We start from the raw sequence: 108596 nt of genomic DNA, 5'->3' as shown, positions 1-108596 counted from the left end.
CGCTCCGCCGTACGGCTGCTTGCTCGCGTGGCCGGGATACCGCTCGGCGAGCGCGTCGTACCCACGACGGCCACCCAGGACAGCGCCCAGACTGGCGATCGACTCCTCAGCGACGCCCGGGCCGGTCCGCACCCCGGACATCCAGTCCATCGAGTGGTCCGGGCCGGCCGCGAACCCGTCGAGCGACATCATCAGATGCCAGCGCACCTTACCCATCGGTCTCTCCGTCCGCGTTCGTCTCGTCCTGCCGGTATGACCATCCGGCGCGACGAAACTCATCGCCGAGCAGACCGATTCCGGTGCGCCACCCGGCCCGCGGCCGGGGCCCGTGCACGGGTTTCTTGGGCGACTACGCCGGGCGTTCAGTTCCGGCAGCTGCAGCCGCTTGTCGCCTTCGCCTCGGCGACCGTGGCGGAAGGGTCGGTCGCCTGTTCGGCTGGCGTGCAGCAGGCGTTGACGCCGCAGCACGCGTCGGCAGCGGTCGAGCCACCCCTCTGAGTCACGCTGGTGGGCTTGACCGCGCGGACGATGGCGGAGTGCATGCCGTCGGCGACCGCGTGGGTCGGCGTGATCTCGACGTCGGTGAACCCGGCGGCTTCAAGGCCCGCGCGGTACTCCGCGAACGACAGGGCGCCCGCGATGCAGCCGACGTAGTCGCCGCGCTCGGCCCGCTGTTCGGCGGTGAGGGTGTCGTCGGCGACGACATCGGAGACGCCGATCCGGCCGCCGGGCTTGAGGACCCGGAAGGTCTCGCCGAACACGGCCGGCTTGTCGGTGGACAGGTTGATCACGCAGTTGGAGATCACCACGTCGATCGTGTTCGCGGGCAGCGGGACGGCTTCGATGGTGCCCTTGAGGAACTCCACGTTCGTCGCGCCCGCCTTCGCCGCGTTGGCCAGGGCGAGGGCGAGCATCTCCTCGGTCATGTCGAGCCCGTAGGCCTTACCGTTCGGTCCGACGCGGCGGGCGGACAGCAGGACGTCGATGCCTCCCCCGGAGCCGAGGTCCAGCACGCTCTCGCCCTCGCGCAGTTCGGCGACAGCGGTGGGGTTGCCGCAGCCGAGGGAGGCGGCGACGGCCTCCGCGGGGAGCATGTCGCGGTCGTCAGCGGCGTACAGGGTGGAGCCGAAGTTTTCGTCGACCTCGACCGGCTCCGGCCCGCAACAGGCGGTGCCGCCCTCGGTGACCTTGACGGCCGCCGCCGCGTACCGCCGGCGGACGGTTTCACGCAGCTCGGAGGTTTGCTCGCTCATGTCTCACTCCTGGGTGATGGGCCGCGGCACGGGACCGGAACGGCCTGTATTGACGTTCATTGATGCAACCTTGCGCCTTGGATCGAAAAACGTCAACATAGAGGCATGTCGAAACAAGAGCTTGAGGTGATCGGCCAGGAAGCCGACTGCTGCCCGGGGCTGTCCGTTGCACCGCTGGACGAGGACCGGGCAGTCGACCTGGCGAAGGTCTTCAAGGCCCTGGGCGACCCGGTCCGGCTGCGCCTGATGTCGATGATCGCCTCGCGCGGGACGGGCGGCGAGGTGTGCGTGTGTGAGCTGACCCCGGCGTTCGACCTGTCCCAGCCGACCATCTCCCACCACCTCAAGCTGCTGCGGCAGGCCGGGCTCATCGACTGCGAGCGGCGCGGGACCTGGGTCTACTACTGGGTCCTGCCTGGCGTCCTGGACCGGCTCGCCGCGTTCCTGACCACCACGCAGCCCGCCGGAGCCGACGCGTGAACGCCTCCCTGGGCCGCCGCGTCGCGGCCGAGGCGATCGGGACCGGGCTGCTGGTGGCCGTGGTGGTCGGCTCCGGTATCCAGGCCACCGAGCTGTCCCGCGACGTCGGCGTGCAGCTGCTTGCCAACTCCCTGGCCACCGTCTTCGGACTGGGCGTCCTGATCGCTCTGCTCGGGCCGGTCTCCGGCGCGCACTTCAACCCGGTCGTCACCCTTGCCGCCTGGTTCACCGGCCGCCGTGACCGGGACGGCCTCGCTCCGGGAGACGTCGCCGCGTACGTGCTCGCCCAGATCGTGGGCGCCGTCGGCGGGGCGGTGCTGGCCGACGCCATGTTCGCCAAGCCGTTGGTCAGGTTCTCCACCCACGACCGGTCCGCCGGCCACCTGTGGCTGGGCGAGGTCGTCGCCACGACCGGACTGATCCTGCTGATCTTCGGTCTCAACCGGATCGGCCGCGCCGCGTTCGCTCCGGTCGCGGTGGCCTCCTACATCGGGGCCGCCTACTGGTTCACCTCCTCCACGTCCTTCGCGAACCCGGCGGTGACCATCGGGCGGGCCTTCACCGACACCTTCGCCGGCATCGCCCCCGCCTCCGTCGCCCCGTTCACCGCGGCCCAGGTGCTCGGAGCCGCACTCGGGCTGGGGGCCGTCGCAGTGATCTACGGCCGCCCTGCTCCCGCCGGGGACGAGGTCGTCGTCCCGCACAACGAGCCGGCAACCGCCGCCTCCTGACCGATCGTTCTCCCGAGAAAGCCCCCGTTCATGAGCTCTCCCGTCCCGCGTCCGTCGGTGCTGTTCGTCTGCGTCCACAACGCCGGCCGCTCCCAGATGGCCGCTGCCTTCCTCTCCCACCTCGCCGGTGACCGCGTCGAAGTCCGCTCGGCCGGCTCTGCTCCCGCCGACACGGTCAACCCCGCCGTCGTGCAGGCGATGGACGAAATCGGCATCGACATCTCCGCCGAGACGCCGAAGATCCTCACCACCGCAGCTGTCCAGGCCTCGGACGTCGTCATCACCATGGGCTGCGGCGACACCTGCCCCGTCTTCCCCGGCAAGCGCTACCTCGACTGGAAACTCGACGACCCGGCGGGCCGTGGTGTCGACGCCGTCCGTCCGATCCGGGACCGGATCAGGACCCTGGTGGAGGGCCTGATCGCAGAGATCACGACTGCTTGAAAGGCGACGGGCCCGGGCAGATTCCGCAGCGTTGCTGCCGGCCATGGGTCGTGGTCATCGCGGGAGTTGGGAGGTCTCACGGTGGGCAGAGGCGACATGGTGGGGCCCCCGCAGCGGCTCGGTCGCCACGGTGCACAGTGCCGCTAGAGACCCGACGGATGGCTGGAAAACCAGTCGGCATGCCTATCGCGCGTCCGATCACGTTCCTCAGGCGTTGTGAGGAAGACGTCCGCGCCGCCGTCGTAGGGGTGGTGGACGCGACGCACCTGAGTGTCGATGACGAGGACTCCCGCCACTCCTGTCGTCAGCGATGTCACGGAGCAGCTCGTCGAGGCGGCCAGGTTCCCGAGGGCGGCGGGCGGCGAAGAGGCGGCAGTAGGTGCGGAACGCCGGGTCCGGGTCGTCCTCCACCAGCAGGCTCTGCCAGTAGCCAGCGTCATGCTGGAACGGTCGCCGTCTGCGTATCGCCCTCGGAACGTCGAACACCAGCAGGCAGCGCCCGAAGGTGTTCAGCCCTTACGCTGAAACTAGTATGAGACACGAACTAGTACCGATTCACACCTACCCACAGGGAGCGTCGTGTCCGGCAGCGAGAACCACGTGAACTTCAGGCACGGGCAGGAGTTCCTGGCCGCGATCTCGGAGCGCTGGAACTACCAGATCCTGCGCGAAGTGTTCTTCGGCGTCGGCCGATTCGGCGAGCTCAAACGGGCGCTGGGCATCTCGGCGACCATCCTGACCGCGCGACTCAACAACCTGATCGATCTGGGCCTGCTCACCAAGCGCGCCTACCGCGAGGACAAGCCGTGGTACGAGTATCAACTCACCGACAGCGCCCGGGAACTCGTCGTCCCCGCCATCGCAGCCGTCGCACGCTGGGCCGAGGTCCACGCGAGCGACGGCGACGGCACGCGCCACCGGTTCCTGCACACAGCGTGCGACAGTCCGACCAACCCCTACCTCGCATGCAGCAACTGCCACCAGCCGGTCGAGGCGTCGACCCTGCGCCCCCTGCCCGCCGAGCAGGACGACACCGGCACGGCGACCCGCTGACGGATGCGGAACAGACGTGACCCAGGACACAGGAGCACTAGTAGCGATTCAGGACTAGTCTGAATGCGCAACTAGGCGACGATCGAGTCGCGCCTCGTTCCGACTCCTGGGAGGACGATCATGTCGACCACCACGAACTGGCTCGAAGGCACCACCGAAAGGCTGATCCCCACGTCGCTGGGCCTGATCAACGTGCGCGTCGGCGGCCGCACCGATGGTCGGCCCATGGTGTTCTGGCCGAGCCTGATGATGGACGGCACCATGTGGGAGTACCAGTACGAGCACTTCTCCCCGACGCACCGCGTCGTGCTCATCGACAGCCCCGGACACGGCAAGTCCGACGCGCTCCGCAAGATCATCGACCTGGAGGACTGCTCCACCGCCCTCGTCGAGGTCCTCGACGCGCTCGACATCGACAAGTGCGTACTGGTCGGCAACAGCTGGGGCGGCATGCTCGCCGCCGTCTTCCCGGCCTACCACCCGGAGCGGACCGCAGCCGCGGTCGGCATCAACTGCACCGCCTCGCTGCCCACGACGTTCGAAAGCATCTGGGCCACCGCGCTGGCCGCCTTCCTCTCACTCAACTCGACGATGCCCGCGCTGGCCGCCAAGGCCGCGCGCGGCGCGTTCGCCGGGCCGAGCGCGGAGGCCTCGAACCCGGAGTTCGTCGAATTCACCAAGGTCGTGCTCCGTGACGACCCGAAGTCCGTGGCATGGGCGCTGCGCAGCATCCTGATCGGCCGCAAGGACGAACACCGCCGCCTGAACACCATCAGGGACGTGCCCGTCCTGATCATCGCCGGCGAGGAGGACAGCCAGTTCCCCGTGCACGTGGTGCGTAAGGTGGCCGACGCCATCCAGGGCAGCGCCTTCCGCGTCCTCAAGCACACCGCCCACCTCGCCGCCCGCGAGAACCCCGCCGGGGTCAACGCCGAGATCGACGCCTTTCTCGCCGCCCTGCCCACCGCGGCCTGACCTCGAGAAAGTGGGCTTCACCATGGCGAACACTGCACACCCGACGAACGTCCCCGCATGGATCCTGAAGTTCATGGACGCCATCGACAGCCTGTCGTTCGACGAGGGCTTCGCGCCGCTCACCGACGACACCGACCTGTACTTCGGCACCGCGCACATCCACGGCGTCGAGGCCATCAAGGCGTTCTTCGTCAAGATCGACGAGCCGTTGCACATCACCCACGAGGTACTGGAGTTCTGGACCGCGCCCAACGGCGTCCGGCTCCTACGCGGCGAGGCGACGATGGCCAAGAAGAGCGCGCCGGATCGCGTCGTCCGCGCCCCGTTCACCCACATCTTCTACCTGGCCGAGGAGGAACCGCCCCGCATCCGTGAACTGCGCATCACCGCAGGCCCGCTGGAGACCGACGCAGTCATGTGATCTCCTCCGGCACACCGCGCCTCACCCTCTGTCCATGAAGAGGGCGGCGCCCCAGCCAGGTAGCCAGCTAGCCGGCCGGCGGGCCAAGGCCTTGGCCGGCTACGGCGGTCAGCCTCCGGGCGGGCGGCGCACCCCTACTTGGTCGTGTGTGTGGGGTAGACCTCGACGTCGGTGTAGGCACCCTTGATGTCCCCGGCGCCCGCGGGCCACTTCAGGCTCACGGTGTGGGTCTCGTTCGGGGGCGTCACCAGGATGTCGGTCGGGGACGCGAGGCTCTTGCCGCTGCTGTCGATGTCGTAGGCAAGGTCGAAGACAGCGGCGTCGCCGGGCTTCAGGATGGTGACACGCGGCTGGGCGTGGCCGCGCTTGATGGGGCTCGAGGTGTGGTCGGCGTCCTTGATGTCGACGCCCGCGAAGCCCGTCGCCGAGCAGGTGGTCGAACCCCGGTTGATCATGGTGATGTCGATCCTGCCGGAGACCTTGTCGGGAGCGGCGTTGCTGGCATCGATGGCCAGGTTCTCCGTCTTGCAGAAGGTGACCTTGCCGCTGGTCTTCGCCGCACCGTCAGCGGCTGCCGCTGCTTCGGTGGCCTCACCGGCACCCGCCTTCGCCTTGCCGGCCTCCGAGCCGCCGGAGCCCGAGCCGTCCTGCGACTTCGAGCCATTGTCCGAAGGCGTCGCAGACGAGGACGTCGAGGACGAAGACGCGGAGGGCGAAGACGCCGAAGACGAAGGCGCGGAGCCCTTGGAGGAAGAGTCCTTCCCCGAACCATCACTGCTACAGGCGGTGAGCGAGAGGGTGGCGGCGACGCCGACGGCGGCAAGTGCGGCGATGCGGGTGTACTTCACGGTGTTCCCCCAGAAGGTGCGCGGTGCATGTGGTCGGAAGTATTTGTATCTCGCACCGAGTCACAGGCGGTCCTCTGCTACGTCTTCGTTGTGTCACAGGCGCATTCGTCGTATTGGCCTCTCGCCGCCTACGCCTCCGCCCTTGACGACGCAGCATGTGCCGCTGTGCACCAAGCACTCGGGGCTCTGCGGCATGACCCCAAGGAAACGCTCATGCGTCCCGTCGCTGCCGCCCATATCGTGGGGTTCGGCCTGCTGTGCGGTTGTCCGGGACGGTCAGTCGGCGAGGTCGGCGGCTTGCCGGCGCAGGGCGCGTGCCAGCGTCTGCATGGGTGCCCCGAGGGGGCCCGGCATGCGCACCAGGCTGACGCGTCGCACCTCCTCCGCGACACCCTCGACGGGCACGATGTGTACGCCGGGTGGGACGGCCGGCAGCAGCGTCGGCGTGACTGTGGTGATGCCGGCGCCGGCCGCGACCATGTGGAGCTTGGTCAGCCAGTCGCGGGCTGTGTGGCGGACCTTGGGCCGCCCGGGCAGACCGGGCCAGACTCCGAGCAGTGGTTCGTCCGCGGTGCCGGGACTGGCGATCCACGGTTCGCGCGCGATCTCCTCGACGGTGACGCTGCCCCGTTCCGCGAACGGGCCGCCTGCCGGCACCGCCACGGCCAGGTGGGTTTCCAGAAGCGGTTCGACACTCAGGGGCGGGTCGTCCGTGTCGGGCGAGCGGTGCGGTGGCCTGGAGGAGAGGATTGCGAGATCCAGGGTGCCGGCGCGCAGGGCGCGCACCAGCGAGGGCGTGGTCCCCTCACGCGTCGTCACCTGGAGGTGTGGGTGTTCCTGCCGCAGCATCGCCAGGGCAGGGGGCACGATCACCGCTCCGGCGGTGGGGAAGAAGCCGAGCCGGACGCGGCCCCTCTCGACCTCCTCCGCTCCGCGCAACTCCCTGTCGGCAGCCTCCAGGGCGTCCAGGGCGACGACGGCGTGCCGCAGTAGGGCACGGCCTGCGCCGGTCAGCCGGACTCCGCCGGCGTAGCGGTCGAAGAGCCGGGCGCCGGTCGCCTGTTCCAGCGCGGCCATCTGACGGGAGACGGCCGACTGCGTGTACCCGAGCGCGTCTGCCGCGGCCGTGAAGGTGCCCCGCTCCGCCACCTCGCGCAGCACCCGCAGCCCGACCAGCGTCATCTCCATGCGGTCTCCATGAGTAATCGGCATGCCCATTATGCCGAACATTCGCTGGCGGAATACCCCCCGCCTTCCTAGCGTGGAAGGCGTGAACGAGCACCCCACCAACGGAACTTCCGGACTGGGCGGCCGGTTGCCCCTCCTTCCTCCCGACGCCCTCGATGAAGCACAGCGCGCACTGCGTGACCGTCTGCAGGCCACGCGGGCGCGCAACGCGGAAGCGGCCGGCTACACGGCCGCCCTGCCCGACGGGCGGTTCATCGGCCCGTTCAACGCCCTGCTGCACACTCCGCACATCGCCCGGCCTCTGCTGGAGTGGGCCCAGGCCCTCACCCGGGCCGGAATTCCGGCGGATGTGCGAGAGGTGGTCATCCTCACCGTGGCCGCTCACTGGCGGGCCGAGTACGCGCTGTACGCCCACACCGCGGCTGCCGAGAAGGCCGGCCTGCCCGGCCCGGCCATCGCATCTCTCCTCCATGGCGAGGCTCCCCGCGGTCTGCGTCCCGACGCCGATCTCGCTCACCGTCTGGCCGCCGCGCTGGTCCGCGACCACCGCGTGCCGGACGACCTCTATGACGAGGCAGCGGCGGCGTTCGGCACGAACACACTCATCGCTCTCGCCAGCCTCGTCGGTCAGTACCTCAGCACCTCGGCCCTGCTGGCCTGCTTCCAGGTACCGGCTCCCTCCCCGGTCGGCACCGAGGCGCCCGCGACCTGATACGCCGACAGGCAGGCGTTCGCCGACGGCCCAACCCAGAAAAGACCGGCCCAGAAAAGAACCGGCCCAGAAAAGAACCGGCCCGGAGAAGAACCGGGAAAGAGAAGGAAGGCAATAGATCATGCCTCTGATCAACATCTACCTGCGCCAGGGGACCACCTCCGAGTACCGCCGGAATGTGTCCCTGGGCATCCATAAGGCGATGGTCGACGTGCTGAAGGTCCCCCAGGACGACCAGTTCCACGTCTTCCACGAGGTCTTGCCCGACAACTTCCAGATGCAGCCGGTCGTGTTCGGCCTGCGCCGCAGTGAGCGCGCCATGTTCATCCAGATGTCCTTGAACCACCGCACCGCCGAGCAGAAGGCCGAGCTGTTCCAGGCGATCGTCAACAACCTCTGGCTGTTCGCCGACGTCCCCGAAGAGGACATCCTGATGACGATCATCGAAACGGCCAGAGAGAACTGGTGGGCCGCCGGCCGCGTCGTCAACCCCACCACCGGCTACGACGAGCGCATGAACGACGTCCTCACCGGTGCCGAGACGACAAGCTGAGGCCGGCGCCGACCGACCGCTCACATGGACGGGTTCCGCGCTGGTCTCCCTCGATGCGGGGCGGGCGGTGTAGCGCGTTCACTGAGTTTTTGTTCGCCGATGGCGGCCCCGATCCCCACAACCGTGCCCACCCTGCACCGATCAGTGCTCCGGTCTCGGCTCCTCCGGATACGGCGATCGGCGCGAAGGGTCCTCCGAGGAGGCCCGGCCCTCCCCCATGGGCGTTCCCACCCCGGCTGCGGCGCTTGGGCCCTCGGCGACATCACCGAGGAAGTCGCCAGCTACGGACAGATCTCTTGGTGAGACCAGGATGATCTGCACAGCCTCGTGATTCCCGTGCGCGTCGGTCGTCCGGATGGCAGAGTGCGGTCCATGCTGCAGGTCTGCCTCAACGGAACACGTGGGACCGCCGAATGCCCTTGGGTGCCCGTCCACCCCGGAGAACTGGCGGCCGAGGCCCGCCGGGCGGTCGACGCCGGCGCCGAGGACATCCACCTGCATCCCAAAGACGCCGACGGCCGGGACACCCTGGACCCGGCGGCTGTAGAGGACGTCGTTGGGGCCGTCCGCGAGGCCGTAGGCCCGCATATCCGCATCGGTGTCACCACCGGGGCATGGACCGAACCGGACCCCCGTCGCCGCGCCGGCCTCGTCCGGTCATGGGCGACGCTGCCCGACCACGCGTCGGTGAACTGGCACGAGGACGGGGCCGAACTGGTCGCGCAGGCGCTGACGGAACGCGGCATCGGTATCGAAGCGGGCCTCTACTCCGGCACGACCGCCCTGCGCGCGTTCGTCTCCTCCCCGTTCGCGAAGGGGGTGCTGCGCGTTCTGGCGGAGGTCATCGACACCCCCGTAGGGCAGGCGGCGGACGTCGGCCGCCGCCTGGTCGAGGAGGTGTCGGCCCTGATCCCGGCCCCCGTCCTGCTGCACGGCGCCGACGGCACAGTCTGGCCGGTGCTCGAGACCGCCGCCGCGCTGGGCGTCGACACCCGGATCGGCCTGGAGGACACGCTGGCCCTTCCGGACGGAACGCCCGCGCGGGGCAACGCACCCCTCGTCCGGGCCGCCCAGGACATCCTGCGCCGCCACGGCGGCGGAACCGCCCGGCCAGGACAGGACCCTGCCACGCCGGCGCTTTAGCTCGTCGTTCATCCAACGGGCCACAGTACGGCAGGGCCTAACCGTGCAGTGCGCGGTATGCGGCGACGGCTCCTGGGTGCAGAGGGACTGCTCCCGTGGAGATCAGGCTGCGGGCGTCGAGGAACTGGGTGCCGAGGGCCGCGGCGGGGACAAGACGGGCTGCCCGTCGGACCAGTACCCAGGTGAGGGCGGCGGCGACGGACGCGGGCAGGTCGGGGCGGCACAGGAGGAGGTTCGCCACGCCCAGGGTGGCCACCTCGGGTGTTCCCCGATACGCGCCCGACGGCACCGTCACCACTTCCAGGGCGGAGCCCAACTGCCCGTGTGCGCGTAGCCGGGGCAGCAGGCCGGCCAGCGGGAGGAGGCGGACGCCCGGCCGGTCCAGAGCGGACAGCACCGGCAGCGGTACGCCGCCCGCCACCAGCAAAGCGTCGATGGCGCCCGCCTCCATTGCCCGAGCCGCCTGCGGCATCAGCAGGTGGCGGACGGTCACATCGGCGCCCGGCGTGAGGCCGGCGGCCCGCAGCAGCCGGTTGCCGAGCACGGCGCCGCCGGAGCCGGGCGCACCCAGCGAGACGGTACGCCCCGCCAGGTCGGCGACGGTGTGGATCGGTGCGTCGGCACGCACAGCCAGCTGGACGTAGTTCTCGTAAACCCGGCCGATCGCGCGCAGAGGGACTTGGTGGCCGAACGGTGCCGAGCCACCGTACGCGGCCCATGCGATGTCGGCCAGGGCGAGCGCCGCCTCGGCCCTGCGCGCCTGGAGCAGCCCGACGTTGGCCACGCTGCCGTCGCTGTTGATCACCTTGCAGGACAGCCGGGGGTTTGCCGCCTCCGTCCGCTCGGCGAGCAGTCGGCCGAAGGCCGCGTAGAACCCGTCGGGCTCGCCGGTCGCGATCCGCAGGACGCCCTGCGGGCCACGGTCGGCGTGGCGTGCGTCGGTTGTCACGGCGCCTGCCAAGAGGCCCGCGCACGCCGTGCCGGCTGCCGCGCGCAGGACCGTGCGGCGCGCGGTGCGAGGCGCGGGGCGAGGGGCGAGGCGAGGGGCGGGGCCGGGCAGGCCGTGCGGCGGCGCGCCGGTCATGTCGTGTCCCCCTTCGGCAGGATGATCCTGACCCGCAGGCCGTGCGGCTCGGCCGCCGCGAACTCGATGCGTCCGCCGCGCCCGGTCGCCAGCTGTTCGGCGATCGCCAGGCCGAGGCCGCTGCCGCGTACCCCGCGGTGGCGCTCGGAGCGCCAGAAGCGGGTGCTCAGGTGGGTGAGTTCGCCTGGGGTGAGGCCCGGCCCGTCGTCCCGGACCTCGAACACCGCGTCCGGGGCCTGCGTGAAACAGCGCGTCTCGATACGGGCGCCCTTCCCGGCGTACTTGATCGCATTGTCGAGGAGGATGTCGGCCATTTGGGCCAGTTCGCTCTCCGCGCAGGCGGTCAGGACGCTGGGGCCGGGGACGAAGGTCAGGTGGGCTCCGGCTTGTTCGGCCACGGGCTGCCACAGCTGGGACTGGGCGGCGGCGACCGCAGTGGCGTCGCAGCACGTTCCGCGCCCGTCCGTGACGGACAGCTCGCCGGCGCGGTATTCGGCGTTCGCCAGGGCCAACAGGTCGTCGAGGAGTGCCTCCATGCGTTCGAGTTCGGTGGTCACGCCGGTGTACGTGCGGGTGGCGGAGGCGGGCAGGCGGGACTGGAGCGAGTCGATGCGCAGGCGCAGTGCCGCGAGGGGGTTGCGCAGCTGGTGCGAGGTGTCGGCCACCAGGCGGCGCTGCTGTTCCAGGGCGGTGGTCACCGCGTCGGCCATGCGGTTGAACCCGGTGGCGAGCTGGCGCAGTTCGGGTGGCCCTCCGGCGCGGGCGTGTCCGGCCGGAAGCCCGGCCGCCAGCATGCCGACCGCGCGGTCGAGGCGGTGCAGGGGACGTACGACCCATCGGGTGGCCGTCCTCGCCAGGACCACGCAGGCCACGGCGAAGAGGGCCGCGCCCGCGAGGACCAGTACCCAGCGCAGGGCGATGTCGTCGGCGGCGGCCCGCACCGAGGCCCGCAGCACCACGGCGCCCGACACCGGGGTCCCGGTGCCCACCGGACGGGCGAGCAGTTCGGCGCGGCGGGACCAGGGGCGCAGGGTGCCTGCGGGGGTGACCCGCTGGTTGCGCAGCGCCGCGTCGATCAGGCGGGCGACCGCCGGGTCGGCCGCGCGCATGCCGCCCGTCTGCACCACCGGGGCGCGGCGCGCGTCGACCACCACGATCGCCTCGCCGTACAGCTCGGTGTAGCGGGTCACCTCGGCGGTCAGCGCATCGGTGTCGCCGCTCTCGGCGGCCTGCTCCGCGAGCCCCGCGAAGCGGTCGAGGTCACCGGTGCGGGCCGCGAGGAGCTGCTGGGTGCGCTGGGACGCGGTGACGCCCAGCAGGGGTACGGCGAAACCGGCCACCGCGAGCACGACGAAGGCCAGGACGACGGTCAGGACACGGGTACGCATACGGGTCGCGGCCGGCTCAGCCGAACCGGTAGCCGAAGCCGCGGATCGTGGTCAGCAGCTCGTGGCGGCCGAGTTTGGCCCGCAGTTGGGTGAGGTGGACGTCGAGCGAGCGGGACACCGCCAGATACGCGTCGCCCCACACTTCGTCCATCAGCTGCTGGCGGCTGACCGCCGTGCCCGCCCGGGCCGCCAGTGCCGCGAGGACGTCGAACTCCTTGGTGGTCAGCCGCACCTCGGTGCCGCCGACCAGCAGCCGACGGGCGTCGAGGTCGACCTCGACGTCTCCGGCGCGGACCGTGCGCGGCTGCTCGGGAGCGGCCGGTGTCCCGGCGCGACGGGTGACGGCCTCGATGCGGGCCAGCAGCTCGGCCAGCCGTACCGGCTTGACCAGGTAGTCGTCGGCGCCGAGCCGCAGGCCCCGCACGACCGACCGTTCGTCGCCCCGCGCGGTGAGGACCACCACCGGAAGGCCGCTCACCGCGCGCAGCTTGCGCAGCACCTCCAGGCCGTCGAGGTCGGGCAGGCCGAGGTCGAGCAGCAGCAGGTCGGCCTGGCGGTGCCGGGTGAGGACCTCCTCGCCGCGCCGCACCCGGGCCGGCAGATGACCGTGCTCGTACAGGGCCTCGGTGAGTGCTCCGGCCACCCCGTCGTCGTCCTCGGCCAGCAGTACGCGCACGGTCGCCTCCCTCATGTCAGTCCTGGGACTCCTTCTCCAGCGGCGATCCGTTCGACGTCTCGCGCATCCGAATGTAGACGAGCAGTGAGATCAGGACGCAGGCGGTGACGTAGTAGAAGTACCAGCTCTCGTGGCCGGCGTTCTTGAACCACAGGGCGATGTACTCCGCGGTCCCGCCGAACAGGGCCACGGTCAGTGCGTAGGGCAGGCCGACGCCCAGCGCCCGGATGGAGGTGGGGAACAGCTCGGCCTTCACGACCGCGCTGATCGACGTGTAGAGCGAGCTGACGGCCAGCGGCACGACCATGAGCAGGAACGCGTACGCCGGATTGCCGGTGTGGGAGAGGAGCGTGAGCGAGGGCACGGTGACTGCGGTTCCCAGGACCCCGAAGGCGATCAGCATCGGACGCCGGCCCACGCGGTCGGAGAGCAGGCCCATGACCGGCTGCAGAACCACGAACACGATCAGCGCGAAGAAGTTGATCCAGGCCGCTGTCGGCTTGGCGATGCCGCTGGTGTTGACCATGAACTTCTGCAGGTAGGTGGTGTACGTGTAGAAGAACAGCGTGCCGCCCATGGTCAGCCCGACGACGACCAGGCACTGCCGGGGGTAGTTCAGCAGCAGCCGCAGGCTGCCCCGCGCCGCGCCCTCGCCCGCTCCGGCCGCGGCACCGCGCTCGAAGCTCTCCGACTCGTCCATGCCACGGCGCAGCCACAGGACGACGAGCGCCCCTGCGGCGCCGACCGCGAAGGCGATCCGCCAGCCCCACGCCTCCATCTGCGCGGCGCTGAGCACCTGCTGCAGGATGATCTGCAGTCCGAGCGCGGTCAGTTGGCCGGCGATGAGGGTGACGTATTGGAAGCTGGAGTAGTAGCCGCGGCGGCCGGGCGAGGCCACTTCGGACATGTAGGTCGCCGACGTCGAGTACTCGCCGCCGACCGAGAGGCCCTGCAGCAGTCGCGCGGTCACCAGCAGCACCGGCGCCGCGACGCCGATCGAGCCGTACGACGGGGTCAGCGCCACGATCAGCGAACCGACCGCCATGAGCGTCACCGACAGTGTCAGTGCCGCGCGCCGGCCACGGCGATCAGCGTAGCGGCCGAGGACCCAGCCGCCGATCGGACGCATCAGAAACCCGACGGCGAAGACCGCGGCGGTGTTGAGCAGTTGGGCGGTCTGGTCGCCGGAGGGGAAGAACGTGGCGGCGAAGTAGACGCTGAACGCGGTGTAGGCGTACCAGTCGTACCACTCGATCAGGTTGCCGATCGATCCGCGCAGGATGTTGCTGACGACCCTGCGCTCGTCGCGGCGCGCAGTGCGCACGCGCCCTGTCGTGGACTGTGTGGTCACGGGAACTCCCTCGTCGGCGGCCCAGGAGCACACAGAGTCGACGGCTGGACGGGGCCACTCAATATCGGGAACAAAGTCTTAACAGTCCCTTAGGGCTCAGGGCGGTGGGACGTTTGAGGTCTTCAAGGAGACCAAGGAGGGGCCCGCAGACACTTCACCACATCGCAGCCACCCCCCATGGGAAGGCATAGCCACCGAACAGATCCGCTGGTCCCGGTCCTCCCCCAACCAGTCGGCACGCGGCATGGAGCGGAGGGGTGTCGGAAGCCTGTCGGTGGTGACCGTGATCTGTCGGCGGTATGTCGGTGGAGGTTGCGACCTTGGGCGCGTTGGTGCTTCCCCGTGAGCACGCTGCCGCGAGACCGAGGAGCCTGTCATCGTGTTTTCCGCATCCCAGAGCCAGCCGTGGGACGTTCACCGGCTGCCGTCCGCCGAGGGCCGGACCTTCCTGGTCACCGGGGGTAACGCCGGGATCGGCTACTTCGTCGCCGAGCAGCTCGCCGGCACCGGCGCCGTCGTCGTACTCGGCAGCCGCGACGCCGCGAAGGCCGACGCCGCCATGGCCTCGATCCGCTCACGCGTCTCCGGCGCGCACGTACGGCACCTTCAACTGGACCTCGCCGACCTGTCGTCCCTGAAGACCTCCGTGGACAGGCTGGACCTCGATCATCTCGACGCGGTGGTCCACAACGCAGGGGTCGCGCTCGACGACCCGCCGCGGAGAGAAACCGAGGACGGCCACGAGCTGATGTTCGGCACCAACCACCTCGGCCACTTCGCTCTCACCCAGTGGCTGGCCCCCCTGCTGTCCGCGGCGCCGGCAGGCCGCATCGTGACAGTGGGAAGCTTCGCGGCGCGGTCCGAGCGACTGGACCTGGACGATCTGCAGTCGGCCCAGGACTACCGGCCCCAGCGCACCTACGGCCGGTCGAAGCTGTCGCAGATGTGCTTCGGCTTCGAACTCGATCGCCGTCTGCGTGCCGTCGGCAGCACGGTGCTCAGTGTGGTGGCCCACCCCGGTGGTGCGCTGGACTCCCTCACCCCCTCCCGCCCGCCGGTACGCGTGACACGCCCCGGCGAGCGGCTGCGCGCGCTGCCCGCCGGGCTCTTGGTGCAGGGCAAGGACGCCGGAGCATGGCCCGTCGTGCGAGCCGTCCTCGATCCGGGGGTGCGGGGAGGAGACATGTGGGGGCCGAGGGTCTTCGGCCTGCGGGGCACACCACGGCGTGAGGCCGTCCCCTCTCACATGGCCGACCGGGCCGTCGCTGCTCGCCTGTGGGCCGCCAGCAGCGAACTGACCGGCACCGATCCGCACCTCGGCTTCCGGTAAGCGCAGAGAACGGGGAAGCAGTGCGGGCGGTCGGCACGGCCTGGCCTGGTCTGGTCTGGCCTGGTCCGGTCTGCGGTCAGGATGAGCGGCAATGGACATCACCCAGACCCTGTTGCTGCGTCGCGGAAGTTCCGCCGATGAGTTTCCGGCGGTTGGGTGGTCTACCTTTCGACGAAGGGAGCGCACCATGCGCCAGATCATCGTTTGCACGTTCCTTACGCTGGACGGCGTCATGCAGGCGCCGGGCGGTCCGGACGAGGACGCTGAGAGCGGCTTCGAGCACGGAGGCTGGCAGAAGCCGGTGTCCGACGACGAGGTCGGCGCGGCCATCGCCGGTTGGTACGAGTCCTCCGACGCGATGCTGCTCGGCCGCAAGACGTACGAGATCTTCGCGTCGTACTGGCCCAACGCCGATCCCGACAACCCGTTCACCCATCGGATGAACAGCATGCACAAGTACGTGGCGTCTCGGACCCTGACGTCCGTCGAGTGGCAGAACTCCACGCTGCTGGAGGGCGACGTCGTCGATGCCGTACGCAAGCTGAAAGCGTCCGACGGCGGCAACCTCAATGTCGTCGGCAGCGGCGACCTCGCCCAGACTCTCATGCAGCACGGCCTCGTCGACGAGTACCGGCTGACCATCCATCCCGTGATCATCGGCACCGGCAAGCGGCTGTTCGCCGACGGAGCGATCCCCACTGCGCTGGAGCCGGTCAGCGTCTCGACGACGAAGGGCGGCACCGTCGTCGGCGTCTACCGGCCGAACGGCAAGCCCAGCTACGACAGCTACTAGCCCTAGTGATCACGACCGTTTCAACGCTGGCCGCGCGATCGTGGCGAAGACCTCCGGTGTGGTGGAGCTGTCCAGAAACACGCCGCACGGAGGTCTTCGCGTCCCGCCGTGATGCCCGGCTGACCGTTCATGGCAGGCGGCTGCTGGTCGGGCGTGTCCTGTCCGGGCCGCCGGTAGCGCAGCCGCAGCCGAGAGGGCACTCACCGGCCCAGGGCCCACAAGAATGGCTGCGTCGCTGGTCGGCGGAGGGCGAGGCCGGCCTGCACGACCGTTCGGATCAGTGGTTCACATTGGCGATCATGCGGTGGAGCACCTTGAGTGCGATGACGTAGTCCCCGTCGGAGACGCCGCGGTGGATCCGGCGGCGGATGCCGGGAGCGGCTTCCGCGAGCCGGGCCCGGGCTCGGCGACCGGTGTCGGTCAGCGTGAAGCGCCCACTGTCGTCGCAGGTGATCCAGCCGCGGTCGAGCAAGTCGTCAAGGATCTCGGCATACGTGGAGACAGTGCCGACTTGGGGCGTCATGTACTCGCGCAGCGCCTCGGTCAGGCCTGTACGGGTCAATCCGCCCTCGATACGGGCGAGTCGGTTCAGCGTCATCCCGTGACGCTGGGTCACGCCGAGCAAGGCGTGTTCGGCGTCGACGAACGAGGTGAGGGCGGTGTGTGCCGCGCCTGTCCAGTAGGCGACGGGCTGGTGGACCAGTTGGTCGTCGCCGAGGTCCCCGGCGTCCCCCGATGCCGTTTTCTCGTGTTGCGGATCCTGCGTCCCGTGGTGGTCGGTCTGCGCGGGGCGGCGCTGTGACGGCGATGTCATCGATGACTCACCCACTCCGACCGCTGGACGACTTCCGCGATCGCGGCGACCACGATGCCGGGGTCCGTGGTGAGGATCTTCCGGTGGTCGCGCAGGCCGGTGGGCAGGAGGCTGAGGTGCGGGTTGGCGGCAACGGCCTTGGCGACGGCTGCGTGCGTCGCACCGGTGTGGTGTCCGGGCGTGGCCGGGGTGCCTTGGTCGCCGGCCACGTAGACGGTCGGGCAGCGCAGGGCGGCGAGGTCCGCCGACAACTCACCGTTGACGATGTCCATTTCGATGACGACCTCCGCGCGCTGCTCAGGAGTCATCCGTGCGCAGAGGCCGAGAGGTGTGAGGATGCGCTCGATCCGTCCCCGTCGCCGGAAACGGCTGCGCACCTCCTCCTGGTCTGCTTGGTCGAGCAGGGACACGGGATGGGCGCCATCGACGAGGACCAGCCCGCCGACCTGGCCGGGGTATTCGGCGGCGTGGCAGACGGCGAGCGTCGCACCGTAGGAGCAGCCGACCAGAATGGGGCGTCGGATCGCTGTCGCTTCGATGACGCGGTCTATGTCGTCGATGGCGGCTCGTATCGAGCAGTCCGACGAGCGGCCCGACTTGCCGCGTGCCCGCGCGTCGAAGGTGACGGTGCGGTATTTGCCGGCGAGCCGTTCGAGGACGTGGCTCCACTGCTGCCGCGTCGCGAAGGCGCCGTTGAGGAAGAGCAGTGGTGGTGCCTCGTCGCAGGTGTCGAGGCCGTACAGCCGGCTGTCATGGCCGTGCAGCCGGGTGTCGGCGGCGGCGACCGTGAAGGGTGAGGACATGAGGATCCCTTTCGCGGCTCTGCGGAGTGCGCCGCCGCCGTGGCCGTGGTGGCGAACTGGGGTGAAGCGCCCGTTGGTTCGGGTCGCGACCCGGGCGCTTGACGTGGTCTTCGGACCGGGTGACTGAGTGCCGGGTGGCGGCTGGTGTCTCGTCACCGACGGCGCCTCTCACCCTGGCCCCGGACAATGAACAGTCCCACGGGCAGAGATTCGACGGTCACCAGGGCAGAGGTTTTGACCGCCATCGTCACTACGGCCAACCACCTTGCCAGAGGCACCCGTTCAGCTGCGGTCGGCGCGAGGGGTGCCTGGGCGGAAACGACGAGGGACACGTGCTCCTCCGATCTCGAAGTGTTCAGCTTGCGGTGAGTGCGGTACGGGTTTCGGGATCGATCACCGTGGTGTTCTGGGCCAGGGCGATGCGCCAGCGCCCCTCGTCCTTGGCAAGGACGTACACGGCAACACCCGGCGCGGCATCCGGGTTCGCGGCCACCCACGACGCCCATCGGCGGGCTGACGTGCCCGGTCTGCCGCAACTGCCGCGCAAGGCGGGCCCGTCCGGGGCGCGCAGTACCTCCTCCAGACGCAGACCGCTGCGGGTGACCGGTCTGTGACGGATCTTGACGGCGACGGTGTCCGGGCGGAGGGCAAGGATGTCCTCGACCTGGTAGGTGACAGTGAGCGGTTGATGAAGGGTGCTGGGGAGGGCGCGTCGGATGAAGGCCCTGATCTCTTCCACACCGCACAGCGGATCCCTGTGCGGAACCGGCCAGAGGGCGTCCCGGCGAAACAGGCGCGCCAGCGCGTCCGGCAGCGCGTGGTGCTGGGCGTACTCGAATGCAGCGACCAGCCTGAGGATGGCGTCCACGTCCTCCTGCGGCATGGCCACGCCGGTGATGAACGGATTCACAGGTGTTTGTCTCCTTCGAGGTCCTGAGGCGGGGCTGCGGGCGGGGTCAGCCTGGCGAAAGTAGGGCTGGCCCACTGACTCGTCGCCCTCCCGGCTTCTTACGCGGGGCGGTGGCCGTGGCCGGCGCAGGCACTCGGCCCGCGTTTCGTCCAGGGAGAGGACTCGGACACACAGGGTCGCGAAGGGAGCGTGAGAGGGCTTCGACGGGCGGTGCTGATGGGGGAAGTCGTGCACGCCAAGACTGCAACGCTGCGTCGGCGTCAACAAGATGAGATAGTGCAGCGACCGTTTAACCAGGTTCAACCGAGGGGGATCGGTGCTGGAGCGGCTGGAACTGGAGGCGTTCTTGACGCTGGCCGAGGAACTGCACTTCGGCCGCACCGCCGAGCGCTTGCATCTGACGACCGGCCGGATCAGTCAGAGCATCAAGAAGTTGGAACGGCACATCGGGGCGCCGCTGTTCGAGCGCACCAGCCGCTATGTCCGACTGACTCCTGCGGGGCAGCATTTGCACGACGATCTCCTGCCCGCCTACGAACAGCTGCGGGCCGGGCTGCGGAAGGCAGTCGATGCTGCACACGGCATCCGGCACGTGCTGCGGGTGGGGTTCGTGGGCGCCGCCTCAGGACAGCTCATGGTCCAGGCGGCTGAGCTGTACGCCGAGCGCCATCCCGGATGCCGGGCGCAGCCCAGGGAACTGCAGATATCCGACGCCTACCCGAGGCTGCGCGAGGGGGATGTGGACCTGCTCATCGTGTCCCTGCCTCATGAAGAAGCCGGCATGGTCGTCGGCCCCGTGCTGTACTCCGAGCACCGGATGCTCGCCGTCTCCACCAGGCATCCGTTGGCCGCGAAGGAGACCGTCTCCCTCGAAGACCTCCCCGGTGTGAAGCTTCTGCAGGCCAAAGCGGTCCCCGCGCACTGGCGCGTCGAGCGCACCCCCCTGCGCACACCCGCAGGCCGGCCCATCGAACCCGGTCCCGCCTTCGAGACCTTCCAAGAGGCCCTGGCGCTCATCGGCGCAGGTCAGGGCGGGTTCGTCGTGGGCTCCCAGGCGACGCGTTACTACATGCGATGCGACGTCGCCTACATTCCGTTCAGCGATGCACCACGGCTCGAGTGGGCTCCCCTCTGGCTCGCTGCCCGAGCAACACCCTGCATACACGACTTCAATCGCGCCGCTCAGGACGCTGCCGGGCGCGACCACCTCGCAACGATCACCGCCGACTTCGGCATGTGACGGCACGCGCCGGCGGTGTCCATCCCCGTGCTGAATCTGACCGTCGCCTGCGGTGGGGGGAGACGACGGCAACGGGGGTGCCGTGATCGTCGATGTGCGGGATCACACGGCCGCGCCGGGCTGAGACGGGCATCGAGCTTCTGCTCCAGGTCGTCGAGAAAGCCGGGGCGGCGCGGGCGCGCGCAGGTGACCGGCGAAGGTCATCGGGCGGGGGCGGAGGCGGCGAGCAGTAGTGCGCGCAGTTCGTTCGGGTCGGTGACGACCGTGTCGGGCTCGGCCTGGACGACGTACGGCCGGTCGTAGGTGCCGCGGGCCTCCATCAGGATGGTCGCCCCGGCTCCGGCGCGCCGGCCGCACAGCACGTCGCGGTCGTAGTTGTCGCCGACGTACCAGCAGCCTGCCGGATCGGTGTCGAGGGCGCGCGCGGCGATGCGGATCATCTCGGGGTTGGGTTTGCGGACGCCGACCTCGTCGCTGTACACCTGCACCGCGACGCGTTTGTCCAGGCCGTGCTGGGCCATGTGGTCGCGGTGCACCGAGCCGGCCAGGGCGTTGGAGACGATGCCGACGGCGATGCCCAGCTCGTCGCACGCGTCGAGCAGTGCGGGCATGCCGTCGCGGGTGACGCGGTCGTGCTTGAGCTCGCCGAGCCGGTGGCACAGCGGTTCGGCGTGTGCGGTCACCCAGGCGAGCGCGGCCTGCGGCCAGTCCGCGGCGACGAAGTCGCTCCAGAAGCGGCGGTGCGTCATCTCCTTGGGGGCGGTCGGCCGGCTCATCGCGTTCTTCCAGTGCGAGTCGGCGGCGGATCCGGCCTTCAGGTCCGCCTCGATGTGCTCGACGGTCAGCTCGGCGCAGCCCGCGGCGGTCAGGGCGGCGTGCAGTTCGGTGGCGAGGTCGTGTGCCCAGGAGGGACGGTTGGTGGTCGCCACGACCACCCCGCCGAAGTCCAGCAGAAGTGCGGTGGGTCGGGTCAGCTGGCCCATGTCGCGGATTTCTCCTTGATCGGTGCGGCGTCAGCGTCGTCGTCGCACAGCCGGTTGCCCGAAGTGTCGTACAGATGCAGGTCGCGGGTGCGGACGGCGCAGCGCACGGCGGAGCCCGAGGTGGCACGCACGTTGGTGTACCACACCAGATACAGCTCGGTGTGTACGGCGCTCACCTGGACGGGCCCACAACACCCCGGTAACCAGGGTCGCCAACCAGTGCGGGTGGTCTTACACCAGCGCGTTCATCGACGTCTTCCGCCTCGCCTTCGGGCATACGCCGACGAGGTACTCCCGGCGATCGGTACTCCGCAGCGCCTCGGAGCAGCTGGGCACAGGCCGGCGACGACATCCCAGGAGGGAACCGGCATGCGGACGTCCGAGGCTGTGCGGGCGTCCGGCTTGCGGCCGCGGCCGGCAGCCCGCACGATCGCCAAGCCTTCAGACTGTGATCGCAAGCTTGCCCTGCACACCGCCGGCAGCCAGCACCTCGTGCGCCTGGGACAACTTCTCCAAGGGGAACACCTGCTGCAGGTGCACCCGAAGCCTCCCCGCCTCGACCAGTTCGGTCAGTGCCTCCAGGCCGGCCGGGTCCGGCTCCACGCCGACCGCTGCGAAGCGTACGCCGGACTGCTCCGCCAGCTCCGGCAGGGTGGTGCTGAGCCGCTCCACCGCCGACACCAGAACGCCGCCCGGCCGCAGCACGGTGAAGGAACGCTCGGCGTTCCCGCCGCCCAGGGTCTCCAGCACCACGTCCACCGGTGCGTTCCGGAGCACCTCGGTGTAGTCCTGGGTCCGGTAGTCGACCAACTGGTCCGCGCCCAACGCGCGGAGGAAGTCGTGCTTGGCCGCGCTCGCCGTGCCAACCACCTCCGCGCCGAGGTGCTTGGCCAACTGCACCGCGACATGCCCAAGTCCGCCGCCCGCACCGTGGATCAGTACGCGTTGCCCAGGCTGCAACTGGGCGATCTCCACCAGTGCGTGCCAGGCCGTCAGGCCCACCAGCGGCAGCGCCGCGGCCTCCTCATGGCTGATCCCGGCCGGCTTGCGAGCCAACTGCCGTGCTGGTGCGACCAGGTACTCGGCGTTCGCACCAGCCGCAGCAGGGAAGTACGGCATCCCGTAGACCTCGTCGCCGACCTGGAACCGGTGCACACCCGGGTCGACCTGCTCCACCACCCCGGAGACGTCCCAGCCCAAGACGAACGGCGGCTCGCCCAGGAGGGGGAAGGCGCCGGAACGGACGAACAGTTCCACCGGGTTGACACTCGTCGCCCTGACTCGGACGAGCACCTGCGTCGGCCCAGGCACCGGTGCGGGCACGTCATCGACGAGCTCCAGTACCTCAGGGCCACCAAAGGTCTTCTGGGTGATCGCACGCATCGTCATGTACTCCTGTCCGGAGAGCCGTTTGTGATGTCTCCATCCTCGGCATGGCGGTATCCGTTGAACAGAAGGCACTTCGAAGGTATATAGGTACCTCATGGGTACTACCGACAACCTGCGCTTCTACGGTGGCGCGGATGCCTATCTGGCCGCCTGTCCCTCGCGTCAGATCCTGGACGTGCTCGCCAACAAGTGGACCATGCTGGTCATGGGCGCACTGTCCGGCGGCCCGATGCGCTTCGGCGAACTGCGGCGCCGTCTGGACGGCATCACTCAGAAGATGCTCACCCAGACCCTGCGTACCCTGGAGCGGGACGGCCTGGTCACCCGCACGGTCTACCCGACCATTCCGCCGAGGGTCGAATACCAGGCCACAGAACTGGGCGAGAGCGTCACCGCGCTGATGCACGCGATCCGCGCCTGGTCCGAGGAGAACATCAATGCCGTCCTGGACGCCCGCGACGCCTACGACACACGGGCGGCACAGGAGGTGCAGCCGATCAAAGCGGGTCACTGACCGCCCGAGTCGCCCGGCTCGACCACTCGGAAACGTTCAGCGACGACAAGGGTGTCGTCATCGATGACCGGGGTGCGTCCCAGGTACTCACTCACGCCATCGCTCCGGAAGAACTCCTCGTGTGCTGCCCGCCACTCCCCCACATCGGAGTAACCGCGTCCCTCAGCTCGCGCGAAGTCGTCGTCGATCTCTTTCATGGGAACGACGCGCACGTCGACGAGCTGGATCGTGACGGCCGGGCGACCTTCGGAATCAAGTACCGAGAATCGCTGACCGGTCACGGGTACTGCCTCACCGGCGTGCTCGTAGATCTCCAGGAGACCCGTGAGCGCGGTCTTCCGACCGCTCAGGATCGCCGCCACACCACGGTCACGTTCCGGGCCGGGGAAGGCGAGTTCAAGGGTCGGAAGGTCGTCATGCGCCATCGAGCGAGCGTATGAGCCCAGACCGCGTTGATCAAGGGCCAGCGCTCAGCTCCCCCCAGCGGGCTCAAGGGTCCTGACTGACGAGCCCCCGGGACCGGGTTACTCCTTTCCGGTCATCTTCGCTCAGCATTTGGTGACACGCCGACCCGTAAGTCATTTAAGACTACTAATCGTACTTATCGTGGGTGATGGCCAGAAGAGTACGACGACGCACCTACCGGGCGCGGGTTGGGATACACCCATGGGCAAGCTGAGCCGCAGGAACGCAATGGGCATGGGACTCGGACTGGGAGCAGCGGCGATCGGGCTCAGCGGCTGCGGTTCCGGTTCGCCCCGAGAACTCAACTCAGAGGGCGGCGAAGGGCGTACCGCTGCGGCCGGCCCCAAACGCGCGCCCCACACCACGACACGGCTGATCGGCGACGGCTCCACCGCGTACACCGGCAGGCAGCCCAACCAGCCCGCGGCGCCGGAGCGGCTCGAACCGGGCCAGAAACCGCCGCAGTTCGTGGTCCTTTCCTGGGACGGCGCCGGCGAGGTCGGCAACGGCCTCTTCCCACGCTTCCTCAAGGCCGCTGCGGATCACGGCGCGCACATGACCTTCTTCCTCTCCGGGCTGTACCTGCTGCCCGAGTCCAAACGTCATCTGTACAGCCCGCCGAACAACCCAGTGGGAGCCTCCGAGATCGGCTATCTCACCGACGAGCACCTCAAGGAGACGCTGCGATACGTCCGGCAGGCATGGCTCGACGGACACGAGATCGGCACCCATTTCAACGGCCACTTCTGCTCGGGCCCCGGGTCCGTGGCCGCCTGGACGCCCGACCAGTGGCGCAGCGAGATCGAACAGGCCAGGACGTTCGTCACCTCATGGCGCACCCACACCGGCTGGCGGGACGAGGAGCCCCTGCCCTTCGACTACAGTCGCGAACTCATCGGCGGCCGAACCCCCTGTCTCCTCGGCCAGGACAATCTGCTGCCAGTGGCCCGCGAACTGGGGTGGCGTTACGACGCCTCCTCCCCCGGGGGCGTCCAACGCTGGCCCGGCAAGCGGCAAGGCATTTGGGACTTCCCGCTGCAGGCCATCCCCTTCCCCGGCCACAGCTTCGAGGTCCTGTCGATGGACTACAACATCCTCGCCAACCAGTCCATGAACTCCACGAAGGCCCCGTCGTACCACTACCCGGCCTGGCGCCGTCAGGCCACCGAGGCCTACCTCGCCGGCTTCCGCCGGGCCTACGAAACCAACCGCGCGCCGTTCTTCATCGGCAACCACTTCGAGGAGTGGAACGGCGGCATCTACATGACGGCCGTCGAGGAGGCCATGAAACAGATGTCGGAACCGAAGGACGTACGATTGGTGTCCTTCCGGCAGTTCGTGGACTGGCTCGACGCCCAGGATCCCGCCCTCCTCGCCCGGCTGCGCACACTGGAGGTCGGGCAGCAGCCTCCCGGGGGCTGGAAGACATGGTTCAACACCCCCTCCCGTAAGTCCTCGGCCTTGCCCTCCGCCATCAGCGGCTGAGCCCGTGGTGCGCCCGGCAGCGCCGGGCTGGGCGGCCGTGTTACCGGGGCTCGGCAGCGCACAGCAGCCGGGGCGGCAGGTAGGGGGAGTCGACACGGATCTCCATGCCTCTGCGGCGGGCATGGCAGGCGAGCGCCAGGACGCCCAGGTCGATCGCCGCATCGGCGTCGTTGCCGCGGTCCGCCACGGCGAAGTGGTCACGGTGGGCCTCCAGCGCGTCGACGAGGGCGAGGTTGAAACTCTCCTCGTCGCCGTCGACGAGCTGGGACAGCAGGACGGCCGGCGGGAGCGGGAAGCCCCACCGGGTCACCTTGTCCAGGTCGGCCAGCGCGCGGTCCATCGCGGGCTCGGGATCGTCGACGCGCAGGTAGGCGTGGAGCGCCTGGTAATAGGAGGCGTAGGCGGAACCGTCGGCGAGGATGCCGGGGTCGATGAGCACCAGAGGGGCCAGGTGTTCTCGCGTCCCGGTGATCAGAGCGAAGTAGGTCGCGGTGACCCACTGCCCTGCTTTGAGGGAGTGGGCGGCGGCGGCACCGAACCGGGACGCCAGGGCGACGTTCTCCAGCTGCGCGTCGCTCACGTCCGGACCGAGGCTGGCGGCGGACTTGAACAGCAGTTCCTGATCCCGCACGGCATCCAGCAGTTCGCTGGCGGCAACTGACGTGACGTCACCCCGAGCGAGGATCGCCTGCGTGTCCCTCTGGAAGAACGTCTCGCTGTCGGAGTCCATCGGGTGCGGGTTGTCCGGGCGCTCGACGACGACGGGGCCGGCGTTGAGTGCCGCCACTGCGTCCGGGCGCCGCTCACGGCCGTAGGCCTGCACGCGCGGCCCCGCGCCCACGAAACCGGTCACCAGGGCGTGGGGCAGGTAGCCGGAGTCGACCGGCGGTTGCCAGCCGTGCCGCCGATGGGCGAACGCTGCCAGGGCCAGCGGAATGAGCGGGAGCAGGGTGCGCGGCGCCGCGGCCGGGCCGGCCGTGGCGCGGTGAGCGGTCAGTAGTGCGGCGACCGCGCCGCGGAAGGACTCCTGGTCGCCGCTCTCCAGGGCGCGCAGGGCGTCCAGCGCCGTGGTCTCGAACCGTTCGCCCGAGCCGTCGGCGCCGGCCCGGACCCGGGTGAGCGCGGCGTCCAGCGCGGCGAGCTTCGCGGTGCTGGACGGCGGGAAGTCCTGCTCGTCGTCCCCGAGGTCGCCGAGCACGCTCGCCATCAGTCCGGTGATCAGCTCTCCGGCCGGATCTCCGGCGAGCCCGGTGTGGGCCTTCTGCCGGGCGAAGTGGAAGGCCTCCCCGTGCCATTCGGCCCGCCCGGCGAGGACCGCCAGGCAGAAGGCGTCGATCCACTTTCCGGGGGTGATGGTCTCCGCTCCGCCGCCGTCCGCTTCCTCGCGCTCGTACGTCATGCCGAAGTTGGGGTAGTGGAGGAAGACACTGAAGTGCGCCATCGGGTAGTAGGCGGCGAACGACACCTTGCCCACGGCCGCTTCGGCGGCGTCCAGCAGAACCGCCTTCGCCTCCGGGATGTTCAGGTCCGGGCACCGCACGGACAGTGCTCCGAGGTAGTCAAGAAAGGCCTCGGCGACCAACCACCAGTCGTACCCGGTGACGGGCCCGGCTTTCGACATGCCGTGCACCATCCGGCCGATCCGGTTGGTGAAGTCCTCGCTCGCTTCCGCCACTGTGGCGTCGCTGACCGAGTGCCGTTCAATTCGCACGCCGCGCTCCCCCGTTGTCGTTGATCAAGAATCATCCTAAGACGATGTCCGACGCGGTGAGACGGACGAGTCGCCTGTAGCAGCACAGGGCAGCGGCGCGTCCGAGGAGTGCCGAGCAGTTGCGGGGGTGTGTTCGTAGCGGGGCTGTGGGTGGCGGGGACGCGCTGGGCGACCGGGAGGCTGGCTTCCGGGCCGCGAAGGAGGAGTGCGGACTGGACGAGCACGCGGTCCGCCGATAAGTGTGTGTTGGCGCAGACCCTGAAGGTGCCGAAGGAGAAGTAGATGGCGAGGTCACCCGATGGGAGCCCGCACCCATGAGCCGTGGGGATTCCGCGCCGTGCCGTGTTCCTCGCCCGGCTCACGCTGATCGACGAAGATCTGTAAAGAAGGTGACATGACGTTACAGACACACCCTGAATCAGCCTCCCCGGCCAGTCTCAAGCCGCCCTGCCCGCTGGCCGGCCTGTGGGCCGTGCGGCATGGGCAGAGCACGGCCAACGTGGCCTTCGCCGCGGCGGAGCAGTCCGGTTCCACGGTGCCGGTGCCGGGCCGCGACCGGGACGTCGCCCTGTCCGAGCTGGGGGCCGCGCAGGCCGTGGCGTTGGGGAGCTGGCTGGCCGGACGAGCTCAAGGAGACGGGCCGGACCTGGTCGTGTGCTCGCCCTACCTGCGGGCACGGCAGACGTGGGACGGGATGGCGGAACGCGCCGCCGAACTCGGCGCGTACCGGCCGGAGTTGCTGATCGATGAGCGGCTGCGGGACCGGGAGATGGGTGTTTTCGAACTGCATCCCCCGGCCGCGTTGCGGGCCCGGGCGCCTGAGGAGGCGGCTCGCCGGGAGCTCCTGGGCGAGTGGTACTACCGGCCACCCGGCGGCGAGGCCATGACCGACGTCGCCGTACGCGTGGGGCAGTTCGTCGCCGACCTGGGCCGGGCGGCGCCCGGCCGACGCGTCCTGGTCGTCGCGCACGACGGGGTGCTGATCGCCCTCCGGCACGCCCTCGCCGGAATCGGTGCCGTCCCGCCCGAGCAGCTGCCGCCCGTACCGAACGCCTCGGTGTCCCAGTGGAGCGGTGACGGCCACCGGCTGCGTCTGTCTCTCTGGGGCGACACCGCTCACCTGACCTCACTGGACTCCACGGAAGAGATGACCCGCGTATGAACGACAACTCCCCCGACGACCCGATCCTCGCGCACGTCAAGCCGGTCCCCGGCGGCCTGTACGGCGACCAGCCCTACGAGGCGGCGCTCGCCGACCTGCGCTCGGCCGTCGCGGAGGTGTCCGCCGCGCTGCGCGACGCCGACGGCACGACCGCCGAGCAACTCTCCCGCTACCAGCAGGACCTCAACCGCGCACAGCTCCAGCTGCGCCCGGACGACACGGACGCACTGCAGCGCGCCCACGCCCTGGCCCGCACGGTGCGCCACTACCTGACCGGCGGGGCCGCGTGAGGGCAACCACCGAGGGACAGCTGCCCCCGGAGGAGAACCAGCGCATCTTCCGCGAGCAGATCGCACCCGTCTTCCTGGACGGCAGCACCCCCCAACGCGCCCCCGTCGCCGTGATCGTGGCCGGACAGACCGGGGCAGGCAAGACGGCCGTCACCCGCATGGTCAAGGACGCCCTGGAGCGCAACGGCCCGGCGGCCTGGATCAACATGGACTTCTACAACCCCCACCACCCCGACTACGCCCGCTGGCAGGCCGAGCGGCCGCAGGAGGCCGACGCCCTGGTCCGCCCGGACGGAGACGCCTGGTGGGAACAGGCTCAGCAGTACGCGCTGGAACGCGGCTTCAACATCCTGCTGGAGTCCGCCATGGTCAGCCCCGCCGAGTACGAGGACATCTGCCGTCGCATCCAGTCGGCGCCGCTGCCTCCGGGTGTCGCTCCCTATCGGATCGAGACCGCGTTCATCGCCGTACCCGGCCCTGTCAGCCGACTGGGCATCATGTCCCGCTACCTCGAGGAACTCCAGGAACGGGGCCACGGCCGCCTCGTCGACCCGGACATTCACGACGCGGCCCTGCGCGGGGTGCTTCGCGGCGCAACGGCCCTTGAGCGGGAGGGCCTGGGTGACTACGCGACCGTCCTGCGCCGCAACGGCTCCACCGTGCACTCCCAGTCCGTCGCCGCCGGGCAGGCCGCCCGGGAGGACCAGCTCCAACTGGTGGCCGCCATCAAGAGCGAGCACGCCCGCGTGCAATCGGCGGCCGAGGCAGGCCAGTTCGCCGCCCGACATGCCGCCGCAACGCTGATAGCCCCGGACTTCGCATTACCGGAGCTGGATCACATCGCACGGGCGGCCGCCCCGCTTCTGCCCCCGCCCAGCGCCCCGTGGCGCGAGGCCTCCGCACGGGCCACCCAACTCCGGGGCACGGCCCCCACCGTGCCCGACGCGACGTTGCTTCCCCGTACCGACGCCGAGGTCGTGCAGCTCCTCGCGCACACCCTGGCCGACCGCCACGCCTCCCTGGCGGGGAACACCCCCCACGCGGCCGTACGGCATGAAGCGGCCACTGACCGACTCCTCGGTGAACTCGCACGTCGGGCAGCGCTCTCCCCCGAACAGCGCACACAAGAACAGCAGCAACGCCAGATCCTGGGCACCGCCGCGCACCGCTCCGTCAGCGAACCGGGCTCCGCCCTGCCCGCCCGAGCCACCGCCGCGGCCGCCCGCAGCCGGTCGGCCACCGTCACCCGCCCCCCGAGCGGCAAGCCGGCCACGCCGGGTCCGGCCCTCTCACCGCGCCCAGCGGACGGCATCGAACAGCGCCGAGGCCGCAGCAGGTAGGACTCAGAGCCAGTGCGGCTGAGTGCGCGACAGTCTGCACCGCGGCCCGGGCATCGCGCCCCGGGCCCGAAGTCGCTGCGGTCCCTGCACCCCGCCGCCGACGCCGTCGCGGACCTGAAGCAGGAGTCGAAGAGCGGCGGCTGGGCCTGGTCGTCCTCCTCCGTGCCGTCGGTGTCCGGCCGGCCGTCGCCTTCGGCCGCCTCTGCCCGGGGTCAGTCCCCGTAGCGGGCGGCCAGGGTCCGGGCGGTCGCCGTTATGCGGTCGCGGAGTTCGGCGGGTGCCACGACCTCGATGTCCGTGCCCAGGCGCAGGAACTCCCCGTGGGCGTGGTCGATCGACTCGATGGGCACCCGGGCATCCGTCCACCCGTCGCTCGTGGGCGTCACGCCGAGACGGCGGGCGCCCTCCGGGGTGAGCCGCACAAGGGCCTCCCCGGTGTGCAGCCGGGCCCGGAAGTCGGCCAGATAGCCGCTCCAGTACGCGGCCAGGTCGAACCCGTCCGGAACGGCGAACTCCTCCAGCGGCCGAAGGCCGAGGATCTGGTCGACCCGGTAGGTGCGGATCCCGGACGGCCCGGCCGCGACCAGATACCAGCGGCCCGCCTTCAGAACGAGCCCGTACGGTTCCACCCGCCGCTCGATCTCCTCCGGCGCCCGCCAGCGCCGGTACCGCAGCACCGTCGCGCGCCGCTCCCACACCGCGGCGGCGACCTGGGCCAGGTAGGGCGTGCGGTCGGCGTCGCTGTACCAGCCGGGGGCGTCGACCAAGAAGCGTTCCCTTATACGCCCGGCGTGCTCGCGCAGCTCGGCAGGAAGGGCGGCTCGCAGCTTGAGCTGGGCGGTGGCGAGCGCCTCGCCGAGACCGAGGTCGGCGGCCGCGCCGGGGAGCGCTGCGAGGAACGCGGCCTGCGCCTCGTCCGCGGTCAGTCCGGTGAGCCGGGTCCGGTAGCCGTCGACCAGCCGGTAGCCGCCCGCGTGTCCGGCAGCGCCGTACAGCGGGATGCCGGCCGCGCCGAGCGCCTCGACGTCCCGGTAGACCGTACGGACGGAGACCTCAAGCTCCTCGGCCAGTTGCTGAGCGGTCATCCGGCCCCGGTTCTGGAGCAGGAGAAGCAGAGTGACCAGCCGGCTCGCACGCATGCCGCTCAGTATCCACATCCACTGACAGCAGATGTCAGGGGACCGTCCCTACCCTGCGACGCATGAACGACTTCGACTTCCTGCACGGCTCCTGGGACGTGGCCAACCGCCGTCTGACCGCACCGCTCGCACCGGGCTCCGGAGCCTGGGAGGAGTTCCCCGGCCATGCGGTCGTCCGGCCGCTGTTCGGGGGCGCCGGCAACATCGACGAGATCACCTTCCCCACCCTCGGCCGCCAGGGAGTGACCCTGCGCCTGCTCGACCGCGAGACGGGGCGCTGGTCGATCCACTGGTCCGACAGCCGGACGGGCCGGCTGGACCCGCCCGTGGTCGGTGGCTTCACCGGCGACCTCGGTCACTTCTACGGCGACGACACCTACGACGGGCGGCCGATCCGGGTGCACTTCACCTGGCACCGTCTCGGCCCGGACAACGCCCGCTGGGAGCAGGAGTTCTCCGCCGACGACGGCCGGACCTGGGAGCACAACTGGACCATGAACCTCACCCGCAGCGAGCGGGCCGGCGCATGAGCATCGTCGAACTCCGGCAGTACACCCTGCGTCCCGGAGCCCGGGAAACGCTGATCGAGCTGTTCGAGAGCAAGTTCGTGACCGCTCAGCAGACGGTCGGCATCACGGTCGGCGGCCGGTTCCGCGACCTGGACGACCCGAACCGCTTCGTCTGGCTGCGCGCGTTCCCCGACATGGCGCACCGCCGGCGCTCGCTGGAGGCGTTCTACTCCGGACCCGTCTGGCGGGAACACCGGGACGCGGCCAACGCCACCATGACCGACAGCGACGACGTCTTGCTGCTGCACGGCCCGGGCTTCACGCCTTCACCCGGTGACGGCGAGGTGCTCGCGACCGTCTGCCATCCGCCCGGGGCGTCCGCCTTCGACGCGTACGCCGCCCGGCACCTGGGCCCGGGCCACGCGCTGCACCGCACCGAGCACGCCGCGAACGACTACCCCGCCCTGCCGGTCCGCACCGGGGAGGACGTCCGGGTCTGGTTCGGCCCGGCGCAGCCTCCGCCCTGGCCCACCCGCTGGCTACGGCTGGAACCGGTGACACGTTAGTTTCTGTCGCCCTGCAGGTCGCTCCTGACGAACTGGCCTCCGGCTCCCAACACGTGCTTGGAGGCATCTTTCATCGTTGCCCGGAGGGGGCCACCGAGCGCTGCCAAGCCAAGATCCGCTGGACTGTCCCTTGGTTCCCTCAAGCTTGTCTCACGAGGACGCGTCGGGGGCCGCGGACCAGAAGGCCCGGGCGGTAGGGGAGCTCGTCCGGGTCCTCGGCGAGCTGGATGCCGGGGAGGGCGTCGAAGAGGATCGGGAGCGCGATGGTCGCCTCCAGTCGAGCCAGCCGCGCTCCCACGCAGAAGTGTGGTCCGTGCCCGAACGCCGCGTGGGGCGCGGCGCGCGTCCCATCGGCGGCGGTCGTGTAGCGGTCGGGCCGGAACGCGTCCGGGTCCGGGAAGAATTCCGGATCACGGTTCGCCGCGGCGAGGACGGCCAGGACAGAGGCCCCCGCCGGTATGGCCGCGCCCCCGCCGAGGTCCACCTCCTGCGTCGTACGCCGCCATGTCGTGGCCTCCAGCGGGCTGGCGTGCCGCAGTGCCTCTTCCACGACCGCTGACCAGCGCCCGGCGTCCCGGCGGGCGGCGGTCAGCTCGCGAGGGTGGGTCAGCAGCAGCAACGAAGCCGACGCCAGCAGGTTCATCGTCGTCTCGTAGCCCGCGAACAGCAGCAGGAACGCCATGGCGAGCAGCTCGCCGTCGTCGAGTCCGCCCTCGGTCACATCGTGCACGAGCGCACTGAACAAGTCCTCGCCCGGCTCCTTCCGCTTCATGGCGATCAGTTCCGTGAAGTAGGCGTGGAGCAGGGTCCACGCCTCATCGACCGCCCCCGCCGGAAGCGCGTCCGCGGGCGAACCGACCCGGTAGGTCCACTCTCGCAGAGCGTCCCGGTCTGCTTCGGGCACGCCCAGCACCTCGCCGATCACCAACACCGGCAGCGGAAACGCGAAGGAATCGACCAGGTCGACCGCCGCGCCGTTCCGCAGTCGGCTCGCCGTTTCGTCAATGAGTTCGGACGCGAGTTTCCCGATTCGTTGCCGCAGCGCATCCACCCGGCGCGGGGAGAACGCGCCGGACGCCAGCCGCCGCAGCCGGGTGTGGTGAGGGGCGTCGGAGTTGAGCATGTGGCGTGCGAGGCAGTCTCGGGCACGTTGCGCCGGCGAGTCGGGCCTCGGTCTGCCCGCGCCCTTGGCCGGCACGTTCGAGAAGCGAGAGTCCGCGAGTGCGGCGCGTACGTGCTCGTAGCCGGTGATGAGCCAGGCATCGGTGCCGTTGGCCAATGCGACGCGGACAGCTGGGCCCTGTTTCCGCACCTGCGCGTAGTACGGGTAGGGGTTGCGCGCGAAAGCGGGATCCGCCGGGTCGAGCACGTGCATCGGTCCTTTCGTGTGCATCGGGCCGCTCAGTCGGAGCCCGGCCCGGTACTTCTCGGGGTGAGGCATGGAGGACGTGCTTGGCGCCCCATGCCGCGCCGTCGAGCCGGCTGCCCGGTGCAAGCCCACCGCGCTCGGACGACGGTGTGGCATGGACGGCGCGAGAACCCTAGCTGTTCGCTGACCGCACCCGGTCGGGGGCCCTGATGGACATCCCGCGAGGGCAGGAACCCGGGGACCTGGCGTCGGGTGCTTCGCCTGCTCCGCTTCCTTGTGATCAGCCCGCCGGTGCTATCCCGCGCGATCACCGCCGCGGCCTGCGCGGTCAGCTCCTCCGCCAGGTCGGCTCGGGCTGTCACGGAGATGACCGAGGCGTCCGGACGGACCGCCGCCAGCCCGGCATGGATGGCTCTCGCCGGGGCCGGCAGGCCCGCGAGCAACTCGGCAGACCCACCCCGTCGCAACGGCGAAGCGCAGCGTCGCGCGGTCGGTAAAGGCTCCGTACCTCGTCACCCTCAAGGGTGGCCTTCACCGAGGCCAGGGCCTTAGCCTCAACATCGCTTGATCTTCAGCTTGTTGTTGAAAAAGGGAATATGCGAAGAATATCTGTGCTTCTGACGGCGGTCCTGGCCGCCGTCATAGGCGTGCTGGTCCTGGCCGCCCCGCGCGCGCTCGCCGCGTCTGTCCCGCCGTCGTCCACCGCCCAGCGCTGGGCCCTCAAGGTGAACGGCAAGTACGTCACCACCGAGGTCGACGACGCGGGTGACCAGCAGGGCAAGCTCCGGGCCGTCGCCACGTCCGTGACGACCCTGGAGACGTTCACGCTGCACACCGACTACATCGACAAAGTCGGCTACGGCACCACGATCTCCTTGCGCAGCGAGGCGAACGGCAAGTACGTCACCTCGGAGGACAACTACACCGGGGTGCAGCACGGCATGCTCCGCGCGCGGGGGACCGACACCGGTTCCTGGGAGCGCTTCACCGTCGAACCACAGGGCGGCGGGGAATACGCCCTGAAGTCCCTCACTTCGACTCTCTACCTGTCGGCCCGCTTCAACGCCACCGGCGATGACATGGGCATCCTGCGCCCCTATGCGAGCTCGGTCGGCAGCTGGGAACGCTTCACCTTCGAGAAGGTCGGGGGTACGGGTGCCACGGCCGACCCGCCGGCCTCGTCGGTGACGGCATCCGGCCGGCACGACATCGCCTCCTGGAACCTGTGCGCGAACAACAACCCCAGTCCCGAGTGCAAGCTCGCGTACGCCGACGACCAGACCGTCGCCACCGACGTCGCCACCGACGTGGCGGGTTCCCTGAACCACCGTCCCGAGGCCGTCTTCTTCCAGGAGATCTGCGAGACGGCCGTGAAGCCGCTTGAGCTGCAGCTCGAAAGCCGGCTGGGCGGTGGCTGGGACGTTCGCTTCGCCCCCACCTACTACAAGGTGATCGACACGAACAGCGCCACGGACCCGTATCTCATGGCGCAGAAGAACTGCATGGACAGCAACGGCACGAACCGGGGTGCGTTCGGCATCGCTCTCGCGGTCAAGGACACCAACACCTGGTACCGCGGCTACACGCTGCCCTCGCCCGACCTGAAGGAGCAGCGGCCCGCGCTGTGCGCCACGGTTCCCGACGACGGCACGGTCTTCTGCAACGCGCACTTCAGCAGCGGCTCCTACTTCGTCGACGGCAAGCAGCAGGGAGACGACCCCGACAACACGTTCCGTCCGCAACAGGCCGACATGCTCCGGAACATCGTCGACGGGCTGAAGGGCTCCGGGTACACCCCCTTCTACGGCGGTGACCTGAACACGACCACGGCCGACGTCGCCGTACTGTCGAGCCTCTACGCGTCCCGGCAGGAGTGCGGACAGACCACGCCGGACGCGCCGCACACCGGCGCACCGACCGACGGCAGCAACAAGATCGACTACATCTTCGGCCCGTCCGGCCCGAGTTACGGCTGCGAGGTGGTGGACCCCGCGCTCTCGGACCACCGTCTCATCCACGCCACCATCACCTTCTGACAGCTAAGGTCGGCGTGGTGGGCGCGCGCGATCTGGCGGGCCATGGCCAGGCCGGATGGACGGCACGGTCGGCCAGTGGTCGCGGGCAGCGTCGACGGCGTGGGTGACGTGACGACGGCCGTGAGGCGTACGTACTCGATCAGCGGATCCGGTACCTCTTCGCGGGCCAGCTCGATCAGATCGTTGACGAGGAGCGTGACCCCCCGCAGTTGGCGGCTGAGCGCGGGGGCCGCACGCTCTCGCTGAGCGTCGGTGAGCCGGGAGGACCGGGCGAGCAGCTCGGCGTTGGTGCGCAGCACGGTCAGCGGGGTGCGCAGTTCGTGCGAGGCGTCGGCGACCAGCCGGCGCTGGGCGCTGACGGATTTCTCCAGTTCGCCGAGCATGGTGTTGAAGGAGGCCGCGAGCCGGGTGATCTCGTCGTCGCGGCCGACGCGTTCGGGCGGGAGCTCGATGCGGTGGCGGCGGCCGGCGGGGACAGGGACGCGCGGCGGAGAGCCGGCTGCTCGTCTCAGGGTTGCGGGCGGAGGGTGCGGCGCAGTGCGTCGAGTACGGCCGGGTCCTCGACCGTCGCGGGCGTCGGGGTGTCACGGCCATCGGCGATGTCGCGCATGGTGGCCCGGAGGATCTTGCCCGAACGGGTCTTGGGCAGCGCGGGCACCACGGTGACCTCCTTCAGGGAGGCGACGGCGCCGACCTGGCCACGCACCTCCGCGACGATCTCGCGCTCCAGCTGGTCGGGCGCGGGGGCGGCACCGGCCTTGAGGACGACCAAGGCGCGCGGCGCCTGTCCCTTCAGTTCGTCGCGTACTGCGATCACCGCGCACTCCGCGACGTCCGGGTGGGCGGCCACCACCTCCTCCATGACGCCGGTGGACAGCCGGTGACCGGCGACGTTGATGACGTCGTCGGTGCGGCCGGTGACGAAGACGTAGCCGTCCTCGTCGACGTGCCCGCCGTCGCCGGTGAGGTAGGACCCGGGATACTGCGAAAGGTACGAGGCCACGTACCGGTCGTCGTCCTGCCACAGGGTCGGCAGGGTGCCCGGCGGCAGCGGCAGGCGCAGGGTCACCGCGCCGTCCTGTCCCGGGGCGCACTCGTCGCCGGCCGGGTCGAGGATGTGCAGGTCGTAGCCCGGCATCGGCACCCCGGGCGAGCCGGGCCGGATGGCGACGCCGTCGATGCCGCGGGGCGCCGCGGTGATCGGCCAGCCCGTCTCCGTCTGCCACCAGTTGTCGACGACGGGCACCCCGAGGGCGCGCGTCGCCCAGGTGTAGGTGTCGGTGTCGAGGCGCTCCCCGGCCAGGAAGAGGCTGCGCAGGCCGCTCACGTCGTAGCGGGCGAGCAGGGTGCCGTCCGGGTCCTCCTTCTTGATCGCGCGGATCGCGGTGGGCGCGGTGAACAGGGCCTTCACGTCGTGCTCGGCGATCACTCGCCAGAAGGCTCCGGCGTCCGGGGTGCCGACGGGTTTGCCCTCGTACACGACGGTCGTGGCGCCGGCGATCAAGGGGGCGTAGACGATGTAGGAGTGGCCGACGACCCAGCCGACGTCGGAGGCGGCCCACCACGCGTCGCCGGGTCCGATGCCGTAGATGTGGCGCATGCTCCAGGCCATGGCGACGGCGTGGCCGCCGTTGTCGCGGACGACGCCCTTGGGCCGGCCGGTGGTGCCCGACGTGTAGAGGATGTACAGCGGGTCGGTCGCCGCGACCGGCACGCAGTCGGCGGGTTCGGCGGCCGCCATCGCCTCGTCCCAGTCGAGGCCGAGGTCGCCGAGGTCGGCCGGGGACTGCGGCCGCTGGAGGATCACGCAGCGCTCCGGGGTGTGGCGGGCCAGCCGCAGCGCCTCGTCGAGCATCGGCTGGTACGGGACGACCCGGCCGGCCTCGATGCCGCAGGACGCGGAGACGACGGCCTTGGGCCGGGCGTCGTCGATGCGCACGGCGAGTTCCTTCGCGGCGAAGCCGCCGAAGACCACGGAGTGGACGGCTCCGATCCGCGCGCAGGCGAGCATCGCGATCACGGCCTGCGGCACCATCGGCATGGAGATGACCACCCGGTCGCCCTTGCCGACGCCGAGACCGCGCAGCACACCGGCGAAACGTGCGGTCAGGTCCAGGAGTTGGGCGTAGGTGAGGCTGCTCGTGGTGCCGGTGACCGGGCTGTCGTGGATGAGGGCGGTGCGGGCGCCGTGGCCGGCCTCGACATGGCGGTCGAGGGCGTTGCGGCAGGTGTTGATCTCGGCGTCCGGGTACCAGCGGTGGAACGGTGGCCGGTCCGAGTCGAGAATCCGCACCGGGTCCCGGTCCCAGGTCACGGCTTTGGCGGCCTCGGCCCAGAAGGCCTCGGGATCGGCGATGCTGCGTCGGTGGAGCTCGCGGTAGACGTCCATCTGCGGGGTCACTCCTTCGCGGTCCCGTCCGCGCGGCACGGCCCGTCCGCCCGCGCGTACGTCCGTCCCGGCGCCGGCGGCCGGGCCGGAAGGGCGTGGCGTGCACATCAGCCATCATTCGACCGTCACGCCCCGCCCACCACCTCCAGGGGAAGACCTGTCCCGGACCGGCCGGGGCGCTCGTGGCGGGCTGGGCCTGCCCCGCGCATGCGTGACACCGGCCGGCCGGCGTTCGTGGACCGGCTGTGGTGACTCACGACACCGGGCCGCTCACGCGTAGTGGCGGTACACGGCCTGGGCGACACAGGCCGGCTTGTCGCTGCCCTGGACCTCGACGGTGAACGTCAGCGGCATCTGCACACCGTTGCCCTTGACCTCCTCCACGGAGCCGACGGCGCCGTGCAGGCGGATCTTCGCGCCGACCGGGACGGGGCTGGGGAAACGGACCTTGTCCAGGCCGTAGTTGACGCTCATCTTGATGCCGGTGATGTCCAGCAGTTCCCCGAAGAGCGGGATGATGAGGGAGAGGGTGAGGTAGCCGTGGGCGATCGGGCCGCCGAAGGGGCCGTCCTTGGCCTTCTCCGGGTCCGTGTGGATCCACTGGTGGTCGTCCGTGGCGTCGGCGAAGGTGTTCACCCGGTCCTGGGTGATCTCACGCCACTCGGTGCGGCCGAGGTCGGCTCCGCTGAGGGACTTGAGGTCGTCGAGGCCGTGGGCGTGGGTGGTGGGCATGGAGGGTCCTTTCGGTGAGGCAGGCGGACAGGGACCGCGCGCAGTGGGGGCGCGACGCCTGGGCGCATGTCAGGGGTGGGAGGGAGCGGCGGGGTCGGTCGCGTAGATGTCGCGTACGACGGGCTTGATGATCTTCCCGGAGGCGGTACGAGGCAGGCTCTGAGTCACCACGAGGGACTTGGGGATCTTGTACTTGGCGAGCCTGCCCTGCAGGTGGCCGAGGATGTCGTCCTCGTCGGCGCGGCTGCCGGGGTCGAGGACGACGACGGCGCGGCCGACCTCCCCCCAGACCGGGTCGGGCACGCCGATGACCGCGCATTCGGCGACGGCGGGATGGGTGAGCAACGCGCCCTCCACCTCGGCCGGGTAGACGTTCTCCCCGCCCGAGACGAACATGTCCTTGACCCGGTCGACGATGTATACGTACCCGTCGGCGTCGGTGCGGGCCACGTCGCCGGTGCGCAGCCAGCCGCCGTCGGTGAAGGCGGCCTCGGTGTCCTCGGGCCGGCCCCAGTAGCCGGCCATGACGTTGGGGCCCTGGACGAGGATTTCGCCGCGCTCCCCGGGGCCGGCGTCGCGGCCGTCGGGCAGGACGACGCGGGTGTCGGTGAAGAAGTGCGGCACTCCGGCGGAGCCCGCCTTGCCGGAGGTCTGCTCCTTGTCCAGGTAGAGGACCCCGGGGGATGCCTCGGTCATGCCGTAGCCCTGGCTGAAGGCCAGGCCCCGGTCGAGGTAGGCGGCGATGGTGCGGGCCGGGACGGGTGCGCCGCCGCAGTTGAGGGTGCGCAGGCTGGACAGGTCCGCGCTCGCCCAGCGGGGTCGGGCCGCCATGGCGTCGTACATCGTGGGGACGCCGAACATGTACGTCACCCGCCGGGTCTCGATGAGTTCCAGTACGCGCTCGGCGTCGAAGGAGCCGAGCAGCACCACCCGGCCGCCCTTGAGCAGGGTGGGCAGGCAGGTCATGTTGAGTCCGGCGGTGTGGAACAGCGGGGCGACGACGAGGGTCACCTCGTCGCCCGCGAGGTCGGTGTCGACGAGGACGTTGACGCTGTTCCAGGTGATGTTGCCGTGGGAGAGGACGGCGCCCTTCGGGCGGCCGGTGGTGCCGGAGGTGTACATGATGATGCACGGGTCCTCCGGCATCACGGTCTCGTCCAGGTCGCCGGTCGGTGCACCGGCCAGCAGGTGCTCGTAGTAGAGAGCGCCCTCGTCCTCGGCGCCGGCGAGTGCGATCCGCTGCTCTACCCCCGCCTCGGCTGCGGCGGCGCGGGCCGCCTCGGCGTGTTCGGGGGCGTGGACGAGGACGGTGCTGCCCGAGTCGGACAGGTTGTAGGCCAGTTCGGGGGCGGCGAGCCGGGTGTTGAGCGGGACGAAGACCGCGCCGAGCACGCCGGCCGCGAACAGCGTCTCGAGGAAGGCCGGATGGTTGGGGCCCAGGTACGCCACGCGGTCGCCGCGTCGCGTGCCCAGGCCGCGCAGCGCGTGGGCGAGACGCAGGACGCGCTGGTGCAGTTCCCGGTAGGTGAAGGTGCGGTCCTCGTGGACGACGGCGATCCGGTCGGGCGTCTTACGGGCCCGGCGCGCCGGCCAGGAGCCGATGCCTTGGTTCAACACGAACGCCTCCTTCAGTCCGCGAGCAGGCCGAACAGACGGGCGGCGTTCTCCTTGAGGATCTTCGGCCGGACCTCGGGCTTGATGTCGAGCCCGGCAAAGTCGGCGAGCCACCGGTCGGGGGTGATGACGGGATAGTCGGACCCGAAGAGGACCTTGTCCTTGAGCAGGCTGTTGGCGTACCGCACGAGCTGCGGTGGGAAGTACTTCGGGGACCATCCGGACAGGTCGATGTAGACGTGGGGCTTGTGGGTGGCCACCGCGAGGGCCTCATCCTGCCAGGGGAAGGAAGGATGGGCGAGGATGATCCGCAGCTGCGGGAAGTCCACCGCGACGTCGTCGACCAGCATGGGGTTGGAGTACTTCAGGCGGATGCCGCCGCCGCCCGGGACGCCGGCGCCGATGCCGGTCTGGCCGGTGTGGAACAGGGCGGGCACCCCGAGCTCCTCGATGGCCTCGTAGAGGGGGTACGCGAGGGGGTCGTTCGGGGAGAACGCCTGGATGCTCGGGTGGAACTTGAACCCGCGGACCCCGTACTCCTCGACCAGCCGCCGCGCCTCCCGTACGCCCGCGCGGCCCTTGTGCGGGTCGATGGAGGCGAAGGGGATCAGGACGTCCGCGTGGGCGGCGCAGCTCTCGGCGATCTCCTCGTTGGAGATCCGGGGATGCCCGGTGGCGTGTTCGGCGTCGACGGTGAACACCACGGCGGCCATGTGGCGCTCGCGGTAGTGACCGGCCATCTCGTCGATGGTCGGCTGCCGGTGGCCGTGGGCCTTGAAGTACTCCTCGGAGGCGCCGAACAGTTCGGGGCTCAGTGCCCCGTGTCCGTCCTTGGACACCTCAGCGTGGGTGTGCACGTCGATGGCGGTGAGCCGGTCGAGGTCCAGTGCGAGGTCGCCCATCTCATGCCTCCGGGGCCTTGGGTGCCGGGATGCCGTAGGTCTCGGGCTCCGCGCCGACGCCGTCCGGCCACGCGGCGGCGATGGCCTCGGCGCTCCAGCCGCCGTCGGCGAAGGCGACGGCCTTCTCCTTGGGGTGGGCCCACAGGGCCAGGCGGTCGCCGCCGACGCCGATGGCCTGCCCGGTGACGTCCTTGGAGGCGTCGGAGGCCAGGAAGGTGACCAGGCCGGCGACGTCCTCGACCGTGCCGAGACCCTCGTCCTTGCGCAGCCAGTCCGGCAGCGGCTTGCCGGTGCGCTCGGACTCCTCGATGACCGGAGCGAACGCCGGGATGGTCTTGGTCATCTCGGTGGCGGCGACCGGGACCACGGCGTTGACCGTGACGCCGGCGCGGCCCAGCTCCATGGCCCAGGTCCGGGCCATGGCGACGATGCCGGCCTTGGCGGCGGCGTAGTTGGTCTGACCGAAGTTGCCGCGCTGTCCGGCCGGCGAGGAGATCAGGATCAGCCGGCCGCCGGTGCCCTGCTCCCGCATGCGGACGGCGGCGGCCCGGGCACAGGTGAAGGTGCCGCGCAGGTGGACGCGGACCACGGAGTCGAAGTCGTCGTCGGTCATCTTCCACAGCACGCGGTCGCGCAGGATGCCGGCGTTGGTGACCAGCACGTCGAGGCTCCCGAACTCCTCGACAGCGGCGTCGACCAGTCGCTGGGCCGCCTCCGTGTCGCCCACCGCCGCGACGACGCCGGTCGCCCTGCCGCCCTCGGACCTGATCGTGGCGACGGCGGAGTCGACGGCCGCCTGGTCGACGTCGTTGACGACGACGGCGGCGTCTGCCGCGGCCAGGGCCTGTGCGTAGGCCAGTCCGAGGCCGCGTCCGCTGCCGGTGACGACGGCGACCTTGCCTTGAAGATCCATGAGAGGAACCCCTCGTGAGTGGTGGAAGCGGAATGTCGACAGCGACGGCGCACGACCCGCATCGACAGGAATCCTGATGAACGCCAGTCTGGGCAACCAACAGGATTCCTGTCAATGCTCTAGTGTGGGATCGCCGCCGAGCCCGCGGCGCACAGCGAAAGGAACGCCATGAAGCAACCCGGGCGGACCGCCTCTTCGGGGTTTTCGGGAGGGCGGACGTGAGCACCTCGCTGCTCTACCTGATCAAGAGAACCGAGCTGGCGGTGCGCGCCCGCCTGGAGGAACTGCTCAAGCCGGCCGGGATCACGGCGTTGCAGTACACCGCCCTCACCGTGCTGCAGCGGCGCGACGGAATCTCCGCCGCACAGCTCGCGCGCGACTCCTTCGTCACCGCCCAGTCCATGGCCGACATGGTCCGCGCCCTGGAGCGCCGCGGCCTGATCCGCCGTGAGCCCAACCCCGGCAATCGCCGCGAACTCCTGATCCTGCTCGCCGACCCGGGGCGGCACCTGCTCGCCGAGTACGCGGAACCGGCCCGCGCACTGGAGGAGCGCATGGTCGCGAACCTGAGCGCCGAGGACGTCGGCGTGCTCCGTGAGGCGCTCGTCGAGGCATGGCGGGCCCTGTCCTAGCCGGCGGGACTGTCCTGGTCGGGGGCACGGCGACTCCCCCACGCCTCCCACGCCCCCACGCCCCCGCGGGCCTGCGCGCCGAACACGCGGGCCACGGCGGCGCCCGTCACCTGACCGCGTACATGCGGATGATCACGGCACTGTCGCCGTCCGGGCGGGCGAGGCCGACGAAGACCGTCTCCGCGAGCCAGCGGTGCGCGGCGGCGTCCGTGCGGAACACCGGCGAGGTCCGGTAGTAGTGGCCGGCCTCGCAGACCTGCAGATCCCCGTCGAACTGGTCCGGAGCGCCGGCCTTCGGACGGTAGTAGCCGCGGTTGACGATGTCGATCACGGCACCGTCGTCCGCCTGGAGCAGATAGCGGGCCTCCAGCTCGCACACCTCCCCCCGCGTGCTGCTCCAGTCGCCACCGCCGGGCAGGACCTTCCCTCGCAGCCGGGGGCCTTCCACCCTGCCCCCGGTGATGGGGGTGAAGTCGGTGACCTCTCCGTCACCGTTGCCGATGTGCAGCGTCTCGGCCACCTCGGCACGGATTTCGAACACGAAGTCGAGGGCGGGAGTGAAGGACATGGCGGTTCTCCGCTTCTGAGAAGGGGGCGTCTTGCGGGAAGGGGAGCGTCGCGCCCGTACGGCCCTGACCGCCGGCTGGTCACGTCGCGCTCTTGACGCGTTGGCTCACCAGGTGCAAGCGTGACATGCAACAGCGTTATATGACAGTCATTTACGACGGCTCGTCGATGTTTCTCCCCTCCCCCACGTGTCGAGCGTCCGTCTTCTGTCACTCCTCTCCCCTTCCTCTCTCACTCCTCTCGGCAAGGAGCATCAGCCATGGCTGCGAAGAAAACGGTGCTGACGGTGCTCACCGGCCTGGGGCTGCTGGCCGCCACGGCCTGCAGCGGCTCGTCGAACGAAGACGGCGGCGGCACCGCCCCCGAGCGCCTGACCACCACCACAGCTCCGGGTACTTCCGAGGTCGACCACGTGACCTGGGCGCTGCCCTACGGCGAGCCGACGACGCTGGACCCGGCGAAGGTGGGCGACTACTCGCCGCAGACGGTCGAGGCGAACCTCTGCGACACGCTGACGCGCGTGAACGCCGACTTCTCCCTGAGCCCCGGTCTCGCCGAGAAGGTGACCTGGAGCAACGACACCACCCTGGTGCTCGACCTCCGCCCCGGTGTGCGGTTCTGGGACGGCTCGCCCATGACGCCGGAGGACGTGGTGTACAGCCTGGAGCGTCAGGGCGATCCCGCGACACAGGCCCTGTACGGGAACTTCCTGGCCGCCGTCACCTCCATCAGAGCCACCGGCGCGCACCAGGTGACTCTGCGGACCAGGAGATACGACCAGACGCTCCCCAAAGCCCTGTCCACGTCGTTCGGCGCGATCGGCAAGAAGGCGTACGCCGAGAAGGCCGGCTCCGCCTACGGAACGGCCAAGGGCGGCCTGATGTGCACCGGACCCTTCAAGCTGGGCTCCTGGAAATCCGGCAGCGGCATCACCCTGGAGCGCAACGACTCGTACTGGGACACTCAGCTCGAGCCGAAGGCGAAGCAGGTCGAGTTCAAGTTCATCACCGACAACAACACCCTGACCAGCGCCCTGCTGTCCGGCGAGGTGGACGGCACCTACGAGCTGCCGCCCAGCAGCGCCACCGCCCTCGCCAGGGCCGACAACGGCGCCGTGCACCTCGGCCCTTCCACCCAGAACGTCCTGCTGATCCCCGCGAACGCCGACTCACCCGCGGCCGACCGCAAGCTGCTGGACGCGCTGTCCCTGGTCATCGACCGCGACGCGCTGATCAAAAACGTCTTCGGCGGTGACGGCACCCCGCTGAAGTCACTCGTCCCGCCGTTCACCTGGCACGGGGACAAGGCCGCCGCCCAGTTCGATGCCGCCTACAAGGCACTGCCCGCCGCGACACGGCCGGACCCGGAGAAGGCGAAGAAGCTGGTGGCGGAGGCCGGCCCCGTCGCGCATCCGCTGGTGACCGCCATCCCCGCCGGTGACCAGCGTTCGCTCCAGGCACTGACCTTCATCCAGGCCGCGGCCAAGAAGATCGGCGTCAGGATCGAGATCAAGCAGCTCCAGCCCACCGAGATGTCCTCGCTCTTCTACGACCCCTCGGTCCGCAAGGGGCTCGACCTGACGCTGACCTTCGGATACGTCTCCATGCCGGACCCCTCGTCCTACGTGGCCGAGATGGTCGACCCCCGCGGCATCTTCAACTGGGCGCACTACAGCAACCCCGAGGCCACCCGGCTGCTCGACCAGGCCCGCACCGCCTCCGACCCGGCGGCCTCGGCCAAGGCGTACAACGAGGCCCAGGCTCTGTTCACGCCCACCGTCCCGGCCGTCTACCTGGCCACCACCTATGAGCGGATGTACATGAACAAGCGCGTCAGCGGCGCGCCGACCTCCTTCGCCTACATGAGCATGCCGTGGGCCGCCCGTCTCGGCGGCACCGGCAAGTGACCGCCCTTTCCTCACCTCTGGAGACGACGATGACCGACACCGCGGGCGACAAGCCGCTGTGGGACCACTCGGCGGCCGAACTGGCCGCCGGAATCCGCGCGAAGGACTTCTCGCCGACCGAGGCCGCCCAGGCGTTCCTCACCCGCGTCGAGGAGACCAACCCGGCGCTCAACGCCTTGGTGGACGTCCGGCCCGAGGAGGTGCTCGCCCAGGCCGCCGACGCCGACGCGGCGGTCGCCGCCGGCGGCGACCTTCCCCCGCTGCTGGGTGTTCCGGTGTCCATCAAGATCAACACCGCGCAGCGCGGCTACGCCAGCTCGCACGGCGTGGCCGCCTGGGCCGGCGCCGTCGCCACGGGCGATGCCGTGTGCGTCGCCGCCCTGCGCAAGGCCGGCGCGACCCTGCTCGGCCGCAGCAACAGCCCGGCCTTCGCCGTGCGCTGGTTCACCTCCAACGACCTGCACGGCAGGACGCTCAACCCGTGGCACCCCGGCCACACCCCGGGCGGCTCCTCCGGAGGGGCCGCCGCGGCGGTCGCCGCCGGCATGACCCCGATCGCCCAGGGAAACGACATCGGCGGTTCCGTCCGCTTCCCCGCCTACTGCTGCGGTGCCGTCGGCCTGCGCCCCACCGTGGGGCTGATCTCCGGCGTGGAACCGCGCGGCTCGGTGGAGTTCGACAGCCCCCTGTCGTTCCAGACCATGGCGGTCCACGGCCCGCTCGGCTGGACCGTCGACGACGTCCGGCGCGGACTGCACGCCATGGTGACACCCGACCTCAACGACCCCGTCGGACTTCCGGTGCGCCCGCCCCTGGGCGAGCCCCACCGGGTCAAGGTCGCCGTCGTCCGCGACGCCGGCGTCGTCAAGCCGCACCCCGCCGTGAACGCGGCCGTGGACGACGCGGCCCGCTGGCTGGCCGAAGCCGGCCACGAGGTGGAGGAGGTGGAGATTCCCCCGCTCGGCGAGGCCGCGCGGCTGTGGTCGCTCCTGCTCTACCAGGAGCTGCGCACGATGACGGCCGAGATCGACCTGTTCGGTGACGACGCGGTCCGTGACTCGCTGGCGTCCTCCTTCCGGGCCGCCGCGGAGATCTGGGGCGAGCAGCCCACCCTCACCGACTACATCCGGGGCTACGCCCGCCGCGGCACCCTGATCGGCCGGCTCCAGCAGTTCCTGGGCCAGGACACGATCGTTCTGACGCCGGTGGCCGCCGAGCCGCCGTTCGAACAGGACGCCGACCTCGCCGGCGACGCCCGGATGGGCGAACTGCTGGCCGCGCAGTGGCCGATGCAGGCGGTCCCGGTACTCGGTTTCCCCGCCGTGTCCGTGCCCACCGGACTGCGCGAGGGCCTGCCCTGCGGCGTCCAGCTGATCGGCGGACGCTTCCAGGAAGACCTGCTGCTCCACGTGGCCACGGCCATCGAGGCCAGGGCGCCGCGCACCCGGCCGGCCCTCTCCTGGGCGCAGACCGGCTGACCATCCGCCGCACAGCCCACCGACGGCGTGCCCCGGCGTCTCACCGACCGCCGGGGCACGCCGTTTCCCTGTTCCCTTCACGCTCACCCTGGACACCGGGCCGCTCGCAGCCGGGGAGCTCTGGACCGGTCAGGCGGGAGGCCTCTGAGCGGCACGGAATGCCGACTCCTCGGACGATCTCAAAGCGAAAGGACGTCTGTCCGGCTGGTCGCCGGGACAGACGTCCTTCTCAGTGGGCCGTTCGTGGGCCGCGCCGAGCGTCAGACGGTGCCCTTGGCCGCCCTTCTCCGCGGCTTCCACCCCGGTTTCGGGATGGAAGCGATGAGACGCTGGGTGTAGGGGTGCCGAGGGTCGTCCAGGACGGTGGCGACGGGTCCGTGCTCCACCACTCTTCCCGCCTGCATCACGAGGACGTCGTCGCTGATGTGCCGGATGGCGCCGAGGTCGTGCGTGATGAACAGCAGCGCCGTTCCGGTCTCGGCACGGATGCGGCTGAGCAGGGTCAGGATCTGTGCCTGGATGGACACGTCCAGGGCGGCGATGGCCTCGTCGAGGATCAGGACGCGCGGTTCGGCGGCCAGAGCGCGGGCGATGGCGACGCGCTGGCGCTGCCCGCCGGAGAGCGCCTTCGGAAGGGAGCGTGCCTGGCGGTCGTCCAGGCCGACCATGTCGAGCAGTTCGGCCACCTGGGCGCGGAGTCTGTCCGAGGGAAGGCGATGGTGCAGCGCGACCGCTTCGGCGACGGCGTCACCGACGCGCTGGCGCCGGTCGAGGGACGAGTAGGGGTCCTGGAAGACCATCTGGATCTGCCGGCCCTGCGCGCGGCGCTCGCGTGACCGCGGCCGGCCCTGCCGGCGTTCCTCGCCCGCGACGACGATGTGCCCCCGGCTCGGCGTCTCGAGTCCGGCGATCATGCGGGCGGTGGTCGTCTTGCCCGACCCCGACTCGCCGACGATCGCCAGGGACCCTCGCTCCTGAAGCGAGAACGTCACCTCGTCCACCGCGACGAAATCATCGAACTCCTTGCGCAGACCGCGCACTTCAAGCATGACTGCCGGCCTCCTCGGGAGTGGACGTGTGCGGGAAGTGGCAGGCCGCTGTGCCGTCACCGGCGGAACCCGGGTCCGGGCGGTCGCTGCGACACAGGTCCTGGACGTGCGGACATCGGTCGCTGAAGGCGCATCCGCCCGGGACTTCGAATCCGGACAGTGGCCTGCCGGGGATCGAGCGGAGTTCCGCGCCGGTGTCCCGGATCGAGGGACGGGAGGCGAGCAGGGCGCGGGTGTAGGGGTGGGCGGCCCGCCCGCGCAAGTGGGCGGCGGGGAGTTCCTCCACGGTCGTGCCCGCGTACATCACCGCGACCCGGTCGCAGACGGCGGCGGCGAGTTCCAGGTCGTGGGTGATGAACAGCAGGGCGAGCCCACGGGCTTCGCGGGCCTCTCCGATGATGGCCATCACCTCCTCCTGCGTGGTCACGTCGAGGGCGGTGGACGGTTCGTCGGCGAGGAGCAGGCGTGGCTCGGCCGCCAGCGCGGCGGCGATCATGACGCGTTGGAGCAGGCCGCCCGACAACTCGTGGGGCCGTTGGCGCATGCGCCGTTCGGCGTCGGCGATACCGACCTCCCGCAGGATGCCCGTGACCTTCCTGACCGCCTCGGCGGCCGGGACACCGCGTGCGGTGGTGAGTCCTTCGATGAGGAAGTCGCCGATGCCGCGTGCGGGGTTGATGTGGGCGCGGGGGTCCTGAAACACCATGGCCACCTCGCTCGCGCGGAACGTGCGCAGGCGCGAGGGCTTCATCAGCGGGACGGACTCTCCCCCGAACCGGATGTCTCCCCGGATTCGGGCGCCTTGGGGCAGCAGGCCGAGAACGGAACGGGCCGTCAGGGACTTGCCGGACCCGGACTCCCCCACCAGGGCGACGGCCGCTGACTCGGGGATGCTGACGTCGGCGCGGTGGACGACGGTGCGCAGCTCCCCGTCGAGCGGCAGGTCGATGCCGAGCGCGCTGATCTGGAGCAGGGGCGTTGGGTTCATGCGTTCTCTCCGAGCAGACGTCGGGACAGTCCCGTCCCCAGCAGGTTGAACGCGACGACCACGATGAGGATGGCTATGCCCGCGTACAGGGACTGCTGTGGCTGGCCGGCGAGGATGGAGGGGGCTCCGTTGGACACCATCAGTCCCCATTCCGGATCCGGGGGGCGGCTGCCGAGTCCGAGGAAGGAGATGGCGGCGACGTCGAGGAGCGCGTAGCCGAAACCGATGGTGGCCTGGACGAGGACGAGAGGCAGAAGGTTCGGCAGCAGGTGCCGCAGCCAGATCCGAGCGGTGGGTGCGCCGAGGAGCTGCAGCGCGAAGACGTAGGGCAGGCTGCGTTCCTTGATCGCTGCGGAGCGTACGACGCGGGTGATCAGGGGCAGGTAGGCGATCGACAGGGCGACGATCGGTGCGGTGAGTCCGGCGCCGAAGACCGCGGCGACGAGGACGGCCATGATGAGCCCCGGGAAGCCGAAGACGATGTCGAGGGCGCCCGAGACCAGCCGGTCCGGCCAACCTCCGAACCACGCTGCCGTCAGGGCGAGGAGGGTGCCCAGCGTGGTGGACACGGCGATGACCACGGCGGGAGCGGCGAGGCTGGCGCGGGTTCCGGCGATCAGCCGGGAGAGAAGGTCGCGTCCGGTGTCGTCGGTTCCCAGGAGGTGGGCGGCGGACGGTCCGGCGTGGACGTGCATGGGGTCGACGGCGGTCGGGTCGTGCGGGGCGAGCAGCGGACCGAACACGGCCAGCAGGACGAAGAGGGCGACGACACATGCCGCACTGAGCGTCAGGTGGTCGCGTGGGCGTCCGCTCCGCTGCTTGGGCGCGGTGCGGGTGAACAGGGCGGTGGTCATCGAGCCCCCTTCTGTGTGGCCCGGGGGTCGAGGGCGGCGCTGATCAGGTCGACGGTGGTGTTGATGACCACGAACACGATCACGAAGATCAGCGACACGGCCTGTACGACGGCCATGTCCTGCTTGGAGGCAGCCTCGATCATGAGTGCTCCGAGCCCTCCGGTGCCGAATGCCTGTTCGGCGATGGCGGCGGTGGCGATGATGCCGGCGATGCCGACGCCGGAGACGGCGAAGACGGGACCGGAGGCGTTGTGCAGCACGTGCCGGCGGATCACCGTGCGCTCGGGTACGCCGCGGCTGCGGGCGGTCTCCACGTGCTCCGAGCGCATCTCCGCGCGCACGGCGGTACGGGTCACCTGGGCGACGTATCCGATCCAGGTCATCGCCAGTGCGACGGCCGGCAGCGTCAGGTGCGTCAGCGTGCCGGTGACCCCCTCGCCGGAGCCGTAGACGGGGAACCACGGGAGTTGGACGGCGAACAGCCAGATGAGCAGGACCGCCATGACGAAGGTCGGTACCGCCATCGCTCCGGCCGTCAGGGTGGTGGCGAGTGTTTCCGTGCGGCCGCCGCGCAGTGCGGCGACGGTGCCGATGACAGAGCCGACGGCGAGGACGAGGACGGAGGCGTAGGCGACGAGTGCGATGGTGTCTCCTGCGCGGGCGCCGATGAGGTCGGCGACGGAGTCGCGGTAGACGAGGGACTTCCCGAAGTCGCCCCGCAGGCAGTTGCTGAGCCAGTGCCAGTAGCCCTGGATGAAGGGGTCGTCCAGGTGGTACTCGCGGTGGATGTGCGCCAGCACGGCCGGGTCGGGGTTGCGGCTGCCTCCGACGAGCAGCGTGGCGGGATCCCCCGGGGTGAGGAACAACGCGCCGTAGATGGCCACGCTGGAGGCGAGCACGGTCACGACGAGCATGCACAGCCGGGTGGCGACGAAGCGCGGGTTCATCTCGGACCACGTCCTTCGCCGCGTCGTGCTTCGGCCGGGTGGTGGTGCGCTGCTGTGCCGATGTCCGGTGGTGTGCTGGGGAGTTGGCGCAGAGGGGGCATGAGCCCTCCAGGGGCAGGGGCTATTCGCCGCTCTCGGGCAGGACGGTCAGACACAGGCGGGAGGGGTGGGTGGCACCGGTCCGCAGCTTCTGCAGGCTCGCCTTGGGAGCGGTCGTCAGCCACGGGCTCTCCAGGGAGCCGGAGTTGGGCAGGTGGTTCGGGAAGTCGCTGCCGGCGATCATCAGCGCGAGACGGTGTCCCGGGCGCACCCGGTAGCCGGTGTGTCCGAGGGCGATCTCCATCTCTCCGGGTGCGTCGGCCTGGATGCAGCCCCGCACGATCAGGCGCGCCGCGCCGTCCGGTGCCAGGTCGAGGAGACGGACGAAGATGTCGAACGTGGGCGCGGTGCTCTCGACGTGCAGCACCGCGTGCACGGGCCCGGCGAGGTCGAGCGGACGGCTGGAGGCGGGAGCCGTGAACACCAGGACGTCGTCGCGGTCGAGGGTGGGGCGTTCGTCGGCGTGGTCACGCAGTTGCAGGAAGGTGTCCGCCGCGGCGGACGGCACGAGGTCGTCCGGGTCGTAACGCCACTGCCCCGATTCCGCTGCGTCGGCCGGGCGCGGGGCGAGGGTTCCGCCGGGGACCGTCCCGCCGGCGGCGCCCGGCTCCGCCAAGTACAGCCGGATCGCCGTGGCTTCCGGGAGCGGCCAGGTGGCGGCGGTCCGCCAGCCCACGTGACCCAGCTTCCAGCGCACCCGCGGCAGTGAGCCGGGCGGGGCGGCGTCCTTCAGGAAGACGTCGAAGAACTCGATCGCGGGGCCTGTGTAGGAGTCCAGCATGCGTTCGAGGGCGGCGTCGTCGGCCATGTGATCGGTGGCGGGGGTCGCCGGGGCGTCCTCCAGGAGGTAGTTCTCGTGGTCGATCGTGTCGGCGATCAGGTATTGCACGGCCGCCCAGCCGGGGCGCTCGGCCAGCTCCGTGTAGTCCCGCATGTGGGCGATGCCGAGGTTGTCGAACCAGCCCACACAGTGCAGTACCGGCACGGGACGCGCGTCGTAGGGGTGCGGCCCGTTGTAGGGGTCGAGGGGGATACCGCCGACGATGAGGCCGAAGCCCGGCGAGCGCTTTCCGATCGCGTCGAACGCCTCCTCGTAGGCGGCGACGACCGGGCGCCTGGTGAGATCGACGTCGAACTCGTAGATGTCGTTGTCCGTCCACACCTTCGCCTGGTACGTGGTTCCCTCCAGCCACACCGGCTGCCGCCCGGACCCGGCGTCATAGGCGGCGATGCCGGGGGCGTTCGTGGTGCACGTGACCCGCGGGACGATGGCGCGCAGGGCGGGGTGCTGACTGGAGACCGCGGACCATTGGGTGAACCCGTAGTAGGAGTCGCCGAACATCCCGACGATCCCGTCGGACCAAGGCTGGCGGGTGATCCACTCGAGGGTGTCGTAGCCGTCGTCGACTTCGCCGGTCCAACCCAGCGTCCGGCCCTCCGAACGGAACTTGCCGCGAACGTCCTGGACCACCACGACGTAGCCGCGCGTGGTGAACCGTGCCGCGATCTTCTCGAAGAAGGTGTACCGGCTGTTCTTGTCGTAGGGCAGGCGGGCCAGGACGGTCGGCGCCGGCTCCCGCCGGCCGGCGCCGTACACGTCGGTGGCCAGCCGCACTCCGTCTCGCATCCGCACCATGTGCTGCCGTGCGTGTCGGGGGACCGGTTCCGGGGTGACGCGGTGAACGGCAAGGCTCATGAGGCCCTCCACAGAGGCAAACCTTTGGAAAACAACGTGATATAACAGCGTTGCATCTAGGTGTGTTCAACGTCAACCCCCCTCTGAGCTAGGTTGCTGCCATGCCGATCGACGTCGACGAAGTCCAGCGCCGCAAGGCAATCGCCGAGGCGACCCTCGCTGTCGCCGCCCGGGACGGTGCGCGCGCCGTCACCATCCGCGCCGTCGCCAAGGAACTCGGCGGCTCCACGGCGATGGTCACGAACTACGTGCCCACCCGAACAGCCCTGATCACCAACGCCGTCCGCGCCGCCGAGTCCCGGTGGCGCACCGACCTGGAGGCGCACCTGGGCGACCTGCTCGGCACGGATCGGCTGCGCGCGCTGGTGGAATGGCACCTCAGCACGGAACCCGAGGACCTGCTGCTCCGCACGCTCTGGGTCGAGATGCTCTCGTCGGCCCACGTCGACCCGGGCGGCGTCGATCGCCAGGAACCACGGGAAGCGCGCCAGGAGTTCCTCGACGCGTCCGTCGCCGCGGGGGTCCCCGACGCCGGCCTCGCCGCCGACGTTCTGTCCCTGCTGACCCGCGGCTACTACGTCTCCACCATGGAGGAGCCGGACCACTGGACCCCGGAGCGGGCCGGCCGTGTCGCCAGAACGATTGTGGATGCCCTCATGGGCACCTGAACAAGCAACGCCCGTGGCGCAATTGAGGTGTTACGACACCGACGCCCCGCCCGGAAACACCGTTGGCCTCCACCACCCACAACCGGGGTGATGAAGGCCAACGTCACACGAAGGGCCCGGCATCAGCCAACAAAGTCTGATGCCGGGCCCTCGTTCCAGTAGCGGGGACAGGATTTGAACCTGCGACCTCTGGGTTATGAGCCCAGCGAGCTACCGAGCTGCTCCACCCCGCGTCGGTGACACCACTGTACACGGTGTCTCTCGCGGGGCGGAAACGCGTTCGTCTTCGTCAGCCGCGCACGATGTTCTCGGCCTGGGGGCCCTTCTGTCCCTGGGTGACGTCGAAGGTGACCGTCTCTCCCTCGACGAGCTCCCGGTAGCCGTTGCCGGTGATGTTGGAGTAGTGGGCGAAGACGTCCGGTCCGCCGCCGTCCTGGGCGATGAATCCGAAGCCCTTTTCGGCGTTGAACCACTTCACGGTGCCGCTGGCCATACTGCTTGTCCTTGTCCTTCGTTGTCGCCGGGAGGTCCCGGCTGCTCTGCGGATGGGGCCGTCCATGGCTGGAAGGCACCCGGCGTCCGTTCTACCCCGTGGACGCGCGGGTTATCCGACTTTTCCTCCGACCGCAGCGTGCCGTCGATCCATCGGCGGATACGGGTGGCTTCCGGGGGCGGACCGCTCAGTGGGTGGTGGCGGGGATCTGCTGCGTGATGCAGTGGACGCCGCCTCCGCCCCAGGCCAGCGTGGTCGCGGGGACACCCACCACCGTCTTGGCCGGGAACAGCGACTGGATCACCGCGAGCGCCGGATTGTCGCAGGACGGGATGTTCGCGGTGGGCACCACGACCCCGGTGGCCGTCGGATAGTAGTTCGTGTAACTGAAGGTGATCACCCGGTCGGCGCCCACCGTGAACTTCGGCAAGAAGGGCATCTCCGTCAGCTGGAACCGCCGCCCACGGGCGTCAGTGGCCGCTTGGAGGACCCGCTTGTTGCGCAGGAGCCGCGGGTAGTTGGCGTCGTTGGTGTCCGACGGCAGGTTGATCAGCAGTGAGGCCGGGCCGGCGTAGGCCGCGACGAGGTCGACGTGGCCGTCGGTGATGGTGTCGCCGTACATGCCGTACGGCAGCCAGATCATCTTGCGGGCGCCGTAGGCGTCGAGCAGGGCGGCCTCGATCTGCGCCTTGGTCAGGTTCGGGTTGCGGTTGGGGTTGAGCAGGCACTCCTCGGTGCCGATGATCGTGCCCTCGCCGTCCTGGAGCAGGGATCCGCCCTCGAAGACCAGGTCGACCGGGAGCCGGGGCACGCCGAGGTGGTCGCACACGCCGACCGGGAGCAGGTCGTCCTTGTCGTGCGGGAATTTGTTGCCCCAGCCGTTGAAGGCGAAGTCGAGGCCGAGCAGTTGGGAGCCGGTGGAATCGACGCCGAAGACCGGGCCGTTGTCGCGGGGCCAGCAGTCGTTGATCGGGTACTCGATGACGGTGATGCCGGGGCCGACCTTGGAACGGACGAAGTCGCCCGCCCCCGTGTTGGCCACCATGGTCACCGGTTCGAACCGGGCGACGGCGCGGGCGACGGCCGCGACCTCGTCCTGGACCGCCGGGAGCTTGTCCCCCCAGTTGTCGGTGGCATCCCACGGGAAGGCCATGAGGCATCCGGCGTGCGGCGCCCATTCGCCCGGGACCGTGTACGTCGTCCCGTTGTACGTCGCCGCCCCGGCGCGGCCGGCTCCGGCCGTGAGGCCGGCCCCCGCCGCGGCGGCTACGGCGGCGGAGCTGCTCAGGAAGCGGCGCCGGGACATTGCAGAAACGTTCATGAGGAACCTTTCCGGTGTGGTTGAGGGGGGTGGCGACTGTGGTGAGGGGTGTCAGGCGCGTCCGGCTACGGCGTCGGGGCGGACGGGGACGGTGACGGATCGGCCGGGAGCGGGGCGGCGGACGTGTCCTCCGTGCCCGCGATCCGGTCCTGTGGCCGGCGGACGAGCAGGTAGAGCACGCCGGAGCCGAGCACGACCGCGACGCCGAGCGGCGCGGCCCAGATCTGGTACCAGGGCGCCCCGGGCGGTGCGAGCAGGGCGCGGGGCCAGCAGACGTTGACCACCTCGAAGCCGGCCCAGAGCGCGGCGAGGACGTTGAGACCCGTCCCCCACCGGCCCAGCCGGATCGCCCCGGACGGCAGCCACGTCCCGCGCAGCCGGGCGACGAGCGCGGCGGCGGACACCAGGAAAAACGGCACGAAGGTGGCTGCCGTACCGAAGGAGATCAGCGATCCGATGGCCGTGGCATTCAGACCGAGCAGCAGCGCGGAGGCGGAGACCAGCGTGGAGGCGACCAGGCCCCCGATCGGCGCGGCTCGCCCGTTGACCTTGCGGACGTGTGCGGAGAAGGGGAACACGCCGTCCCGGGCCAGCGAGTACAGTCCCCGGGCGGCGCCGCCCTGCGAGGCCATCGCACAGGCCAGGAAGCTGACCAGCACGATCGCCACGAACGGCTTGTCCGACCAGGAGCCGAACGAGGTGACGACGGCCGTCGTCACCGGGTCGACGTCCTTGCCCGCCACGGCCGCCGCCGGGTTCGGGTAGGAGATGGCGACGGCCACGGCGTTGAGCACGACCACCGCGCCCACCGAGAGCAGCGCCCACCACATCGCCCGGGGCACCTGGCGGGCCGCGTCCTTGGTCTCCTCGGCCGTCGACACACAGGCGTCGAAGCCGATGAACGCCCAGCCGGCCACCGCGACGACCGCCATGAACGCCATGGGCAGCGAGCCGCCCGACAGCTGCTCGGCGCCGAAGGTGCTGGTGAACATCGAGAACGAGTGCTTGCGGAAGAACAGCAGCAAGGACAGGCCGACGAGGACGGAGGCGATCGCCTCACCCGCGATGCCGGCCGACACGAACCAGCGCAGTATGCCGATGCCATAGGCGTTGACCAGGGAAGAGACCAGCACGATCGCCATCGCCACCGCGACCAGGGCCCCCGGAGACGGTACGGCGCCGAAGAGGGCGAAGACCCACGGCGCGGCCAGGTAGGCGACGGTGGTGTTGCCGAACATCACGGCGAACTGCCACACCCAGCCGCCCAGCCAGCCGAACCGCGGGCCGATGAGCCGCCGGCCCCACTGGTACGGCCCGCCGGCCAGCGGCCACTGGGAGGTGAGTTCGGAGTAGACGTTGACGACCAGGCACTGTCCGGCGAGGACGACCGGGAGCGCCCAGACCCAGGCGGGCCCGGCGATCATCGTCGCGATCATCGAGACGGCGTAGAGGGCGACGACCGGGGACACCACCGCGAACCCCATCGAGATGTTGCCCAGGATGTCCAGGCTGCGGCGGAGTTCTTGCCGGTAGCCGAGCGCTTCCAGGCGCACGGCGTCGCTGTCGTCGGGGGGCAGGGGCTGGGGCATGGGCGTTCCTCGCCTTGTCGCACGAGCTAAAACTAACTTTGTTAGGCGGCGAACGTAGAGGCGCGACCGGCGTTTGGGAAGACCTTCCGGGTGAGTAACCTTGCGGAGTTGCCGAGATCGTGAGGGGGCGGGTCGTGGGCCGGCCACATCAGGCGGTTCTGAGCCGGACCGCCATCGCGCGCGCCGCGCTGGGTTTCATCGACGACCACGGCTATGAGGCGCTCACCATGCGCGCCCTCGCTGACCGGCTGGGTGTGCGCGGCGCCTCGCTCTACCACCATGTCCGGTCCAAGGACGACATCCTGGACGCGGTCGGGGAGCTGCTCGACGCCGAGATCGACGTCAGCCCGCTGCGGGACCGGCCCTGGCAGGAGGGCATCGCCGCCTATGCCCGGGGCTACCGCCGGGTCTTCCTGAGGCACCCCAACGCCATCTCGCTCGTCGCCCGCCGGGGGGTGCGCGGCACCGACGCGCTGCGCGAGTACGACACCCTGCTGAGCACTCTGGTCCGGGCCGGCTGTGAGCCGGCGCAGGCCCTCGAAGTCGGTGCGGCCATCGACTTCCTGGTGCTCGGATCGGCGCTGGAGACCTACACGGCGGGCTTCACCCGGCCGCCGGAGGAATACCGGCCCGGCTACCCGGCACTCGCCGACTCCCTCGAGGCCGCGACCCGGGCGGACCCGGACCCGTCGGCCCTCGACGACCGCGGCTTCGAACGGGGCCTCGCCCTGCTCCTGACCGGCCTGGCCCACGGCCTGTCGTCCGACTGAGGACGAACGCGATGTCCGGCAGCGCGGTCGGCTTCGCCCCATGGTCGGCTCGGGGTGTCCATCATGCCGCCGCGTTCCTGGCCGCCCGACCTGTCATCTCCGCGCCGGCGCCTCCTCTCCGGTCGCCCGGGCCGGCCTATCGCATGAGGACGTCGCGGATGGAGAGGCCGTAGTGGACGCGGAGCCGGTGCAGTTCCCACCAGCCGACGGCGGTGACCGACACGGGGGCGCCCAGCACCAGGAGGGCGCGCAACGGACCGGGCACACCCGCGTAGGCGCCCGTGAACAGGTCGATGAGCGTCATTTCCCACACCACGGCCATCGCCAGCACCGGCGGGACGGTTTCGTGGATGTCAGCCGTACGGAAGACGTGCACCAGGGCCAGCCCGATGCCCCAGACGATGAAGGGAAGGACCCAGACGAGGGTGAGCAGAATCCCGGCCCAAGTGAGCGCGGTCATCGCCGGGTTGGTCGCGAAGCGTCCCTCCACGAACCCGGTGAGGACGGACGCGGGGAACACCGCCACGGCCGCCACAATCGCGACGATTGCTCCGAGGCTCCTGGCGGCCCGGCGCAGCAGTTCGCCCCGGGCGGCCGGTGCGGCGACGGCGAGCAGGACGCCCACGACGACGGGGAAGGTGACCGACAGGACCAGCACACTGATCCAGGACTGGTTGAAGCGGTCACTGGCCACGTCTCCCACCGACTGGGCGAGTCTGTAGGACAGCGACACCCACACCACGGCTCCGAGACCGACCGCGGTGCGGATTCTCTGCATGCGGGCGACGGCGGCGTCTTCGACGATGCCCGGACGGGACGGCTTGAAGACTCTGCGCGCGGTGTGGATGGGACCGATCCGCCGCCGCAGCCGTTGGAACGGGCCGGGCCGGGGCGTGGGGACCGGAAAGCCGGGGTGGGGCGCATGGGGATGCGGGAAGTGCGGCGGATGACCGCCGTTGGCCGGGGGCGGCGGATACGGACCGGGCGGACAGGGAGAGCCTGATGGCGGCTGCCCGCCTGGGTTCCAGTTGCTCACGAGTGTCTCCCCCGAGGTGGGCAGGTACAGCGGAACGCGTTCAGCATAGGGGCCCCGGGAACTCGTGGTAGCCCCTCGGCTGCACGTCCACATGTACCGGCCTTGCGCGAGTGCGGCGCACGGAGCCTGGCCGGCGACGGGCGGTGGCGCACTCCGGGACGCGACTGCCGCTACGCCCACAGCTCACTGCTGTCGCACACCCGCGCGCCCATGTTCCGCTCCATCATGCGCAGCGCGGCGTCGGCGAGGTCGGTGTGGATGTGGGCCACCACGTCGCGGGGCACCACGACCTGGAAACCGCGGATGTGGGCGTCCAGTGCGGAGTAGAGGACGCATTGCTCCGTCACCTGTCCGCACAGCACCAGTTCCTCGAAGCCCTGTTCCCGCAGCAGGTACTCCAGCGGAGTCTCGAAGAAGGCGGAGTGGCGGGCCTTGACCACGAAAAGGGAGGAGTCGTCGGGACGCAGTGGCCGCACCAGGCCGGCGTGCGGGCCGGAGAGGGCTTCTTCGAGGAGTTCGCCGTGATGGGAGCGCCACTCGCCGAAGTTGTCGTTGACGTAGATCACGGTGATGCCGCGGCGCCGCGCCCGGTCCAGCAGGTCGGTCAGCACGGGCACCACCGACTCGACCGAGGGAATCAGCAGCTCGGCGTCGGCGTGGTCATAAGTGTTGATCATGTCGATGACGATCAGTGCGGTCTTGCCCATGGCGGCAAGGTTCCCATCGCTCGGCATTCGAGGCCCGCAACCGGGCCGCTGGTCCAGGAACAGCAGCTCTACGGGGGGCGCCCGCAGTGCCGGCGCCCCCACCTGGTTGGATGAGGGGCAGGACTGCGCCGTCCCGATCGGATGCTCGGCGCAAGGTCAGCCCACGTCGACCACGGGGCGCGTTGCACGACAGCACGGGACCGTTCCGCACCTGCCCGCACTCAGGGCCACCCAGGCCCAGGTCCCGAGAGACTCATGAGTACCGACACCACACCCCGCCCGGCTGCCCTGCGCATGCTCGCCGGACGCGCTCCCGCCCACGCTGGACACCGTCACGCCCTGCACGCCACGACGTCCGTCATCTCCGTGCTTCTGCTGCTGGCCGCCATAGGCGCTGTCCTGCACGAGCCGCTGCTCATCCCGCCCCTCGCAGCCAGCGCCGCCCTCGTGCACAGCACCCCTCAGCTGCCCCTGGCGCAGCCTCGCAGTGTGATCGGCGGCCACCTGCTGTCCGCGATCGGCGGCTATCTGGTACTGGCCGCCTTCGGGAGCTCGACGTGGGCTGCCGCACTGGCGGGCGGCCTCGCTCTGGGCACCATGATGATCACCAGGACGCCTCACTCCCCGGCGGCGGCCACCGCCGTCATCGTCGTCCTCCAGTCACCCGCCCCGCTCGGCTTCCTCGCCCTTCTGCTCGCCGCGACTCTGCTTCTGGTCAGTGGCGGGATCATCGCCGGGCTGCCCAAGCACGCACCTCGCTACCCCGTCTACTGGTGGTGACGAGCGGACGCGATCGGCGGAAGCCGGGTGAGAGGGGGGTGTTTCGCCGATACCCCCAGCCGGCCTTCTTCAGTGGACCGATGCGCCACGCCCCTGTCTCGTCCGTGCGATGTCCGGGCGAGACAGGGGCGTGGCGGGTGGGGTGGGGTGGGGGGAAGCGACGCGTCACGCGCCGGCGGTGGCGCCCTTGTCGGCGAGGGTCCGCAGTTCCGCGAGGTCCTCCCGGTCGATGTCGAGTGACGACGCCCGGGTGAGCAGCGCGTCGATCTCCTCGGCCCGGCCCCGCCCGGCGAGGAAGCGCGCATAGGGCACGAACGCCTCCTCGTCCTCGTACTCGATCGCGTCCCGGTAACGCCGGTCTGCCTGCCCCGGCTGACCCAGCTCCTCGTACAGCAGAGCCAGGTTCAAGCAGGCGTTGGTTTCCTCGTCCTCTTCGAGGGCGGCCACATAGTGGGGCACGGCCTCCTCGAGGGCGCCGGTGTCGGTCAGATGGATGGCGTAGGCGAAGTGCGCGCCGGGCAGGTCCTCCTCCAGTGCCTCCCGCAGGTGCCGGCCGGCCGCTTCCATGTCGTCCGTGTCGTTCTCGGCCTCGCCGAGCGCGACCAGGACGGAGCGGTGTCCGGCCTCCAGGGCCCGCCGCAGCCAGCCGACGGCCTCCTCGGGCTTGTCCTGGTCGAGCAGGAGCCGGCCGAGGTTGCCGGCCGCCATGGTGTCCCCCTGGTCGACGGCCCGGCGCAGCAGATCGGCGGCCTCGTCCAGCCGCTCCCCGCCGTCGCGCAGGAAGGCGCCGTAGTCGTTGAGGGCGTTCGGGTGGTTCTCGGCGAGCGCCCGTCGGTAGTACTCCTCGGCGCGCGGGCGGTCCTCGATCTCGTCCGCCAGAATCCCCGCGATCCACAGGGTCACGTCGCGGCCGTGGCGGTCCGCCTCCTGAAGGGCCGACACCGCTTCCTCGGGCCGGTCGAGCTGGATCAGCAGATCGGCCAGGGCCTCGTAGGCTCCGGCGTTGCCCGCGGCCGCGGCGGCGGACATCGACTCCAGCGCGGCGTCGGTGTCCCCCCAGTCCTCCACCAGATCCAGGATGGTGTCCGCGACCTCGTCGTCCGGGCCGGTCCACGCCTCCAGATAGAGGGACAGGGCGGCGGCGTGGTTGCCCGCCGACAGCTGTCGCTCCGCCTGGATCTCGATGTTGTCCTCCGGCATGAAGTTGTCCTCTCGTACTGCCGCATGGGCCCGTGTCCGCGCGTGGCACCGGGGCGTGCGCCAGCATGGCACACGCCCCGGGGACATGAACGGTCAGAGCCGTTCCGCGTCAGCTCTTGCGCTTGTTCGGGTTCTTGAACTTCTTACGTCCGCCGTGGCGATCGCCCCGGTCGTGCTTGTCGCTCGTGTTCTTGGACTTGCCCGTGCGGTGACCCTTCCGGTTCTCCTGCGTCTTGTGCGTCTCGTCCTTCTTGCGGTGCGCGAAGGCGACCCTCAGCTTGTGCACCGCCGCGCTCGTGCCGTACCAGAAGGCGTAACCCGCGAGGGCGACCACGAAGGCCACGCCCAGGATGATCAGCACCTCGCTCAGGCCGAGGCCCGCCGCCGCGACGACGAAGGCGCCGGCCATGCGGCCGTCCAGGTCGTAGCAGTTGACCGGGTCGCCGTAGCAGTAGTCGTAGGCGTTGGCGCTACCGCCGAAGACCGGGTCGACCGACAGGAAGCGGCCCGTGGCCGAGTCGTACACGCGGGCACCCATGAGGGTGAGGCCGGTGATCGTCTCGTCCGAGCGCTCCTTGCCGCCGAGCCAGCCGTAGCGGGTCTCGGGCTGCCCGGCGCGCGGGTTGCCGAACTCGTCGGAGTCCAGCACCGTCGGCGCCACCGACGTGTCGGCCGGCAGCTGCAGGGCGATGTCGCCGTGCAGATTGGCCAGCTGCAGGACCGTGCCGCCGGTCTTGCCGGTGGTGGCGGCGAGGCTCCCGTCGAGCCGCGGCTGCGCGCCGGTGGTCTCCAGCGTGACCTGGTCCTTGATCGTCGCGGTGCGGTCGGTGGGACGGCCGGTGTCGTAGCTCTTGACCGTGTGCTCCCGCGCCATGAGCTGGCTGCCCGCGGCGGCGAGGGTGGTGGACCCGCTGGTCAGATCGGCCGCGAGGGTGATCCGGTGCAGCGGGCCGTAGGAGTCCGGCTCCTGCGTTCCCGTGCTGTTGAACACGGCGGTCGTGGACAGCAGCTGGGCGCGCTCGGCGGAGGACAGCGCGTTGATGCCGCGGTCCGTGAGTTCGGTCTGCTGCGCGGTGCTCGCGCCGAGGGCGAGTTCACGGTTGGCGGCGGTCAGGGTACGGACGGTGTTGCCGAAGGTGTCGTACTCGGTGACCGTGACGTGCTTGCCGGGCGTGGCCTCGTTGACCTCGCGGGCGGAGGCGTCCAGGTAGTGGATGCCGGCCCGCGTGTAGTCGGTGGCGGCCAGAGCGGCGCCGTCGTTGCCGGCGGGCACCTGGTCGGCGGGGAACACAGCGGTCGCGTCGGTCGGCAGGTCGGTCTGGCCCCAGGAGGAGGTCGCCGTCGCACCCAGGGACATTAACGATCTTGCCCGGAGGGGGGAACGCACATAAGGGAAGCGCAGGATCTTTACGTGCTCAATACAAGGGTGGTTTTACCCAAGCTTGGAGCATCCCGGCAGGTCGCCCGCAGAAAAGCCGGTGCCGTCGGCTTGTTCGCGGTGTATGTCATGAGCTGCTGGGCGCTGATCGCGCCATTGCCCGCTCCCCGCGTAGGCACCAGTGGCTGCTGTGATTGTCTGTCAGTCCGAGCTCAGACCGAAGGAGTCATCCATGCCCAGCGTCCCTGTTCCCTTCCAGGTGTACGAGGCGGGAACCTACCTGCACGGTACGAAGGCGGACCTGGTTCCGGGGGACTTGCTGGTCCCTGGTTACGCGTCCAACTACGAAGAAGGGCGCACGGCCCGCCACGTCTACATGTCCGAGACCCTGGATGCCGCCGTGTGGGGCGCCGAGCTCGCAACCGGGGACGGACCGGGGCGCATCTACGTAGTGGAGCCGACCGGTGAACTGGAGGACGACCCCAACGTCACCGACAAGAGGTTCCCGGGCAACCCCACCCGCTCCTATCGCACCAGCGAGCCTGTGCGCGTGGTGTCGGAGCTCACGGACTGGGTCGGACACTCCCCCGAGCAGATCGAGGCCATGGTGGACGGGCTGGCCGAACTTCGTCGCCGTGGTATCGCCACGATCCTGGACTGACCTCGTACGGAGCGCCCCGCACCTCGCGGCCCGCTACCGCAGGGCCGGCCCCCGCGGCCTGTCAGAGATCAGCACTGAAGCGGATACGGATCTCGGCGACGGTACCGCGTCCCCGGATGTGGATGCCGCCGGGTCCGTCCTGGTACACCGCGTCCAGTCGTTCGAGGGCCACCTCACCCGACACCCCCGCAGAGAGCGCCAGTTGACCGCCGAGCGTCAGCACAAGCAGGGCTTCGCCGGACTGGGCGGTGAGTTCGCGGGGCGCCGAGACGCCGGTCACCGCCACGGACGCCTCGGCGCGTCCGCGCCGGGTCATCACGTTGAGGTCCCGGGTGGGCCCGTCGGGCAGGCGGCACGAAACCGTGCCGTGCCCGGAGAACTCGAAGGGGGCGAAGGGGGCGAGCCGGTGCTCCGTTCCGTCGACGGTGAGCACCATGGTGGGGCCCTCGATCAGCGTGATCACCCGATCGACACCGGGAAAAGGGGAGAACGGCCCTTCGGCGCAGACATCGGCGATACTGACCCGCCAGTCGAAGTCCGGCAGCCCCGAACCGGCGGGTGCGGCCGCCACCTCCCGTGTGCTGCCGAAGCCGTTCTTCCAGGGCATGCACGGGTAGTCAGCCCAGCGCAGTACGGACACGGACACGTCGGCATCTCTTTCTCATCGGGGCGGACCGGGCCTCGGCCGGGGTGGACGTGGGTCGCCAGGCTGCGGCTGTCCGATGTACGCAGCCTGGCGACCTGCTGGTGGGGCCGGAGGCGCTGAGCCGGTGCGCGCACCACGGGCTTCCTGATCCCGTGTCACACCCGGCTGTCCGTCGCGACCCTGGTGTCAGGACCCGGTGGGTCGTCCGGGTGCCAACTCGTGCGGTGCGGTCGTCAACATCGAGGTCCACGCCGAGTTCGGGCTCGCAGTCACGTTCATGGACCAATGAAGCATCAGGTCATGAGCCCGACGCCAGGTATGTCAGCCCGCTTGTGTCTGGGATTCCAGATCTGGCTCCTGTGATCACAAAGCGTCCGCGCTGCTCTGCGGGAGGGTCACCGCTGGGGGCCTTCTCCGGGCTCTTCCCACAGGGCGATGCGGGCGGTAATGCGCTTGCCGACCGGTTCGCGCTGCGCTTCGAAGCCGTGGGCGAGGGCCATCACGATCTCCAGGCCGTGCTGCCCCACCCGCCCCGCGTCCGTGGCCCGAGCCACCGGCAGCACCGGGTCGGAATCCCACACCGCCGTCTCGATCACGTCCCCGGCGATGCGCAGATTGAGCAGTACGGGACCGGGCGCGTACTTACGGGCGTTGGTGACCAGCTCGCTCACCACCAGCTGCGTCACCTCCATGGCACGCTGCGAGACGGGCACGCCGTGCTCGGCCTGCACCCGCACCAGGAAGCGGGCGGCCAGATCACGGGCGCGCGCAATCACCGAGCCGTCGCCGTCCAGGGCCACCGCCATCTGGAGGGTGTGCTCGTCAGGGGCGGTGCCGTCCTCGCCCGGTCCGCCCTCGCCCAATGAAGCTGGTTCCACCACAGCCGCCTTCACCACGTTCACGCCCACGCGCATACCCCCGCTCGAACCAGTCATGCTCAGTTTTCCCAAGGCACTGCCTGGACTGCAACAACATCACGTCAACCACGCGGCCCAGCACTTCGAAGGCTGGTCCGGTTGTGCCAGGATCACGGCATGGCTGACGGACGAAGGACGGATCCCGAACGCACCGGGCAACAGCCAGGTGCGCTGTCGGTCCTCACCACCGAGACCGACGGCGTCCACGTGCTGGCCCCGGCCGGAGAAATCGACCACCACACCATCGACACACTCCGCCAAGCCCTGGATGTCACCAGGGTTCCTGGGCCGCCGCGCACCGTGATCGACATGCGTCAGGTCACCTTCATGGACTCGACAGGCGTCAACCTCCTCATCGGCGTCCACCAGGCCGCCGCCCAAGCCGGGGGCTGGCTGCGCCTGGTCGCACCCACCCCGCCCGTACTGCGCATCCTCCAACTCGTCGGGGTCGACACCTTCATCGACTGCCGCCCAACCCTGGAGGACGCCCTCAGACCCTGACCGCTCCGCCTGCTGGACGACGGACGACGGAGGGCGGCAGTCTCAGGGGGACTGAGCCGCGGCTGGGCGGGTGCCGTCGTTGATATCGGCATAACACCTGGCATTTCCGGCGGTCAACCTATGGTGTCTGAGGTGGGCACCGACTCTCCGCATGCGCAGACTTCGATCACCAACCACGACGGCCTCTGGCCGTGAACGAGGGGACCGAATGATGCGTACGACGAAGAAGGCGGCGGCCGCGCTCTCCGCCGCGGCGCTGCTCTCCGGCCTGGTGACCCTGGCCGGCGCCTCGTCGGCCAGCGCCGCCGACGGCTGCAACAACGACAACGGCCGGACTGTGCGGACCGCGTTCGGCGGCAGGGGCCAGGGCATCGAGCTGCGGGTGAACGGCTCGGGGAACAGCACCTGCGCATGGGGCCGCATCGTCGGCGGCGCGCCGGGCATGCACGTCTGGGTGGACCGCAGCAGCGACGGCGGCCGAACCTGGGAGCCGCAGCTGGGCTGGACGGAGATCAGCAGCGGAGGCAGCGTCTGGACCGAGGCGTGGCGGGACAGCAACGGCAAGCTGATGCGCGCCTGCGGTGACTCCGGCTACAACACAGCGATCACCTGCACCAGCTGGTACTGAGCGGCTGACGGGCGGTTTCTGACTGCTCGACCGTGAGCGGCGTGACACCGGCTCGGTTCCGTTGGACGGTGAGCGCGTCAGCCGAGTCCGGTCTGCCGCGGGCCTGCGGGGCCGAGAACCGACCGCCGGCCAAGGCCACCGCCCCGCCCGTCGCCGATGCTGTCGGCGACGGGCGGGGGCCTCAAGCGCTGTAGGTGGCCGAGGCCCAGGCTCAGCGCACGGGGAAGCCGAAAGAGTAGCCCTGTTCCTTCAGCCGGGGCAGGATCCTGCGCAGGGCTTCGACGGTCTGCGAGCGGTTGCCGCCCGCGTCGTGGAAGAGGATCGTCGGCCCGTTGGGCAGCTCACGCTCCACCGTGGAGATGATCGCGTCCGTGCCGGGCCGTTCGAAGTCCTTGGAGTCCACGTTCCAGCCCAGCGGACGCATCCCCCGGGAGGCGGCCAGTGTGCGGCTGTAGGGGGTGAACGCCCCGCCGGGCGCCCGGTAGTACACCGGCTCCACTCCCCCGGACGCCTCGGTGATCATGCGTTCCGCGTCGAGGATCTGCTGCGACTGGTAGGCCTGGGATTTGGAGTCCATCGTGGTGTCGTGCGACACCGTGTGGTCACACAGGCGGTGCCCGGCGGCCACCACCTGCTTCACCAGATCCGGGTGAGCCTGGGCCTGCGTCCCCACCATGCAGAACGTGGCCTTCACTCCGAAGCGCGCGAGCACGTCGAGGACCTGAGGCGTCCACACGGGGTCGGGGCCGTCGTCGATGGTGATGTTGACGCCGCGTGCGCCCTTGTCCGAGGCGTGCGCGATGCTCCGCTCCACCGGCCGGAGCGTGCTTCCGGGCACGGCCGGAACAGTCGGAGGGGCCGGAGCTGCAGGAGCGGCCGCCGCCCGGGGCGCAGTTCCGCGCACGGGACCGGCCTGTGCGGTCCACACCGCGGCACCGGCAGCCAGCAGCGTCACGCCCAGCGCCGCCCCCACCGTCCTGCCGTACCAACCCCGCCCGCCACCATGACGCGACATGCTCGTCCCTGCTTCCGCTCAGTACCCCACCTGTCCCCGGGCCGCTGGGCGGCCACCAGGCAAGACAAGAAAAGGCGGCCGAAGGATGCGTCCATTACCGGTCAGGGACAGATCCCGGGAAAGATCTCACGACAACCCGGCATCCAACAACCCGCACGTAGCAGGGCGCATCCCGAATCCGTTTGCGCAGAAGGCGAGTTGGCGAGGCGCCGGCGAGAGACCGCACCCGTTGGGCCCTACGCGGCTGATCATGTGACTACTGGGCTGCGAGGTGGGAACAGGTGACGACGCGGCCGCGAGCTTCGGCACTGCGAGACTGCCGGGCAGCCTTGCCCGGCGAGAGGCAGCAGGCCGGTCCAGCCCGCGCGGCCGCGCGCGGCGCCGCGGGTCAGGCCGTGCGAGGCACAGGGCGGCGGACGGCCCAGACCGCCGCAGCGAGGGCGAATCCGTAGACGGACACCAGCCCGTGGCCGTTGTCCTGGGCGAGCCACATGGCGAGGCCGAGCACCGGGACGCCGACCGCCAGGGCGATCTCCTTCGGGTGGCGGGTGCGGGTCAGAAAGGCGAGGGCGAGGGTCGCGCCGAGGAAGTAGGTGGCTCCTGAACTTCCGGCGAAGTTGCGGGGGTCCGTGCTGGGTCCGTCGCCGAAGCCGAACAGCGTGTCCATGCGGCCCGGCAGCACGATGCCGGCGACAAAGAAGGCGAGGGTGAGCGAGCCACCCCAGTACCACTGGGCGAGCGCGGCGACGGCGGCGAGGGTGACGAGGTTCCACAGGCCGCCGAAGAGGCCACCGTTCTGCATGAACACCGAGGTGAACTCACGCCACCACCCGGACTTGGCGGGGTCCGCGTCCAGCGCGTCCATGGCGCCGGACCAGACCAGCTGGAGCACCACCCCGGCGACGGCGAGCGCGGTCAGCGCGATCGCCGCCCACGGGAGCGGCCGCCCGCGCAAGGTGTCGCGACCGACGACACCCACACCGCAGTTGAGCATCATGACCATCAGCGCGGCCGTGGTCACATTGAAGACGATCGCCCCCATGTCTGGCCCCTCCCCCTGATTACGGCATTTCCAACACCGTTCGAAACCTGATGGCGCGAACCTAGCACACTTTTCGAACGGTGTTGGAAAACCTTGTACGGTGGGACGCATGAAGCTCACCAAGGAGCGCATCGTCGATGCTGGCATGGCCGTCTTCGCCGAGGTCGGCTACCAGAACCTGTCCATGCGGCAGGTCGCCGACCGCTTGGACGCCCACGCGGGCAGCCTGTACTACCACGTGCGCGGCAAGGACGAGCTGCTCGCCCTGATGGCCGACCGGGTCTGCCGCCAGGCGTACGACGCCGGAACCAGCGCTCTCGCCGCCCTCCCGTCCGCCGCCGACTGGCCAGATCGCGTCGCAGCCCAGGCCACCGCCCTGCGGCTGAGCATCAAACAGCACCCCGGCGGTGCCCAACTCCTCGCCGAGAGCCCCGGCATGCTCAGCCCGGGCGCCCTGTCCTTGATGGAACGCCTGCTGCGAACCCTCCTCGACGCCGGGCTGCCCGCCGGCCATTGCGGCATCGCCGCCGACACCCTGCTCAGCCACGTCACCGGATTCGTGCTCCAGGAGCAGAACCAGCCCACGGCGCCACCGGACGTGTCTGGCGAGCTCTACGCCGACCTGTGCGCCCGGTTCCCGCTGGTGATGGGCCCGCTGATCCCACGCCTGGACCCGGACGAGAAGTTCGCGCGGAGCATCCGACTGCTCTGCACCGGCTTCACGGCGCTCTGCTGAACTTACGGTCCACGGCGCTTTCAGATCCGTACCTCGGGCGGGAAGCCCGTCCAACGCAGCTCGGCGGGCAGATGCCGCATGTCGTTGGAGACGAGGACGGAGGCGGGTCGGCCGGGGGCGTAACGGATGACGGTGAGTGCCGCGTTGCCGTGGTTGAGGCCGAGCCAACGCCACTTCGGCGCATACATGGCGTCCCGGACCAGCCAGGCGACCAGGAAGTTGTGGGTGACGACCAGTTCATGCCGATCCCGGTCACCGTCCACCGGTCCGGTGAACACGTCCATCGCCTGCCGGGCCAGCGCGGCTCCGTCCTTCTGCTCCTCTTCCGTGACGCCCTCGAGGAAACGGAGGCAGAAGTCCGCCGATTCGGCCGGCAGTTCTTCCCTGTCCGGCATGTAGGGCACGTAGTCACCGGCGACGTCGGAGACGTGCACCGGGACGTCCTTCAGCTGGTCGCCGATCAGGCGTGCAGTCTGTTCGGCCCTCGGCAGGGGGCCGTGGTGAACGGCAGCCAGGGGAACATCCCGCAGGCGTCGGCCGAGCAGTGCGGCCTGGCGTCGGCCCGCCTCTGTCAGTCCGCTCTCGTCCGGCGACGCCTCGCCGTGCCGGACAAGGTAGAGGTAACGGGCGGCCGCACCGGGCATCTCGAACTCCTTCATCACCCACTGACGATCTTGCGTATCAGTGGACGCCGCCCCCAGGGCGCTGGTTCCCCCAGCCGGCCGCTGCCGGGGGCGGATGGCCCCACCGGCCATCCGCTCACCGTTCGGGCGCTCACCGCAGTCTTCGTCGCTTGCGCTCGACCGAGGCACCTGGTCGGACGGGTTTCCGGTTTCCCGGCGGCCCTGAAGGGCAGGCGCATGGTGGGATCCAGGAAGGGGACCGACATGAGCGCCGGAGAGAGAGTCAAGGCCGAGGCCGAGCAGATTGTCGGGAAGGTCGTCCGGAAAGTGGCCCACGCGGCCGGCAACAGGACCACCGAAGCCAAGGGCGCTGCGCTGGAAGCCCGCGGCAAGGCCCGCTCCGCCAAGGAGAAGGCCAGGGGCACCTTCGGGCACTGACGATGTCCGCGCCGACCAGGCCGCGCAGGGCAGCCCTCCCGCTCCCCCACTGATCAGCACGCCCGGGTGCGTTCGACGTACACGCTCGACGTGTCCAGGAGTCACTCCCGGCCGTCGACACGGCCTCTCACGACAAGGGTGGCGCATGCGCGGTCCTCTCTGAGGCCGCGCATGCGCCACGTCCTCCGCCTCCCGGTCAGGGCCGACCGGGAGGCGGGGATCAGGCGAGGTCGAACCGGTCGAGGTTCATCACCTTGTTCCACGCGGCCACGAAGTCGCGTACGAACTTCTCCCCCGCGTCCTTGGACGCGTAGACCTCCGAGACGGCTCGGAGCTGGGCGTGGGCGCCGAAGACGAGGTCGACGGCGGTGGCGGTCCACTTCGCCTCGCCCGTGGCGCGATCCCGGCCTTCGAACACGTTCTCGTCCGTGGCCGACGCCTTCCACTCCGTGCCCATGTCGAGCAGGTTGGCGAAGAAGTCGTTGGTCAACACTCCCGGCCGGTGGGTGAAGACACCGTGAGGGGACCCCTTGAAGCCGGTGTTGAGGGCCCGCATGCCGCCGATCAGCACCGTCAGCTCCGGAGCGGTCAGCGTCAGCAGGTTGGCGCGGTCCAGCATGAGCGTTTCCGGCGACAGCTTCTCTCCCGCCGGAAGGTAGTTGCGGAACGCGTCCGCCTTGGGCTCCAGAACGGCGAACGAGTCCACGTCCGTCTGCTCCTGCGAGGCATCCGTACGCCCCGGTGCGAACGGGACCGCGATGTCGTACCCGGCGTCCCGCGCGGCCTGCTCGACGGCCGCGCACCCGCCGAGGACGATCAGGTCGGCGAGGGAAACCCGCGTTCCGCCGGTCTGGGAGTCGTTGAAGTCCTGCTGGATCCGCTCGAGGGTCCGCAGTACCTCGCTCACCTCGGGGACGTCGTTGAGCTCCCAGTCCTTCTGTGGCGCGAGCCGGATCCGTGCCCCGTTCGCCCCGCCGCGCTTGTCGGTGCCGCGGAAGCTTGCCGCCGACGCCCAGGCGGTGGTGACCAGCTGCGGGACGGACAGGCCCGATGCGAGAATCCTGCTCTTGAGGGCAGCGATGTCCTCGTCCCCGACCAGGTCGTGATCGACCGCGGGGACCGGGTCCTGCCACAGCTGCGGCTCGGGAATCCACGGGCCGAGGTAACGCGACAGGGGCCCCATGTCGCGGTGCAGCAGCTTGTACCACGCCTTGGCGAACGCCACCGCGAGCTCGTCCGGGTGCTCGTGGAACCGCTTCGTGATCGGCCCGTAGACCGGGTCCACCCTCAGTGCGATGTCCGTCGTCAGCATCATGGGGGCGTGCCGCTTCGACGGATCATGGGCGTCGGGCACGGTGCTGCGGGCCGCCGGGTCCGTGGGAGTCCACTGGTGGGCGCCGGCGGGGCTGCTCGTCAGCTCCCACTCGTACCCGTACAGATTGTCGAGGTACCCGTTGTCCCACCTGGTCGGCTCATGGGTCCACGCGCCCTCCAGACCACTGGTGAGCGCGTCGGGGCCCTTGCCGCTGCCGTATGTGTTCCGCCAGCCGAGGCCCTGCTGCTCGATCGGGGCGGCCTCGGGTTCCGGGCCGATATAACTGGGGTCGACCGCGCCATGGCACTTGCCGAAAGTGTGGCCGCCGATGATGAGTGCGGCCGTCTCCTCGTCATTCATCGCCATCCGCCGGAACGTCTCGCGGATGTCCCGGGCGGCAGCCATCGGGTCCGGGTTGCCGTTGGGCCCCTCCGGATTGACGTAGATCAGTCCCATCTGCACGGCGGCGAAAGGACCGGTGAGTTCCCTGTCACCGCTGTAACGCTCGTCCCCGAGCCAGGTGTCCTCGGGCCCCCAGAAGATCTCCTCGGGCTCCCAGATGTCCTGGCGTCCGAAACCGAACCCGAACGTCTCGAATCCCATGGATTCCATGGCGCAGTTTCCGGCGAAGACCAGAAGATCGGCCCAGGAGATTTTACGGCCGTATTTCTGCTTGACCGGCCAGAGCAGACGGCGCGCCTTGTCCAGGCTCGCGTTGTCCGGCCAGCTGTTGAGGGGTGCGAAGCGCTGTGCGCCGCTGCCGCCGCCACCACGGCCGTCCTCGATGCGGTACGTTCCCGCCGCATGCCAGCTCATGCGGATGAAGAGCGGCCCGTAGTGACCGTAGTCGGCAGGCCACCAGTCCTGGGAGGTCGTCATCACCTCGAAGACGTCACGCTTCAGCGCGTCGACGTCCAGGGTCGCGAACTCCTTCGCGTAGTCGAAGTCCTCGTCCATGGGATTGGAGCGGGGCGAATGCTGGTGGAGAACCTGGAGGTCCAGCTGATTCGGCCACCAGTCCCGGTTCGTCCTGGGCCGCCGAGTCGGCGTGGGCGTCGGGGAAGGGATTGCTGGGTTCTCGCTTTCGCTGCCGGACATGCCCGTCCTTCTTCCTGTCTCGGTGTTCCTTGGCCGGCTGCTGCTCTTGGTGTCGTTTCCGTTCACTGCCGCCGAGCATGTCGACCTGCACGCTCAACGCGCCATGGCGCCCGCCGGCTGGATTATGTGCTGTGCCGCGTCCGTATCGTCGCGCACCACGGACCACACCGCTATGGAACACGCAGAGCACCCCCCTGGCAAAGACGTGAGAGGAGGGCCAGGTCTTCCTCTTTGCGCGCCGGTGGCTCTTACTGCTTCCGCGCCGGTGGCTCTTACTGCTTCCGCGCCGGCTTTCGGGGCACAAGCCGAATCCATTCGACGGCCTCTGGACCCGCCCGAGGGACGATCTCGCCGGCGCCGGGATGCCCGGCGGCCACCGTGGGGCATTGGCCGAAACTCGTCGGCGTTGCAAGCTCTGGATCTAGAGTCGGGGCCGGATGGTCCGGTGATCTCGACATGGGGGTGCGGCAGCGGTGGCGGACGAGCGGGTGATCGTGGTGACCGGCGGTGGGACGGGCATCGGGGAGGCCACGGCCCGGCTGCTGCGCGAAGAGGGACACCATGTGGTCGTCTGCGGACGCCGCCCCGAACCCCTGCACCGGCTCGCGCGGGAGACGGGGGCGCTGGCGTTCCCCTGCGACGTCGGGGAGCCCGAGGCGGCCGAGCAACTCGTGCAGGCGGCCGTCGCCGCGTACGGACGGCTCGACGGCGTCGTACTGAACGCGGGCATCGGGCGTGGCGGAAGCGTGGGAGACCTGACGCTGCGGGACTGGGAGGAGGTGATGCGCACCAACGTCACCGGGCCGCTCCTGCTGCTGCGCGCGGCGCTTCCGCGTCTGCTGGAGTCCCACGGGGCGGTGGTCGCCGTCGCCTCGGTCTCCGCGCTGCGCAACGGCACCAGCAACGCCCCCTACGCCACCTCCAAGGCGGCCCTGCTCCAGCTGTGCCGCTCGGTCGCCGTCGACTACGGCCGCCGCGGGGTGCGCGCCAACGTGGTGTGCCCGGGATGGGTGCGCACGGAGATGGCCGACCGGCGCATGGCGCGGTTCGCGCAGGAGGCCGGCCTGCCCGGCGGCATCGAGGACGGTTATCGGGAGGCGACCGGGTTCCTGCCGATGGGGCGGCCCGGTGAGCCACGCGAGGTCGCCCAGGCGATCGACTGGCTGCTTTCCCCGGCGGCCTCCTACGTCAACGGCGCGGTCCTCACCATCGACGGCGGGACGACGGCCCTCGACCCGGGGACGATGGGCTTCGACCACCACATCGGCCCCCGCACCAACGCCTCCGGCGACACCGCGCCCTGAGTCCTTCCGGGCAGTCGGGCGCACGGTGAGACAGAACGGCACTTCGCCGAGGTGCCGCCTCAGGCGCCCGTGCTCTGCCCAGAGCAGAGATCGGCCCGCCCGGGTTCGACGATCACTACGGTCCGATGACATGACGACGGTCACCACGCGTTCGGTCGCATACCCGGCCGACGGTCTGACGATGATCGGGCACCTCGCGCTCCCCGCCGGTGCCGATCGCCGGCCCGCGGTCCTGATCGGGCCCGAGGGGCCCGGGCTGAACGACTTCCAGCGCCGCCGTGCCGACGCCCTCGCCGAATTGGGGTACGTCGCGCTGGCCTTCGACCTTCATGGCGGGCGCTGGTTCAGCGACCCGCAGGAGATGCTGGCGCGCGTGATGCCGCTGCTCGCCGACCCCGTCCGGATGCGGGGTATCGGCCACGCGGCACTCGATGTGCTGCGTGCCGAACCGCGGACCGGCCCCGACCGGATCGCCGCGATCGGCTACGGCACCGGGGGCGCCATCGCGCTGGAACTCGGGCGCGACGGCGTCGGCCTGCGCGCGATCGGAACGGTCAACGCGCTGACCACGGGCCGACCGGGCGAGGCGGCGCGCATCCGTTGCCCGGTGTGGGCGGGGATCGGATCGGAGGACCCGATCATGCCGCCCGCGCAACGGGACGCGTTCGCCGCCGAGATGCAGGCCGCGGGCGTGGACTGGCGCCTCATGGTCTACGGCGGAGCCCTGCACGCCTTCCATCACCCGACGGCCGACACGGCCGTGGTCCCCGGCGTCGGCTACCACCCGCAGCACGCTCAGCGGGCCTGGCACGACATCGTCGGCCTGCTCGCCGAGTGCCTGCCCGTCACGGAGCGGGGGGCCGACCAGTCGTTGAGCGGAACGGGAGAAAAGTAACAGCACTTATATAAGCGCTGTTACGATGCGCCGCATGGCCGACCCGCACCCCCTCGACCCGACACAGCAGAGCCTCTGGCGGCCCCTGCGTCTGCTGCAGGCGTCGATGGACGCGGACATCGCCCGCGTCCACTCGGGGCAGCAGATCGAGGGGCTCAAGCCCAGCTTCGTCATGGAGCTGCTCCGGCTGCACTCCTGCGGGCCCATGACCATCGCGGAACTGGCCGAGTCGGTCCAGCGCACGCACTCGGCACTCAGCCAGAAGGTCGCCGCGATGCGCGCGGCCGGCTGGGTCCGGACCGTCGTGGGCGACGACGCACGCACCAGGAAGGTGACGCTCACCGCCAAGGCCCGCCGCGTCGTCGATCGCCTGGCCGCGGAGTGGCGGGCCACCGAGGCGGCCCTCGCCGACCTGGAAGCCGAGATCCCCTACCCGCTCTCCCGGGTCGTCACCGACATCGAGGGAGCTCTGCAACGCAAGAGCCTCCACGACCGGATCACCGAGAAGCTGGCCGAGGATCCCGCATGGGGCTGAAGCGCACGCTGATCGACGTGACTCCGTTACGGTCGTCACCACCGTTCAGGCGGTTGTGGATCGGCCAGACCCTGTCCGGTTTCGGCAGCCAGATGACGCTCGTCGCGGTCATGTTCCAGGTCTGGCAGGCCACGAAGAGCCCCGCGTGGACGGGCGCCGTCGGGCTGGCACAGGCGATTCCGCTCATCGCGCTCGGGCTGTTCGCCGGATCACTCGTCGACCGAGTGGACCGCCGGAAGTTCTCTCTGCTCACGACCAGCGGACAAGCCCTGTGTGCGCTCCTCCTCGCGCTCCAGGGCTTCCTCGGGTCCGTCCCCGCCGCCGGTGTCCTGGGACTCCTCGCCCTCCAGTCCTGTTTCGCCGCAGGCGGCGGCCCGGCCTCGCGCACGTTCGTTCCGCGCCTTCTGCCCAAGCACCAACTGGCCGCGGGGCTGGCGTTGCAACGCATCGCCTTCCAGGGCGCCATGCTGATCGGCCCCGCCCTCGGCGGTGTGATCGTGGGCGGGCTGGGAGTCGGCGCCTGCTACCTGATCGACGCCTTGACGTTCGTCGCCGCGCTCCACGGCGCCTTCGGCCTGCCGCCGATGAAGCCCGGAGACACGCCTGCCCGGCCCGGACTGCGTGGACTACGGGACGGCCTGGCCTTCCTGGGCCGCACCCCGGTCATCCGGGGGGCTCTGCTCACGGACCTGGCCACCACCGTGCTGTCGATGCCCATCAGCCTGTTCCCCTTGATCAACACCGAACGGTTCCACGGCAACCCGCGCACCCTCGGACTGTTCCTCACGGCCGTCGCCGCCGGTGGCGTTGCGGCGTCCCTGTTCTCCGGCGCCTTCACCCGTCTCACCCGCCCCGGCCTGGTCATGCTGGGCGGCTCCGCCGCCTGGGGCGCCGCCTTGACGCTGTTCGGGGTCTCGCCCGGCCCATGGACCGGTCTGGTCTTCCTCGTCCTGGCCGGGGCGGCCGACACCGTCTGCGTCGTCTCCCGCAGCACCGTGATCCAGATGCACACCCCGCAGGCGCTACTGGGCCGCGTCAGCGCGGCTGAACAGATCGTTGGGCAAGCCGGACCCGACATCGGCAACATGCGCGCCGGCCTCGTGGCAGATGCCACCTCGGGAGCAGCAGCCCTGGTCAGCGGTGGCCTGCTGTGCCTCGTCGCCGTGGCCATGGTGGGCGCCACGACGGCGGACCTGCGCAGGTCCGCCGCGCCCTCGTCGGTACGCACAGCTACGGCCGGCCCATGAGCCTGCCGTCCCGCCTGTGGCCGGTGTCCGGCCGGCCAGGGTTCGGTCGGACGGTGGGCACGGGCCGGTTCGGATGCGGGTGCAGGCGGTCGGTGAGGAAGGCGAGGATCTCGTCCCGGGCGTGGACCGTGGGGTGACCGGCCTCGTCGACGAAGTGGGCGGTGACGACGCTGTGCGGCGTGCCGACCAGGTCGGCGAAGAAGGGCGGCGGGGCCGGGTTGGCGGCGCGGTCCGGGAGGACGCGCCCGTCGAAGGCGTCGCCGAGCAGCGCGCGGTAGGCGGCGAAGCGCTGTCCCGTGCACCAGCGGTCGCCTTCGAAGCGGTAGGCGAGGACGGTGAGTCCGTCGCGGTCGAGCCGGTCGCGCACCGCGCGCGCGTCCGCCTCGTCGAGTTCCAGGCCGGCGGGATCGTCGAGGGGCAGCGACGGGTGGTTGACCACCGGGGCGATCACCGCCGGCTCCAGGGCCATGGTGAGGGCGAAGTTGCCGGTGAAGCACAGGCCGATCGCTCCCACCCCCGGCCCGCCGCATGCGGTGTGCGCCTGGCGCGCCAGGCCGCGCAACCAGACCGTCACCGGGCTCGTGCCGCCCCCGGCGAAGGCGCGGAACTCCGCACTGACGCAGGCGCGGCGGACGACCTCCCGGCCGCCCTCGACCGTGGGGAAGGCGCCGTCCGTCCCGAACAGGGACGGCACATGGACGGTGAAGCCCGCGTCCTGCACCCAGCGCGCGAGCCGCAGAACGTCCGGACTGATGCCCGGCATCTCGGGCATCACCACCACCGCGGGCCCGGCCCCGGCCACGTACACCGTCTTCTCCACCCCCTCCACGGCCACGCTCCGGCGGGTGAAATCGCTGATGGGGTCGTCGTTGCTCATGGAGCCAGCCTGTCCTGCGGCCGACCGCCGGGTGAGGGGCGGGATCGCCAGGGCCGGGGGTAATGTCGCCACACGCGAGGGAGACGAGCGGTACACGGGCGGCGACCGGGGCCGGGACACCAGGGGGTGGCGATGACGCTTGACGGTGCCCGTCCGGGCTCCGGAGCGGGTGCGCTGCGGGTCGGGGTCCTGGCCTACCCGGGCTGCTTCGCGTCCGAAGTGTTCGGTGTTCCCGACCTGTTGACGATGGCGGGGCACATCGCCGGACCGGACACGCCCGGCTACCAGGTCTCCGTCGTCTCGCCCCGCCGCCAGGTCACCGCCTCGGGCGGCGCGAGCCTGGAGGTACGGCCCCTGCGGGAGGTCGACGTCCTCGTGGTCCCCGGCTTCGAACTGCGCACGGACACCGACCTCGACGCGCGGCTCGCCCCGCTGGCCCCCGAGGTCGCGGAGATCCGCGCGCAGGCCGCCGCCGGGACCGCCGTCGTCTCCCTCTGCGTCGGCGCGTTCCTGCTCGCCGAGGCCGGGCTCCTCGACCGGCGCCGGGCCACCACCTCCTGGCTGCACGCCGGCGAACTGGCCAGGCGCTGCCCCGCCGCCGACGTACGGCCCGAGCACCTGGTCGTCACCGACACGGGCGTGACGACCACCGCCGCCTTCAGCGCCATGTACGACTTCGCACTCGACCTGATCCGCCGGCACGACGGCACCCGGGTGGCCCGCGCCACCGCGCGGCTCACGCTCGTCGACGACGCACGGACCTCCCAGACCCCGTACGTCGATCCTCGGCTCCTACCGCAGCCCGGCCGGGACTTCTCCCAGCGGGTCATGCGGTGGCTCGACCAGAACCTCGCCGAGCGGTACGACCTCACCGCGCTCGCGGCCGCCTTCCAGGTCAGCACCCGCACCCTGCTGCGCCGCTTCGCCGAGGAGACCGGGCACAGCCCGCTGAGCCATCTGCAGGCCTCCCGGGTCCGCCGCGCCCGCCATCTACTGGAGAACACCGACCGCACCGTCGCCGCCGTCGCCGCGGCCGTCGGATACCAGGACCCCGGCACCTTCGCCGCCCTCTTCGCCCGCCACACCGGTCACCGCCCGAGCGCCTACCGGACCGCGTTTCGCCGCACGGACCGGGAGTCGGGCCAGGACGGCGGCGTCTAGGTCCTTCGCGCGGCCCGCCGGGCGACGTCGCCCGGCTGCAAGCGGTGCCGTACGACGTGCTCGGGCTTGGTGGGGTGGACGGCGTGGGGCACCTGGGCGCGCAGTCCGGCGAACTCGGTGGAGTTGCTCAGGCCGTAGGTGGGGCCCCCGCACTAGGCGCGAGGGCTCACAGTCCGGCCGCTACCGTCAGCCCCTCCAGGACGGCCTCCTCCACCGTGCGCGGGGCGACGCAGTCCCCGGCGGTGAAGACACGGTCGGCCGGGACGCCGAGGGCGACCGGGTCGAGGTCGTCGACCGGCTCGTGCCCTTGGGCGAGGACGACGCCTGCGACCCCTTCCAGCAGCACCAGCTCCTCGGTGAGGGTGTGCTGGAGGTACACGGTGTCGCTGTCGGCGCCGTAGAGCCGGACGTTGGGCAGGACGTCGATGCGGGCCCGTGCCGCCTGGGCCAGCATGGCGGTCCGTACGTACTGTTGCAGGTGCTCGCCTGCCGCGAAGCCCGTGACGCACAGCGTGACTTTCCGCCCCTGGCCCGCGAGTTGGAGGGCGACGCCGAGGCCGATCCAGTCGCCGCGCCAGTCCGCCACCACGATCCGTCCGCGCGGCACTTCGCCGCCACGGATCACCGTCCATGCGTCGAGCACCACGGGCTCGTCGATCAGCTCAAGGCGCGGCCGGCGGGGCCGTGCTCCGGTCGCGAGCACCACGGCGTCCGGCGAGGCTGCGGCGACGGCCGGGCCGTCGATCCGTGAGCCCAGGACGATGCGGGCTCCGGCGCGGCGCGCCTCGCCCTCGAGATTGGTGATCGCTCCCCCGAACTCGGCGCGGCCCGGCAGCAGTTGCGCGAGGAGGACCTGACCGCCGAGGCGTCGTCCCGCCTCGTGCAGTTCCACCTCGTGACCGCGTTCCGCGGCCACGGCCGCGGTCTTCAGACCGGCGGGTCCACCGCCGACCACCAGCACCTTCTTGCGCCGCGTGATGGCCGGCAATACCCCGAAGCGGCGTTCGCGGCCGGTCTCGGGGTGCTGGATGCAGGAGATCGGGTAGCCGAGCTGGAAGTGGCCGATGCATGCCTGGTTGCAGCCGATGCAGGCGCGGATCTCCTCGGCGCGGCCGTCCGCGGCCTTGGCCGGCAGGTCGGGGTCGCAGATCAGGGCTCTGGTCATGGCGCAGGCGTCCGCCTGGCCGCTCGCGATGATCTGCTCTGCTTCCTGCGGCTGGTTGATCCGCCCGGCGACCATCACGGGGACACCGACGACGGCGCGCACCTTGGCGGCGAGCGGCGCGGTGTAGCCGGCGGGCTGGAACATGGGCGGGGCGATGTGCTGGGCCCCGGACAGGCTGGACGAGCTGCCCGCGCACACCGAGACGTAGTCGACGAGTCCGTCCGCGTCGAGCTCGGAGACGGACTGAAGGACCAGTTCGCTGCTGAGGCCGTCGTGGTTCAGTTCGTCGCCGGAGATCCTCAGGCCGACCACGAAGCCGTCTCCGGCCGCTGTCCGTGCGCTCAGCAGCGCCTCGCGCAGGAAGCGCAGCCGGCCCTGCCGGTCGCCGCCCCAGCCGTCGGTACGGACATTGACCTCGGGGTTGAGGAACTGCGCCGGCAGGTAGCCGTGGCTGGCGACGATCTCCACGCCGTCGAGCCCGGCCTCCCGCAGCCGGCGGGGCGCCTGGCCGTAGCCGTCGAGGACTTCGCGGATCTCCGCCTCGGTCATGGCGCGCGGCATGACATGGAAGCGTTCGCTCGGTGTCGCCGAGGGCGCCCAGGCGACCGGTGCGCTGCCGTCGCCGGACTCCAGGATCTCCCGGCCGGGATGGAAGAGCTGGCCGAAGACTTTCGCTCCGTGCCGCTGCACCGCCTGCGCGAGCCGGGCGTAGCCGGGGACGCACTCCTCGCCGGTGGCCATGAGCACATGGGTGGTGTAGCGGGCGGACTCGTGCACGCCCGAGACCTGGAGGACGACCAGCCCGACGCCGCCCTTCGCGCGGGCTTCGTGGTAGGCGATCAGCTCGTCGGTGACCTCTCCGTCCCTGACCAGGACCGTGTCGTGGCCCGAGGACAGGATCCGGTTGCGCACGGTCACCTTGCCTATCCGCAAGGGGCTGAACAGGTGCGGGAACCCTACTCCCATGGAATGCCCTCCCTGGACGTCTGGGCGCGCACGCCGAGCAGGGCGCGTGCGGTGCCGAGCATCAGCTCGGCGTAGCGTTCGGCGGTGAGTCCGGATCCGGACGCCACGGCCATTTCGCAGCCGTCGACCAGGGCCATCAGTGAACCGATGGCGAGATCGGCTTGGACGGTGGGCGTGAACTCCTGGCTCCGTACGCCCTGTTGGACGATGTCGTGGATCAGCGCCTGCCACTCGGCATGAACCCGGTGTACGCCGTCGCGCAGTTCCTCGCGGCGGGAGGCGCTCGCGCAGAACTCGGTCCAGGTGGCGCAGCGCCGGCTGAGGGTGGGATCGGTGGTGAGCGCGGTGACGAGCAGTTCGAAGCGGCGCCAGGCGCTGGTCGCGTCGGCGGCCGCCGTGCGCCAGCGTCCGATCAGATCGTCGATCGACCAGGAGAAGGCTTCGCGGAAGAGGGCGTCGCGGGTTTCGAAGTAGTGCTGAAGCGCCCCGATGGACACACCGGACGTCGTGGCGACATCGCGCAACCGGCCCGCGTCGAAGCCTCGTTCGGCCAGCACCTCGGCCGCAGCCCGCAGGATCCGTTCCCTCTGCTCGTCCATGACCACTCCCCTCCGCCCCATGTTCTCGTCACCCCTCTTGCCGTTCAATAATAACGCATTATTGTGACGCCCAACACAATGCCGTGTCCCCTCGAGAAGGGCGATCGACGTGCACCACGATCAGGGCTCCCCCGAACTGCGCAAGACCCTCACCTGGCGCGACGGCTTCGCCATCGCCCTGGTGATTCCCAACGGCCTGCTGCTGACGGTGGGTTATGGGATCGGTGCGGTCGGCGGCTGGACCGCCATCGCGCTGTGGGTCGGCGGCGCGGTCATCGGCCTGCTGCAGAACATGCTGTTCGCGGAGACCGCCGCGATGTTCCCCGACATGTCCGGCGGCGTCAGCCGCTACGCCACCGAAGGCTGGAAGCGCTACTGCGCCCCGCTCGGGGCCGTGGCCTCCTTCGGGTACTGGATCGGCTGGTCGTTCAGCATCGCGGTGAACGCGGCGGCGATCGGCGCGCTGGTGCGCACCCAGTGGTTCCCGCACTCCGGCCACATCGAGGTCCTGGGCCGCGGTCTCGGGCTGACCGAAGGGGTGGCCGTGGGGGCGATCGTCGCCGGATGGGCCTGCAACTACTTCGGCACCCGGCTCGCCGCCCGCACGACCAAGGTCATCGCCACGATCGTGCTCGCCGCGCTCGCCGTCGTCGCGGTCGCTCCCCTGATGCACCCGGGCAGCTGGCACGCCCAACGGCTGACCTGGTACCACGGTGGCGACTGGATGACGCCGGCGGTCTGGTTCTACGTCACCGCGTGGACCACGTACGGCACGGAGATCTGCGCCTCGTTCGCACCGGAGTACCGGGACACCGTCCGCGACACGGCGAGGGCGCTGCGCTGGACGTCGCTGGTGGCCCTCGCGCTCTTCGTCGTCGTACCGCTGTCGATGGTGGGCTCGATCGGCGAGGACGCCTTCCGCGCCGATCCCGTCGGCTCCTTCGCCGTCGCTCTCGAACGGGCGCTGGGCGGCTTCTCCACGCTCGGTGTCGCCGTACTGATCATCTCGATGTTCTTCGGCATGGTGTCCACCACCGCCGACGGCGGCCGGGCACTGTACGGCCTGGCCCAGGAGAAGATGACGCTGCGTCAACTCGACCATCTCAACCGCTGGGGTGTGCCCGGCCGGGCGCTCACCCTGGACGCCGTCCTCAACACCCTGGTCGTCCTGCTGCTCGGGGAACCGCTGGCGATCCTCGTGGCCAGCAACTTCGGCTATCTCGTCGCGATCACTCTCGCGGTTGCGGCCTTTCTCCTGCTGCGCCGGGACCGCCCGCACTGGCCCCGGCCGATCAGGCGCGGGCGGATATGGACCCCGGTCGCCTGGCTGCTGCTCGCCTTCAACCTGCTCATCGTCTTCGTCGGCGTCAGCCATCCCTCCCTCGCCGGTTATGGCGGCACGACGGAGACGCTGGTCGGCGTGGGCATCCTGCTGCTGTCCGTGGTCCTCTACGCCTACCGGCGACTCGTGCAGGACCGCGAGCGCATCGCCTGGCGCATCGAGACGCCGGCCGTACCGGAGGAGTCCTTGCCGCCCGCCGAGGTCCGGGCCGTCCGCACCGACACCTGAGGAAGCGTCGTCGGTGCCGGAAGCGCTGGTGTCAGCCGGGTTCAGGAGGAGCCCACTCGACGAACTGGACGATCACTGCGGCGCGCCTTCGCCGACGCCGTAGTGCCCAGGCCTTCGCCCTGCTGGAACCCGGCCTGTCCGACTACGCCCTCGCCTGACGGACGGCCTCCCGGTGGCACGGTGCAACGAGGGCGGGTCCGTGACGGGCCGTACACTCTGCATGCGCGGTCGGCGTACCTCTGGCAGCCTGGAAACGTGAGTGTCACCTGGGACGTGACCCGGACAGGGCCGGCGGAAAGCGCCCACCGCGCCCTGCTGATCCCCGGCGGCATGTGCACCACCGCGGCCTACACGGACCTCATGGTGGAGAAGGCGCTGGCTGCCGTTCATCTGGTGGCCGTGACCCAGCCCGGCTTCGGGCGCACGCGGCCCCCCGACGACGTCAGCATGGAGAACTACGCCCGTCTCTTCGCCGACATCGCGGCCCGTGAACGCTGCGACATCGTGGCGGGGCACAGCCTGGGCGCGAACGTGGCGCTGGAGATGGCGGCCGCCGGCCTGTTCACGGGCCCCTTGGTACTGCTCTCTCCGACCTTCTCGCGCGGCGACGAGGCAACGGCGCTGACCGTGCTGAACACGGTCGGACGGGTGCCGGGACTCGGCCGGCTCGCGTGGAGCGGCATGCTCAAGATCGTGCCCCGGGCCATGCGCGCCGGCCTGCCGCCCCGCCAAGCGGCGACCATGGAGCAGGCCATGGCCTACAACCACCCGGAGGTCTGCCGGCGGATGGTGCGGGAATACTACGCGTATCTGGACCGGTATCCCTCGCTGGTGCCCCGGCTGTGCGAGGCCGGCGTTCCGGCCTGGGTGGTCCGCGGTGAGCACGACGAGATCGGCCTCACCGAAGGGGAGCGGCGGGGCCTGGAAGCCTGCCCGCACGTGACGACCGTGACCGTGCCCGAGGCGGGGCACCTGCTCCCCCTGCAGCAGCCGGCGCGCGTCGCCGACATCCTCCTGGAGGCGATCGCGGCGAGCCGCTGAAGCGGGGCGCCGGGCCATCCGGAGACCACCTGTGGGGCTCTCGCCATCATTCGGCCTGCGGGGATCTGCTTGACCTTGACACGGTGACAAAGTCTTCACTGTGGCCCGGAGGTGGTCCGCATGGCCATGGTGCATCAGGACACGAACACGAGACGAGTCCTTGAGGGGCTGGAAAGCAGCAGCTCGTCGGTCCGGCTGCGGTCGGCGCTGGCGGTCGGGACCGCCCCGGACCCGGCCTTCGTGGGCAAGCTCGTCGAACGATGCGCCGTCGAGCCCGAGTTCTCCGTACGCGAGACACTGACGTGGGCGCTCACCCGTCATCCGGCGTCGATGACGGTGCCGATGCTGGTCGGCGAAGTCCGCTCGGAGCGTGCGCAGGCACGGAGCCAGGCATTGCACACGCTGTCCAAGATCGGGGACCGTCGGGCGTGGCCGGTGATCACGGCGTCGCTGCTGTCCGACGCCGACGACGAAGTGGCCCGGAGTGCCTGGCGGGCAGCGGTCGTGCTCGTGCCCGACGGGGAGGAGCACGAGGTGGCCGTAGTGTTGGCGACGCAGCTCGGGCGCGGTGAACGCGAGACGCAGCTGAGCCTCAGCCGGGCGCTCATCGCGCTCGGGGAGGCGATGGTGCCGGTCCTGGACGCAGCGACGACGGATCCCGACCCTCGGGTGCGCGCGCACGCGATCGCGACGGAGCGGCTGTGGCGCGACCCGGACGCCGGGTTCGCGTTCGCGGTCGAGGAGGCGAAGCGTGTCGTGGCACTCGGCGGGGCCGGTCAGGAGGGGCGGTAGGCAGTGCTGATCGGCGATGTCGCGCGACGGTCCGGAGTCAGCGCCCGCATGCTCAGGCATTACGAGTCGCTCGGCCTGGTGCGGCCGGCGGCTCGTAGCGGCTCCGGCTACCGGGAGTACTCCAGCGACGACATCCGCCGGATCTTCCACATCGAGAGCCTGCGGTCACTGGGGCTGTCGCTGCGCGACGTCGGGCGCGCGCTCGACGACCCGGACTTCGCACCCGCGGGCCTCGTCGATGACCTCATCCGCCGGACGCGGGACCGTATCGCGGCGGAGCGGGAGCTGCTCACGCGGCTTCGCCGGATCGGTGCCGCGGAACCCGCTGGCTGGGAGGACGTCCTCCAAACCGTCGCGCTTCTGCAGGCGTTGGGGTCGAAGAGCGCGGGGGCGCGGCAGCGCGCGGCTCTGTCCGCTGTCGCGGAAGCCCCCGTGCCTGTGGAGGCACTGGTCGAGGCAGTGCTGAACGAGTCGGATCCGAACGTGGCCGGAGCCCTGCGCTGGGCGCTGGAGCAGTCGGGCGGGGAAGCGCTGCACCTGCTGGCGCAGGGCCTCGGTTCACCCGCTGGTGAGGTGCGCGAGCGTGCCGTGCAGTCCATCGCCGAGATGTCCGACGGCGAGTCGACCGCGGTGCTGCGGGACGCTCTCGACCACCCCGACATCGTCGTACGCAGGCATGCGGCGCTGGCGCTCGGTGCGCGTGGGGTGGTCGACGCGGTCCCGACGCTCCTCGACATGATCGTCGAAGGGAAGAACGACACGGACGCGGCCGATGCGCTGAGCACGCTGGCGAATGATCCCGCGTCGGCGGATCACATCGCTGCCGGGCTGGTCGGCTGCCTCACCCGCGACAGCATCGGGGCGTCCGCACGCCGGCGCCTGACGCAGGCGCTGGCGGACATCCCCGGGAGCACCACGTCACGCGCGCTCGAGGAACTCTCACACGACGAGGACCGCGCCGTCGCCCTCACGGCGACCTACCTCCTCAAGCTGCGCGACGCGCGATAGCCGGCTGCGGCGCACGTCGTTCCCTCCATGCCTCGCGACTCCACGGTGGGCCGTCATCAGCGGTGCCCTCGGGACATCCCCACCCCGGATGCGCCGGCCGTCACCATGTTCCGCAATGGCGGTGCGTGACGACGCCCTCGTACGACGTCCGGGCGTTTCCGATCGGGCACCTGACCGGCCTGCCGCTTTCCTACACTCACCTGATGAACAACTACACGTGCACCCATTGCGGCACCGTCGGTCTGATGGAGGGTTTCATCGAGGACGCCGGCGAGCATTCACGCGGGTACGCGCGCTGGATCGAGGGCGCGTTGGAGCGAGGCATCTTCGGGGGCGCCAAGCGGATGGGGCGTCCCCGGTGGCAGATAGAGGCGTACCGCTGCCCCAAGTGCGGGCACCTTGAACTGTTCGCCACGGGGCAGGTCTAGCCGGCTGGTCGGCGACGCCCGCTGCCGAGCGGGACGGCAACCTGCCGACTCCTCACCCACGTCATCCGGCGAGGGCAGCCCCGCTCACCGGGTGCTCTTCTGGAACAGGGCGAGCTGGTCCTTGACCCAGGGGTCGAACACGGCGAGCCGCTTGGCGGCCGACGGGTAGAAGGCCGCCAGCTGGTCCTCGATCCACGGGTCCGTCGGCTGCCGCGCGGCATGGCGCCGGGCGGTGGGGTGCTCCGTGCCACCCGGCGCGCTCTGGACCAGGTGGTGGTCGGGCGTCTGGGCAGTGGTCGCCGTCGCGGGACCACTGCCGAGCGCCATGGCGCCCGCGGCCATCACCGTGGAAGCACCGACGATCGCGATCCGTCCAGTCATCTTCATGCTCTTCTCCTTCTTGCCGGGCCCGCGCCGCCTGTCCCTCTCGGCGGAACACCGCGTGGCGTGGGCTCCGGCTGTGGTGCGGACGCGGTCAGACGGCGCGCGTACCCGCTCCCGCACCCCCGCACACCCACCGGCATATTTCCGACATTCGTGCTTTTTCCGCCCCAATCGCCGCTTCCACGGGTCGAACTGATCCTCGCCGGTCCCGGGGTCACTCCGTCCTGTGGCGGGCCTGTCTCACCTCGCGGCTGACCGCCCAGGCGTCGGCGACCGGCCCGAGGTGGCCGAGCTTGTCGGGGTTGATCACCGAGCGGACGGTCTGGATCTGCCCGTCGAGCACGTCGAGGGCCAGGACGTGGAGCACCTTGCCGTCCCGGTCCCGGAAGACCGCTCCTGGCTGGCCGTTCACCTCGCGCAGGTCGAAGCTCACGTCGATCCGGAGCAGGAGCGGGAAGACGGCGGCGAGCAGACGGGCCACGTTCTCGGCGCCGGTGACGGCCCTGGCGAGCTGCGGTGCCTTGCCGCCTCCGTCCCCGACCATCGACACATCGGCCGCGAGGAGGTCCTTCAGGGCGGCGACATCACCTTCGCTGAGGGCGTCGAAGAACCGCGCCGCCAGTTCCTGCCGCTCCCGACGGTCGGCTGCGAAGCGTGGCCGTCCGGCCTGCATGTGCCGCCGCGCCCGCACCAGCAGCTGCCGGCACGCCGCCTCCGACCGCCCGACCGCCGCGGCGACCTCGTCGAAGCCGAAGCCGAACACCTCCCGCAGCACGAACACCGACCGCTCCAGCGGGCTGAGCCGCTCCAGAAGCAGCAGCGCCGCCATCGACACCGAGTCGGCCAGCTCCGCCGTACGCGCCGGATCCTGGTACGGATCGGCGAGCAGCGGCTCGGGAAACCACGGTCCGACGTACTCCTCCCGCCGCACGCGCGCGGAGCGCAGTACGTCGATCGAGATGCGGGTCACCGTGGCGGACAGGAACGCCTTGGTCGACGTGGGCCGGGTCGCCGAGCCGTCGAAGCGCAGCCAGGTCTCCTGCACCGCGTCCTCGGCCTCGGCCACGCTGCCCAGGATCCGGTAGGCGATCGAGAACAGCAGCGGCCGCAACTCCTCGAACTCCTCGACCTTGCTCACGCCGACTCCCCCCGTAGTCCTCCGGCCCGGCCGTACTCGTCGGCGCGGGCGCCTTTGTGGCCGTGATCATCCGGGCCGCCGGTGGCGCACGGCAAGGCCCGAGGGCCCGGGGGCGATCGGTGGTGGTCGTCCCCGGGCCCGCGACCGCTCAGTGGAACTGCCCGACCTCGTAGTCACCGGCCGGCTGCTGGGCGATGATGTTCAACCGGTTCACGGCGTTCATGAAGGACACCAGGAGCACGAGGGCGGTGAGCTGCTCCTCGTCGTAGTGCTCGGCGGCACGCGCCCAGAGTTCGTCGCTGACCCCGCCGGCCGCGTCCGCGACCCGGGTTCCCTGCTCCGCCAGCTCCAGCGCGACGCGCTCGGCCTCGGTGAAGACCGTGGCCTCCCGCCACGCCGCCACCAGGTGCAGGCGTACCGGGGACTCACCGGCAGCGGCGGCCTCCTTGGTGTGCATGTCGATGCAGACCGCGCACCCGTTGATCTGGCTCACGCGCAGCGCCACCAGTTCCTCCGTCACGGCGGGCAGTGGCGACTCCTTCACCGCCTTGCCCGCCGCCATGAGGTGCTTCAAGGCCTTCCCGGCGGTCGGGCCGGCGAAGTAGTTCAGGCGCGCGTCCATCGTGTGTCTCCTCCGTGCTCGTCAGTGGCTACACCCCTGAGACGAGGCAGCCCGCCGCCCTGTGACGCGGGCGCATGTGACCCGCGTCACCCTCAGTGCTGCGGCGCCGGTGACCCGGCGGGCGCACGGCGTGTGGCGCTGCGGTACGTGGAGATGCCCAGGGCGAGCATCCAGTAGCTGAACAGCGCGCCCATCAGGGCGGTCGTGCCCCAGCCGTTCGCCGCGTAGAAGTGCGCGGGGGTGTTGCCGAAGAACAGGGACGGCACGAAGGCCAGGTTGACCCCTGCCAGGACGAGGGCGGAGCGGCCGGTCCAGCGCGGCAGCAGCTTGGTGCGGGAGATGCCGTAGCCGACGGCGGTCAGGAACAGGGCGAGCATGAGGCGGTCGATCGACCCGTAGAGGATGTAGGTGCCGCTGACCGTGATGGTCGGGTCGATCGGGTGGTCGGCGGCGATGACCGCGCCGGCTTCCAGCCCGCTGGAGACCAGTGTGATCGTCGTGTAGACGAGTCCGGCGGCGAAGGCCAGAGTGCCGACCCAGGCGTACGCCGGATCCGCGCTTTTGACGAGTTCGCGAAAGACCGTCATGAACACGATCAGGAACGCCAGCGCGAGGATGCCGATCAGAAGCCTGGCCAGGACGTTGGAGTCCGGTGGCGGGCCGGAGTAGAGGAAGTACAGGGGTACTTCGACGATGAAGGCGGCTGCGGTGGCGATCCCGGCCAGGCCCGTCAGACGCCTGGCGATGGTTTCGTTCATGACTGTCCCCCTGGGGTTGGTGTGGTGGGTTCCTCGTCGGGTCGTTGACCACGGCATGAAGACTGCGTCTCTCGGCGCCCGTCGGCGTTGGACGTGAGCTGACAGCCGTCGGGTCCGGGATCACCCGAGGGCGTGCCAGAACGCGCAGTGGTGGCGTAGTTGTCCCGTGCCGGCGGGGACGATGTGGTCCGGTGCCAGGGACAGCACCGTCTGTCGGGACCAGTGCGGCCTCGACGGACTGTCGGGGTCGGCGCTGCGGGCGAAGCGGGTCCAGTAGCCGATCATGGTGTCGGCCAGCCGGTGCTGCGCCGCGGTCAGGTCGCGGGGGCGGCCGCCCAGGTCGAAGAGGTACGGCAGCTCGCTCGCGTGCGGGGCGCCGAGCGGGAAGGGCGGCGTGCCCGGGGTGAGCGGCGGTGCGTGTTCGTCGGCGAACTCGTAGCGCCAGACCGGCACTTGCCTGGCGAGAACGTCGCCGGTGCGTGCCGTCGGGCAGGCGAAGTTCGCGTCGCCGACGACCGCACCGAACACCGGGCCGCCGTCGGTGCGGTGCACCGGGTACTCGCGGACGATCGCCTTCGCTTGTCCCGGTGCGGGGAAGAAGGCGGCCACGACGTCGGGCCAGGTGTCCGCCGTGACGGGGTGGCCGGACTGGATGATCCCGGCGGCCCAGCCGTTGCCCTCGTCGTGGTTGTTGCCGATCAGCACGGGGACGTGGTGGAAGCGGTCGGCGGCGATCGCCGTTGCAGGATCGATCGGCAGCAACGGGGTTGCGTGGGCGGGCTGTTGGTCCGAGCTCTGGACCGCGAGAAGGCGGGAGACGGCCACGTGCCGCAGGCAGGCCGCGACGTCACGCGCGGAGCCGCAGCCGACCTTCGCGGCGAAGTCCGCGCCCGCGGCACGCGCCGTGGACAGGGGAACGGAGGACGGGGCGAACGGACGGTCGGGGCGGCCTGCGCACGGGCCGCTCTCGATGATCGCCCGGTCGAAGAGCCCCGCGGCGCCGGGTGAGGCCAGTTGGGCGCAGACGCTGTAGCCGCCCGCCGACTCGCCGGCGAGCGTCACATGGTGCGCGTCGCCCCCGAAGGCGCCGATCTCGTCGCGTACCCAGCGCAGGGCCGCCTGCTGGTCGGCCAGGCCGAAGGTGCCGGAGCCGGGCAGAGCGTCGTGCGCGAGGAAACCCAGCGCTCCCAGGCGGTAGTTGACCGTGACGACCACGACGTCACCGCGCGTGGCCATGCGATGGGCGTCGTACGAGCTGCCCGCTCCGGTGATGAAGCCGCCGCCGTGCAGCCACACGATGACCGGGCGCGGGTGTGCCCGTTCGGCGCCCTCGGGTGCCGTGACGTTCAGGTGGAGACAGTCCTCGTCGGTGCTGCCGCCGGGCACCTCACCGGCCGGCTGGGGGCAGGCGCTCGCGGGACGGGTCGCGTCCCGTGTCCCGGCCCAGGGGGCCGCGCGGCGGGGTGGCGCCCAGCGCAGCTCGCCCACCGGCGGCGCCGCGTACGGGATGCCCTCGAAGGTGCGGTAGCCGTCGTGGCCGCCGCCCCGCACCAGGCCGTCGTGGGTGCGTACCACCGTCGCGGCGGCACGGGCGGGCTGCGGCGGTGGCGCTGTGGTCCAGGCCGTCGCGAGTACGGCGGTCAGGGCGCAGCCCAGGGTGGTCAGGACGCGGTGCATGGTCATCGTCTCCCCGTTCGGTCAGCTGCCGCCCATGCCGCCCTGGGCGGCGATCATGGTGGTCGGCAGAGCGCGTACCGCTTTCTCCAGGCCGGGCGCGAGGGCGGCGAGAGATGCCGTGCAGGCGTCGATGCGGGCCCGGAAGGTCTTCTGGTCCTGCCGGGACACGACCGAGCGGACGCCGCCCGCCGCGGCCAGCGCCAGCAGAGCGGCGTCGGCGACGGGAATGTCCCGCGCGGAGCCGTCCCCGTGCAGCGCCGCGGACACGCGCGCGTGGAGTGCCGCGGGTACGGCGCGGTCCGTCACGCTCAGCCGCCGTGCGCCCAGGCGGGTGCGGGGCGCCTTCACGCTGAGGACTCCCGCCGCGGCGAGCCGGTCCTCCACGTCCGTCAGGGTCTGCTTGCGGTGGCGGCGTACGAGGTGCTTCCAGCCGTGTCCGTCGGCGGCGTCCCGCAGGACGCGGTCCAGGACGGGGTCGCCGGTCGGTTCCGTGCCGGACACGGTGACCATGCCGCCGTCCTCCACCAGCCGGCCGCGCGCCGCGAGGTCGATCAGGGCGGCGGCTCGGACCAGCAGAGCCGTCCGGGAACGGTCGTAGGGGCCCTCGGCCGCTTCGTCGTGGGCGAGCAGGTACAGGGTGCAGGTCAGGTCGTCGATCACACCTCGACGCTAGGGCCGACGGTCCGTGCGGCACATCGGCCGCAGGAGGGGAGCGGCACTGGGAACGCAGGAGGAGTGCGGCCCGTTCTCCTCCTTGAGGAGGAGGCGGCTGTCAGGGGCGGCGGGGCCGTACGAGGCCGTGGTCGTAGGCGGCGACGACGGCCTGGACGCGGTCGCGCAGGTTCAGTTTGCGCAGCACCGCGGTGACGTGGTTCTTGACGGTGGCCTCCGACAGGCGCAGCCGCTCGGCGATCTCCGCGTTCGACAGCGCCTGCCCGATCAGGGTGAGCACCTCCCGCTCGCGGGCGGAGAGGCCCGTGAGGGAAGGCGGTGGCGCCGGGTCGGGGGTGGTGCGCAGGAACCGGTCGAGGACGCGGCTCAGGACAGCCGGCGCCAGCAGCGCGTCGCCGCGTGCGGTGAGGCGGATCGCGTCGGCCAGTTCCCCGGGGCGGATGTCCTTCAGCAGGAAACCGCTCGCTCCGGCCCGCAGGGCGGCGACCACGTGCGCGTCCACGTCCCAGGTGGTCAGCACGAGCACCCGGGCCCGGCTGCCGCCCGCCGCGATCTGCCGGGTCGCCTCGATGCCGTCCACGACGGGCATGCGTACATCCATCAGCACCACGTCGGGCGCCAGTTCCCGCGTCAGCCGCACCGCCTCCCGGCCGTCGGCCGCCTCACCCACGACCTCCAGGTCGTCACGTGCGTCGATGATCATGCGGAATCCGGTACGGACCAGGGCCTGGTCGTCGGCCACCACCACGCGCAGGGTCATGACGCGCACTCCACCGGCAGCCGTGCCGTCACCTCGAAGCCGCCGCCGGGCAGCGGACCTGCGTGCAGGCTGCCGCCCAGCAGCCGGGCGCGCTCCGTCATCCCGGCCAGACCGCGCCCCGCTCCGGCCGTGGCCGAAAAGCCTTGTGCCGTACGCCCGTTGTCGGCCACCGTGATCTCCACGCACTCCCCTTCGGTCGTCACCCGCACGCTCACTTCGTCGGCGCCGGCCGCGTGACGCAGCGTGTTGGTGAGGGCCTCCTGGACAATCCGGTACGCCGCGAGGTCCACCGCGGCCGGCAAGCTGTCGGTGGCGGCATCGCTGTGCAGGTGCACGGTCATCCCGGTGGCACGCACGGTGTCGGCCAGTTCGTGCAGGCGCGCGAGCGAGGGCCCCGGCGTCCGCTGTCCGGCTGCTCCGTCCTCGCCCGCGTCGGGCCGGAACGCCCGCAGCGTCAGGCGTAGTTCGCCGAGTGCGGAGCGGGCGCCGGTCTCGATGGCCCGCAGCGCCTGACGGGCCTGTTCGGGCCGTTCGGTGAACACATCGTCGGCGGCTCCCGCCTGGATGACCACCACCGACAGCGTGTGCGCCACCACGTCGTGCACCTCGCGCGCGATCCGCGCCCGCTCCTCCGCCACGGCCCGGTGCATCTCCGCCCTCGTCCGCTCCTGCTGCGCCCTGCGCCACTGCCCCGCGGTCCATGCCAGGACCACCGTCAGCAGATAGACCGCCAGACCCGCCGGACCTCCCGCCCCGTACGCCGGCACCGCCGGCAGGCACATCGCCGCGAGCGCCCGCACCGACACCCGCCGCGGCCTGGTGGCCGACAGCACGCACAACGTCATCTGCGCCGCCAGCAGCGCCCCCGTCAGCGTCACCTCGGGCAGCAGCGCCCACACCGCGATTCCCGTCGCCGCGTTCGCCGCCAGTACGGTGATCGGGGCCCGCGCCTGCCACCTCAGGGCGCAGACCTGTACGAGGACCAGGGCGATGGCCACGAGCAGCCCGCGGCCGTGTCCGGCACTGGCGACGAGCACGGAGGTGCCGGGGACGGCGAGCACCAGGCCGGCCGACCCCCACCACAGCGCCCGGGCCGCCCGGGGCGACAGCTCACCCCGCGCTCCCCCGGCCGACGCGTCGTCCTGCTGACCGCTGCTGACGTCCACACTGCGACCCTATCCAGCGGCGCGCCGGAACCGGGCCATCCGGAAGACCATCACCCGCTCGCGGACTCCCGAGAGCGACCGGCTTGACCCTCACGTTGCGTGAGGCTGGACGGTGGGGTGCATGAGCGGCCACTACAACGCGTTCGAGATGAGTCCCGTGCCCGCTCCCGGCCCGGATGCCGTTCCGCCGGAGCCGTTCCGTGGCATCTACGGCATGCCCGCCTTCGTGACGATCCCCACGTGCGACGTGGCGGCGTCGGTGGACTTCTGGGTGCGTGGGCTCGGGTTCTTCGAACTGTTCAGCATCCCCGGCAGGCTTGTGCATCTGCGCCGGTGGGCGTTCCAGGACGTGCTCCTCGTCACGGCGCCGAGCGTTCCGGAGCAGGCACCGGCGATCAGCGTCAGCTTCGCGTGCGTGCTCGGCCAGGTCGATTCCCTTGCCGAGGCCTGTCGTGCGTTGCGCCCGAACTCGGTCGATGGCCCACGGGACACTCCCTGGAACACCCGCGAACTGTCGGTGATCACTCCCGAGAACGCACGGATAGTCCTCACTGCGGCGAAACCCTTCGATCCGGCCAGTCAGGAGGCGCGGAACCTTGAAGCCATCGGGATCACCCCACCGGGCGTCGATCACGGCGACCATGAGAAGCATGCATGATGCCACTGATGCCACCGATGCGACTGATGCCACTGGCGCGGATGGCCTGACCGTCGGTCAGGTCTCGGCGCGTCTGGGTGTGACCGTCCGCGCGCTGCACCACTGGGACGAGTTGGGTCTGGCGCGGCCGTCGCTGCGCACGGCTGCCGGGTACCGGCTCTACACCGCCGGTGATCTGGAACGTCTGCAGCGCATCGTCGTCTACCGTGAGATCGGTGTCGGCCTGGACCGGATCCAGGCCATCCTGGACGACTCGACCGCGGACGTCCCCGGCGCGTTGCGCGCGCAGCGCACCCAGGTCGCGGAGCGGATCGACCGCCTCCGGCAGCTCGGCGCGGGACTGGACCGGATGATCGAGGCCCACGAGCGTGGCCTGCTGCTGACCGTCGAGCAGCAGGCCACGATCTTCGGCCCCGAGTGGAACCCTGACTGGCCGGCCCAAGCCCGCCGGCGCTACGGAGACACGACGCAGTGGCAGCAGTACGCCGAACGCTCGGCCTCACGCGGGCCGGAGGAATGGCAGGCCATCGCCGACGACATGGCCGTCTTCGAGCGCGCGCTCGGGGAGGCGATGGACGGCGGCGTCACACCTGGTAGCCCGGAAGCGAATCAACTCGTCGAGCGGCACCGGGAAGTCTTCGCTTCGTACTTTCCCCTCACCAGGCAGATGCAGGTCTGTCTCGGCCGCATGTACGAGGCCGACCCTGGATTCGCCGCGCACTACGACGGCATCCGCGCCGGCCTTGCCTCGTGGTTCCGTCGGATCATCGACGCCTGTGCACGCGCCCACGGCATCGACCCCGACACCGCGACCTGGCAGTAGAGCGCGGAGGTCCGGGGCTTCCAACAGGGGGCGTGGGCCGGACCTGTTCAGGGACGCTGCCGTACGAAGCGGAGGTAGGCGTACCCCTCGCCCGCCTGTGGTGCTCGGGTCCAGGAGCGCGTGGTGAAGGTGGCGAGCCTGCCTCGGGTCAGCGCGAAACGGGGCAGCGAGAGTCCCAGTTCGCGGTGGAGGGCCGCCAGCGCCCGCTGCTCCCGGACCTGTTCGGTGCCTTCCCGGCGGAACAGGTGTGCCGGGTCCAGGGCCTCGGGTATCGCACCGGTGCGCTCGATGTCCGCGCCTCGTACGGTGAACGCGTAAAGCAGTTCGCCCCGTTCGGCCACCGACAGGTGGAACGCGGCCGGGTGGTCGTCCGGGAACGCGCTCTTCGGTTCGCGCCACACCACCACCGCGCGGCCGCCCGACGAGGACGCGGCCGCCGCCGGGGACAGGAACAACTTGTTCATGCGGTGGTGGGAGTGGCCGTCGAAGGCGAAGGCCCAGTTCCCGGCGCTGCGGCCCACGGCGACCACGGCCCGGTCCGCCCAGGGTTCCGCGTCCTCCGGCTCCAGGGGCCGGCCCACCCGCCGGAGCGCCGTGTGCAGGTTGACGGGAGCGCTCAGTTCGGCGCCGTCCTGACCGATCAGGGCGGGCAGCCGGGCGGGATCGACGCCCTCGACCCAGATGCAGCGGTATCCGTCGAGCCGCTGCCCGTGTACGGCGGGCTCCGTCAGCCAGAGGAGGCCCGGCGGGTCGAGGTCGGGCACCGGCGAGCGGGCCCCGTCTGCCCTGCTCGCGGCCAACGTCCGAGGAATTCGCGCCAGTTGAAAGAATCGCCGCTCATGACCCCGATGGTGGCATGAGGCACTGACAGCCGGTCCGTCACCAGCGGCTCATCGCCGGCCGCAGTCCTTGCCCAGGAATTCGTGGGCGCCGCGGAGCCTGGTCCGCAGTCGCTTCTGCGTCGCGCGGCTGTCCAGGCGTACGTCGAGAGGACCGGGCACGGAGGTGTCCGCGCGTCGCCCGGAGGGCAGTCGCGCGCCGTCGATCCCGTCCCTCCGGGCGATGAGCGCACCGAGGTCATGACGGCTCAGGGCGTCCGGCCCGGCGAGGTGGAACATCCCCGCCTCGTCGGACAGCGCGATCTCCCAGAGGGCGGCCGCCAGATCCTCGACATGCACCGGGCAGCGGATGTCGTCGGTGAACAACACCCCGTCGCGTGTTCCGGCCGCCAGGGCGTGCACCATGCGCTCGTGCGCGGACCGCCCGTGGCCGATGATCAGCGAGGTGCGGGCGACGGCTGCGGCCGGCACCAGCAGCCGCACGGCTGTCTCCGCGGCGGCCTTGGCGGCGCCGTACGGGCTGACCGGATCGGGCAGGCAGCTCTCGTCGTAGCGGTCCCGCGCGCCGGAGAAGACCGCGTCGCTGGAGACGTGCACCAGGCGGCATCCCTGCTCGGCGGCGGCCAGTGCCACCCGGACCGCGCCGTCGGCGGTGACCGACCAGTCGGACAGACCACTCGAGGCGTTGATGACGACCGAGGGGGCCACCTCGGCCATCACCCCGGTCACACGTGCCGGGTCCCGGACGTCGAGCGGATGCCAGGCGGCACCTGCCGCCGTGCCCGGCCGGGAAGTGAACGTCGCGGCCGTCTCGTACCCCGCGATGGTGGCCTGGCGGACCAGTTCGCCGCCCAGGAATCCGCTGCCGCCGATGATCAGGACTGTCATGGGCGACACGGTAGCGAACGGAGGATCACGCGGGCTTGTGCCGGAGAAGCAACGACCTCGGCGACTCGGTCGCCGCACACCGACGGCCGTTCGCCGCCTGCTCACCCGAGGCTCGCCGGTGAAGGATCGGCAGCCGCGCAGCATCCCCCGGGCCGGCGGGCAGCACTCTTCGCTCAGGCTGCGGCACTCTTGCTCAGGCTGCGGCACTCTCCTGAGGGCCGGACGCGAAGGCCAGGATGTGCGGAACTGCCTCGCGCAGACTGACGAAGTGGCGATGCACGCCCTCCACCGCGGTGGCGGCGTTCACCCCCCACACCGTCATACCGGCGTCCAGCCCGGACCGCACCCCGGACGGGGCGTCCTCGATGACCAGGCAGTCCTCCGGCTCGGCGCCCAGTTGCTCAGCGGCCAGCAGATACGGCACGGGAGAGGGCTTGCCCTCCTTCACCGCGGCCGCGTCCACGATCAGGCCCGGCACCGGCAAGCCGGTCCGCAGGAAACGGCCGCGTACCCGGTGTGCGTAGTTCGAGGTCACCAGCGCCCAGGACTGCGGTGGCAGGCCGTGCAGCAGCTCCGACGCGCCGTCGAAGGCCGTATAGACGCCGGACCGGACGTCGTCGTCCTCCAGTTCATGCAGCGCGGCCAGGCACTCGTGCGGATCCCGGTCCGCGGCGACCTGGGCGAACGTCTCCACCGGCCGCGTCCGCAGGGCCACCCGGTAGACCTCCTCCGCATCGAGCCCGTACCGCTCGGCCCAGGTTTCCCAGACCCGTCGCTGGTTGCTCACCGCGTCGATCAGCGTGCCGTCGACGTCGAACAGGACGTACTTCATGGGGGCCGGCTCCCTGGGTTCAGCGATCACCCGGCGATCATGTCAGGCAGCTCGGGCGCCGGCCGATGGCGGGGTTCACAGGGGCGGTCGAGGACGGCGGGGTCCGCGGAGTTGGTTCCGGCAGGGGTCCCGTGCTCGTTCAGTGGCCCGCGGTGAGTTCGCCGCTGAGTTTGCCGTGGAGGCGGGCGCTGGGGCTGTTCAGGCCGATGATCTCGACGGTCTTGCCGCGCTGGGCGTACTTGGTCTCCACGGCGTCGAGGGCGGCGACGGAGGAGGCGTCCCAGACGTGGGTGCCGGTGAGGTCGATGACGACCTTGTCGGGGTCGTTGGCGTAGTCGAACCGGGTGACGAGGTCGTTGCAGGAGGCGAAGAACAGCTGGCCGGTGACGGCGTAGACGACCTGACTGCCCTCGGGGTCGATGACCGAGGTGACGTGGGTCAGGTGGGCGACGCGGCGGGCGAAGACGACCATCGCGATCAGGGAGCCGACGACCACGCCGATGGACAGGTTGCCGGTCGCGACGACCACGATGACGGTGACGACCATGACGGTGGTCTCACCGATCGGCATGCGCCTGAGGGTGGCGGGTTTGATCGAGTGCCAGTCGAAGGTGCCGACGGAGACCAGGACCATGACGGCGACCAGCGCGGCCATGGGGATCCGCGAGACGACGGGGCCGAGGGCGATGCACAGGACCAGCAGGAAGAACCCGGCCAGGAACGTCGACAGGCGGGTGCGGGCACCGCTCTTGACGTTGATCATGGTCTGGCCGATCATGCCGCATCCGCCCATGCCGCCGAAGATGCCGGTCACGATGTTGGCGATGCCCTGACCGACCGCTTCACGGGTCTTGTCGGAGCGGGTGTCGGTGAGGTCGTCGACCAGCTTCGCGGTCATCATCGACTCCATGATCCCCACCAGGGCCACGGCGAAGGCGTACGGGGCGATGACGGTGAAGGTGTGCAGGGTGAAGGGCACGTCCGGCAGGCCCGGCAGCGGCAGGGAGGACGGCAGCGTGCCCTTGTCACCGACGGTCGGCACCGCGATCCCGGCGGCGACGGTGATCACGGTCAGGATCACGATCGCCACCAGCGGCGCGGGCACCGCCTTGGTCAGCTTCGGCAGCAGCAGCATCAGTGCCAGGCCACCGGCGACGAGCGGATAGACCGGCCAGGGCACATCACGGAGGTTGGGGATCTGGGCGGTGAACAGCAGGATGCCCAGGGCGTTGACGAAACCGACCATCACACTTCGGGGCACGAACCGCATCAGCTTGGCCACGCCCAGGGCGCCGAGGATGATCTGGAAGACACCGGCGAGGATGACCGTGGCGATCAGGTGGCCCAGGCCGTGCTGGCGGACCACGGGTGCGACGACCAGGGCGACAGCACCGGTGGCCGCGGAGATCATCGCGGGTCGGCCGCCCACGAAGGCGATCACCATGGCCATGGTGCAGGCGGCGAACAGTCCGACCTTCGGGTCGACGCCGGCGATCACGGAGAAGGAGATCGCCTCCGGAATCAGGGCGAGACCGACCACCAGACCTGCCAGGGCCTCGGTTCGGAACACGGTCGGTGACAGCCAGGCGGGCCGCCGGGGACCGCGCGGCAGCCCAGCGAGCGCGGGGCGGCGAGATGTCTCGGGGGAAGGCGTCGCGGGGGAAGGCAAGGATGCAAGTACCTGTCATGCTCGGGCGCACCCGGACTGCGGGCCTCGGGGCGCGGAAGGACACGGCGGGCCGGACGGCAGGCCGCGGTCAGCCCGCCGGTTGCGAGCCGGAAGTGCGAGCCGGAAGTCTGCGAGGAAGGGGGCGGCGGGGGCCACTGCCCACACGACCGTACGTCAACCCGTCGGCAACTCTACCCTAACGTTAGAGTAGAGATCGGTGGGTGTGGACAGGGGCGCCACAAGGACCGAGAAGGGCCGTGGCACGACGTGGGCAGCGAACACATGCAGATCGGTGAGGTCGCCGCACGGACCGAGTTGTCCCTGCGCACCATCCGGCACTACGAGGAGACGGGCCTCGTCGTCCCCTCGGCCCGTTCGCAGGGCGGCTTTCGCCTCTACACCGAGGCCGATGTCGCCCGCCTGATGGTCATCCGCCGCATGAAGCCCCTCGGCTTCACGCTGGATCAGATGCGCGACCTTCTGGAGGCCACGGACCGCCTCGACGGCGGCGAGGACCTTTCCACCGGCGAGCGGGAGGAGTACCTGGAGCGGGTGCGCGGCTTCGAGCGGGCCGCCGCCGAACGCGTGGCGGATCTGCGGACCCAGCTGGCACGGGCCGAGGAGTTCACGGCCGCGCTGCGCTCACGCCTCACCGGAACGCCCGCCCCCTGATCCGGCCCGCGCCTCCTCAGCCGGGCGGTGCCGTCGTCTCCGTCACTGCCCGGGTTTCCAACCCCAGACGGTGAGCATTCCGGCCGACAGCGCGGCGCATTCCTCGGTGTCCAGATACCGGACCGCTTCATCGACGGCCGCCTCGTCGACCAGTCCGGTGGCGAGCATCGCCGCTCTGCTCCGCTGCCATGTGTCCGCCCAGAACCGGCTGATGGGACTGCCCGGCACCAGCGGTGGCACCTGCATCTCGGCGGCGACGGGCCGCAGCCCCGCCTCACGCAGCAGGTGCGGGTAGGACGGCACCCAGGAGACATCCGTGCCGATGGTGTCCTTCAGCCCCTGCCACATGGCCCGCATCGCCACGGTGTACGGCGTGCTCGGCGTCCGCTCGCTCGTCAGGTCGACGGCGTCGCTGAGGACCAGCACACCGCCCGGTTCGACGAGTTCGGCGAGGGCCGTGACCAGGCGGCTGTGCTCGGGCAGGTGCATCAGTACGAAGCGCGCGTGGACGAGCCGGAACCGGCCGGAGACGAAACCCGGCGCGGTGACGTCGGCCTCGCGCACATCGAGCCCGGGCAGGGGCCGCTCGGTGAGAAAGCGTGTGTCGCGGTCCACGGCGACCACGCTCGTCACCTCGCACTCCTCCAGCAGCCGTCGCGACACCGTCCCGGTGCCGGCCCCCACGTCCAGGCAGCGCCATCCCGGGCCCACCCCGAGCGCCCTCAGCCGCGCCAAGGTGATGTCGTCGTAGGCGAGGGCGCCGAAGTCGATGCGCTCGCCCTCGCCCGCCTGCTCGGGACGGAAGACGGCCTCGCCGTAACGGGGCCCTGTCATCCCCGGACCTCGCCGTAACGGGAGCCTGTCATCCCCGGACCTCCATACGCGGTGAGCTGATACCGGACGAACCGTCACAAGGCCGCCCCTACCGATACTCCACCAGTGGCCGTCCCCACGACCGAGGCGCGCCGCACCGGAACAGAACGGCACCCGACCACCTCGACGACGCATCCGGTATCGGGGAGCCCTCACCCGCCTGACTTGCCGGGGATCCGCACCTGCACGCCCTTGGCCGGGCAGCATGGCCCTTGTCGTCAGGAAGAAACGGTGCCCGAGCGCAGAGGGCACCGGCTCGTCATCAACTCACGGAGGATTCATGTCTCTCGCCGCCAAGCACCGCGTCGCCTCCCTGGCACTGGCCGTCGCGGCCTTTTCACTGTTGCCCGTGGGGCAGGTGCACGCAGCCTCCTATCCGACGAGCACCTACGCGGTGCCGTACGGCCAGACCTACACCAAGGGGACTCTGACCTGGTACAACAGGTCGGTGCAGCTCACCGGCGAGCAGAAGTCGGTCAGCGCCACGAGTTGCCGCGAGACCTACATCGCGGCGTTCCGCTCCGACGGCGGGCCCCACTACACGCGGCTGAGTGAACGCACCACCAAGCCGGTCTGCGGGAAGTCGATCGGCATCTCCGTCAACGTGCCCGCAGACGTCGTCGGCGGAGCGGACTACGTCTTCATCTGCCTGGACGACACACGGAACCACTTGAACTGCCTGACTTTCGACAGGCCGTAACGGGACGAGCCGGCATGGCTTCCGTCGCCCGCAGGGCAGGCAGGCCGGCGGCCCGAACCGGGCGACGGTTCGGGCCGCCGGCCCCGGCCCCACCGGGTTAAGCGTTCCGCAGCAGGCTCTCGCCTTCGCCGGCGGCGGCACGCGCCAGTACGTCGGCGAGTTCGGTCGGCGCGGAGAGCATCGGGAAATGACCGGTGGTCATCTCGAAGAAGGTCACCCCGGGCTCGGCGAGCTTCGCGAACCGGGCGTCGCCGGTTTCATACAGGGCACGGACGACCTCCAGGCTCAGGCCACCCGCAAGGCAGAAGACGCCCGTGGTCGGCACCTTCAGCCACGCACCGGTCAGCTCGATCGGCTCGGTGACGGTACGCGCCGGGTGCGGTGTGGCCAGACGCCGGTACCGTTCCAGCTCGGCCTCCGGGACGCCGTGCACCGCGTCGATCCCCTCGGGCACCGGCAGGACCTCACCGGCGGCGATGTCCAGCAAGTGCGGCATGAGGGTGGACACCGACTCACCTGACTCGGGAGCACCGGTGTCCACGAACACCATGCGCTCCACCTTCTGGGGCAGCCGGTCGACCGCGCCGACCGCGGGGAAGGCGGCGTAACTGTGCGCGACCAGCACCACCTCGTGCTCCTGCTCCGCGAGCAGCTCGGTCACCGCGTCCACGTGGTCGGCGAGCCCGATGCCTGCGGCATCCTCGCCGGCCCGCTCCCCCAGGCCGGGAAACGTCACGGCAATCGCCCGGTGCCCCCGCGCGGACAGCTCCGCGGCCACGGCATCCCACGCCCAACCACCCATCCACAGACCTGGGACCAGCAGGAACGTCGTCATCATCGACTCCTTCGCTCGGCTGTACTACCGGCGTGGAAGGTACGTTCTCCCTCAAGGGGAGATTCAACTCCCGGTGCGCCGGAACGGGCAGGTGTCGCAGGCGCCCCGGGCCGGTCATGGAGGCTCGCCCGCGCTGCGGCGCAGTGGCGGATCGCGGTCGGGTGCCGTCCCTGCGGGTGATGTCGATGGTGTCGCCGGGCTTGATCCTGGCGGCGTTGCGCAGGACGGCGGGGCCGTCGGCGGTGTCGAATTGGCCGACGAGTACGGCGGGTCCCGCCCCGTGCGCGAAGAACCACGTCGGCATGTCACACATGCGATTCGTTTCCGCTTGGCATCTCCTGCTCATAGGTGCCTGGGCGGCTGGACCGGCGTCGGCTGGTTCATCGGCTCAGCCGCGCCGCGCTGGGCGTGGAAGGACTCGACGCCGCGCCACGGCGACGGACCACCAAGCGCCCGCGCAAGGCGTTCCTGGGAGCCATCGAGTGAACGCCGGGCTGCGTTGACGAATCGCAAGTGTCCCTCGTGCAAGGCAGTATGGAACGGCCGAAGCTCTTCGAGATCCGTTGGCTGGCGGCCATGGAAGAGGATGGTGAAGTCTTCGATGACATCGCAGAGTCGCTCAGCCTCTTCAGCGGCCTCACGACTGGCCACCAGGCTCAGCGACTGGACTGCTGCGTTGAACGGTCCCCACTCGGCCGCAGGCTGGCGCCGTTCGAGGAAGGCCTCGCGATGCTCCATCTCAATGGCGCCGAACGCCTGCAGAAATCGCTCGTAGGCGGCAGTCCGACTCTCTTGGAGCCACTTCCGGTTCTGGCCGCGTCTCCCGACGACGCCGCCTGCGACGACGCCCACGACGGTGGCGGTGACACCACCCGCGGTCGATATCAAGAGATCCCATGGGACAGCCACGTCACGCCTCCCTCACGATGAGCCGATCGGCATCGCCCAACTCCCCCTGCAGGGCAGCCTGTTGCGGGTACTCAGGTAAGCAAGTGTCGGCGGGAGCGTCGATGGAACCGTGCGTTCCCTGTCACGGAGATGCCACAGAGCTGCCTGCGTCCGCGTGACCTTCGGGGCCCTGGACCGCGCGGCGCAGAAGGCCGAGGAGCTGAGCCTGCTCCTCGGGGGTGAAGGGGGCCAGGATCTGCTCGCTCACCCCGACGACCGCCGGCGCGAGGCGGATGGCCAGCTCGCGACCGCTGCCGGTGAGGGAGACGAGCTTGCGCCTGCGGTCCTGGTCGTCCCTGGTGATGTCGATCAGGCCGCGTCGGCGGAGCCGGTCGAGGAGCGGTGCCGCGGTCGACTTGTCGAGGTTCGCGTGAGCGCCGAGCGTGCCCTGGTCCATGTCGCCGTGGAGGTGCAGCAGGCTCAGGACCGTGAACTGGGGCCCGGTCACCTCCTGGTCGACCTGCTCGTGCCACAAGCGGGTGTGCACCTGGTTCAGTTGGCGCGCCAGGGGGCCGAGGCCGCCGATCGCGGCGAGCAGCATCGAGCGGTCCGCGCTTTCCCGGGTCATCGTTCGCCGCCGGCCCTTCCACTTGATTAGGACGTACACGCACTATACCTTTCGAGCGAAAGGACGTGTACCTACTAACTGGGTGTGACGGCACTCGGAAGGGAGCCGTGCCGTGAAACTCGTCGTCGCGATGACCGGGGCCACCGGCGCACCGATAGGCGTCCGGCTGCTCGAGGCACTGCGGGAGCTGGGCGTCGAGACGCACCTGGTCATCAGCAGATGGGCCCGGGCGACTCTGGCGCAAGAGACCGGCCGCTCGATCCGCGAGGTGCGGGCGCTGGCGTCGGTGCACCACAGTCCGGACGATCAAGGCGCAGCGATCTCCAGCGGCTCCTTCCGTGTGGACGGAATGATCGTCGTGCCGTGCAGCATGAAGACCCTGGCCGCCATTCGCACCGGCCATGGGGACGGGCTCATCGGCCGTGCGGCCGACGTGATGCTCAAGGAACGGCGACGTCTCGTCCTGGTGGCCAGGGAGACCCCGCTGTCAGCCGTGCACCTGGAGAACATGCTGGAGCTGACGCGCATGGGCGCCATCGTCATGCCGCCGGTACCGGCCTTCTACAACCGGCCCGCCACGCTGGACGACGTCGTCGAGCACATCGTCGCCCGCGTCCTCGACCAGTTCGACCTTGACCTGCCCACGGCGCGCAGATGGCACGGCATGCGACATGCGTCTGCCGGCCCCGAGCCCGACGGGGAGATCCGCACCGTATCGCCGGGTCAGTCCATCGATCCTTCGACGGATCCCGCCGGACTGTCAGTGCACACCGACCGGGCCGTCTGACGCTGCGCACCGGGTTCGCGGCCACACAGCCACCGCCCCCACCCTGCCTGGCCCTCCCTCCCCCCGCACCCCTGGAAAGGTCTGCCATGACACAGCACGGCATCGCGCTCAACTTCCGTGACTTCGTGGATGAGTTGCTCCGCAACGGCGACGCCATCGACGTCCGCAACCGGGTGAGCCCCACCCTCGAGGCCGGCGCGATCACCCGCCGCGTCTACGAGACCAAGAGCCCTGCCCCCTTGTTCAGCAACCTCACCGAGGGCGACCCGGGCTTCCGGATCCTCGGTGCTCCGGCCGGCCTGAACAGTCCCGGGCCCGGCACCTACGGCCGGCTCGCCGCACACTTCGGCCTGCCGCGCGACACCACACCGCGGGAACTGCTGGAACACCTGATCTCGGCGATGCACGCCGACCCCGTCGCTCCCCGAGTCGTCGAAACGGGCCCCTGCAAGGAGAACGTGGCCGTCGGTGACGCCGTCGACCTGGAACGCTTCCCCGTTCCCCTGCTGCACGCGCAGGACGGCGGCCGGTACCTCGGCACATACGGCTTTCATGTGGTGCGCAGCCCGGACGGCGCGTGGACGAGCTGGTCGGTCGCCCGCACCATGCTGAACGGGCGTAACAGCCTGGTGGGACCGGCCATGCCGCAGCAGCACATCGGCATGATCCACCAGATGTGGCGGGAGAGGGGTGAACGCACGCCGTGGGCGATGGTGCTCGGCGCGCCCCCCGCCGCGCTGGCAGCGGCCGGCATGCCCCTGCCCGCCCACGTCAGTGAGGACGGCTATGTCGGCGCGCTCACCGGCAGCCCCGTGGAGGTCGTCCGCACCGAGACCAACGGGTTGTACGTGCCGGCCAACTCCGAGATAGTCCTGGAGGGTTGGATCAGCCCCGACGAGACGGCGCCCGAGGGCCCCATGGGTGAATACCACGGCTATGCCTTCGCCGAGAACAAGCAGCAGCCGGTCTTCCACGTCGAGGCGATGACATTCCGGGACGACCCCATCCTGCCGATCTGCGTCGCGGGCCTGCCCCCTGAGGAGAACCACACCATCTGGGGCTCGATGATCTCGGCCACCAGCCTCGACGTCCTGCGCGCCGCCGGACTGCCGGTCTCCATGGCCTGGTGCTCGTACGAGGCGGCGACCTGCTGGATCGTCGTGGCCGTCGACATCCGCCGGCTGGCGGCGACGGGCATGGGCGAACGGGAGCTGGCCGACGCCGTGGCCGGCGTCCTGTTCGGGTCGCACACCGGGTGGCTGGTACCCAAGGTGCTCCTGGTCGCGGACGACATCGACATCACCGATGTCCATCAGGTCGTCTGGGCCATGGCCACGCGTTATCACCCCGGCACCGGCGAATACGTGTACCCGCAGGCGCCGGGCATTCCGATGGTCCCCTACCTCACCGAGCAGGAGGTGCGCAACGGCAAGGGCGGCAAGTCGGTCATGAGCTGTCTGCTGCCGGAGCAGTTCGAGGGCGTGAACCGGGGCCTCACCGCTTCGTTCGACCACTCGTATCCGGACGACGTCACTGCCCGCGTCCTCGCCGCGTGGACCGACTACGGCTTCACGACGACGTGACGGCCACCGTGTTGCCGCCCGGCCGGAGGGCGCCGGTGTCGCCTCGTCGAGCCGTCGGTCACTGACGGGCCGCTGCCTTGACCACAGCCGGGCTTTCTCCCGTCAGCTCGCAGACGCGCTGCAGGGGAACCCCGGCGGCCAGCGCCCTGCTCAGCAACGTGTCGCGACCGTCGGCGCAGTCGCGGTAGGCGAGCAGTTCCTCCTCGAGTGCGGCGACGGCCTCGGGGGCCGTCCGGTGACGCAGCTGGAGCAGTTCCTCATCGCTGAGCGGAACGGGCAGCCGTTCCGCGTCGGCCGGGATCGCCGCCGTCTCCTCGGGCGGCACCACCCGCAGCCGGGGCGAAGTCGCGGTCACGTCGTGAGCGGCGAGCCAGGCACTGACCGCCGAGGTGTCCATGCACGACAGTTCACCCAGTGCGGAGGGCACCACGCCCAGGTGCGCTGATGTCTCGTCAACGAGAAACAGGTAGGCGTCATCGGTCATCTTTCACTCCTCTTGTCGGCTCGTTCGCCGCTCGGCGTCCCTCTACCCCGTCTCGGCTCGCGTAGCGCCGCGATCAGCGACCGAGGTGACCAGGACGTATGCGGTCGACCGTGAACGCGTTGAAGGGGCCGACCGCCGCGGCGGTCGGCCCCTTCAACGAGCGTGGGAGCGGTCAGGTCACCATCGATACCAGCGGCCGCGACCGCCGCCCGTGGTGGTGGACCGCATCACGAAACCGAGCAGCCACAGCACCAGCACCGCCAGGGCCACCCACCAAAGTATCTTGAGGGCAAAACCCGCGCCGAAAAGAATCACTGCCAGAAGAAGAACGAGAAGCAGGGGAACCATAGTTATCAACCTCCTGGGCCACCGTGTGCCCCGCCGATCGACCACCATTCCCCGCCGAACCATTTGTTTGCCGGGGGGTATCGGGGGCATCAGCGGCTGCACCGCGAGTGCGGACCCCGAGTCGACGAGGAGGCGTGTTCCATGAGTGCCGGTGAGAAGGCGAAGGCGAAGACCGAGCAGGCGCAGGGCAAGGCCAAGGAGGCGGCGGGCTCGGCGATCGGCGACGACCGCATGGCCGCCGAGGGACAAGCCCAGAAGAGCAAGGGTGACGCCCGCGAGGCCAAGGAAAAGGCGAAGGACGCCTTCAAACACTGACGTTCTGCACACACCGAGGGCCTTTCCGGGAAGAACGGGAAGGCCCTCGACAAGTCCCCCGACTTGCCGAGGCGGCCCATCACGCGGCTCGCGCAGGCAAAAATCGCCGGCCCGGCGCCATGAATGGTCCTGGTCAGCCGCCACACGGCAATAGGCAGGTGACACGCCCGAGGGTTTCCGCGGGCCCCGAACCGAAGGCTAAGCCTTCGAGCCCTGCTTCCAGTCCTGGACGAGAAGCCCGAGCAGCACCTCGTCCAGGAACTCGCCCAGCACCCAAGCCGAGGAGCGCAGCACGCCCTCGCGGACGAAGCCGTTGCGCTCGGCGGCGCGCAGCATCGCGGCGTTGTCCGCCAGCGTCTCGATCTGCATCCGGTGCAGGCCGCGCACGGCGAAGCCGTAGTAGCACAGCGCCGCGACGACGTCCGTGCCGTAGCCCTTGCCGCGGGCGGACGGCAGAAGCCCCAGTCCGATGTGCGCGGACCGGCTGTGGTTGTCGATGCCCCACAGCGTCGCCGTGCCGATCAGCGTGTCACTGTCCAACTCCACGACGGAGAACGGAACGTGACCCTGCTCCTGGTCGTCCACCACGAGCCGCGAGTCCTTCGAGCCGGGGGTGATCGGCCGCCACGGCCGGCCTTCGGCCCGCGCGGCGTTGACCACGTCGTCGTAGAGTTCAGTGCGCAGGATCGGTATGTCGTCCTCGTGCCGGGCCCGCAGCCCGATCTTGTTGCCTCGTAGCATGCGAGCTTCCTATCCGACCGGGCCGAGGGGCGGCAATCCAATAAGTCACAGCAACGGCCGTCCGAAGGGGTAGGCCCGAGCCGCGCCGGCCGGTCCACACAGCACCTCCACGGCCGGGCCTCGGGTGTGGCTGGCTTCCCGGCGTGCCCGCGTGTGACCATGGCGCCATGACTTCGGCCTGCCAGGAGAAACTACACGTCACCGTGCAGGAGCAGGTGTTCGTGATCACGGTGCGTGGGGAGGTGGACCACGACGACAGCGAGGAGTTCGCCGCAGCCTGGGCCGCGGCCGACGAGGCCGGCCTGCCCGCCACGGCGGTGGACCTCACGCGCGTCACCTTCGCCGACAGCATGCTTCTCAACGCGCTTCTCGACGGCCGGCGCCGCCACGTGGCCGACGGCCGGGACTTCGTTCTGCTCGGGCCGCTGCAACCGGCCGTCGACCGCCTCCTGACCGTCACGGGCATGCTCGAGCACTTCACCATCGCGGCCACCGGCCCCGGTTCGAGCAGCTAGCGGCGGCGGGTGCTCCAGGAGCACGACGCACACGGGCGAGGGATTCGCCGACCTCGACCTGGACGAGCCCTACGGCTGAGAGTCCCCGTCGCTCAGGCGCTCCGGCTGCCGGCGTCCTCGGCACTGTCGTTGATCCGCAGGGTTGCGGCGCCGCAGAATGCCTGCAGCCCTTCCAGCAGGGCCGCTCGCTTCGCCGCCGGCATCAGTGCCAGGCCTGCCTGCAGTTCCCGCTCCCTGCGGGCGCGCAGGTCGGCGAGGAAGGCCCGGCCGCGGCCGCTGAGGTAGAGGCGTACTTCGCGCCGGTCGACGGGACTGATCTCACGCTCGACGAACCCGACGGCCTGGAGGCGGTCGCAGAGCCGGCTCGTCGACGGGGGTGTGGAGGCCAGCGAGTCGGCGAGGGTGCGCAGGTTGATGCCCTCATGGTGTTCGAGGATGAAGAGCACCCGCAGCTGGGAGGCGGAGACCGGTGCCGTCGACGCCCGGCCCCAGAGGACTTCCAGCAGCTCCGCGGCCGTGGAGGTCACACGCGCGGCCTCGTCGGACGGTGGGCGGGCACGGAAGGCAGTCACGGTCACACTCTCGCAGGCACTGGGACGGCTGCCACCCTACTCGCGGAGGCGAGCTCCCTCCGAATTCGGCGTCCGGCGACGGGCCGGTGTCGAGGCCGGGCGGCAACGCCCGGTCACCGGGCTCGGCGCGTCCCGCCGCCGGCCTGAGCATCTGACACGGCAGACGGCCGACCTGGATGACCAGGGGCGGAAGTGCACCGTGCTGCCACGGAGTTGGAGCAGTTCGCCTACGTCACCTCGCGCACATGACGAGCCGTGCGCGTCCGGCGTCGGCGCCGCGCGCGCACTCCCTGCACTCTTGTCACGGATTGATCACCCACCGGGTGAAAAAGGCACATTCGGGTACCGCTTGCCTGTCGCCTCGTCGGGTACAGCGTGTGGATGGGGGGCGACATCCGAGCGCCTGGATCTTACGGAAAGTGATGTGCTGGTGACCCGTCTCGGCAGGGCCGGACGCGACCACGCGAGGGGGGCACGCGATGCCCCGGATGCCGTCGCGCTGGACATCGCCGATGCCGTGGACAGCCTCACGGATCTTTGGTCGATGGCAGCCCAGGAGGCGGTCCCCCGCTTGTCCGCGCATCAGCTGCGTGCCCTGCGCGCGCTGCACGCGGAACCCGACCGGAATCTCACGGGTCTTGCCGAGCAGCTGGGGATAGGGATGCCGACCGCCAGCCGGCTGTGCGATCGGCTGGAGGCCGCCGG

General features: G+C 70.5%; 114 protein-coding genes, 1 tRNA gene and 4 pseudogenes (2 of these 119 running past the window's edge). 51 read left to right on the top strand and 68 right to left on the bottom strand.

Translation table 11 applies throughout. From position 1 onward, the window contains the following. Both AC0B9F_RS17725 and arsM read right to left on the bottom strand, forming a co-directional pair. Positions 1–216 carry the 5' end (the start) of a dihydrofolate reductase family protein gene (locus AC0B9F_RS17725; protein ID WP_472003558.1) on the bottom strand. Its footprint begins 330 nt before the window's first position, so only the first 216 of its 546 coding nucleotides appear in the window; its start codon is at positions 214–216; the stop codon falls past the left edge of the window. Between the two features lie 146 nt (positions 217–362). After that, complete coding sequence (arsM, locus tag AC0B9F_RS17720; RefSeq protein WP_472003556.1) at positions 363–1253, bottom strand: arsenite methyltransferase; 891 nt, start codon at positions 1251–1253, stop codon at positions 363–365. A gap of 105 nt (positions 1254–1358) precedes the next feature. On the opposite strand from arsM, the gene AC0B9F_RS17715 reads away from it, so the two are divergent. Genes AC0B9F_RS17715 through AC0B9F_RS17705 form a run of 3 tightly spaced genes read left to right on the top strand, consistent with a single transcriptional unit; the run spans position 1359 to position 2908 of the window. Next, entirely contained in the window at positions 1359–1733 is a 375-nt protein-coding gene (locus AC0B9F_RS17715) for an ArsR/SmtB family transcription factor (protein ID WP_472003554.1), read from the top strand. Then, positions 1730–2464 (top strand): aquaporin, encoded by a 735-nt coding sequence (locus AC0B9F_RS17710; RefSeq protein ID WP_472003552.1) that lies wholly within the window; start codon positions 1730–1732, stop codon positions 2462–2464. The genes AC0B9F_RS17715 and AC0B9F_RS17710 overlap by 4 nt, the downstream gene beginning before the upstream one ends. Positions 2465–2494: 30 nt before the next feature. Continuing rightward, positions 2495–2908, top strand: a complete 414-nt coding sequence (locus tag AC0B9F_RS17705; protein WP_472003550.1) for an arsenate reductase ArsC — start codon at positions 2495–2497, stop codon at positions 2906–2908. Between the two features lie 143 nt (positions 2909–3051). On the opposite strand, the pseudogene AC0B9F_RS17700 reads toward AC0B9F_RS17705, so the two are convergent. Continuing rightward, positions 3052–3394 (bottom strand): annotated as a pseudogene (locus AC0B9F_RS17700) (DUF3885 domain-containing protein). A gap of 93 nt (positions 3395–3487) precedes the next feature. Here AC0B9F_RS17700 and AC0B9F_RS17695 point away from each other — a divergent pair. The 3 genes from AC0B9F_RS17695 (at position 3488) to AC0B9F_RS17685 (ending at position 5357) form a co-directional block, all read left to right on the top strand. Then, positions 3488–3961: a winged helix-turn-helix transcriptional regulator gene (locus AC0B9F_RS17695; RefSeq protein WP_472003548.1), complete on the top strand. Its 474-nt coding sequence runs from the start codon at positions 3488–3490 to the stop codon at positions 3959–3961. A 120-nt stretch (positions 3962–4081) separates the two neighbouring features. Further along, entirely contained in the window at positions 4082–4936 is an 855-nt protein-coding gene (locus AC0B9F_RS17690; RefSeq protein WP_472003546.1) for an alpha/beta fold hydrolase, read from the top strand. A 22-nt stretch (positions 4937–4958) separates the two neighbouring features. Beyond that, positions 4959–5357, top strand: a complete 399-nt coding sequence (locus tag AC0B9F_RS17685; protein ID WP_472003544.1) for a nuclear transport factor 2-like protein — start codon at positions 4959–4961, stop codon at positions 5355–5357. 134 nt (positions 5358–5491) lie between these two features. Here the strand turns inward: AC0B9F_RS17685 and AC0B9F_RS17680 are convergent, their stop codons facing one another. After that, positions 5492–6205 carry a DUF4232 domain-containing protein gene (locus AC0B9F_RS17680; protein ID WP_472003542.1) on the bottom strand — a complete coding sequence of 238 codons (714 nt, stop codon included), beginning with the start codon at positions 6203–6205 and terminating at the stop codon, positions 5492–5494. 276 nt (positions 6206–6481) lie between these two features. After that, positions 6482–7393 carry a LysR family transcriptional regulator gene (locus tag AC0B9F_RS17675; protein ID WP_472003539.1) on the bottom strand — a complete coding sequence of 304 codons (912 nt, stop codon included), beginning with the start codon at positions 7391–7393 and terminating at the stop codon, positions 6482–6484. An 82-nt stretch (positions 7394–7475) separates the two neighbouring features. On the opposite strand from AC0B9F_RS17675, the gene AC0B9F_RS17670 reads away from it, so the two are divergent. From AC0B9F_RS17670 to AC0B9F_RS17660, 3 genes are all read left to right on the top strand, one after another. Continuing rightward, entirely contained in the window at positions 7476–8105 is a 630-nt protein-coding gene (locus AC0B9F_RS17670; protein WP_472003537.1) for a carboxymuconolactone decarboxylase family protein, read from the top strand. A gap of 121 nt (positions 8106–8226) precedes the next feature. Then, the gene (locus tag AC0B9F_RS17665; protein WP_472003535.1) at positions 8227–8658 is read left to right on the top strand and encodes a tautomerase family protein; all 432 of its coding nucleotides are present in this window, start codon (positions 8227–8229) and stop codon (positions 8656–8658) included. A gap of 372 nt (positions 8659–9030) precedes the next feature. Continuing rightward, positions 9031–9801, top strand: coding sequence for a 3-keto-5-aminohexanoate cleavage protein (locus tag AC0B9F_RS17660; RefSeq protein WP_472003533.1), 771 nt, complete (start codon positions 9031–9033; stop codon positions 9799–9801). A gap of 37 nt (positions 9802–9838) precedes the next feature. Here the strand turns inward: AC0B9F_RS17660 and AC0B9F_RS17655 are convergent, their stop codons facing one another. From AC0B9F_RS17655 to AC0B9F_RS17640, 4 genes are read right to left on the bottom strand one after another with little or no spacing between them, the layout of a single operon-like run. Further along, entirely contained in the window at positions 9839–10885 is a 1047-nt protein-coding gene (locus AC0B9F_RS17655; RefSeq protein WP_472003531.1) for a TAXI family TRAP transporter solute-binding subunit, read from the bottom strand. Beyond that, on the bottom strand, positions 10882–12273 hold the full coding sequence (locus AC0B9F_RS17650) for a sensor histidine kinase (protein WP_472003530.1): 1392 nt from the start codon (positions 12271–12273) through the stop codon (positions 10882–10884). Before AC0B9F_RS17650 ends, AC0B9F_RS17655 begins: the two co-directional genes overlap by 4 nt. 16 nt (positions 12274–12289) lie before the next feature. Further along, positions 12290–12949, bottom strand: a complete 660-nt coding sequence (locus AC0B9F_RS17645; protein WP_472003798.1) for a response regulator transcription factor — start codon at positions 12947–12949, stop codon at positions 12290–12292. 16 nt (positions 12950–12965) lie between these two features. Beyond that, on the bottom strand, positions 12966–14300 hold the full coding sequence (locus tag AC0B9F_RS17640) for an MFS transporter (RefSeq protein WP_472003528.1): 1335 nt from the start codon (positions 14298–14300) through the stop codon (positions 12966–12968). 379 nt (positions 14301–14679) lie between these two features. On the opposite strand from AC0B9F_RS17640, the gene AC0B9F_RS17635 reads away from it, so the two are divergent. Then, positions 14680–15630, top strand: coding sequence for an SDR family NAD(P)-dependent oxidoreductase (locus AC0B9F_RS17635; protein ID WP_472003526.1), 951 nt, complete (start codon positions 14680–14682; stop codon positions 15628–15630). A gap of 187 nt (positions 15631–15817) precedes the next feature. Beyond that, positions 15818–16423 carry a dihydrofolate reductase family protein gene (locus AC0B9F_RS17630; RefSeq protein ID WP_472003524.1) on the top strand — a complete coding sequence of 202 codons (606 nt, stop codon included), beginning with the start codon at positions 15818–15820 and terminating at the stop codon, positions 16421–16423. 277 nt (positions 16424–16700) lie between these two features. On the opposite strand, the gene AC0B9F_RS17625 is transcribed toward AC0B9F_RS17630, so the two are convergent. From AC0B9F_RS17625 to AC0B9F_RS17615, 3 genes are all read right to left on the bottom strand, one after another. Then, positions 16701–17237 (bottom strand): MarR family transcriptional regulator, encoded by a 537-nt coding sequence (locus AC0B9F_RS17625; RefSeq protein WP_472003522.1) that lies wholly within the window; start codon positions 17235–17237, stop codon positions 16701–16703. Next, positions 17234–18040 carry an alpha/beta fold hydrolase gene (locus tag AC0B9F_RS17620; RefSeq protein WP_472003521.1) on the bottom strand — a complete coding sequence of 269 codons (807 nt, stop codon included), beginning with the start codon at positions 18038–18040 and terminating at the stop codon, positions 17234–17236. The genes AC0B9F_RS17625 and AC0B9F_RS17620 overlap by 4 nt, the downstream gene beginning before the upstream one ends. 355 nt (positions 18041–18395) lie before the next feature. Continuing rightward, a complete protein-coding gene (locus AC0B9F_RS17615) occupies positions 18396–18950 on the bottom strand; it encodes a nuclear transport factor 2 family protein (protein ID WP_472003519.1) in 555 nt (184 codons plus the stop codon). Positions 18951–19266: 316 nt separating this feature from the next. Here AC0B9F_RS17615 and AC0B9F_RS17610 point away from each other — a divergent pair, with 316 nt between their 5' ends. After that, the gene (locus AC0B9F_RS17610; RefSeq protein WP_472003517.1) at positions 19267–20190 is read left to right on the top strand and encodes a LysR family transcriptional regulator; all 924 of its coding nucleotides are present in this window, start codon (positions 19267–19269) and stop codon (positions 20188–20190) included. A gap of 200 nt (positions 20191–20390) precedes the next feature. On the opposite strand, the gene AC0B9F_RS17605 is transcribed toward AC0B9F_RS17610, so the two are convergent. Beyond that, positions 20391–21173 carry an HAD family hydrolase gene (locus tag AC0B9F_RS17605; protein ID WP_472003516.1) on the bottom strand — a complete coding sequence of 261 codons (783 nt, stop codon included), beginning with the start codon at positions 21171–21173 and terminating at the stop codon, positions 20391–20393. Continuing rightward, positions 21161–21349, bottom strand: a complete 189-nt coding sequence (locus tag AC0B9F_RS17600) for a hypothetical protein (protein ID WP_472003514.1) — start codon at positions 21347–21349, stop codon at positions 21161–21163. The genes AC0B9F_RS17605 and AC0B9F_RS17600 overlap by 13 nt, the downstream gene beginning before the upstream one ends. A gap of 8 nt (positions 21350–21357) precedes the next feature. On the opposite strand from AC0B9F_RS17600, the pseudogene AC0B9F_RS17595 reads away from it, so the two are divergent. After that, positions 21358–21456 (top strand): annotated as a pseudogene (locus AC0B9F_RS17595) (helix-turn-helix transcriptional regulator); the annotation flags it as partial. A 158-nt stretch (positions 21457–21614) separates the two neighbouring features. Here the strand turns inward: AC0B9F_RS17595 and AC0B9F_RS17590 are convergent. After that, positions 21615–22556: an NADP-dependent oxidoreductase gene (locus AC0B9F_RS17590; protein ID WP_472003796.1), complete on the bottom strand. Its 942-nt coding sequence runs from the start codon at positions 22554–22556 to the stop codon at positions 21615–21617. A 100-nt stretch (positions 22557–22656) separates the two neighbouring features. On the opposite strand from AC0B9F_RS17590, the gene AC0B9F_RS17585 reads away from it, so the two are divergent. Next, complete coding sequence (locus AC0B9F_RS17585; RefSeq protein WP_472003512.1) at positions 22657–23076, top strand: winged helix-turn-helix transcriptional regulator; 420 nt, start codon at positions 22657–22659, stop codon at positions 23074–23076. Here AC0B9F_RS17585 and AC0B9F_RS17580 read toward each other — a convergent pair. Further along, entirely contained in the window at positions 23070–23501 is a 432-nt protein-coding gene (locus tag AC0B9F_RS17580; protein WP_472003510.1) for an ASCH domain-containing protein, read from the bottom strand. The two genes, AC0B9F_RS17585 and AC0B9F_RS17580, sit on opposite strands and share 7 nt — an antisense overlap. A gap of 241 nt (positions 23502–23742) precedes the next feature. Here AC0B9F_RS17580 and AC0B9F_RS17575 point away from each other — a divergent pair, with 241 nt between their 5' ends. After that, positions 23743–25026 carry a polysaccharide deacetylase family protein gene (locus AC0B9F_RS17575; protein ID WP_472003508.1) on the top strand — a complete coding sequence of 428 codons (1284 nt, stop codon included), beginning with the start codon at positions 23743–23745 and terminating at the stop codon, positions 25024–25026. A gap of 40 nt (positions 25027–25066) precedes the next feature. On the opposite strand, the gene AC0B9F_RS17570 is transcribed toward AC0B9F_RS17575, so the two are convergent. Next, entirely contained in the window at positions 25067–26737 is a 1671-nt protein-coding gene (locus AC0B9F_RS17570; RefSeq protein WP_472003506.1) for an immunity 49 family protein, read from the bottom strand. Positions 26738–27131: 394 nt separating this feature from the next. Here AC0B9F_RS17570 and AC0B9F_RS17565 point away from each other — a divergent pair, with 394 nt between their 5' ends. Genes AC0B9F_RS17565 through AC0B9F_RS17555 form a run of 3 tightly spaced genes read left to right on the top strand, consistent with a single transcriptional unit; the run spans position 27132 to position 29529 of the window. Then, a complete protein-coding gene (locus AC0B9F_RS17565) occupies positions 27132–27899 on the top strand; it encodes a histidine phosphatase family protein (protein WP_472003504.1) in 768 nt (255 codons plus the stop codon). Beyond that, positions 27896–28189 carry a hypothetical protein gene (locus tag AC0B9F_RS17560; protein ID WP_472003502.1) on the top strand — a complete coding sequence of 98 codons (294 nt, stop codon included), beginning with the start codon at positions 27896–27898 and terminating at the stop codon, positions 28187–28189. Before AC0B9F_RS17565 ends, AC0B9F_RS17560 begins: the two co-directional genes overlap by 4 nt. Beyond that, entirely contained in the window at positions 28186–29529 is a 1344-nt protein-coding gene (locus AC0B9F_RS17555) for a zeta toxin family protein (protein ID WP_472003500.1), read from the top strand. Before AC0B9F_RS17560 ends, AC0B9F_RS17555 begins: the two co-directional genes overlap by 4 nt. Positions 29530–29741: 212 nt before the next feature. Here AC0B9F_RS17555 and AC0B9F_RS17550 read toward each other — a convergent pair whose 3' ends face one another. Beyond that, on the bottom strand, positions 29742–30668 hold the full coding sequence (locus AC0B9F_RS17550; RefSeq protein ID WP_472003498.1) for a helix-turn-helix transcriptional regulator: 927 nt from the start codon (positions 30666–30668) through the stop codon (positions 29742–29744). 62 nt (positions 30669–30730) lie between these two features. Here AC0B9F_RS17550 and AC0B9F_RS17545 point away from each other — a divergent pair, with 62 nt between their 5' ends. Then, a complete protein-coding gene (locus AC0B9F_RS17545) occupies positions 30731–31198 on the top strand; it encodes a hypothetical protein (protein WP_472003496.1) in 468 nt (155 codons plus the stop codon). Next, positions 31195–31743: an NIPSNAP family protein gene (locus AC0B9F_RS17540; RefSeq protein WP_472003494.1), complete on the top strand. Its 549-nt coding sequence runs from the start codon at positions 31195–31197 to the stop codon at positions 31741–31743. The genes AC0B9F_RS17545 and AC0B9F_RS17540 overlap by 4 nt, the downstream gene beginning before the upstream one ends. Positions 31744–31882: 139 nt before the next feature. On the opposite strand, the gene AC0B9F_RS17535 is transcribed toward AC0B9F_RS17540, so the two are convergent. After that, entirely contained in the window at positions 31883–33136 is a 1254-nt protein-coding gene (locus AC0B9F_RS17535) for a cytochrome P450 (RefSeq protein ID WP_472003492.1), read from the bottom strand. A 572-nt stretch (positions 33137–33708) separates the two neighbouring features. Between AC0B9F_RS17535 and AC0B9F_RS17530 the strand changes: the two genes are divergently transcribed. Then, complete coding sequence (locus tag AC0B9F_RS17530; RefSeq protein ID WP_472003490.1) at positions 33709–35148, top strand: fascin domain-containing protein; 1440 nt, start codon at positions 33709–33711, stop codon at positions 35146–35148. Between the two features lie 63 nt (positions 35149–35211). On the opposite strand, the pseudogene AC0B9F_RS17525 reads toward AC0B9F_RS17530, so the two are convergent. From AC0B9F_RS17525 to AC0B9F_RS17500, 6 genes and pseudogenes are all read right to left on the bottom strand, one after another. Beyond that, positions 35212–35612: pseudogene (locus tag AC0B9F_RS17525) on the bottom strand (histidine kinase dimerization/phospho-acceptor domain-containing protein); the annotation flags it as partial. Positions 35613–35656: 44 nt separating this feature from the next. Continuing rightward, entirely contained in the window at positions 35657–37537 is a 1881-nt protein-coding gene (locus AC0B9F_RS17520) for a propionyl-CoA synthetase (protein WP_472003795.1), read from the bottom strand. Positions 37538–37807: 270 nt separating this feature from the next. Then, positions 37808–38269 carry a MaoC family dehydratase gene (locus AC0B9F_RS17515; RefSeq protein WP_472003489.1) on the bottom strand — a complete coding sequence of 154 codons (462 nt, stop codon included), beginning with the start codon at positions 38267–38269 and terminating at the stop codon, positions 37808–37810. A 69-nt stretch (positions 38270–38338) separates the two neighbouring features. Continuing rightward, on the bottom strand, positions 38339–39886 hold the full coding sequence (locus AC0B9F_RS17510; RefSeq protein WP_472003487.1) for an acyl-CoA synthetase: 1548 nt from the start codon (positions 39884–39886) through the stop codon (positions 38339–38341). An 11-nt stretch (positions 39887–39897) separates the two neighbouring features. Continuing rightward, positions 39898–40770, bottom strand: coding sequence for an amidohydrolase family protein (locus AC0B9F_RS17505; RefSeq protein ID WP_472003793.1), 873 nt, complete (start codon positions 40768–40770; stop codon positions 39898–39900). 16 nt (positions 40771–40786) lie between these two features. Then, positions 40787–41698 carry an SDR family oxidoreductase gene (locus AC0B9F_RS17500; RefSeq protein ID WP_472003485.1) on the bottom strand — a complete coding sequence of 304 codons (912 nt, stop codon included), beginning with the start codon at positions 41696–41698 and terminating at the stop codon, positions 40787–40789. 218 nt (positions 41699–41916) lie between these two features. Here AC0B9F_RS17500 and AC0B9F_RS17495 point away from each other — a divergent pair, with 218 nt between their 5' ends. Then, complete coding sequence (locus tag AC0B9F_RS17495) at positions 41917–42330, top strand: MarR family winged helix-turn-helix transcriptional regulator (RefSeq protein ID WP_472003483.1); 414 nt, start codon at positions 41917–41919, stop codon at positions 42328–42330. A 106-nt stretch (positions 42331–42436) separates the two neighbouring features. Here AC0B9F_RS17495 and AC0B9F_RS17490 read toward each other — a convergent pair whose 3' ends face one another. Further along, a complete protein-coding gene (locus AC0B9F_RS17490) occupies positions 42437–42898 on the bottom strand; it encodes a DUF3237 domain-containing protein (protein WP_472003481.1) in 462 nt (153 codons plus the stop codon). 258 nt (positions 42899–43156) lie between these two features. On the opposite strand from AC0B9F_RS17490, the gene AC0B9F_RS17485 reads away from it, so the two are divergent. Then, positions 43157–44803 carry an ABC transporter substrate-binding protein gene (locus AC0B9F_RS17485; RefSeq protein WP_472003480.1) on the top strand — a complete coding sequence of 549 codons (1647 nt, stop codon included), beginning with the start codon at positions 43157–43159 and terminating at the stop codon, positions 44801–44803. Positions 44804–44832: 29 nt separating this feature from the next. Further along, positions 44833–46281 (top strand): amidase, encoded by a 1449-nt coding sequence (locus AC0B9F_RS17480; protein WP_472003478.1) that lies wholly within the window; start codon positions 44833–44835, stop codon positions 46279–46281. Between the two features lie 260 nt (positions 46282–46541). Here the strand turns inward: AC0B9F_RS17480 and AC0B9F_RS17475 are convergent, their stop codons facing one another. The 5 genes from AC0B9F_RS17475 to AC0B9F_RS17455 all read right to left on the bottom strand — a co-directional run bounded on the left by AC0B9F_RS17475 (position 46542) and on the right by AC0B9F_RS17455 (position 51914). After that, on the bottom strand, positions 46542–47330 hold the full coding sequence (locus AC0B9F_RS17475) for an ABC transporter ATP-binding protein (protein WP_472003476.1): 789 nt from the start codon (positions 47328–47330) through the stop codon (positions 46542–46544). Next, positions 47323–48318 (bottom strand): ABC transporter ATP-binding protein, encoded by a 996-nt coding sequence (locus AC0B9F_RS17470; protein ID WP_472003473.1) that lies wholly within the window; start codon positions 48316–48318, stop codon positions 47323–47325. The genes AC0B9F_RS17475 and AC0B9F_RS17470 overlap by 8 nt, the downstream gene beginning before the upstream one ends. Beyond that, on the bottom strand, positions 48315–49172 hold the full coding sequence (locus AC0B9F_RS17465) for an ABC transporter permease (RefSeq protein ID WP_472003471.1): 858 nt from the start codon (positions 49170–49172) through the stop codon (positions 48315–48317). The genes AC0B9F_RS17470 and AC0B9F_RS17465 overlap by 4 nt, the downstream gene beginning before the upstream one ends. Further along, entirely contained in the window at positions 49169–50119 is a 951-nt protein-coding gene (locus AC0B9F_RS17460; protein WP_472003468.1) for an ABC transporter permease, read from the bottom strand. The genes AC0B9F_RS17465 and AC0B9F_RS17460 overlap by 4 nt, the downstream gene beginning before the upstream one ends. Before the next feature lie 121 nt (positions 50120–50240). Continuing rightward, positions 50241–51914 (bottom strand): CocE/NonD family hydrolase, encoded by a 1674-nt coding sequence (locus tag AC0B9F_RS17455; protein WP_472003466.1) that lies wholly within the window; start codon positions 51912–51914, stop codon positions 50241–50243. A 101-nt stretch (positions 51915–52015) separates the two neighbouring features. On the opposite strand from AC0B9F_RS17455, the gene AC0B9F_RS17450 reads away from it, so the two are divergent. Further along, the gene (locus tag AC0B9F_RS17450) at positions 52016–52582 is read left to right on the top strand and encodes a TetR/AcrR family transcriptional regulator (RefSeq protein WP_472003465.1); all 567 of its coding nucleotides are present in this window, start codon (positions 52016–52018) and stop codon (positions 52580–52582) included. 159 nt (positions 52583–52741) lie between these two features. Here AC0B9F_RS17450 and AC0B9F_RS17445 read toward each other — a convergent pair. The 4 genes from AC0B9F_RS17445 to AC0B9F_RS17430 form a co-directional block, all read right to left on the bottom strand. Beyond that, positions 52742–52815, bottom strand: a tRNA-Met gene (locus AC0B9F_RS17445). A 56-nt stretch (positions 52816–52871) separates the two neighbouring features. Next, positions 52872–53075, bottom strand: coding sequence for a cold-shock protein (locus tag AC0B9F_RS17440; RefSeq protein WP_269656763.1), 204 nt, complete (start codon positions 53073–53075; stop codon positions 52872–52874). A 187-nt stretch (positions 53076–53262) separates the two neighbouring features. Next, entirely contained in the window at positions 53263–54396 is a 1134-nt protein-coding gene (locus AC0B9F_RS17435; protein ID WP_472003463.1) for an agmatine deiminase family protein, read from the bottom strand. A 65-nt stretch (positions 54397–54461) separates the two neighbouring features. After that, complete coding sequence (locus tag AC0B9F_RS17430; RefSeq protein ID WP_472003461.1) at positions 54462–55985, bottom strand: APC family permease; 1524 nt, start codon at positions 55983–55985, stop codon at positions 54462–54464. Positions 55986–56119: 134 nt separating this feature from the next. Here AC0B9F_RS17430 and AC0B9F_RS17425 point away from each other — a divergent pair, with 134 nt between their 5' ends. Continuing rightward, positions 56120–56755: a TetR/AcrR family transcriptional regulator C-terminal domain-containing protein gene (locus AC0B9F_RS17425; RefSeq protein WP_472003459.1), complete on the top strand. Its 636-nt coding sequence runs from the start codon at positions 56120–56122 to the stop codon at positions 56753–56755. Between the two features lie 136 nt (positions 56756–56891). Here AC0B9F_RS17425 and AC0B9F_RS17420 read toward each other — a convergent pair whose 3' ends face one another. After that, positions 56892–57533 (bottom strand): hypothetical protein, encoded by a 642-nt coding sequence (locus AC0B9F_RS17420; protein ID WP_472003458.1) that lies wholly within the window; start codon positions 57531–57533, stop codon positions 56892–56894. Between the two features lie 428 nt (positions 57534–57961). Then, positions 57962–58498, bottom strand: coding sequence for a cysteine hydrolase family protein (locus tag AC0B9F_RS17415; protein ID WP_472003457.1), 537 nt, complete (start codon positions 58496–58498; stop codon positions 57962–57964). Between the two features lie 255 nt (positions 58499–58753). On the opposite strand from AC0B9F_RS17415, the gene AC0B9F_RS17410 reads away from it, so the two are divergent. Beyond that, positions 58754–59278: an HPP family protein gene (locus AC0B9F_RS17410; RefSeq protein WP_472003455.1), complete on the top strand. Its 525-nt coding sequence runs from the start codon at positions 58754–58756 to the stop codon at positions 59276–59278. 165 nt (positions 59279–59443) lie between these two features. Here AC0B9F_RS17410 and AC0B9F_RS17405 read toward each other — a convergent pair whose 3' ends face one another. Continuing rightward, positions 59444–60478, bottom strand: coding sequence for a tetratricopeptide repeat protein (locus AC0B9F_RS17405; protein WP_472003453.1), 1035 nt, complete (start codon positions 60476–60478; stop codon positions 59444–59446). Positions 60479–60887: 409 nt separating this feature from the next. Further along, positions 60888–61238: pseudogene (locus tag AC0B9F_RS17400) on the bottom strand (RHS repeat-associated core domain-containing protein); the annotation flags it as partial. Between the two features lie 850 nt (positions 61239–62088). Between AC0B9F_RS17400 and arr the strand changes: the two are divergent. After that, the gene (gene arr / locus AC0B9F_RS17395; protein ID WP_472003451.1) at positions 62089–62517 is read left to right on the top strand and encodes an NAD(+)--rifampin ADP-ribosyltransferase; all 429 of its coding nucleotides are present in this window, start codon (positions 62089–62091) and stop codon (positions 62515–62517) included. A 61-nt stretch (positions 62518–62578) separates the two neighbouring features. Here the strand turns inward: arr and AC0B9F_RS17390 are convergent, their stop codons facing one another. Together AC0B9F_RS17390 and AC0B9F_RS17385 are read right to left on the bottom strand one after the other, a co-directional pair. Then, the gene (locus tag AC0B9F_RS17390) at positions 62579–63163 is read right to left on the bottom strand and encodes a HutD/Ves family protein (protein ID WP_472003449.1); all 585 of its coding nucleotides are present in this window, start codon (positions 63161–63163) and stop codon (positions 62579–62581) included. Between the two features lie 395 nt (positions 63164–63558). Beyond that, positions 63559–63969, bottom strand: a complete 411-nt coding sequence (locus tag AC0B9F_RS17385) for an ATP-binding protein (RefSeq protein ID WP_472003791.1) — start codon at positions 63967–63969, stop codon at positions 63559–63561. Positions 63970–64197: 228 nt separating this feature from the next. On the opposite strand from AC0B9F_RS17385, the gene AC0B9F_RS17380 reads away from it, so the two are divergent. Then, positions 64198–64581 (top strand): STAS domain-containing protein, encoded by a 384-nt coding sequence (locus AC0B9F_RS17380; protein WP_472003447.1) that lies wholly within the window; start codon positions 64198–64200, stop codon positions 64579–64581. A 208-nt stretch (positions 64582–64789) separates the two neighbouring features. After that, positions 64790–65209, top strand: coding sequence for a glycosyl hydrolase (locus AC0B9F_RS17375; protein WP_472003445.1), 420 nt, complete (start codon positions 64790–64792; stop codon positions 65207–65209). Between the two features lie 211 nt (positions 65210–65420). Here the strand turns inward: AC0B9F_RS17375 and AC0B9F_RS17370 are convergent, their stop codons facing one another. After that, positions 65421–66224: a polysaccharide deacetylase family protein gene (locus AC0B9F_RS17370; RefSeq protein ID WP_472003443.1), complete on the bottom strand. Its 804-nt coding sequence runs from the start codon at positions 66222–66224 to the stop codon at positions 65421–65423. A gap of 388 nt (positions 66225–66612) precedes the next feature. Then, positions 66613–67266 (bottom strand): hypothetical protein, encoded by a 654-nt coding sequence (locus AC0B9F_RS17365; protein ID WP_472003441.1) that lies wholly within the window; start codon positions 67264–67266, stop codon positions 66613–66615. A 109-nt stretch (positions 67267–67375) separates the two neighbouring features. On the opposite strand from AC0B9F_RS17365, the gene AC0B9F_RS17360 reads away from it, so the two are divergent. Then, positions 67376–68002: a TetR/AcrR family transcriptional regulator gene (locus tag AC0B9F_RS17360; protein WP_472003439.1), complete on the top strand. Its 627-nt coding sequence runs from the start codon at positions 67376–67378 to the stop codon at positions 68000–68002. Positions 68003–68022: 20 nt separating this feature from the next. On the opposite strand, the gene AC0B9F_RS17355 is transcribed toward AC0B9F_RS17360, so the two are convergent. Next, entirely contained in the window at positions 68023–68646 is a 624-nt protein-coding gene (locus AC0B9F_RS17355; RefSeq protein ID WP_472003790.1) for a histidine phosphatase family protein, read from the bottom strand. A gap of 243 nt (positions 68647–68889) precedes the next feature. Here AC0B9F_RS17355 and AC0B9F_RS17350 point away from each other — a divergent pair, with 243 nt between their 5' ends. Further along, positions 68890–69063 carry a hypothetical protein gene (locus tag AC0B9F_RS17350; protein ID WP_472003438.1) on the top strand — a complete coding sequence of 58 codons (174 nt, stop codon included), beginning with the start codon at positions 68890–68892 and terminating at the stop codon, positions 69061–69063. 220 nt (positions 69064–69283) lie between these two features. On the opposite strand, the gene katG is transcribed toward AC0B9F_RS17350, so the two are convergent. After that, positions 69284–71476, bottom strand: coding sequence for a catalase/peroxidase HPI (katG, locus tag AC0B9F_RS17345; protein WP_472003437.1), 2193 nt, complete (start codon positions 71474–71476; stop codon positions 69284–69286). Positions 71477–71949: 473 nt separating this feature from the next. On the opposite strand from katG, the gene AC0B9F_RS17340 reads away from it, so the two are divergent. The 4 genes from AC0B9F_RS17340 to AC0B9F_RS17325 all read left to right on the top strand — a co-directional run bounded on the left by AC0B9F_RS17340 (position 71950) and on the right by AC0B9F_RS17325 (position 75457). Continuing rightward, positions 71950–72780: an SDR family NAD(P)-dependent oxidoreductase gene (locus AC0B9F_RS17340; RefSeq protein WP_472003436.1), complete on the top strand. Its 831-nt coding sequence runs from the start codon at positions 71950–71952 to the stop codon at positions 72778–72780. A gap of 130 nt (positions 72781–72910) precedes the next feature. Further along, entirely contained in the window at positions 72911–73675 is a 765-nt protein-coding gene (locus AC0B9F_RS17335; protein ID WP_472003435.1) for a dienelactone hydrolase family protein, read from the top strand. Between the two features lie 34 nt (positions 73676–73709). After that, complete coding sequence (locus AC0B9F_RS17330) at positions 73710–74210, top strand: MarR family winged helix-turn-helix transcriptional regulator (protein ID WP_472003433.1); 501 nt, start codon at positions 73710–73712, stop codon at positions 74208–74210. Further along, complete coding sequence (locus AC0B9F_RS17325) at positions 74201–75457, top strand: MFS transporter (protein ID WP_472003431.1); 1257 nt, start codon at positions 74201–74203, stop codon at positions 75455–75457. The genes AC0B9F_RS17330 and AC0B9F_RS17325 overlap by 10 nt, the downstream gene beginning before the upstream one ends. Here the strand turns inward: AC0B9F_RS17325 and AC0B9F_RS17320 are convergent. After that, positions 75441–76334 (bottom strand): dienelactone hydrolase family protein, encoded by an 894-nt coding sequence (locus AC0B9F_RS17320; protein WP_472003429.1) that lies wholly within the window; start codon positions 76332–76334, stop codon positions 75441–75443. The genes AC0B9F_RS17325 and AC0B9F_RS17320 overlap by 17 nt on opposite strands. Positions 76335–76466: 132 nt before the next feature. Here AC0B9F_RS17320 and AC0B9F_RS17315 point away from each other — a divergent pair, with 132 nt between their 5' ends. Further along, the gene (locus AC0B9F_RS17315) at positions 76467–77495 is read left to right on the top strand and encodes a GlxA family transcriptional regulator (RefSeq protein ID WP_472003427.1); all 1029 of its coding nucleotides are present in this window, start codon (positions 76467–76469) and stop codon (positions 77493–77495) included. A gap of 166 nt (positions 77496–77661) precedes the next feature. Here the strand turns inward: AC0B9F_RS17315 and AC0B9F_RS17310 are convergent, their stop codons facing one another. Next, the gene (locus tag AC0B9F_RS17310; RefSeq protein WP_472003426.1) at positions 77662–79626 is read right to left on the bottom strand and encodes an oxidoreductase; all 1965 of its coding nucleotides are present in this window, start codon (positions 79624–79626) and stop codon (positions 77662–77664) included. Continuing rightward, positions 79617–80225: a TetR/AcrR family transcriptional regulator gene (locus AC0B9F_RS17305; RefSeq protein WP_472003424.1), complete on the bottom strand. Its 609-nt coding sequence runs from the start codon at positions 80223–80225 to the stop codon at positions 79617–79619. The genes AC0B9F_RS17310 and AC0B9F_RS17305 overlap by 10 nt, the downstream gene beginning before the upstream one ends. A 109-nt stretch (positions 80226–80334) precedes the next feature. On the opposite strand from AC0B9F_RS17305, the gene AC0B9F_RS17300 reads away from it, so the two are divergent. The 5 genes from AC0B9F_RS17300 to AC0B9F_RS17280 all read left to right on the top strand — a co-directional run bounded on the left by AC0B9F_RS17300 (position 80335) and on the right by AC0B9F_RS17280 (position 85064). After that, positions 80335–81795 carry an APC family permease gene (locus tag AC0B9F_RS17300; RefSeq protein WP_472003422.1) on the top strand — a complete coding sequence of 487 codons (1461 nt, stop codon included), beginning with the start codon at positions 80335–80337 and terminating at the stop codon, positions 81793–81795. 255 nt (positions 81796–82050) lie between these two features. Then, positions 82051–82836, top strand: a complete 786-nt coding sequence (locus tag AC0B9F_RS17295) for an alpha/beta fold hydrolase (protein ID WP_472003420.1) — start codon at positions 82051–82053, stop codon at positions 82834–82836. 120 nt (positions 82837–82956) lie between these two features. Continuing rightward, positions 82957–83628 carry a HEAT repeat domain-containing protein gene (locus AC0B9F_RS17290; protein WP_472003418.1) on the top strand — a complete coding sequence of 224 codons (672 nt, stop codon included), beginning with the start codon at positions 82957–82959 and terminating at the stop codon, positions 83626–83628. 3 nt (positions 83629–83631) lie between these two features. Beyond that, positions 83632–84636, top strand: a complete 1005-nt coding sequence (locus AC0B9F_RS17285; RefSeq protein ID WP_472003416.1) for a HEAT repeat domain-containing protein — start codon at positions 83632–83634, stop codon at positions 84634–84636. Positions 84637–84839: 203 nt separating this feature from the next. Further along, positions 84840–85064, top strand: coding sequence for a hypothetical protein (locus tag AC0B9F_RS17280; protein ID WP_472003414.1), 225 nt, complete (start codon positions 84840–84842; stop codon positions 85062–85064). An 84-nt stretch (positions 85065–85148) separates the two neighbouring features. On the opposite strand, the gene AC0B9F_RS17275 is transcribed toward AC0B9F_RS17280, so the two are convergent. The 8 genes from AC0B9F_RS17275 to AC0B9F_RS17240 all read right to left on the bottom strand — a co-directional run bounded on the left by AC0B9F_RS17275 (position 85149) and on the right by AC0B9F_RS17240 (position 92241). Then, positions 85149–85451 (bottom strand): hypothetical protein, encoded by a 303-nt coding sequence (locus tag AC0B9F_RS17275; RefSeq protein WP_472003412.1) that lies wholly within the window; start codon positions 85449–85451, stop codon positions 85149–85151. A gap of 211 nt (positions 85452–85662) precedes the next feature. Continuing rightward, positions 85663–86586, bottom strand: a complete 924-nt coding sequence (locus AC0B9F_RS17270; protein ID WP_472003410.1) for an RNA polymerase sigma-70 factor — start codon at positions 86584–86586, stop codon at positions 85663–85665. 148 nt (positions 86587–86734) lie between these two features. Continuing rightward, positions 86735–87208 (bottom strand): carboxymuconolactone decarboxylase family protein, encoded by a 474-nt coding sequence (locus AC0B9F_RS17265; RefSeq protein ID WP_472003408.1) that lies wholly within the window; start codon positions 87206–87208, stop codon positions 86735–86737. Positions 87209–87300: 92 nt separating this feature from the next. Next, the gene (locus tag AC0B9F_RS17260) at positions 87301–87966 is read right to left on the bottom strand and encodes a hypothetical protein (protein ID WP_472003406.1); all 666 of its coding nucleotides are present in this window, start codon (positions 87964–87966) and stop codon (positions 87301–87303) included. Positions 87967–88086: 120 nt separating this feature from the next. Next, on the bottom strand, positions 88087–89649 hold the full coding sequence (locus AC0B9F_RS17255) for a carboxylesterase/lipase family protein (RefSeq protein ID WP_472003404.1): 1563 nt from the start codon (positions 89647–89649) through the stop codon (positions 88087–88089). 15 nt (positions 89650–89664) lie between these two features. Next, positions 89665–90303 carry a GOLPH3/VPS74 family protein gene (locus AC0B9F_RS17250; protein ID WP_472003403.1) on the bottom strand — a complete coding sequence of 213 codons (639 nt, stop codon included), beginning with the start codon at positions 90301–90303 and terminating at the stop codon, positions 89665–89667. Between the two features lie 112 nt (positions 90304–90415). Beyond that, positions 90416–91075 (bottom strand): response regulator, encoded by a 660-nt coding sequence (locus tag AC0B9F_RS17245; protein WP_472003401.1) that lies wholly within the window; start codon positions 91073–91075, stop codon positions 90416–90418. Further along, positions 91072–92241 carry a sensor histidine kinase gene (locus AC0B9F_RS17240; RefSeq protein ID WP_472003400.1) on the bottom strand — a complete coding sequence of 390 codons (1170 nt, stop codon included), beginning with the start codon at positions 92239–92241 and terminating at the stop codon, positions 91072–91074. The genes AC0B9F_RS17245 and AC0B9F_RS17240 overlap by 4 nt, the downstream gene beginning before the upstream one ends. Positions 92242–92362: 121 nt before the next feature. On the opposite strand from AC0B9F_RS17240, the gene AC0B9F_RS17235 reads away from it, so the two are divergent. Both AC0B9F_RS17235 and AC0B9F_RS17230 read left to right on the top strand, forming a co-directional pair. Then, positions 92363–92899: a VOC family protein gene (locus AC0B9F_RS17235; RefSeq protein ID WP_472003399.1), complete on the top strand. Its 537-nt coding sequence runs from the start codon at positions 92363–92365 to the stop codon at positions 92897–92899. Further along, positions 92892–93722, top strand: coding sequence for a MerR family transcriptional regulator (locus tag AC0B9F_RS17230; protein ID WP_472003398.1), 831 nt, complete (start codon positions 92892–92894; stop codon positions 93720–93722). Before AC0B9F_RS17235 ends, AC0B9F_RS17230 begins: the two co-directional genes overlap by 8 nt. Positions 93723–93769: 47 nt before the next feature. On the opposite strand, the gene AC0B9F_RS17225 is transcribed toward AC0B9F_RS17230, so the two are convergent. From AC0B9F_RS17225 to AC0B9F_RS17210, 4 genes are all read right to left on the bottom strand, one after another. Then, positions 93770–94486 (bottom strand): hypothetical protein, encoded by a 717-nt coding sequence (locus AC0B9F_RS17225; protein ID WP_472003397.1) that lies wholly within the window; start codon positions 94484–94486, stop codon positions 93770–93772. A gap of 126 nt (positions 94487–94612) precedes the next feature. Beyond that, positions 94613–95449, bottom strand: coding sequence for an SDR family oxidoreductase (locus AC0B9F_RS17220; protein ID WP_472003396.1), 837 nt, complete (start codon positions 95447–95449; stop codon positions 94613–94615). 193 nt (positions 95450–95642) lie between these two features. Next, positions 95643–96281, bottom strand: a complete 639-nt coding sequence (locus tag AC0B9F_RS17215; RefSeq protein WP_472003394.1) for an HAD family hydrolase — start codon at positions 96279–96281, stop codon at positions 95643–95645. A 139-nt stretch (positions 96282–96420) separates the two neighbouring features. After that, a complete protein-coding gene (locus AC0B9F_RS17210; protein ID WP_472003788.1) occupies positions 96421–97893 on the bottom strand; it encodes a SulP family inorganic anion transporter in 1473 nt (490 codons plus the stop codon). A 339-nt stretch (positions 97894–98232) separates the two neighbouring features. On the opposite strand from AC0B9F_RS17210, the gene AC0B9F_RS17205 reads away from it, so the two are divergent. Continuing rightward, entirely contained in the window at positions 98233–98622 is a 390-nt protein-coding gene (locus AC0B9F_RS17205; protein ID WP_472003786.1) for a MerR family transcriptional regulator, read from the top strand. A 42-nt stretch (positions 98623–98664) separates the two neighbouring features. Here AC0B9F_RS17205 and AC0B9F_RS17200 read toward each other — a convergent pair whose 3' ends face one another. After that, positions 98665–99456 carry a methyltransferase domain-containing protein gene (locus AC0B9F_RS17200; protein ID WP_472003392.1) on the bottom strand — a complete coding sequence of 264 codons (792 nt, stop codon included), beginning with the start codon at positions 99454–99456 and terminating at the stop codon, positions 98665–98667. 319 nt (positions 99457–99775) lie between these two features. Here AC0B9F_RS17200 and AC0B9F_RS17195 point away from each other — a divergent pair, with 319 nt between their 5' ends. Then, positions 99776–100195 (top strand): hypothetical protein, encoded by a 420-nt coding sequence (locus AC0B9F_RS17195; protein ID WP_472003390.1) that lies wholly within the window; start codon positions 99776–99778, stop codon positions 100193–100195. Between the two features lie 97 nt (positions 100196–100292). Here the strand turns inward: AC0B9F_RS17195 and AC0B9F_RS17190 are convergent, their stop codons facing one another. The 3 genes from AC0B9F_RS17190 to AC0B9F_RS17180 all read right to left on the bottom strand — a co-directional run bounded on the left by AC0B9F_RS17190 (position 100293) and on the right by AC0B9F_RS17180 (position 102546). Continuing rightward, entirely contained in the window at positions 100293–101030 is a 738-nt protein-coding gene (locus tag AC0B9F_RS17190; protein ID WP_472003388.1) for an alpha/beta fold hydrolase, read from the bottom strand. Positions 101031–101372: 342 nt separating this feature from the next. Next, complete coding sequence (locus AC0B9F_RS17185) at positions 101373–101939, bottom strand: hypothetical protein (protein ID WP_472003386.1); 567 nt, start codon at positions 101937–101939, stop codon at positions 101373–101375. Positions 101940–102060: 121 nt separating this feature from the next. Continuing rightward, positions 102061–102546 carry a MarR family winged helix-turn-helix transcriptional regulator gene (locus tag AC0B9F_RS17180; RefSeq protein WP_472003384.1) on the bottom strand — a complete coding sequence of 162 codons (486 nt, stop codon included), beginning with the start codon at positions 102544–102546 and terminating at the stop codon, positions 102061–102063. Positions 102547–102658: 112 nt separating this feature from the next. On the opposite strand from AC0B9F_RS17180, the gene AC0B9F_RS17175 reads away from it, so the two are divergent. Together AC0B9F_RS17175 and AC0B9F_RS17170 are read left to right on the top strand one after the other, a co-directional pair. Further along, positions 102659–103333, top strand: a complete 675-nt coding sequence (locus AC0B9F_RS17175; protein ID WP_472003382.1) for a UbiX family flavin prenyltransferase — start codon at positions 102659–102661, stop codon at positions 103331–103333. An 86-nt stretch (positions 103334–103419) separates the two neighbouring features. Further along, a complete protein-coding gene (locus tag AC0B9F_RS17170) occupies positions 103420–104916 on the top strand; it encodes a UbiD family decarboxylase (protein ID WP_472003380.1) in 1497 nt (498 codons plus the stop codon). A 58-nt stretch (positions 104917–104974) separates the two neighbouring features. On the opposite strand, the gene AC0B9F_RS17165 is transcribed toward AC0B9F_RS17170, so the two are convergent. Both AC0B9F_RS17165 and AC0B9F_RS17160 read right to left on the bottom strand, forming a co-directional pair. After that, positions 104975–105400, bottom strand: a complete 426-nt coding sequence (locus AC0B9F_RS17165) for a DUF6003 family protein (RefSeq protein WP_472003378.1) — start codon at positions 105398–105400, stop codon at positions 104975–104977. A 177-nt stretch (positions 105401–105577) separates the two neighbouring features. Next, on the bottom strand, positions 105578–105748 hold the full coding sequence (locus AC0B9F_RS17160; RefSeq protein ID WP_472003376.1) for a hydrophobic protein: 171 nt from the start codon (positions 105746–105748) through the stop codon (positions 105578–105580). 141 nt (positions 105749–105889) lie between these two features. On the opposite strand from AC0B9F_RS17160, the gene AC0B9F_RS17155 reads away from it, so the two are divergent. Next, on the top strand, positions 105890–106063 hold the full coding sequence (locus AC0B9F_RS17155; protein ID WP_472003374.1) for a CsbD family protein: 174 nt from the start codon (positions 105890–105892) through the stop codon (positions 106061–106063). A gap of 198 nt (positions 106064–106261) precedes the next feature. Here the strand turns inward: AC0B9F_RS17155 and AC0B9F_RS17150 are convergent, their stop codons facing one another. Beyond that, on the bottom strand, positions 106262–106804 hold the full coding sequence (locus tag AC0B9F_RS17150; RefSeq protein WP_472003372.1) for a GNAT family N-acetyltransferase: 543 nt from the start codon (positions 106802–106804) through the stop codon (positions 106262–106264). Positions 106805–106971: 167 nt separating this feature from the next. Between AC0B9F_RS17150 and AC0B9F_RS17145 the strand changes: the two genes are divergently transcribed. Continuing rightward, positions 106972–107319 carry an STAS domain-containing protein gene (locus tag AC0B9F_RS17145; protein WP_472003370.1) on the top strand — a complete coding sequence of 116 codons (348 nt, stop codon included), beginning with the start codon at positions 106972–106974 and terminating at the stop codon, positions 107317–107319. Positions 107320–107411: 92 nt separating this feature from the next. Here the strand turns inward: AC0B9F_RS17145 and AC0B9F_RS17140 are convergent, their stop codons facing one another. After that, positions 107412–107897, bottom strand: coding sequence for a MarR family transcriptional regulator (locus tag AC0B9F_RS17140; RefSeq protein ID WP_472003368.1), 486 nt, complete (start codon positions 107895–107897; stop codon positions 107412–107414). Between the two features lie 424 nt (positions 107898–108321). Here AC0B9F_RS17140 and AC0B9F_RS17135 point away from each other — a divergent pair, with 424 nt between their 5' ends. Further along, positions 108322–108596, top strand: the 5' portion of a protein-coding gene (locus tag AC0B9F_RS17135) for a MarR family winged helix-turn-helix transcriptional regulator (RefSeq protein WP_472003784.1). Its footprint extends 211 nt past the window's final position; the window shows 275 of its 486 coding nt (coding positions 1–275); the start codon lies at positions 108322–108324; its stop codon lies beyond the right edge, outside the window.

It is taken from the genome of Streptomyces sp. NPDC097129 (assembly GCF_055668065.1).
Note: the sequence above shows the minus strand (reverse complement) of the source record. Positions and strands in the feature narration are given on the sequence as shown.

Bases quoted from the DNA above. Each gene is read 5' to 3' on its own strand.
- arsM (WP_472003556.1), bottom strand. From the start codon at position 1,253: ATGAGCGAGCAAACCTCCGAGCTGCGTGAAACCGTCCGCCGGCGGTAC.
- AC0B9F_RS17715 (WP_472003554.1), top strand. From the start codon at position 1,359: ATGTCGAAACAAGAGCTTGAGGTGATCGGCCAGGAAGCCGACTGCTGC.
- AC0B9F_RS17705 (WP_472003550.1), top strand. From the start codon at position 2,495: ATGAGCTCTCCCGTCCCGCGTCCGTCGGTGCTGTTCGTCTGCGTCCAC.
- AC0B9F_RS17690 (WP_472003546.1), top strand. From the start codon at position 4,082: ATGTCGACCACCACGAACTGGCTCGAAGGCACCACCGAAAGGCTGATC.
- AC0B9F_RS17685 (WP_472003544.1), top strand. From the start codon at position 4,959: ATGGCGAACACTGCACACCCGACGAACGTCCCCGCATGGATCCTGAAG.
- AC0B9F_RS17675 (WP_472003539.1), bottom strand. From the start codon at position 7,393: ATGGAGATGACGCTGGTCGGGCTGCGGGTGCTGCGCGAGGTGGCGGAG.
- AC0B9F_RS17665 (WP_472003535.1), top strand. From the start codon at position 8,227: ATGCCTCTGATCAACATCTACCTGCGCCAGGGGACCACCTCCGAGTAC.
- AC0B9F_RS17660 (WP_472003533.1), top strand. From the start codon at position 9,031: ATGCTGCAGGTCTGCCTCAACGGAACACGTGGGACCGCCGAATGCCCT.
- AC0B9F_RS17655 (WP_472003531.1), bottom strand. From the start codon at position 10,885: ATGACCGGCGCGCCGCCGCACGGCCTGCCCGGCCCCGCCCCTCGCCTC.
- AC0B9F_RS17650 (WP_472003530.1), bottom strand. From the start codon at position 12,273: ATGCGTACCCGTGTCCTGACCGTCGTCCTGGCCTTCGTCGTGCTCGCG.
- AC0B9F_RS17630 (WP_472003524.1), top strand. From the start codon at position 15,818: ATGCGCCAGATCATCGTTTGCACGTTCCTTACGCTGGACGGCGTCATG.
- AC0B9F_RS17625 (WP_472003522.1), bottom strand. From the start codon at position 17,237: ATGACATCGCCGTCACAGCGCCGCCCCGCGCAGACCGACCACCACGGG.
- AC0B9F_RS17620 (WP_472003521.1), bottom strand. From the start codon at position 18,040: ATGTCCTCACCCTTCACGGTCGCCGCCGCCGACACCCGGCTGCACGGC.
- AC0B9F_RS17605 (WP_472003516.1), bottom strand. From the start codon at position 21,173: ATGGGCCAGCTGACCCGACCCACCGCACTTCTGCTGGACTTCGGCGGG.
- AC0B9F_RS17590 (WP_472003796.1), bottom strand. From the start codon at position 22,556: ATGCGTGCGATCACCCAGAAGACCTTTGGTGGCCCTGAGGTACTGGAG.
- AC0B9F_RS17585 (WP_472003512.1), top strand. From the start codon at position 22,657: ATGGGTACTACCGACAACCTGCGCTTCTACGGTGGCGCGGATGCCTAT.
- AC0B9F_RS17580 (WP_472003510.1), bottom strand. From the start codon at position 23,501: ATGGCGCATGACGACCTTCCGACCCTTGAACTCGCCTTCCCCGGCCCG.
- AC0B9F_RS17575 (WP_472003508.1), top strand. From the start codon at position 23,743: ATGGGCAAGCTGAGCCGCAGGAACGCAATGGGCATGGGACTCGGACTG.
- AC0B9F_RS17565 (WP_472003504.1), top strand. From the start codon at position 27,132: ATGACGTTACAGACACACCCTGAATCAGCCTCCCCGGCCAGTCTCAAG.
- AC0B9F_RS17560 (WP_472003502.1), top strand. From the start codon at position 27,896: ATGAACGACAACTCCCCCGACGACCCGATCCTCGCGCACGTCAAGCCG.
- AC0B9F_RS17550 (WP_472003498.1), bottom strand. From the start codon at position 30,668: ATGCGTGCGAGCCGGCTGGTCACTCTGCTTCTCCTGCTCCAGAACCGG.
- AC0B9F_RS17545 (WP_472003496.1), top strand. From the start codon at position 30,731: ATGAACGACTTCGACTTCCTGCACGGCTCCTGGGACGTGGCCAACCGC.
- AC0B9F_RS17540 (WP_472003494.1), top strand. From the start codon at position 31,195: ATGAGCATCGTCGAACTCCGGCAGTACACCCTGCGTCCCGGAGCCCGG.
- AC0B9F_RS17535 (WP_472003492.1), bottom strand. From the start codon at position 33,136: ATGCACACGAAAGGACCGATGCACGTGCTCGACCCGGCGGATCCCGCT.
- AC0B9F_RS17530 (WP_472003490.1), top strand. From the start codon at position 33,709: ATGCGAAGAATATCTGTGCTTCTGACGGCGGTCCTGGCCGCCGTCATA.
- AC0B9F_RS17520 (WP_472003795.1), bottom strand. From the start codon at position 37,537: ATGGACGTCTACCGCGAGCTCCACCGACGCAGCATCGCCGATCCCGAG.
- AC0B9F_RS17515 (WP_472003489.1), bottom strand. From the start codon at position 38,269: ATGCCCACCACCCACGCCCACGGCCTCGACGACCTCAAGTCCCTCAGC.
- AC0B9F_RS17500 (WP_472003485.1), bottom strand. From the start codon at position 41,698: ATGGATCTTCAAGGCAAGGTCGCCGTCGTCACCGGCAGCGGACGCGGC.
- AC0B9F_RS17490 (WP_472003481.1), bottom strand. From the start codon at position 42,898: ATGTCCTTCACTCCCGCCCTCGACTTCGTGTTCGAAATCCGTGCCGAG.
- AC0B9F_RS17485 (WP_472003480.1), top strand. From the start codon at position 43,157: ATGGCTGCGAAGAAAACGGTGCTGACGGTGCTCACCGGCCTGGGGCTG.
- AC0B9F_RS17480 (WP_472003478.1), top strand. From the start codon at position 44,833: ATGACCGACACCGCGGGCGACAAGCCGCTGTGGGACCACTCGGCGGCC.
- AC0B9F_RS17475 (WP_472003476.1), bottom strand. From the start codon at position 47,330: ATGCTTGAAGTGCGCGGTCTGCGCAAGGAGTTCGATGATTTCGTCGCG.
- AC0B9F_RS17470 (WP_472003473.1), bottom strand. From the start codon at position 48,318: ATGAACCCAACGCCCCTGCTCCAGATCAGCGCGCTCGGCATCGACCTG.
- AC0B9F_RS17465 (WP_472003471.1), bottom strand. From the start codon at position 49,172: ATGACCACCGCCCTGTTCACCCGCACCGCGCCCAAGCAGCGGAGCGGA.
- AC0B9F_RS17460 (WP_472003468.1), bottom strand. From the start codon at position 50,119: ATGAACCCGCGCTTCGTCGCCACCCGGCTGTGCATGCTCGTCGTGACC.
- AC0B9F_RS17455 (WP_472003466.1), bottom strand. From the start codon at position 51,914: ATGAGCCTTGCCGTTCACCGCGTCACCCCGGAACCGGTCCCCCGACAC.
- AC0B9F_RS17450 (WP_472003465.1), top strand. From the start codon at position 52,016: ATGCCGATCGACGTCGACGAAGTCCAGCGCCGCAAGGCAATCGCCGAG.
- AC0B9F_RS17440 (WP_269656763.1), bottom strand. From the start codon at position 53,075: ATGGCCAGCGGCACCGTGAAGTGGTTCAACGCCGAAAAGGGCTTCGGA.
- AC0B9F_RS17435 (WP_472003463.1), bottom strand. From the start codon at position 54,396: ATGAACGTTTCTGCAATGTCCCGGCGCCGCTTCCTGAGCAGCTCCGCC.
- AC0B9F_RS17430 (WP_472003461.1), bottom strand. From the start codon at position 55,985: ATGCCCCAGCCCCTGCCCCCCGACGACAGCGACGCCGTGCGCCTGGAA.
- AC0B9F_RS17420 (WP_472003458.1), bottom strand. From the start codon at position 57,533: ATGCAGAGAATCCGCACCGCGGTCGGTCTCGGAGCCGTGGTGTGGGTG.
- AC0B9F_RS17415 (WP_472003457.1), bottom strand. From the start codon at position 58,498: ATGGGCAAGACCGCACTGATCGTCATCGACATGATCAACACTTATGAC.
- AC0B9F_RS17410 (WP_472003455.1), top strand. From the start codon at position 58,754: ATGAGTACCGACACCACACCCCGCCCGGCTGCCCTGCGCATGCTCGCC.
- AC0B9F_RS17405 (WP_472003453.1), bottom strand. From the start codon at position 60,478: ATGCCGGAGGACAACATCGAGATCCAGGCGGAGCGACAGCTGTCGGCG.
- arr (WP_472003451.1), top strand. From the start codon at position 62,089: ATGCCCAGCGTCCCTGTTCCCTTCCAGGTGTACGAGGCGGGAACCTAC.
- AC0B9F_RS17385 (WP_472003791.1), bottom strand. From the start codon at position 63,969: ATGGCGGTGGCCCTGGACGGCGACGGCTCGGTGATTGCGCGCGCCCGT.
- AC0B9F_RS17380 (WP_472003447.1), top strand. From the start codon at position 64,198: ATGGCTGACGGACGAAGGACGGATCCCGAACGCACCGGGCAACAGCCA.
- AC0B9F_RS17375 (WP_472003445.1), top strand. From the start codon at position 64,790: ATGATGCGTACGACGAAGAAGGCGGCGGCCGCGCTCTCCGCCGCGGCG.
- AC0B9F_RS17370 (WP_472003443.1), bottom strand. From the start codon at position 66,224: ATGTCGCGTCATGGTGGCGGGCGGGGTTGGTACGGCAGGACGGTGGGG.
- AC0B9F_RS17365 (WP_472003441.1), bottom strand. From the start codon at position 67,266: ATGGGGGCGATCGTCTTCAATGTGACCACGGCCGCGCTGATGGTCATG.
- AC0B9F_RS17360 (WP_472003439.1), top strand. From the start codon at position 67,376: ATGAAGCTCACCAAGGAGCGCATCGTCGATGCTGGCATGGCCGTCTTC.
- AC0B9F_RS17355 (WP_472003790.1), bottom strand. From the start codon at position 68,646: ATGCCCGGTGCGGCCGCCCGTTACCTCTACCTTGTCCGGCACGGCGAG.
- AC0B9F_RS17350 (WP_472003438.1), top strand. From the start codon at position 68,890: ATGAGCGCCGGAGAGAGAGTCAAGGCCGAGGCCGAGCAGATTGTCGGG.
- katG (WP_472003437.1), bottom strand. From the start codon at position 71,476: ATGTCCGGCAGCGAAAGCGAGAACCCAGCAATCCCTTCCCCGACGCCC.
- AC0B9F_RS17335 (WP_472003435.1), top strand. From the start codon at position 72,911: ATGACGACGGTCACCACGCGTTCGGTCGCATACCCGGCCGACGGTCTG.
- AC0B9F_RS17330 (WP_472003433.1), top strand. From the start codon at position 73,710: ATGGCCGACCCGCACCCCCTCGACCCGACACAGCAGAGCCTCTGGCGG.
- AC0B9F_RS17325 (WP_472003431.1), top strand. From the start codon at position 74,201: ATGGGGCTGAAGCGCACGCTGATCGACGTGACTCCGTTACGGTCGTCA.
- AC0B9F_RS17320 (WP_472003429.1), bottom strand. From the start codon at position 76,334: ATGAGCAACGACGACCCCATCAGCGATTTCACCCGCCGGAGCGTGGCC.
- AC0B9F_RS17315 (WP_472003427.1), top strand. From the start codon at position 76,467: ATGACGCTTGACGGTGCCCGTCCGGGCTCCGGAGCGGGTGCGCTGCGG.
- AC0B9F_RS17310 (WP_472003426.1), bottom strand. From the start codon at position 79,626: ATGGGAGTAGGGTTCCCGCACCTGTTCAGCCCCTTGCGGATAGGCAAG.
- AC0B9F_RS17305 (WP_472003424.1), bottom strand. From the start codon at position 80,225: ATGGACGAGCAGAGGGAACGGATCCTGCGGGCTGCGGCCGAGGTGCTG.
- AC0B9F_RS17290 (WP_472003418.1), top strand. From the start codon at position 82,957: ATGGCCATGGTGCATCAGGACACGAACACGAGACGAGTCCTTGAGGGG.
- AC0B9F_RS17280 (WP_472003414.1), top strand. From the start codon at position 84,840: ATGAACAACTACACGTGCACCCATTGCGGCACCGTCGGTCTGATGGAG.
- AC0B9F_RS17275 (WP_472003412.1), bottom strand. From the start codon at position 85,451: ATGAAGATGACTGGACGGATCGCGATCGTCGGTGCTTCCACGGTGATG.
- AC0B9F_RS17265 (WP_472003408.1), bottom strand. From the start codon at position 87,208: ATGGACGCGCGCCTGAACTACTTCGCCGGCCCGACCGCCGGGAAGGCC.
- AC0B9F_RS17260 (WP_472003406.1), bottom strand. From the start codon at position 87,966: ATGAACGAAACCATCGCCAGGCGTCTGACGGGCCTGGCCGGGATCGCC.
- AC0B9F_RS17255 (WP_472003404.1), bottom strand. From the start codon at position 89,649: ATGACCATGCACCGCGTCCTGACCACCCTGGGCTGCGCCCTGACCGCC.
- AC0B9F_RS17245 (WP_472003401.1), bottom strand. From the start codon at position 91,075: ATGACCCTGCGCGTGGTGGTGGCCGACGACCAGGCCCTGGTCCGTACC.
- AC0B9F_RS17235 (WP_472003399.1), top strand. From the start codon at position 92,363: ATGAGCGGCCACTACAACGCGTTCGAGATGAGTCCCGTGCCCGCTCCC.
- AC0B9F_RS17230 (WP_472003398.1), top strand. From the start codon at position 92,892: ATGCATGATGCCACTGATGCCACCGATGCGACTGATGCCACTGGCGCG.
- AC0B9F_RS17220 (WP_472003396.1), bottom strand. From the start codon at position 95,449: ATGACAGTCCTGATCATCGGCGGCAGCGGATTCCTGGGCGGCGAACTG.
- AC0B9F_RS17215 (WP_472003394.1), bottom strand. From the start codon at position 96,281: ATGAAGTACGTCCTGTTCGACGTCGACGGCACGCTGATCGACGCGGTG.
- AC0B9F_RS17205 (WP_472003786.1), top strand. From the start codon at position 98,233: ATGCAGATCGGTGAGGTCGCCGCACGGACCGAGTTGTCCCTGCGCACC.
- AC0B9F_RS17200 (WP_472003392.1), bottom strand. From the start codon at position 99,456: ATGACAGGGCCCCGTTACGGCGAGGCCGTCTTCCGTCCCGAGCAGGCG.
- AC0B9F_RS17195 (WP_472003390.1), top strand. From the start codon at position 99,776: ATGTCTCTCGCCGCCAAGCACCGCGTCGCCTCCCTGGCACTGGCCGTC.
- AC0B9F_RS17190 (WP_472003388.1), bottom strand. From the start codon at position 101,030: ATGACGACGTTCCTGCTGGTCCCAGGTCTGTGGATGGGTGGTTGGGCG.
- AC0B9F_RS17180 (WP_472003384.1), bottom strand. From the start codon at position 102,546: ATGACCCGGGAAAGCGCGGACCGCTCGATGCTGCTCGCCGCGATCGGC.
- AC0B9F_RS17170 (WP_472003380.1), top strand. From the start codon at position 103,420: ATGACACAGCACGGCATCGCGCTCAACTTCCGTGACTTCGTGGATGAG.
- AC0B9F_RS17165 (WP_472003378.1), bottom strand. From the start codon at position 105,400: ATGACCGATGACGCCTACCTGTTTCTCGTTGACGAGACATCAGCGCAC.
- AC0B9F_RS17160 (WP_472003376.1), bottom strand. From the start codon at position 105,748: ATGGTTCCCCTGCTTCTCGTTCTTCTTCTGGCAGTGATTCTTTTCGGC.
- AC0B9F_RS17155 (WP_472003374.1), top strand. From the start codon at position 105,890: ATGAGTGCCGGTGAGAAGGCGAAGGCGAAGACCGAGCAGGCGCAGGGC.
- AC0B9F_RS17150 (WP_472003372.1), bottom strand. From the start codon at position 106,804: ATGCTACGAGGCAACAAGATCGGGCTGCGGGCCCGGCACGAGGACGAC.
- AC0B9F_RS17145 (WP_472003370.1), top strand. From the start codon at position 106,972: ATGACTTCGGCCTGCCAGGAGAAACTACACGTCACCGTGCAGGAGCAG.